This is a genomic window from Allosphingosinicella deserti (assembly GCF_003012735.1).
Lineage (GTDB): Bacteria > Pseudomonadota > Alphaproteobacteria > Sphingomonadales > Sphingomonadaceae > Allosphingosinicella > Allosphingosinicella deserti.
In genome coordinates this window covers 57,049-170,172 of record NZ_PXYI01000007.1, presented here as the reverse complement: position 1 = coordinate 170,172, position 113,124 = coordinate 57,049, and the positions used below count along the sequence as shown (strand labels likewise).

Sequence of the window (113,124 nt, the reverse complement as noted above, 5' to 3'; positions counted from 1 at the left end):
TCCTCCCCGCGCGCCGCCGCCACCTGCGCCAACGTCCGGCCGCGATGCTCGCCTTCCGTGATCAGCAAGGCGGCGGCGGTCCCGCGGCGGCGGAGGTTGTCCGTGATCCCGGCGCGCAGGCGCTCGCCAAGAGTCGAATCGTCAAAACGCTTCAACATCGCCGCGCGCCCGCCGTCCTGCGCCCACAATGGCACCAGGGAGGCGACCAGGCTCGTGCCCGAGGCGGACCAGGGATATTGATCCGCCGTGACCCGCTTTCCCGCGGCACGCGCGCGCTCGATCTTGGCGATGATCGCCGGCGCCTGGCCATGAACGTCGACGCCGAGCGCCTTGATGTGGGAGATGTTGACCGGCAGGCCTGCTTCACGCCCGATTGCGATCGCTTCGTCGACCGCCGCGGAGAGGCCGATCGTATAGCTGGATTCGTCGCGCAAATGAGTGTCATAGACCCCGCCGCGCGTCGCCGCTTCCCGCGCGAGGGAGACGATTTCGTCTTTCCCGGCAAAGCTTTGCGGAGCGTAGAAGAGACCCGTCGAGAAGCCGAGCGCGCCCTGGCACATCGCTCCGGCGACGAGTTGCTTCATCGCCGCGAGCTCGTCCGCCGTCGGCGCGCGATCGCCTTCGCCCACCACCTTCTTGCGCACCGGATCGAGGCCGACATAGGCCGCATAATTGATCCCGACCGGCTTGGTCGCCGCGCGGGCGAGCACAGTTCGCACGTCCGGATCCCCGCCGCCGTCATTTCCGATGAACGCGGTGGTGACCCCCTGCATCAGAAAGCCCGGGATGAGCCGGGTCGCGGCGTCGTCGGAAGCGAGCTGGGCACCGGCATGGGTGTGCGGATCGATGAACCCGGGTGCGACGACAAGACCGCGTGCATCGATCGTCTTCCGTGCCGGCAGCTTCAGCCCCCGCCCTAACGCGCGGATCCGGTCGCCCGAAATGGCGACGTCCCCGACGAACGGCGCCGCATCGCCAGTGTAGATCGTGCCGCCGCGGATGAGGATATCCACCGGGCCGGATGCCGGTGCCGCGCCGAGGCTGAAGCCGGCGATCCCGGCGAGCAGCGCGGCACGTCGAAACATCATGGACTCCCCCAGAAACCCGGCGCCGGCGGACACAGATAGCCGCCATCGTCGCGCACGCCGCCGGGACGATCCTCGGCGAGCCAGATGGGACCGTCAAGGTCGACGAAGTCCGACATGCCGGCGATCAGGAGCGCCGGCGCGATCGACAGCGACGAGCTCACCATGCAGCCGGTCATCAACCCGAGCCCAAGCTCCCGAGCGGCTTGAGCGAGCTGGAGGGCTTCGGTGAGACCGCCGCTCTTGTCGAGCTTGACGTTGGCGACCTGATAGCGCCGCGCGATGGTCGGCAGATCGGCCGCGACATGCACGCTTTCGTCCGCGCAGATCGGAACCGCCGGCTGGAAGCGCTCCAGCCACGCATCCTCACCGGCCGGCACCGGCTGCTCGAGCAGATCGACCTGGCATTCGAGAAGCAGCGGCTGCATCTGGCGAACAATCGCCTCGTCCCAGCTCTCGTTCGGGTCGACGATCAGCTGGGCGCGCGGCGCGGCGGTACGCACCGCCCGGATTTGTGCTTCCGGCGCTTCGGCATCGACCTTCACCTTGATCAGCGGCGCCTCGGCGATGTCGGCAGCCGCGCGCGCCATGGCCTCGGCCGTGTCGATCACCACCGTCAGCGCGCTGGGGAGCCGTGCGGGCGTCGGCAGCCCGGCCATTGCGGCGACGCTGCGCTCCTGCTGCCGGGCTTCGAGATCCCATAGAGCGCAATCGACCGCGTTGCGGGCAGCACCCGGCTTCATGGCCGTCAGCAAGGTCTGCCGGTCGGCGCCCGCCTCAATCAACGGCCGAACGGCCTCGATGACTTCGAGGGCAGTTTCGACGCTTTCACCATAGCGCGGATAGGGGATGCCTTCCCCGCGGCCAAGTGCGCTGCCATCGCGGATCGTCACCGTGATCGCGTCCGCGGCCGTTTTCACGCCGCGGGCGATCCGGAACGGCCGGCTCAGCGCGAAGCGGTCGTGCTGAGCGTCGAGGGTGCGGCGCATAAGAGACGATCGAGGATGGCATCGACCCCGAAGGCAACGGGATCGGTGCAGGGAAGGCCGAGTTTGTCCTCGGTCGCGGCGCAGAGGCGAAGCGCGGGCTCGCGCTCCATGCCGGAGGTGTTGAGGCAGATGCCGACGGCGCGCACCTCGGGGCTGGTCAGCCGCGCCGCCTCGAGATTGCGCTCCAGGCACTCGCCGAGACCGGGGAGCGCCCGGCCGGGGATGCCGCGCATGTGCGGGCGGCCAGGCTCATGGCAGAGCACCAACGCTTCGGGCTGGGCGCCGTGAAGCAAGCCGAGCGACACGCCGGCGAAGGACGGGTGGAACAGCGATCCCTGCCCTTCGATGAGATCCCAGCCATCGTCGTCGCGCGCTTCCGCCAGTTGCTCGATCGCTCCGGAGATGAAGTCCGCAACCACCGCGTCGACGGCGACGCCCGCGCCGGCGATCAGGATACCGGTCTGTCCGGTGGCGCGGAAATCAGCCGCAACGCCGCGCGCCTGAAGCGCCCGGGTCAGCGCGAGGGTGGCGTACATCTTGCCCACCGAGCAATCCGTGCCCACCGTCAGCAGGCGGTGCCCCGCACGCGGCGTGCCCTTGCCGACGGACAACCTGCGTGGCGGATCGCGGACGTCGAACAATTGCAGCCCGCGCTCGCGCGCCAGAGCGACCAGCGCCGGCTGGTCGCGCAGCCGCTCGTGGAGTCCCGCGGCGACGTTCAGGCCCGCATTGAGCGCCGCCTGCGCATCCGCGATGAGCTCGGCGGGAAGCTTGCCCCCGGCGCCCGCAATGCCGAGCACGAGCGTTCGCGCGCCTGCGGCCACCCCTTCTTCCATCGTCATGCGCGGCAGACCGAGGGTCTGCGGGCAATCGTCGTGCCGGAATTCTCCGACGCAATCTTCGCCGCGGAAGGCGGCGAGGCCGCGGGACGTCTTGATCCCCAGCGCGTCAGCGCTGTGACCAAGATACAGGAGGAATGGCGCCGCTATCATGTCGTCGCCGAGCCTATTCGAGAGAATGCTTGCGTCACGAATAGCGAGTCAGCGCGTGGCCATAACCTGCCGTTATGGAGCGTCGAGCACCCGCGCCAGGGTCTTGAGGAAATCGTTGGCGAGCGCGCCGGGCGGCCGGTTGATCAGGAACATGGCATGAATGTCGAAGGCGAGGCGCGGCCGCAAAGGCCGCATCGACAGACCCGGCGCCATGCAGGCCTGGGCGGTGAAGCTGTCGACGACGGTCATCCCGACGCCCTGCCGGACGAGCGCACTGGCGATGTAGAAGGTGCGTGCCGACACGACTTCGTCGAGCTCGATCTCGAGCCGCTGCAGCTCTTGGGTAAACAGCTGGCCGGTCGGGCCGCTGGCCGCGAGGCTGATGAACTTCCGTCCGCGCAGCCGTTCGAGCTCGAGGCTGGGCGGCGCGTCGGGCATGTCCTCCTCGCGGTAGAACGCCACCAATTCCCCTTCGCCAAGCCACCTGTTGGCGATCGGAGCGGCCGGCGGGACCTGATAGGCGATCGCGACATCGGTCTCGCGCTCGTAGAGCTTGCGCAGCAGGTCGTCGTGATGGACGGTCTGCAGATCGAAGCGGACATTTTCGTGGCTCTTGAGGAACAGCGAGACCGCGGTCGGGATCGTGTCGAGCGCGAGCGAGGGCAAAGCCGACACCCGCAGCATTCCGTCGACCCCGCGCCTCAGATTGCGCGCTGCCTCGCGTAGGGCGTGAACACGGTCCTGGATCTCGCTGACTTCGCTGAACAACGTATGAGCATCGTGGGTCGGGACAAGGCCACCCCCATTGGTTCGCTGGAACAGCTGGAAGCCGAGCAATGTCTCGGCATGCCGCAACATCTTCGAAACGGACGGCTGCGAGACGTTCAGCGCCCGGGCTGCGGCGGTGACCGAGCCATTGACGTAGACGGCGTGGAAAATCTCGATGTGACGCAGGTTCATGGCGCCAGACTAGCGCCTCCGTGGCCTCGTGTCTCGGTATCGGACCCACGGCGCCCGGCCGTTTAGAGCGTCTCCTTCTCCGCCGCCCGCCTGCGCGCGAGCAGGACGGCACCGTCCAGCGCATCGCCGAGCGGCTCGCTCAGCCGCTCGCGGATACTGGCGGCGAGCCAGTCGCGCATCCGCGCCGCGACCCCGCCCATCAGGCAACAGCTCGGGGCGCCGCGATCCAGGAGAACCCGGATCAGTCGGTCGAGCCGGCGCGCGGCCGCCTGGACGATCGGCTCCGCGACCGGGTCGCCGTCCGACGCTCGGTCCATCACCATCGGTGCGAAGCTCGCATAATCGGCCGGAGTCGCCCGGGCGGTCCAGTCGACGATCTCGCCGGCCGATCCGTGGAAATAGTCGAGCACGGCGTCCGTCATCGGGCTGTGCGGAATGCGCCCGTCGCGCGCCCACAGGGATTGCCGGATCGCACGCAAACCGAGATCGGCACCGCTCCCTTCGTCTGAGACCGGGAAGCCGTAGCCGCCGATCGTGGTGATCTCCTCGCCGACACGCGCGAAGCCGATGCTGCCCGTGCCGACGATCACGATCGCCCCGTCGCCGCCGTTATGGGCACCCAGATTGGCGATTGCGGCATCGCTCGCGAACGCGATCGAGCGAAACGGGAATTGATGCTCCTGCAGGCCGGGCAAGACGCCCCGCCGATTGAGCCCGGCGATGCCGAGACCCGCGCGCACCGAGGCGAGATGCGTTTCGTCCAAGCCGGCTTCGGCCATCGCCTCCTGCCAGGCGTGTTGCACCGCATCGAGCGCCTGCGGCAGCCCGATTCGGGTGTTGCCCGGACCGCCCTCGCCGGTGCCGAGGACGACACCGTCCGCCGTCACCAGCCGCGCCCGCGTGTGAGTGCCGCCTGCATCGATGCCGAGGTAATATTCCATTGCCCGACCCTGCCCCGCTTCGATCGCGAACTACCCCAGGACGGTAGCGCGATGCTACCAATAAGGTTCATAGCGGCGCGGAACAGGAGCTTTGCCACGATGTCCACGGAGTTGATGAGCCCCCGTTATGCCGCGCTCGACCTCTGGCCGACGGGGGATGCGGTTCAGGCGATGCTGGAAGGACAGCTTGCCGCGGCCGCTTCGGTCCAGTCGCAGGCCGGAGCGATCGCGGCGGCGGCCGAAGCTGCGGCCGAGCGCCTGCAAGGGGGACGCGGCCGCCTCATTTATGCCGGTGCGGGCACCTCCGGACGCTTGGCGGTGCTCGATGGCGTCGAGCTCGCCCCGACCTTTAATTGGGGCTCGGAACGAGTCGTGCCGCTCATGGCGGGCGGCATGACGGCACTTCTCACCAGCGTCGAGGGCGCGGAAGACGATGGGGATGCCGGCGAGCAGGAGTTGTTTGCGACGAAGCCGACGCCATGCGACGTCGTCATCGGCGTCGCGGCGAGCGGGCGCACCCCCTACACCGTCGCGGCCGTAAGGGCCGGCGCAACCGCGGGCGCGCTGACGATCGGCATTGCCTGCAATCCGGGAACGCCGCTGCTCGCCGTGTGCGCGCATCCGATCCTGCTCGATACGGGGGCGGAAGTGGTCGCCGGCTCCACGCGGATGAAGGCGGGCACCGCCCAGAAGATCGCGCTCAACCTGCTGTCGACGGCGATCATGCTGCGCCTGGGCCGGGTTCATGACGGATTGATGGTCGACATGCGGCTCTCCAACCGCAAGCTTAGGGATCGTGCCGCGATCATGGTCGGGACAATCAGCGGCGTTTCGCGATCGCAGGCGGAGGCAGCGCTCGAACAATCCGGAGGCCGGATCAAGCCGGCCGCGCTCGTCGCGCTCGGCGCTGCGCCGGACCAGGCTTCCGCGCTCCTGCAAGATGCCGGCGACAATCTCCGGCTGGCGATCGCCCGGTTGCGCGGGGACGCTGCGCCGGCCGCATGAGCGTCCTCCGATCCGCTTGCGCCGGCGATCACCGGTTGCAAGAAGAGCGCCCGATTGCGTCGTGTCGCTGGAGACCAAATGAGCACCACCCCACCCTTCCCGCGCGCGCACCTCGCCACCCCCGCCTTGATCGTCGATCTGCCTGCCTTCGAGCGCAATGTCGCCGCCATGGCCGCGTGGGCGCGAGGCAAGCGCATCGCGCTTCGTCCGCACGCCAAGACCCACAAGAGCGGCGAGATCGCCCGCCGGCAGATTGCGGCCGGCGCGGTCGGCATCTGCTGCGCGAAGCTGGGTGAGGCCGAGGCGCTTGCCGCCGAGGGGATCGAGGACATCCTGATCACGTCGCCGGTGGTGCCGCGCCAGCCGGTCGAGCGGCTCGCACGGCTGAACGAGAGGGTCGAACGACTCGCCGTCGTTGTCGACCATCCCGACAATGTCGATCGGCTGGCTGCGGCGGTTGGCGACGGCCGGATCGATGTGCTGGTGGACCTCGACACCGGCTCGCACCGCACCGGCGTCACCTCGCCGGAAGCTGCCGTCTCGCTTGCCGAGCGGATCGCGGCCAATGACGCGCTTGGCTACCTGGGCGTGCAATTCTATTGCGGCTCCCTGCAGCACGTGCCCCGCTTCGATGACCGGCAGTCGGCGCTCGCGGAACGCGCCGCCTATTTGCGCACGATCCTCCAGGCGTTGAGCGACGCGGGCCTTCCCGCGCGGACCGTGACCGGCGGCGGCACCGGCAGTTTTGCCATCGACGCCGAACTGGGTCTGCTCAACGAATTGCAGGCGGGCTCGTACATCTTCATGGATCGCCAATATCAGGAGTGCGAACCGGCCGCTTTGCGCTTCGAACAGGCGCTCTCGATCGACACGCGGGTGATCAGCGCCAATACGCCCGGACGGGTGACGATCGACGCCGGGCTCAAGGCGATGGCGACCGACGGCGGCGCAGCGCGCGTTCTTGCCGGTGCCGATCCCGGTTCTGCCTTCCTCTTCATGGGTGACGAGCATGGCATGCTGGTCACGCCCGAGGGCGGCGCGGACCCGCGGCTCGATGATCTCGTGACGCTGTTGCCGCCGCACTGCGACCCGACGGTCAACCTCTACGATCAATATGCGATCTGCCGGGACGATCTGGTGATCGACACCTGGCCCGTTTCCGCACGGGGACGATCGGCCTGACCTGACGAATTCAGGCGTCCCTCACCTCCAGGGCCCGGGCGAACACCCGTTCGAACATCTCGGCGGTGAGGCGCCCGGTATTCTGATTATAGCGCGAGCAATGGTAGCTATCGATCAGCACGCGGCCGTCGGGGAGGACATGCTCGGCAAGGTGGCCGAACTTGTAGTCGGCGAGACGGCCGCCGGCGGTGCGCACCGCCGATTGGTGGGCGATCTGGCCCAGGGCGACGAGGATCCTCGCGTGGCGCAGCCTGTCCAGCGCCAGGCTGTAATAGCTCCGGCAGGTCGAGATCTCCTCGGGCGTCGGCTTGTTCTGTGGCGGCAGGCAGCGGACAGCGTTGACGATGGCAACACCCTTGAGGCGCAGGCTGTCGTCAGCCCGCTCCTCGTACACGCCCTCCGCGAGCCCGAATTTGAGCAGCGTTCGGTAGAGCAGGATGCCGGCGAAGTCGCCGGTGAAGGGCCGGCCCGTGCGGTTGGCGCCGTTCATCCCCGGCGCCAGGCCGACTACGGCGATCCGGGCATCGGGATCGCCGAAGGCGCGGACGGGCGCGTTCCACCAGGCAGGATGCTCGGCGCGCAGACCTTCGCGAAAGGCGACGAGGCGCGGGCATAAGGGGCAATCATGCGGCGGCTCGACATCGGCGACGGGGCTCGGCGGAAGGTGTGCGAAGCGGCTTGCGGGACTATGCGGGACCATCGCGCTCGTCTACGCGGCGGCCCATGGCGAAGACAAGTTACCTGGTGGCGCTGGGTTCCAACCGGCGGCACGGGACATATGGCGCGCCCGCCGAAGTGGTGAAGGCGGCCGCGCGCGCGCTCGCCGCCCACGGCATCGCCGTCGAGCGTCTCTCGCCGATCCGGTCGACGCCGGCGCTCGGCCCCGCCGGCCGCGGCTTCGCCAACGCGGCGGCCTTGGTCGTGACGAAGCTCGAACCCTCCGCGCTTCTGCACAGGCTCAAGCAGGTGGAGCGCGCCTTCGGGCGCCGCGGCGGACGCCGCTGGGGACCGCGTGTCCTCGACCTCGACATCATTCTGTGGTCGGAAGGCTGGTGGGCCGATGGCGCCCTCACCATTCCGCACCCAGAGTTTCGCAAGCGCGGCTTCGTTCTTGCGCCGCTGGCGGCGATCGCACCCGATTGGCGCGACCCGCTTTCCGGCGCGACGGTGCGCCACCTCTTTCACCGGCTCCGCCGCGCCTCCCCCGTTGACCGCGGCCCCGGCCGCTCCTAGGGGAACGCCCGCGGGCCCGTAGCTCAATCGGTAGAGCAAGCGACTTTTAATCGAGAGGTTCCGGGTTCGAGTCCCGGCGGGCCCACCACCTTCGCACCATCGACTGCTCCAATCATCCGCCGGTATCGTCAGGGTCCGGCGGGTATCGGGATCGCATCGCGATGGCGCTTCCGCCGGAAGATGTGCAGCAGCGGCCGCTCGAGAAGCCAGTAGCTCGTCAGGCCCGCCGCGACGCCGCCGAGGATTCCAACGGTCGCAACCGACCAGGCGGGGGCAGCGATCCCACGGCCGCAGACCACGGCGACGATGATCGCGAAGACGTGCCAGAGGTAGATCGAATAGCTGGCATCGCCGAGAAAACGGAGCGGCCGGATCGGGCGTGCGAATGCTCCTGCGCGCTCCAGTTCCAACGTTCCGATCACCAGCAAGGTGCTTTGGATGCCCAGCCACAGCGTGTTGCGGAGAACTCCGTCGGTCGAATACAGGACGAAGAAGGCGAGGAAGCAGGCGATGATCGGTATGCCGAGGGAGGCCCGCAGCGACCAGAAGTGACCCAGCCAGGCGCCTGCCAGAAATTGCAGGATCAGCGGATTGCACCAGAATGCGAACGGCGCCCGATCCTGCGGGATGAAGAACGATGCGACGGCCAGTGCGACGAACACCAGGGTGAGGGCCGGAAGCAGTGCCTTGCGGGGAAGCAGCAGCAGCAACGCGAAGATCGCGTAGAACATCATCTCGTAATTGAGCGTCCACCCGACGTTGAGCAAAGGGAAAAAATGCCGCCCCTCGCCCGGAGCACCGAAGGGAAGGAACAGATAGGATGCCGCCGCGGTCGCCGGTGCGACGCTTGTTTTCGTCAACAAGAGCGCCAGGAAGACGGTCGTCGCGATCCAGTAGAGTGGAACGATCCGGATCAATCGATCCTTGAAGAATGGCGAGGGACGCGATCCGGCGTCGGTGATCGCCACCATCAGGAAGCCGCTGATCACGAAGAACAGCGGAACGCCGAAGCCGGGCATCGAAAGCTTGATGCCGGCAGCCTGCACCGCGTGGTGGACGACGACCTGCAGTGCGGCGATGGCGCGAAGATATTGAAGCCCGTTGAGGCGCGGCCGCTGCGTGTCCACGGAATTGATCGACGTGGCCTCCATCCGCTTCTCCCCTGCAACATGTTTGTTACAGTGGAAGATGGTGCGCGCAAGCCTCGTTCGGCTGCGTAGGACCGCTAAACCCGTCGGGGATCGAAGAAACTCGTCCGGCGCCGATCTTGAAGGTTTGTCGCGGCTACCGCGAAATCGGACCGTTACGAAATGCTCGGATCAGCCGTGCGCCATGGTCGCGGTGAGACCCGCCTGATATTGTTCGGCAAGCTTGGCGAACGACGCTGCGAGCGCCTGGCGCCGTGCCTGCGCTTCCGGCGTAATCGCCCGCGAGGCTGCGCGAAGCTCCTCGTTTGCACGACGTTGGTAGTAACGACAGTTCGATTCCATCGGACCCCACTCCCCAGTGATATCTGTTACTAACATAAGTTCTTCCATTCCCGAAACGTCCGGCGGAAATGACTCGTCGCTGCGGCGCCTCCATTCACCTCCTTTGTAGAGGCTCAGGGCCGACGCCGTCCCGATCTGCAAATGGTAAATCGTTCCTGAAGCGATCCGGCGCAACTCAGGGAAAATGCAGTGTCTTCGGCGAGTCGTGCCGTAGCGGCTGGACAGGACCGCAGCGTAGCGCGACAGCGCGGAGCATGAACCGACTGTCGCCACCCGCCGTCTGGATGCCGCTCGGCGCCCTTGTTCTTCTGTTCATCGCCATGTTGCTGGTCGGAGGTCCCGGATCCGAACTCGACCGCGGGATCCTGATCGCCGCGCAGCATGCCGAGCTGGTTCCGGCGGCACGAATGCTGACCACTGTCGGCGGCTGGGCGGTGGTGATCCCGATCACGTTGCTTGGAGCGGCGTGGCTGCTCTACCGCCGGCATCGACGGCAGGCACTCCTGCTTTGCGGTCTCTTGCTGAGCGAACGCGCGCTGGTCGAGGCGTTCAAGGAGCTTTTCGACCGTGCGCGGCCGGATCCGCACGGCCATCTGGTAGTCGTCAATTCGATGGCGTTTCCGAGCGGGCATGCAGCCAATGCGATGACGCTCGGCCTCGGTTTCGCGCTGCTCGTCGTGCCCGCGGCGCGGCGGACATCCGCAGTGCTTGCAGCCCTCGTTTTCGCCGCAGCGATCGGTCTCAGCCGCCCGATCCTCGGCGTTCACTGGCCCTCCGATGTGATCGGCGGCTGGGCGCTCGGCGCAGCCTGGACACTTCTCCTCGTGCGCCTTTTCGCTGCCGATCCGCGACAGGGAACGTCTGCTGTCCGGCCGCATTGATCGGACGAAGGAGAGCGAAACATGAGCGATCGCAACGACCGCGGCACCGATCGTGCCGAAACCGCCCGTCAGACCGACGACAGCGAAATCATCGACAAGATGGAGGACGCTCCTGCCTTCGGCGGCTCGCATGGCGGCAATCTGCAGCGCGGCATCGGCGCGCGCGACGGGGTGAAGGAACAGGTCGGCGACGGCGACGGCGTCACCCGGGTCCGCGACAGCGACAAGCCCGAACAGGCCAATCTGCCGCGCTACAATCCGTAACCTCTAGATCCGTCGGAAGACGATCGTCAGGTTGTTCGCCGGCATCTCGACCAGTCGCTCGAAGCGGAGTCCCCTCGCCTGGGCTTCGGCGCTTACGTCCTCGAACGCACGCAAACCCCATTGGCGATCGCGTGCCCGGAGCGAGGCGTCGAACGCCTCGTTCGAGGGCGCGGTCGCAACCCCGGACCGCCGATAGGGTCCGTACAGGACCAGCGGAGCGCCTGGCGCAAGCACACGCTCCGCACCGGCCATCAATCCCACCGTCGCGGCCCAGGGGCTGATGTGGACCATGTTGATGCACAGGATCGCGTCGGCAGATGCGATCGGCCATTCCGCTGCGGACGCATCCAGCAGCACCGGCTCCAGAAGGTTCGGGAGAGAAGCGTGATGCCGCCACGCCAGGATCGATGCGAGCGCGTCCGGATCCGGATCGCTCGGCTGCCATCGCAGATCCGGAAATTGATCCGCGAAGTAGACGCCATGCTCGCCCGTCCCACTCGCGACTTCCAGCACAGTTCCGCGGGCGGGCAGAACGTCACGAAGGACGTGCGCGATCGGTTCACGATTGCGCTCGGTTGCAGGCGCTCGGCGACGCGCATCGTCCATGGCCGGTCTCCCCTCTGGTACGTCTGACCCCGCCCCCCAGCAAAAACCCCCTGGGGGTTCGAGGCGACGCCGCCACCGCCAAAGCCTCGGCGGCCTCCCTTATTCCGCGGCTTCGGCCTGCACCGGCGGCTTCCACACCAGCACCGGCTTGCGCGCGGCCTGGGTCTCGTCGAGCCGGCGGCGGGGCGCATGGACGGGCGCAGCCTTCAGGGACTCGTCGCCCGCCTTGGCGCGCTCGGCGACCGAGCGCAGCGCGCCGATGAACTGATCGAGCGCGGCCTTGGATTCCGTCTCTGTCGGCTCGACCAGCATCGCCCCGTGAACGACGAGCGGGAAATACATCGTCATCGGGTGAAAGCCTTCATCGATCAGCCCCTTGGCGAGATCGAGCGTGCTCAGCCCCTCGGCGAAGCCCTTGTCGCTGAACAGCGCCTCATGCATGCACGGCCCGCTCTCGCCGAACGGCGCCTCGAGCACGTCCTCAAGGCTACGCAGGATGTAATTGGCATTGAGCACCGCATCGCCCGAGACTTGGCGCAGACCGTCCGCGCCGTGGCTGAGGATGTAGGACAAAGCGCGGGTGAACATGCCCATCTGGCCGTGGAAAGCGGTCATCCGGCCAAAGCTGGACGCGTGATGCTCGCCGGCGGTCTCCTCCTCCACCAGGACGAAATGGTCGCCCTGCTGTTCGACGAACGGCAGCGGCGCGAACGGCGTCAGCGCCTCGGAGAAGACGACCGGACCGGAACCCGGGCCGCCGCCGCCATGCGGCGTGGAGAAGGTCTTGTGGAGGTTGATGTGCATCGCATCGATGCCGAGATCCCCCGGACGCACGCGGCCGACGATGGCGTTGAAGTTCGCACCATCGCAATAGACGAGCCCGCCGGCGGCATGGACCGCCTCGGAAATCGCGATCATGTCCGGCTCGAACAGCCCGCAGGTATTCGGATTGGTGATCATCACGGCGGCCACATCCGGTCCGAGGCGGCCCTTCAGTGCGTCCAGATCGACCCGTCCGCGTTCATTCGCCGGGATGCTTTCCACCCGGTAGCCGACGAAGGCGGCGGTGGCGGGATTGGTGCCGTGAGCACTTTCCGGCACCAGGATGACTTCGCGGGCATCGCCCCGGGCCTCGAGAGCGGCACGGATCGCCAGCAAGCCGCAAAGCTCGCCATGGGCGCCGGCTTTGGGGCTCATCGCCACCGAATGCATTCCGGTGAGCTTGACCAGCCAGCCGCCGAGTTCGGCGATCAGTTCGAGCGCGCCCTGCACGGTGTCGACCGGCTGCAGCGGGTGAATGTCGGCAAAGCCGGGCAGCCGCGCCATCCGCTCGTTCAGACGCGGATTGTGCTTCATCGTGCACGAACCGAGGGGAAAAAGCCCGAGATCGATCGCGTAATTCTGGCGGCTGAGACGGGTATAATGGCGCACCGCCTGCGGTTCCGACAGGCCGGGAATTCCGATCGGCCGGTTCCGCTCGAGCCCGCCGAGGCGGCTCGCTACCTTGGGCGCTTCGTCGAAATCGACGCCGGTGCCTATATCCTCGTCCATTTCGAAGATCAGCGGCTCTTCGAGCATAAGGGCGCGGTTTCCGGTCCAGGTCTGGGCTTCGCCAGCCTCCCCGGCGCTGTCAGGCTTGGTCGGACGGCCTTCACGATTCATGCTCATGCCAGGATCTCCTCGAGCGCGCCGGCAAGCGCCTCGACATCTTCGTCAGTGCTGGTTTCGGTAACGGCGACAACGAGACCGTTCTCGAGCGCTTCGGCGCCGGGATAGAGGCGACCCAGCGACACGCCGCCCAGAATGCCGCGATCGGCGAGCGTGCGGACGACGGGCCGCGCTTCCGTCGACAGGCGGACGGTGAATTCGTTGAAGAAGGTCTCGCTGACCAGTTCCACCCCCGGCACTTTCGCCAGCCGCTCGGCGGCCTGGACTGCCTTGGCGTGGTTGAGCGTCGCCAATTGCCGCAGGCCCGCTTCCCCGAGCAAGGTCATGTGCACGGAGAAAGCGAGCGCGCACAGGCCGCTGTTGGTGCAGATGTTCGAGGTCGCCTTTTCGCGCCGGATATGCTGCTCGCGGGTCGAGAGCGTGAGCACGAAACCGCGCTTGCCTTCCGCATCGACGGTCTCCCCGGCGAGACGGCCCGGCATCTGGCGGACATATTTGTCGCGCGTGGCAAACAGCCCGACATAGGGACCACCGAAGTTCAAGCCGACGCCGATCGATTGGCCTTCGCCGACGACGATGTCGGCACCCATTTCCCCCGGTGCACGCAGCAGTCCAAGGGCGACCGGTTCGGTGACGACCGCGATCAGCAAGGCGCCGGCGGCATGGGCCCGCTCGGCGAGCTCGGAAAGATCGCCGATGCGCCCGAGGATGTCCGGATATTGGACGACGACGCAGCTCGTGTCGCTGTCGATTTCGTCGAGCAACCGCGCGGTGTCGGGCTCAGGGGACAGATCAGGGACCGAGGTTTCGAGCAGGTCGCCGGTGAAGCGCGCCATCGTCTTCGCCACGGAGACATAATGCGGATGCAGACCCCCCGAGAGGATCGCCTTGGTACGGCGGGTGATCCGGCGCGCCATTCCGATCGCTTCCCAGCAGGCGGTCGAGCCGTCGTACATCGACGCATTGGCGACGTCGCAACCGTAAAGGCGCGCGACCTGGGTCTGGAATTCGAACAGCGCCTGCAACGTACCCTGGGCGATTTCCGGCTGATAGGGCGTGTAGCTGGTCAGGAACTCGCCACGCTGGATCAGATGATCGACGCTGGCGGGAATGTGGTGCTTGTAGGCACCGCAGCCGAGGAAGAAAGGCACCTCTCCGGCCGCAAGATTGCGGCGCGCCATCGCGGACAGACGCCGCTCGACGGCAAGCTCGCTGGCGTGATCGGGGAGTCCATCGATCTTGGTCGCCAGCCGTGCCGCCTCGGGCACGTCGACGAACAGGTCCTCGACGGACGGCGCACCGATCGTGCGAAGCATGTCGCGTCGATCGGCTTCAGCTAAGGGCAAATAGCGCATCTCAGACGGCTTTCATCTACGGGCGACCCCGAACGGAGCCGCATGGCGAGGGGTGGAAATGACATGGACGCCGATCAGCCCCCCCGGGCCGCTCGCATCCGCTCCTCCCATCTCGGGAGGAAAAGCGTCAGTCCGGCTTTCGCATCGAGAAGCGAAGCCGGACGTAATCCGCGATCCAGCTGCCGTCGGCTTGCTGGAGACTTGGCTGCAGCCTCGCCTGGATCGCCTGCGCGACCGCGTCCCGCTCCGTCTCCGGCACCTCGGCAACGTCGAGCCAGCCGCGGCGGAAGGTCTTCACCCATCCCGCGACACCTGTCGGCAACGGCGTCGGCCGCGCGATCAGGTGGGCCTGGATCTCGTTGAACCCGGCACAGGCATAGAGCCGTACGAACTCCTCGACCGAGGGATACCATTGCGGGTCCGCCGCCGGCACCGGATAGCCGCGGGCGTTGAGCTCCTCGCGAATACCCGTCCGCAGCGCCGCGATATTGCCCTGCCCGCCCATCTCCCCGACGAAGCGCCCGCCCGGCTTCAGCATCGAAAAGACGCCTTCCGCGACGGCATCCGGATCGAGCATCCAGTGCAGCGCCGCGTTGGAGAAAGCGGCATCGAACTGCCCGAAGCGCATCGCCTGGCCTTCGAGATCGAGCGCCTGGGCATCGGCGACGAACGCGTCGACGCCCTTGGCGCGCGCCGCTTCGACCATTTCCGGAGAGGCATCGAGGCCGATCACGGCCGCACCCGCAGCATGGATCTTCTGCGTAAGCGTTCCGTCCCCGCAGCCGAGATCGAGGATCAGTTCGCCCGGCTGCGGCGCAAGCAGATCGAGCGCCGCGGACCCGAGCGCCGGCACGAAGGCCGCGTTGGTCGCGTAGTCGGTCGGAGACCAGCGGGAGGACGTGTTGACGGTCACTGTTGCTCGCAAAAAGCTCGGTAGGCTTCAGCGTCCATCAAGCCGTCGAGTTCCGACGGATCGGACAGGCGGAGCTTGAAGAACCAGCCTTCGCCTTCGGGCGCGGTGTTGACCAGCGACGGATCGTCGCCGAGCGCCTGATTGGCCTCGACCACTTCACCGCTGACCGGAGCGTAGACGTCGGACGCCGCCTTCACCGATTCGACAACCGCTGCGTCGCCGCCCTTGGTGACCTGCCGTCCCGCCTCGGGCAGTTCGACGAAGACGATGTCGCCGAGCTGGCCCTGCGCGAAATCGGTGATCCCGACGGTGGCACCGTCGCCTTCGACCGAGATCCATTCATGCTCGTCGGTGTAATAAACAGTCATTGGCCGCCTCCCTTGCGATGATAGCGATGAGGAACGAAGGGCATCGGAGCGACCTTCGCCTGAAAAATCTTGCCGCGCTGGGCGAGGCGGACGACGCTGCCGGGCTCGGACGAAGCGACCGGCACATAGGCCATCGCAATCGGCACTTCGAGGATCGGCGAGAAGCCGCCGCTCGTCACCTTGCCGACGTCATTGCCCTCGTCGTCGATCACGACAGCGCCTTCGCGAACCGGCTGCCGTCCCTCGACGAACAGGCCGACCCGCCGGCGGATCAGGCCGTTGTCGAGCTCGGCCGAAATGCGATGCCATCCGGCGAAGCCGCCCTCGCTGCGGCGGCGCTTGGAAATGGCGAATCCGAGATCGGCCTCGACCGGGGTCGTGCCGGTGTCGAGATCGTGTCCGTAGAGCGGCAGCCCGGCCTCGAGCCGGAGCGAATCGCGAGCGCCGAGGCCGATCGGCTTCACCTCCGGCTGCTCTGCAAGCAGGTCCGCGATGGCGACGGCTTGTGCGGCGGGAACCGAGATTTCGAACCCGTCTTCGCCGGTATAGCCCGATCGGCTGATCCAGGCGGTGACACCCCCGATCTGGAAGGCGCCGCCGGTCATGAAGCCGAGCGCCTCGACGCCGGGCACGAGCCGTGCAAGCGTTGCCGCCGCCTTCGGCCCTTGAAGCGCGAGCAGGGCCTGCTCCTTCATGTGGTCGACGACCACCGTGTGCGGCAGCTTCGACTCGAGATGGGCGATGTCACCGTCCTTGGTCGCACCGTTCACGACCATGTAGAAATGATCGCCGCGCCGGGTGACCATGAGATCGTCGATGATCCCGGCCTCCTCGGTGAGCAGCAGCGAATAGCGCAGCCGTCCTTCCTTCAGGATGGCGAGATCGGCCGGCAGCAGCGCTTCAAGCGCTTTCTCCGCCTCGGCGCCGCGAATGATCAGCTGGCCCATGTGACTGACGTCGAACAGCCCCGCCGATTCGCGCGTCCAGCGATGCTCGGCGATGATGCCCTCATATTGGATCGGCATTGCATAGCCGGCGAACGGCACCATTCGGGCGCCGCGAGCGCGGTGCCATGCGTCGAGTGGCAGGGTCTTTTCGGGGGCCGATGCGTCGGTCATTGTCCAGTCTCCAGGGCGCCGCAACGCCATCCGGATGGTCCGGACGATGGTTGCAAACAATCCCCCTCTGTCACTGGACCTGAGAGCTTTCCCCGCGCGGACTGCAACGGGTTACCCCTTCGGTGGTCTGCCTCGGCCTTCGCCGGAGCAGACGCTTTCCAGAGTGTCTATGCCCGTGCGGTCCCTTTTGCCTGAGAGATTCCGGGGTGGTTGCTCCTTCGGCGGCGGCAGGCCGAAACCCGCCGCTCTCTCCCGCACGCGCACCGGCTGAAAAGACGGCGACCGGGCCGCCTTGGAGGCTGACCCGGCCGCTGTCAACGTGGCTTATGGACCCGGGTCAGCGGGTTGCGTTATACGAAAGCTGGGCGTCGGTGAGTTGGAAGCCGACCAGCACTTCGAAGCTGGCCTTGCGCACCGCGTCGCGGACGGTCGGATCGGCGAGCGGATCCACTGCGGCATCGGCGTCGCCGGGTTTGCGCTCGCGGGTGATCTGACGGCGCACCTCGTCCGGAAGGGTGACAGCCGCGCGCGCAACCTGCCCGGTTGCGGTGCCCGTCGTGCTGGCCCTGGTCTGCCCGTCCTCGAAGCGAAGACCGACCCGGCTGATGCTCTTGGTGAGAACGGCGGTGCCGCCCTGCACGACCGCAGCGAAATACGGGAGCACCACTTCGCGCGCACCGGCAGCGTCGCGGCGCTGGCCACGAATCTCGAAATTCACCGTGGTGATGATGTTCTCGCCGGTTTCGTCGCAGGTCGAACGGACGTTGGTGATGTGGGCGACGACGTCGATCGCGCTCGCGTCCCGGCTGTTTTCCGGGTTGAACAAGGTGATGTCCCCGGTCGCTGCAGGAATCGCCACCGCCGGGCAGGCCGAACGCGTCACGGTGATGCCGGTGGCGGTCAGCTGACCGTCGGACGAGCAGCCGACGAGGGCCAGCGGGAGGAAGGCGGCGGCGAGCGCCGCTTTGGACTTGAACACAGGCTAATGATCCTCATTTTCCCGGGGGCGGGCGAGCGGATCATAGAAACCGGGTTTCGCCGAGGCAAGCAACGAACAAGCGCCGTCCTGCCCGTCGCACCGGCGGCGTTTGGTGGACGCGGCGCCCCTTTCAGCATAGAGGCTGCCCCGATATGGCTTCGAAACCCCCACTCCACATCCTCATCGCGGCGCCGCGCGGCTTCTGCGCCGGAGTCGACCGGGCGATCCGGATCGTCGAGCTCGCGCTCGAACGCTATGGCGCGCCGGTCTATGTGCGGCACGAGATCGTCCACAACAAGTATGTGGTCGACACGCTGAAGTCGCAGGGTGCGATCTTCGTCGCCGAGCTCGACGAAGTGCCGGACGGCGTGCCCGTGGTCTTTTCGGCGCACGGCGTACCCAAGGCGGTCCCCGCCAAGGCCGCCGAGCGCGGCCTCGATTTCCTCGATGCCACCTGCCCGCTGGTCTCGAAAGTTCATCGCCAGGCCGAACGCCTGGTCGAAAGCGGCCGCCACATCCTGTTCATTGGTCATGCCGGACATCCGGAGGTGATCGGCACCTTCGGCCAGGTCCCGGAAGGCCGCATGACTCTGATCGAAACGGCGGAAGATGCCGAGCGCGTATCCCCCGCCGATCCTTCGAACCTGTCCTTCCTCACTCAGACGACATTGTCGGTCGACGACACGGCCGAGATGATCCGCGTGCTTGAGCGCCGCTTTCCCGAAATCAAGGGCCCGCGCGGCGAGGACATCTGCTACGCCACGTCGAACCGGCAGGCGGCGGTGAAGGACATCGCCCAGACCTGCGATTTCGTTCTGGTGATCGGATCGACCAAGAGCTCCAACTCGCTGCGCCTGGTCGAAGTCGCCGAGCGCCAGGGCGTACCCTCGCGCCTGATCGCCCGCGCGCCCGACATCGATCTCGCCTGGCTGGAAGGCGTCCGCACGCTCGGCCTGACGGCCGGCGCCTCGGCGCCGGAAACGCTGGTGCGCGAAGTCGTCGATTTCCTCTCGGCCCATTTCGAGCTGACCGAAAGCGAAGGCCACGGCGTCGTCGAGCGGATGGTCTTCAAGCTGCCGCGCGGCCTCGAAGCCGCCGCCTGACCTTGGTTCGATGACCGAGACGATGACCGAAGTCGAGATTTTCACCGACGGCGCCTGCAAGGGCAATCCGGGGCCCGGCGGGTGGGGTGCGATCGTGCGCTCCGGGCCGCACGAAAAGGAAATGTCGGGCGGAGAGCCCGCCACCACCAACAACCGCATGGAGATGATGGCGGCGATCCGCGCGTTGCAGGCATTGAAGCGGCCCTGTTCGGTCACGCTGTACACCGACAGCGTCTATCTGCGGGACGGCATCACCAAGTGGATCCACGGCTGGCGCCGCAACGGCTGGAAGACCGCCGACAGGAAGCCGGTCAAGAACGCCGAGCTTTGGCAGGAGCTGCTCGAGGCCGTCGGCGAGCACAGAATCGATTGGCGCTGGGTCAAGGGCCATGCCGGCCATCCCGAAAACGAGCGCGCCGACCAGCTCGCCTGCGCCGCGGCCGTTCAGTTTGCAACGCGCCGAACGTAGGCGCGTGCGTCGGCGCCGCTACGCATGTTCGGCTCAGCCGCCCCAGACAGTGCGGGCATAGCGAAGGAAGTTGAGGCTCAGGATCTTCTCGATCCTGCCCTCGCGATAGCCGCGCTCTCGCAGCAGACCGGCCAGCGTGCGGAACTGATCGGGGCCCTGCAACTCCTCGACGAAGGGCAGAGTATCAGGGTTCTCGCCGGCCGCGCCGATGCCCGCCGCCTTGCGATCCGCGATCTGCTTCCTGATGTGGGTGCGATAGCGCACCATGTTGGCGATCGCCGTGGTCCCTCCGTCCGTGCCGATGCCGACATGGTCCTCGCCGCAGACGTTCACGGCATGATCGATGTGGCGCACGACATCCTCTGCCGTGGCGACGCTGCGCGGATTAAGGAACGGCATGAAATAGATGCCCACGAATCCGCCCCGCGACGCGACCAGCCGAAGCTCCTCGTCGGTCTTGTTGCGCGGCAGGTCGGTGAGCGCCCGGCAGCCTGTATGGTTGATCGAGATCGGGGCTTTGGAGAGCCGGGCTGCATCAAGGCATGTGCGTTCGCCGCTATGCGAAAGATCGACCATCACCCGGTTCGCGTTGAGACGCTCGACGAGCTGCCGGCCGAACGGCGTGAGACCCCGGTTCTGCGGCGCCATCGCACCGTCGCCGACCGGATTGGCCACATTGTACGTAAGCTGAAACACGCGGACGCCGAGATCGGAGAAGAGGTCGGCCCGCGCCACCCTGTCGCCCATCATCAGGGCGTTTTGGAAACCGTAGATGATGCCCAGTTTGCCTTCGGCCCGGGCCCGGAGGATGTCGCCCGCGGTCAACACCTTGAGAAGCCGGTCCGAATGATGTCGAATCCGCCAGTCCCAGGTCGCGATCTCCGACACCGTGAACTCGAACGGATCCATCGGCCCGGCCACGTAGCCGAGCGTGTTGTTGATCGCGATCGTGCCGGAGGCCAGCGCATCCTCGATGACACGGCGCTCGATCGGGGTGCGAGGGGTTCCGGCGACCTCTGCCCCGCTTTCGTCCTCGGCCGGCTGGTTCGGGTCGAAGAGACCGCCCAGCGCATTGATCACCGCCGGTCCGCGATCCTTCGGCAAAGCCGCTATCGCCGGTGGGACGAGTGCGGTTGCCGCCGCGGCGGCGAGGAAGTTCCGGCGTGGCAGCGCAATGGACATTCAAACTCCCGCCCAAGAGATCAACCGACCAGACGATCAGGCCGGTAGGGGTGCGGATCGATGTCTTCGATCATCGGATCGGGAGAGCGATTGAGCAGCAACGATGCGCCGAGCTTCGCCGCGGCCGGCGCAGTCTGGATACCGAACCCGCCCTGCCCGGCGAACCAGAAGAAATCGCCGCGGCCGGGCGCGAAGCCGTAGACGGGCACCCGGTCGGGCGCGAAGCTGCGGAGCCCGGCCCATTTGTGCTCGACCCGCTCGATCCGCCAATCGACCACGGTCTGCAATCGCGCGATCGCCGTCGCGACGTCGATCTCCTCCGCCGCGGCGTCGCACGGAGGACAGGGGATCTCGTCATGCGGGCTCAGCCAGATCCTGCCGCCCGCTTCCGGCTTGAAGTAGAAACGTCCGAGCGCATCGATGACCAACGGCAATTCGGCCGGTGCGGGCGGGTCCACGCGGAGCTGGACCATGGTCCGGCGGTAGGGCTGGATACCGAGCGGCGGCAGGCCGGCAAGGCGGGCGACATCGTCCGCCCAGGCACCCGCCGCATCGACCAGAATATCGGCGGCGAACGCCCCGGCACTGGTCTCCAAGGTCCAGCCGCCATCCTCTCGAACGGCCGCTTCCAGACGGGCGGCTGTGACGAATTGCACGCCCGCCGCGCCGGCGGACTTCAGATAATGAGCGTGAAGTGCCGCGACATCGATGTCTGCGCAGGTCGGCTCGAGGAGGGCTCGATCCCAGCCGGCCTTCAGGCGTGGGATGCGAGCGGCCATGTCGCGGCGCCCGAGCGGCTCCAGCGCGACCGCGCCATCGAAGCTCCGCGCCATCGATCCGAGCGTGTCGGCCCCCTCCGCCCCGGCGATATGAAGGCCGCCGCGATCGCCCAGAAAGCCTCCGGCGCGCAGAAAGGATCCGGAGGCGGTGGTGAGGGGCTGGACAAGAGGCCCGCCATAGGTTTCGGACCAGAATGCCGCCGAACGTCCGGTCGCGTGATAGCCCGGACTTTCCTCCGCCTCGATGACGATCACCGATGCGGCGCCGGCGATTTCGGCGGCAAGGCTGGCACCAGCCATGCCGGCGCCGACGATCAGGATATCGCAGCGGCGGCTCACCGTGCGGCATGCCTCGCGAAGAAGGCATCGATCGCGTTAAGCGCCCTGAGCCGCACCGGATCGGCCTCGCGCAGGATTTCATGGCCTGAATCGTTGAGCATCAACAGCTCGGCCGCCGGAATGACCTCCGCCGCGCGGCGGATCGCCGAAGCGCTGACGAGGCGGTCGCGCTCGGTTGCGAGGAAGAGGCACGGCGTGGTGATGCCGCCGAGCGCCTTGGGCGTCAGCACGGCGCAGGAGCGCATCGCCGCCAGCAGCCATCCCCAACTCGGCGGTCCGAGCTTGTAGCCGGGCTGGCGCTCCCACCACCACAATTCGTCTTCGAATCGCTCGGGCGAACTCGTGAGATAGGAACGGCGGCGCGCGCCCGCGCCCTCGGAAGCGGTCGGGGAGCGCCAGATCGGCACGCGGCCGAATCCGGCCAGGGTGAACAGGCTCGCCGTCCACCACGCCGCCCAGGGCGGTAGCGGTTCGCTGTTGACCAGCATCATCGGCGCGACGAGAACCGCGGCGTCGATCTGCGGTCGGCGCTCCGCAAGCGTTCGCGCGAGAACGTGGCCGCCCATCGAATGTGCGATGACCACATGCGGCGCCGGATGACGCGCCTTCCAGTCTTCGATCAAGGCGGCAAGGTCGTCGACCAGAGGATCCATGCTCTCCAGGTGTCCGCCGACAATGTCACCGCGTGAGCCGCCCTGGCTCCGCCAATCGAACGCGGTGACGGTCCACCCGGCATCGTGCCAATGGTGCTGTGCCTCGAGATACTTCTCGATGAAGTCGCCGCGGCCGCCGGCGAACAGCAGGCTGCCCCGCCCATCGCCAGGCCACTCGAGGCGACGGTACCGCCATCCGTCGGGCGCCAGCCATTCGCCAAGCTGCGCATCGTGGGGAAGCGCGCGGCGATCGATCACCTGATCCTCCATAGGTCCGCGGTTACGGTTTTGTAAGCAAGCCCGTCTAGTAGCTGTTCACCATGAAGGACGATATTTCCTGGTTTCTGATCGGATTGCTGACCGCGGGCTTGATCGCCGCGGCCGTCGGCGACTGGCGCAACCGGATCATCCCCAACGAATTGAACGGGGCGATCGCCCTGCTCGCACTTCCGTTCTGGTGGGCGAACGGCCTTCTGCTCTGGCCGGACGCGGCGCTGCAGGTCGCGGTCGCTTCGCTGACCCTGATGGTGTTCTGCGTCCCGTTCCGCTTCGGCTGGATGGGCGGCGGCGACGTCAAGCTGCTCGGCGCCCTCGCTTTGTGGCTGCCCTGGGGTGCGACCCTCTACCTTGTGGCGATCATGTCACTTGCCGGAGGGGTGCTCACCCTCGTCATGGCGTTGGCGCATCACCTCTCCAAATCCGTCGGCAAACCCGAGATCCCCTATGGGATTGCCATAGCGTTCGCAGGCCTTTGGCTGATCGGCGAACGCTTCCTTAACCAATTTGTCTGATGATCACGCTTGCTTTTCGAAAGCGGGCAGGAGGCGAGTGCCGTCATGGATTTTAAGAAGATCGTGCTGCTGGTCGGCGCACTCATCGTTGCCGCGGTGACCGCCGTCACGGCCAGGAACATGTTCAACGGCGCCGGCGCGCCCGAGGCCTCCGCGACACCCGTGGTTCCGGCCGGACCTGAAGTCCTGGTCGCGACGCGCTCGCTTCCCGTCGGAACGATCATCGACGCCGAATCGCTGCGCTATCAAGCGTGGCCGGAAGGCCTTGTTCAGCCCGCTTATTACATCAAGGGCGGCAATGCTGGAACAAGCCCGCAGGATCTGATCGGCACCGTCGTCCGCAGCGAGATCACTGCGGGGCAGCCGGTCACCACCGGCGCGCTGATCAAGCCTGGCGAGCGCGGCTATCTTGCCGCCGCTCTCGGGCCCGGGATGCGCGCGGTGACCGTCGCCGTGTCCGCCACTAGCAGCGTCGCCGGCTTCATCTTCCCCGGCGACCGGGTCGACATCGTGCTGACCCAGGAAGTCACCGGCGACGGCCCGCCGCTCAAGGCGTCCGAAACCGTGGTGCGCAATGTTCGCGTGCTCGCCACCGATCAGAGGATGAGTGCCCAGGGCGAAGACGGCAAGCCGGTCGTCCAGAATTTCTCGCTGGTGACCCTCGAAGCGACTCCCAAGATCGCCGAAAAGATCGCGGTCATGCAGACAATCGGCACCTTGTCGCTGTCGCTGCGCGCCATCGCCGACACGTCGGCGGAGCTGGAGCGCGCCATTGCCTCCGGCGAGGTCACGGTGCCGGAGAATGCCGATCCGAACGCCGAAAAGCGCATGCTGATCGAAATCGCCAACAAGCCGATCGATTCGAATCCCAGCGTCACCGTCGGCGCCGATGTCTCCCGCTTCCAGCGCAGCTCCGTTCCGGCGCGCACCGCCCCGAGCAGCGACGGCGCAGCGCCCGCTGCTCCGATCATCGCCGCCGCGGGTCCGCCCAAGCCCGTCGGGCCGGTGGTCCGGGTCGCGCGCGGCAACAACGTCACCATCGTTCCGCTCGGAGCCAAGTAAGATGACCAAGCGCATTCTCCTTCCGCGCGTCCGCTTCGGCACCGCGATCGCCGCCGTGCTCGCGTGCGCCACGCTTGCCGTGGGCGCTGCACCCGCCGCGGCCCAGCCGTCGGCCGTTCGCCCGACCAACGACGTCGCGATTTCCGTCGGCACCGGGCGCATGGTCCGGCTCAACGGAACCATGACCGATCTGTTCGTCGCCAACGATTCGATCGCGGACGTCCAGGTCCGCTCCGCAAACCAGATCTACGTGTTCGGCAAGTCTGCCGGCGAGACCACGGTGTTCGCGACGGACAAGGCCGGTCGCACGATCTGGTCGGCCAACGTTCGGGTCGGGACCAACATCGGTTCGCTCGACGAATTCCTCAGCACCGCGATGCCGGACGCGCAGATCAGTGCGCAGCCGGTCAACGGCATGGTGCTGCTCACCGGAACCGTCGCCACCCCGGCCGACGTCGAGGAAGCGAGCCGCCTCGTCCAAGCCTATGTCGGCGAAGCCACGAAAGTGATCAGCCGGCTCAAGACCGCAACGCCGCAGCAGGTGATGCTCAAGGTCAAGATCGCTGAAGTCAGCCGCACGATGCTGCGCAACATCGGCGTCAACTTCACCAGTCGTGACCTGAACAGTGGCAAAACGGCTGGCGCGTTTGGACGCGGAGATGGTGTCGGGGAATGGAACGATGACGGCGTCTTCGAATTCGACATGTCCCCGGGCACGACCACCTTTGGGTTGGTCGGCCGCCTTCTTGGCATGGACGTCGCCGGCGCTCTCGACCTTACCGAGAATAGCGGGCTGGTCACCACCCTTGCCGAACCCACCCTTTCCGCCCTTTCGGGCGAGACCGCAAGTTTCCTCGCCGGCGGTGAGTTTCCGATCGCCATCTCGAATGGTCTGAACGGCACCTCCATCGAGTTCAAGCAATTTGGTGTCAGTCTTGCCTTCACGCCGTTTGTCCTCGAGGGCGGCCGCATCTCGATGCGCGTCCGACCGGAGGTATCGGAGCTTTCGTCGGCCGGCGCGATCAAGCTTAGCGGCTACGAGATTCCCGCACTCACCGTGCGCCGCGCCGAGACCACTGTTGAGTTGGGCTCCGGACAGGCGTTCATGATCGGCGGGCTGCTCAGCGCCTCGGGCAACAACACGATCGAGAAGACGCCCTTCCTGGGCAACCTGCCGGTGATCGGCGCGCTGTTCCGCTCGAACGGCTTCAAGAAGAGCGAAACCGAGCTGGTCATCGTCGTAACGCCGTATCTTGTGAAGCCGGTCAGCGCCAATCAGATCGCGCTGCCGACCGATGGCTTCCGCAGCGCCACGACCGGCGAGCGCGTGATGCTGGGCAAGGATCAGGGTCGCGCCTCCGGGATGCCCACGCCCCGGCCGCGAATGGCCGAGCCGAAGATCGTCGGGCCAACCATCGGTGCCGCATCGTCCGCTCCGGTGCTGCCTGCACCCGCAAGAACCGCTCCCGCACAGACTGCGTCTGCAGCGCCCGGCTTCAGCTTCTGATCGCCCGAAAGGATCTCTCCATGGATCGCGTAACATCCATCTTCATGCTGGCCGGGCTCGGTGCGGTTGTTCTCGCGAGCACCGCCGCGAACGCCCTTCCTGCCCCCGGACGGGGCAATCGCGGACTCGAATCGGAAAATCAGCCTGTCGTGGAACGCACGGACTACGTTTTCGATCTGCAGGGTGCCTATGACGGGCTTCCTCCCGCCGAGCGCCAAAGGTTGAACGGATGGTTCCGCTCGCTCGATCTCGGCTACGGGGATCGCGTCTCGGTCGACGATCCGCGCGACGCAGGCCCGACGCGGCGCGACATCGCGCGCCTTGCCGCCGATTATGGCATCCTGCTCAGCAATGGTGCACCGATCACGCCGGGCGATGTCGCCCCAGACGGCGTTCGAGTGATCGTCAGCCGTAGCGTGGCTTACGTGCCCAATTGCCCGAATTGGGAGCCGATCGGGCCAAGCTCGCTGTCGTCCAATTATGGTTGCGCGATCAATTCGAACCTCGCGGCGATGATCGCCGACCCGAACGATCTCGTTCTCGGCGCGCAGGGTGCCCGCACCGGCGACCCGGCTGCGACGTCCAAGGCGATCAAGGTCTATCGCGATAAGATCCCGACCTCGGTGGGCGAGATCAAGTCCGAGTCCAGCAAGGGTGGCAATTGATGAACGCTCCATTCCACGGCAGCCGCGCCGCCGCGCTGCGCGACCCGTTTGCAGCCTTCGTTTGCGACGAATCCACCGCCGAAGCTCTTCGGCCGATCGCCGTTGAACATGGCTGGGCACCCGAGAAGGTGAACCGGGGCGGACTCCGCAACGCGATCCAGACTCTTTCGGTCTCCGCCAGCCCGACCATCCTGTTCGTCGATCTGTCGGAATCGGGGGATCCCCTGAACGACATCAACGCGCTGGCCGAAGTCTGCGAACCGGGAACGGTGGTGATCGCCGCCGGCCAGGTCAACGACGTGCGCCTCTACCGCGATCTCGTCGCGTCCGGCATCCAGGATTATCTGCTGAAGCCGTTCACGCCCGATCAGGTGCGTGACGCCTTCGTCAACGCCCAGATGATCGTGTCCGGGCCGCGGGCCAACGAGCCGAGCGCCGACAAGCCGCACGTCATGGCGGCGGTAATCGGCGTGCGGGGCGGCGTCGGAGCGTCGACGATCGCAACCTCCGTCGCATGGCTGATGGGCGACAAGGCCGGGCGCTCGACCGCCCTGCTCGATCTCGACGTCCACTTCGGAACCGGGGCGCTGGCGCTCGATCTCGAGCCCGGCCGCGGCCTCACCGACGCTATCGAGAATCCTAGCCGCATCGACGGCCTGTTCATCGAGCGCGCGATGGTTCGCGCCAACGAGAAATTGTGCGTGTTGTCGGCCGAAGCGCCGCTCAATCAGCCGCTGCTCAACGACGGCTCGGCCTATTACCAACTCCAGGAAGAGATCCGGAACGCGTTCGAGGGCACCGTCCTCGACATTCCACGGTCGATGCTGGTTCAGCATTCGCACCTCGTCCACGATGTCCATGCCGTGATCGTGGTCGTCGAATTCACCCTCGCGGCGACGCGCGACGCGATCCGCATTCTCAGCTGGCTGAAGGCGAACGCGCCGCAGGCCAAGGTGGTGGTCGTCGCCAATCGCGTGCCTCAAGGCCTGCAGGAGATCAGCCGCAAGGATTTCGAGCAGTCGATCGAGCGGAAGGTGGATATCGTTATCCCGTTCGATCCGAAGGCCGCAGCCCAGGCTGCCAAGCTCGGTCAGCCTTTCGCCAAGGTCGCCACCGGCGCGAAGATCGCCCAGCCGCTCAACACGCTCCTGAACCTCACCCTCGCAGCGGTCGAGACGAGCGAAGCGCCGCAGCCGGTCAAAGGTGCATCGAAGACGGGATCGGGCGGCTCGCTGCTGGAAAAGTTCAACATCAAGACGATGCTCGCCAAGAAGCCGAAGCTTACCAAAGCCAAGGCCTGAGACGTGACGCGTAGCGGGCGAGGATAGAAGATGGCGCCGAGCATCCAATTGTTCATCCTGATCGCCGGCCTCATCGGCACGCTCGCGCTCGCCTCGATGGCCTTCTCCGGGCCGTCCGGGTCGAAGGCATCGCAGCGCAGGCTGCAAGGCGTGCGCGAGCGTCACAGCCGGTCGACCGAGGTCGCCGCCGAGGCGCAGATGCGCCGTATCCTTCAGAACCGCAACGCCTCCAAGATGGAGGGGTGGGCCTCGCAGATCATCCCGAAGCCGGCGCTGCTGCGCAAGCGTCTCGATCAGACCGGGCGCGGCTGGTCCCTGCTCCATTATCTGGTCGCGTCGAGCGGGCTGTTCCTCACCACGGCGGTGCTGCTGTCGCTGTGGGGGCTGCCCTTCTATTTCGGCCTGTTCGTCGGGCTCTTCATCGGGATCGGCCTCCCGCATTTCGTCGTCGGCAAGCTGATCAAGCGCCGCATCGCGAAATTCACCTCGAAATTCCCCGACGCCATCGATCTGATGGTGCGCGGGCTTCGCTCGGGTCTTCCGATCACCGAAACGATGGGTGTGATCAGCGACGAGGTCCCAGGGCCGATCTCGGAGGAATTCCGAGCCGTGTCCGACAAGATGAAGATCGGCCGGACGATGGACGTGGCATTGCAGGAGACTGCGGACCGCCTCGGCACGCCGGAATTCCAGTTCTTCGTCATCACCCTTGCCATCCAGCGCGAGACCGGCGGCAATCTGGCCGAAACGCTCGGCAACCTTTCCGACGTGCTGCGCAAGCGGGCCGCGATGAAGCTCAAGATCAAGGCGATGTCGTCCGAATCCAAGGCCTCGGCCTGGATCGTCGGCTCCCTGCCCTTCATCGTGTTCGCGATGATCTGGTTCATCAACGGCAATTACATGCAGAAATTCTTCACCGACGAACGTCTGATCATCGCCGGCTGCGGCGGGCTGATCTGGATGAGCCTCGGTGTGTTCATCATGGCCAAGATGGTCGATTTCGAGATCTAGGACAGTCACCGACATGGCACCTGCAGCAAGCGGTCCGACATTGATGGGCATCGATGTGCTGACGGTGGCGACGTTCCTCGCCGCCATCGCCACATTCGCGGTGCTCGTCGCAATCTACGCCGCGACCACCGTCAAGGATCCGATGGCCAAGCGGGTCAAGGCGCTCAATGCCCGCCGCGAGCAGCTCAAGGCGGGCATCGTCGGCACGTCCAACAAGCGCCGCCGCTCAATCAGCAACCGCAACGAGATGGCTGACAAGGTCCGCGGTCTCCTCGGCTCGCTGAAGATGCTGCAGGACGAGCAGATCAAGCTCGCCCAGAAGAAGCTGATGCAGGCCGGTATCCGCTCCAAGGATCTCGCCTTCGTCGTCATCTTCGCGCGTTTCGTGCTGCCGGTGGTATTCGGCACCCTGATCATCGTCGGCGTCTATCTTCTCGACTGGTTCCCCCAGTGGGGTCCGCTCAAGCGCTACGGCATGGTCGCCGGCACCATCATCTTCGCCTACAAATTTCCCGACATCTGGCTGAAAAACAAGGTCACCAAGCGTTCGCATGCGGTCCGCAAGGGGCTTCCGGACGCTCTCGATCTGCTCGTCATCTGCGCAGAGGCCGGCCTCACCGTCGATGCCGCATTCAATCGCGTCGCCCGCGAGCTCGGCAAGGCCTATCCTGAGCTCGGCGACGAGTTCGCCTTGACCTCGATCGAACTCGGCTTCCTCACCGATCGTCGCTCCGCCTTCGAAAATCTCGCCAATCGAATCGATCTCGAGGCGGTGCGCGGGGTCGTGACGACCATGATCCAGACCGAGAAATACGGCACTCCGCTGGCCAGCGCCCTGCGCGTGCTTTCGGCCGAGTTCCGCAACGAGCGGATGATGCGCGCGGAAGAGAAAGCCGCCCGGCTTCCTGCAATCATGACCGTGCCGCTGATCCTGTTCATCCTGCCGGTGCTGTTCATCGTCATCCTCGGCCCCGCGGCCTGCTCGATCTCCGACTCGCTGCTGTAAGGCGGCGAGCCGTGGCTCGAGTTCCCGCCTCCAGGCCCCGCCGGGCCTGCACGAGGAGCAGAACGGCACGGATGCGGAACAACCGGCGCGCTCGCCCATTGAAGCTTCCGATGCTGTCTTGAGACGAGGAGCCTTCGGTGAACGCCGTCAGCTATAACGAATGGGTTCTCTATATCCTGATCTTCCTGCTCGGGCTCGTCGTCGGCATGGCGCTGATGGCAGGCGGCAAGTGGAAGCGCCGGTACCGCGAGGAGGCCCGCCTTCGCCAGGAGCTCGAGACCGAGAACAAGCGACTGCGGGTTCAAGAAACCGAGATGGACACGCTCCGCACCGCCGCGGCACGCGACGAGGCGCGGCGCCGCGTCGATGGCCCGGGGCCGCTTTGAGGACGGACGATCGACATCACTGCCAACGATCGCCCTTGGCCCACTAGCCTGCTGTCGGGCCTGATGTTAGGCCTGCCGCTCCGGTAGCGGCGAGAGACACTTGGAAACCCGATCTCACATCTTTCTGGTCTCGGTGGTCGTCGCCAGCGTGTTCGTAGCGCTGGTCGGCTTCATCATGTGGATCACGCCCGACGACCCGCGCAAGGGCCGGCAATATGACATCTTGTTCGATCAGTCCGTCTCCGGGCTGCTCGAAGGGTCTTCGGTCACCTTTGCGGGGATTCCGGTCGGTCGGGTTCAGTCGATCGATCTCGAACCCGGCAAGCCGGATCTCGTTCGAGTGCGGATCGCGATCACGGACAAGGAACTGCCGATCGTCGAAGGGACGACCGCCGCGCTGAATGGCGATCTGATCTTCGGCGCCGCTCTGATCAGCCTTGATGCGCCGCGCGGCATGGGCCGGCCGATTGCGCTCAACAACGATGGCATTGGCGTGATACCGGCGAAGAATGCCGGACTTGGCGAGATCGTCAGCGATCCTGGCCCGTTGGTGGAGCGAATCTCCCGGGGCACGGACATGTTGCTGGAGCTCACGTCAGCGCAGGGCCAACGCGAGATCTCGGCGCGGCTCGATGCGACCGCGAAGAGCACCGCCGCGCTGGCGCAGCAATCCGCAACGATCGACGGTCAGATTGCTGCCTCTCGCGCCACCTTGCGCGACACCACGACCATGGCCGCCGATTACGCCAAACGCGCCGATGCCATGGATCAGAAGCTGAGCGCACAAGGCTCCGCATCTCTCCGCCAGCTTCGGCAAGCCTCCGCGGAGGCGCGTGCGACGTTGCGCAGCCTCGATGAACGACTCGGTGCGACGCGTTCGTCCGCGCAGGGGCTCGCCAAGCGGAGTGCGGATCTCGGCACCCGGGCCCGCGCGCTGAGAACCACCGTCTCGGAAGTCCGTACCGGGATCGAGCAGGTGGAGGAAGGCGGCCTCGGCAGCCTCGCCGCGCCGCCTGCCCTCCCGGATTACAAACCGAAAAAATGATCGAGGCACCGCCGCTGGCGGAGCCCCAATCTCGCGGGTTCGGATCAGAGCCCGAGCGCGTCGGCCGCCTGCCTGTGGCGCAGTGCCGACTGCGCCGCCGCCAGCCGGGCAATCGGAACGCGGTATGGTGAGGCCGAGACGTAATCGAGGCCGGTCCGCTCGCAGAAGTCGATCGAGGTCGGATCTCCGCCATGCTCCCCGCAGATCCCGAGCTTGAGATCGGGCTTGACCGTCCGGCCGCGCTCCGCCGCGAGCGAGATCAGTTGGCCGACCCCATCCTCGTCGATGCTGACGAACGGGTCGCGCTCGAAAATGCCCTTTTCGACATAGGTGGTCAGGAAGCGGCCGGCATCGTCACGGCTGACCCCCAGCGTCGTCTGGGTGAGATCGTTGGTGCCGAAGCTGAAGAACTGCGCTTCCTCGGCGATCTGGTTGGCGAGCAGGGCCGCACGCGGCAGCTCGATCATCGTCCCGACACGGTAGTCGACGCTCTTGCCCTGCTCGTCGAACACCGCCTTGGCGGTGCGCTCGATCAGCTCGCGGATGATGCGCAGCTCCGCCCTCGTGCCGACCAGCGGCACCATGATCTCGGGGATCGGCGCTTCGCCGGATTCGGCGGCGACGGTCGCGGCCGCTTCGAAGATCGCCCGCGCCTGCATCTCGTAGATTTCGGGATAGGTGATGCCGAGCCGGCAGCCGCGATGGCCGAGCATCGGATTAAATTCGTGCAGCTCTCCGACCCGACGCCGCAGCACGTCGACCGTGATCCCGGCCGCCTGCGCGACGTCGGCGAACTCCGCCTCGCTGTGCGGCAGGAATTCGTGGAGCGGCGGATCGAGCAGCCGGATGGTGACCGGGAGGCCGGCCATGATCCGGAAGATTTCCTCGAAATCTCCGCGTTGCTCGGGAAGCAGCTTGGTCAGCGCGGCGCGGCGTCCGCCTTCGTCCTCGGCCAGGATCATCTGCCGCACCGCGGTGATGCGCCCGGCGTCGAAGAACATGTGCTCGGTACGACAGAGCCCGATACCTTCGGCGCCGAATTCGCGCGCGGTCCTGCAATCGGCCGGCGTTTCCGCATTGGTCCGGACACGAAGCCGCCGGACCTTGTCGGCCCAGACCATCAGGGTGCCGAAATCGCCGACCAGCTCGGGCTGGACCGTCGCGACCTCGCCGAGCATCACCTCGCCGCTCGTACCATCGATCGTGATCGTCTCGCCTTCGCGGACTTCGACGCCGCCCACCCGCAGCAGCCGTTGGCCGAGATCGATGAACACCGATCCGGCGCCGCTGACGCACGGCCGGCCCATGCCTCGGGCGACCACCGCCGCGTGGCTGGTCATCCCGCCGCGCGCGGTGAGGATGCCCTGCGCCGCGTGCATTCCGTGGATGTCCTCGGGCGATGTTTCGGTCCTGACCAGGATGACCTTCTCGCCCAACGTCGCGCGCTTCTCGGCAGTGTCCGCGTCGAACACGGCTGCGCCCGACGCTGCGCCCGGCGAGGCAGGCAGCCCCTTGGCGATGACATTGCGCTCGGCCGCGGGATCGAGCGTGGGATGGAGCAGCTGATCGAGCGCGGACGGATCGATCCGCAGCACCGCCTCTTCCTCCGAGATCAGCCCCTCGCTCGCCATCTCGACCGCGATCCGCAACGCGGCGCGGGCCGTGCGTTTGCCCGATCGGGTTTGGAGCATGAACAATTTGCCCCGTTCGACCGTGAACTCGATGTCCTGCATGTCGCGGTAATGGCCTTCGAGCAGATCGAAGACCCGGGCGAGCTCGGCATAGACCTCAGGCATCGATTCCTCCATCGATGCCGCCCGCGCTCCGGCGGTCTCGCGCGCGATCCTGGTCAGATATTGCGGCGTGCGGATGCCGGCGACGACATCCTCGCCCTGCGCGTTGATCAGATATTCGCCGTAATAAGCGCGCTCGCCGGTCGCAGGGTTGCGGGTGAAGGCCACGCCGGTTGCGGACGTCTCGCCCATGTTGCCAAACACCATCGCCTGGACGTTGACGGCGGTGCCCCAGTCGGCGGGAATCGCATTGAGCCGGCGGTAGACCTTGGCGCGCTCGGATTGCCACGAACCGAACACGGCGCCGACGGCGCCCCACAATTGTTCGTGGACGTCCTGCGGGAATGGGCGGCCGAGCTCCTCCTCGACCAGTTCCTTGTAGCGGACCGTCAGGCGGCGCCAGTCGTCGGCGCCCAGGTCGGTGTCGAGATGAACGCCGCGATCTTCCTTGGCGATCTCCAGCGCTTCCTCGAAACGCCCGTGATCGAGACCGAGGACGACATCGGAATACATCTGGATGAAGCGGCGATAGCTGTCCCAGGCGAAGCGCGGATCGCCGGCTATGGTGGCAAGACCCTCGACGGTTTCGTCGTTGAGGCCGAGATTGAGCACCGTGTCCATCATTCCAGGCATCGACACGCGTGCGCCCGAGCGGACGGAGACGAGCAACGGATCCGAAACGTCGCCGAATCGCTTGCCGGTGATGCCCTCGATATGGGCGAGGCCGTTCGCCACCTCCTCGCGAAGGCTGTCGGGAAAGCGCTCGCCCTCCGCATAATAACGCGAGCACATGGCCGTCGAGATGGTGAAGCCCGGCGGAACCGGCAATCCGATCGAAGCCATCTCGGCGAGGTTCGAGCCTTTGCCGCCAAGCAGGTTCTTGTCGCCCTTGCCGCCGTCGGAAACGCCTCCCCCGAAACGGTACACGTACTGCGTCATTCCCAGCCTTCCTTGTCTGTCCGCACCCTTCAACAAAGATGCGGGATCATGAACCGTTCTCGAAAGGCGCTGCTCGGCTCTCGTCAGCCCTCGATTTTCGAGAAATCGGCAACCTGGTGCACAGCGTCGCGCATCCGCGCGAGCAGATCCAGACGCGCCTCACGCTTCAGCGGATCCGGATCATTGACCGTGACCTTGTCGAAAAAGGCGTCGACCGGCGCGCGCAGAGTGGCGAGCGCGGCCATCGCGCCTTCGAAATCCTCGGCCTCCACCGCCGCCTGCGCCTGCGGCGCCGCCGCGTCGAGGGCATCGATCAGAGCGGCTTCCTCGGGCTCGGGCGTGTAGGCGATCGGGTGGCGCTGGTTGAAGGCGGCCACCGCATCGGCAAGCTGCGGATCGTCGACGAGGACCAGCGGATCCTCCTCGCCCGTTTGTGGGATCGATTCATTCTCGATCCCGGCCATCGCCCGCGACGCGGCGCCCCAGCCTTCCTTCTTGAGGATGTTGGCCGCGCGCTTGTAGCCGGCGAGAAGGTCGTTGCCCTCGCGGGTTTCGACGAACGATTGCAGCGCCTGAACGCGCGCCAGCAAGCGGACGAGATCGTCCTCCCCGCCCAGCGCGAACACCGCATCGATCAGATCGTGCCGCACGCCCGCCTCGCGCTGCTGCACCTTCAGCCGATCGGCGAAGAACGCCATCAGCTCGTCGAGATCGGCCTGCGCCTCGGCCATTCCGAGCGCCTGGCGCAGGCTCAGCCGAATGCCGTTGGTGAGGATCGTCTGGATGATCGACAGCGCCGCCCGCCGCAGCGCGAACGGATCCTTGGACCCGGTCGGGCGGATGCCGCGCGCGAAGAAGGCGGTGAGCGTATCGATCCTGTCGGCGAGCGCCACGCAGGTCGGAATGCAGCCTTCGACCGCTGGCACATATTGCTGCTTCAGCGCAGAAACGGTGCCGGGCTTCTCGCCATTCTTCTCGGCATAATAGCCGCCCATGACGCCCTGAAGCTCCGGAAACTCGCCGACCATGGCGGTCGCGAGATCCGCCTTGGCGAGCAGCCCGGCCCGCCGCGCGGTTTCCGGATCGCGCTCCGGGAACCAGGTGCGGCAAATCTCCGCGGCGAGCGCGCCGATCCGGTCCGCTTTCTCGCGCAGGCTGCCCATGCCTTCGTAGAAAAGCATGTCCTGAAGCTTGGGCAGGAAGCTTTCGAGCGGCGTCCTGAGGTCCTGCTCCCAGAAGAATTTCGCGTCCGACAAGCGGGCGGCGAGCACCTTCTGGTTTCCCTCGATGATCGACACACCGCCGTCCGACGCCTCGATATTGGCCGTGCAGACGAAGTTCGGGGCAAGCTGCCCGTTCGCGTCCACGCAGGCGAAATACTTCTGGTTGGTGCGCATGGTGAGCTGGATCACCTCGCGCGGCACCTGCAGGAAGGCCGGGTCGAAGCGCCCGAGCAACGGCATCGGCCATTCGGTGAGGCCGGCATTCTCCGCGAGCAGCCCGTCGTCCTCGACCAGGGTCAGTCCGTCCGCCGCGGCTGCGGCACGGGCACCCTCGGCGATGAGCCGCTGACGCTCGGCGGCATCGACGATGACATGGCAGGCGCGCAATTTCTCGACATAATCGTTGGCGCTGCCGATCGTGATGATGCCGGGATGGTGAAAGCGGTGACCGACCGTGGCCGCGCCCGAATTCACCCCGGCAATCTCGAACCCGACGATGTCGTCGCCGAACAAGGCGACGATGCCCTGCAGCGGACGCACCCAGCGCAGGCTCTCGGTCGAGGACGAGGCGGCGCCCCAGCGCATCGACTTGGGCCACGGGAAAGCACGGACGATCGCCGGTATCGCTTCGGCGAGCACCGTTGTGGTGGCGCGGCCCGGCCTGTCGATCACCGCGAACAACACCCCATCGCGATCGACGAGCTGCTCGCGCGAAAGCCCGGTTTTGCGAAGGAAGCCTTCCAGCGCCTGCGGTGGCGCGCTGGTCCGCGGCCCCTTTAGCTCCTCCTGCACCGCTTCGGTCTCGGCGGGGAGGTTGCGGGCGATCAGCGCCAGGCGGCGCGGCGTCGCATAGGTTTCGATCGCTTCGGCCTTGAGGCCTGCAGCGGCGATCTGCTCCGCGAACAGCCGTGCAAGGTCGGCCGAGGCCTTGGCCTGCATCCGGGCCGGTATCTCCTCGGAGAGGAGTTCGAGCAGGAAATCGGCCATCAGGCGGCCCATCCGTTCTTTTCCATCCAGGCCTGACACGCGCCCTTCGCAAGCTCGCGGACACGGCCGATATAGGCCTGGCGCTCGGCGACGGAGATCACGCCGCGGGCCTGGAGCGTGTTGAAGATGTGGCTTGCCTTGATCGCTTCGTCATAGGCCGGAAGCGGCAGCTTGGCCTCGATGCAGCGGGCGCTTTCCTCGGCCGCATCCTTGAACCAGCGGAACAGGGTCTCGGTGTTCGCGACTTCGAAATTATAGGCGCTGAACTGGCGTTCATTCTCCAGGAAGACGTCGCCATAGGTCACGCCCTCATCGTTGAAGGCGAGATCGTAGACGTTGTCGACGCCCTGGATGTACATCGCCAACCGCTCTAGCCCATAGGTCAGCTCGCCCGCGACCGGCTTGCAATCATAGCCGCCGACCTGCTGGAAATAGGTGAATTGGGTCACCTCCATGCCGTCGCACCACACTTCCCAACCGAGACCCCAGGCACCGAGCGTCGGGCTCTCCCAATCGTCCTCGACGAAGCGGATGTCATGCCTGGTGGTGTCGATGCCGATCGCGCTGAGCGAACCCAGATACAATGCCTGGAGATCGGGCGGGCTCGGCTTCAGGATCACCTGATATTGGTAATAATGCTGGAGCCGGTTCGGATTCTCGCCGTAGCGCCCGTCGGTCGGACGGCGGCACGGCTGGACATAGGCCGCCTTCCACGGATTAGGCCCCAGTGCCCGCAAGGCAGTCGCAGGGTGGAAGGTGCCGGCGCCCATCTGGAGATCATAGGGCTGAAGGATGAGGCATCCCTGGCGGCTCCAATAATCATGGAGCGTGAGGATGAGAGTCTGGAAGCTGGGCGGCTTGTCCACGTCGATCTGCTTCGCACCTGCAACAAAGAATGTTGATCCGCCTTGGCGCATGGCCTGCGACCGGTCAAGGGAAGCACTTGCGATTGACCCAGGAACGCCGAGGCTCCAGAGATCGCGTCGGCTTGGACCGAGTGCGTGAGATGAACACCATGTCGTTGAGATCAAAGTGGAAGCTGCCAATTATCTGGTGTGCATCCTTGCTTATGATCTCGCCGGCCCCGGTGCAGGCGATCGAACCGGCGGCGAAGCCGGCCATTTCCGCACAGAGCTCCCCGCAGGCCGAGGCGCAGCCTTCTCCGGTCGTTCAGGATTACGAACCCCGCCCTGCTCTGTGGCTGCTCGAAGACGCGGATACGAAGATCTACATACTGGGCACCATCCATGTCCTGCCGCCGGGATTTCGCTGGCGCTCGCCGGCGATCGACCGGGTGATCGAGAGGGCTGACGAGCTTGTCCTCGAAACGTACCAGGAGGGCGAAGACGACGTGCCACCGGAGGCGCCCGGCCTGTTCGCGCTCGAGACGCCGCGCCCGATCCTCGACCGGGTGCCGGCGGACAAACGGGATGCGCTGGCGAAGGTGATCGAAGCGGGGCCTCTGCCGATCGAGGCCTATGCCGGGCTCAGGACCTGGGCCGCGGCGTTGATGATCGGCATGGCCGGCATCCTCGAAGGCTATGGAGTCGATGATCCGGACGACGCGCCCGGCGTCGAGGAGCGGCTCGAAGCCGATTTCGAAGCGGCCGGGAAGCCGATCGGTCAGATCGAGGATCCGGTCGACGTGCTGAAGAGCCTCAACGCCCTTCCCGAGGAGACGCAGCTGGAATTGCTCCTGTCGTCGGTCGACGAGGCCGGCGCGGATCCGGCCCCACAGGCCAGCGAGGATCACGATATCTGGGCGCAGGGCCGGGCCGAGGCGCTCGCCGACAGCCTCGAAGACCTGCCGCCGGCTCTGTTCGACGCGCTCGTTCGTCGCCGCAACGCCGCCTGGACCGAGTGGCTCGCGCAGCGGCTGGAGAAGCCCGGCACGATGCTGCTCGCCGTCGGCGCCGGCCATCTCGCCGGTCCGTCGTCGGTTCAGAAAATGCTGGAAGCGCGCGGGCTTCCCGTCAAGAGAGTCGATTGAGGAGCCATCATGTCGAAGCCCAAGCCCATCCACGCCGCCATTGCCGCAGCCTTCCTGACGGTCGGCTGCGCCTCTCAAGGCAATGTCGACGCTCCCGTTGCCAAGACCGATCGGCCTGCGATGTGGCGCATCGCCGATGCGGACACCAATATCTATCTGTTCGGCACCTTTCATCTCCTGCCCAAGGATCATGTCTGGCGGACGGCGGCATTCGATCAGGCGCTCGCCGCGTCGAGCGAGCTGGTGATGGAGATCGCCGACGTCGGCGACCAGCAGGCTGCTGGCGCGGCGATGATGAAGCTCGGCGTCAGCCCCGGCCTGCCCCCGCTGATCGAGCGGGTACCGGCTGAAAAGCGCGCAGCGCTGCAAGCGATGATCAACGAGAGCGGCATGCCGTCGGCCGTGCTCGACCGGCTGGAAACCTGGGCCGCGGCGCTGGCGCTGACCGGCGTGACCTTCAAGCGTCTCGGCATTTCCGGAGAGGAAGGCGTCGAACGCGCGCTGTCCATGAACGTCAAGGCCAGCGGCAAGCCTGTACGCGGCCTCGAAACCGTCGAGCAGCAATTGGGCTATTTCGACACCCTTTCGGAGGAGGCGCAGCGCACCTTCCTGGAGGGCGTGCTCGAAGCGCCGGATGACGTCCGCAAGGAATTCCAGAAGATGCTCGACGCCTGGTCGCGCGGCGACGAAGCCGGGATCGCGGCCTCGTTCGACGAGGAAGCGAAGCTTTCGCCGGAGCTTCGCGAGGCTTTGCTCTCCGCGCGCAACCGGCGCTGGGCGGAATGGCTCGACGCCCGGCTCGATCAGCCGGGCACCGTGTTCGTGGCCGTCGGCGCCGGGCATCTCGCCGGCAAGGATTCCGTGCAGACGGTGTTGAAGGAACGCGGTATCCAGGCGGTCCGTATCCAATGAAGCTCCAGGCGCCGTTCCTTCGTGCGCGCCTTGCCTTTCGGGCCCTCCTCCGCTAAGGGCGCCCCTCCCCCGTTCATGGTCATCCCTGGAGGCGTGAGCGCGGGCGTTTGAACTTCCAATTGGAGACATGCACATGAGCGAACAGCTTACGCTGTCGGCCGAGACGCGCGAACGGGCAGGCAAGGGAGCCTCCCGGGCAGTTCGTCGCGAAGGCCGCGTCCCGGCCGTGATCTACGGCCAGAACAAGGAACCCGTCCAGATCCACGTCGAGGAAAAGGCCCTCGTGAAGGCGCTGTCGAACGGCCACTTCATGAATACGGTCGTGATGATCGACGTCGGTGGCGAGGCCACCCGCACCCTTCCCAAGGACGTCCAGTTCCATCCGGTCACCGACCGGCCGCTGCATGTCGATTTCTTCCGCATCGGTGAGCACAGCACGGTCACCGTCGAGGTTCCGATCCGCTTCACCGGCGAAGAGGAAAGCCGCGGCCTGAAGCGCGGCGGCGTTCTCAACGCCGTGCGCCACGAGATCGAACTGATCTGCGACGCTGCCGAGATTCCCGACGAGGTCGTCATCGATCTGTCCGGCTACGATATCGGCGATTCGATCCACATCAGCCAGGTCACGCTGCCCAAGGGCACCAAGGCTGCGATCACCGATCGCGACTTCACCGTTGCCACCATCTCCGGCTCCGCGGCCGGCGAATCCGCGGCTGCGTCCGGCGACACCGGCGAAGACGCGTAAGGGTTTGTCCCTCTTTAGACGGCTCGGCGCTCTCCTCGCCCCCAAGGCGGTGGAGGTGCCGGGCCAACCCTTGGACGCCCCCGAGGCGGAAACATGGGATTTCGAGCCCGTGCAGATCTGGGTCGGCCTCGGCAATCCGGGCGCGCAATATGCGATGCACCGGCACAATGTCGGCTTCATGGCGATCGACGCGATCGCCGAAACCTACAATTTCGATCCGCCGAAGAAGGCGTTCCAGGGCTGGGCGCAGCAAGGACGGATCGGGAGCAGCCGCATCCTGCTGCTCAAGCCATCGACTTTCATGAACGACAGCGGCCGCGCCGTGCGTGCCGCGATGGACTTCTTCAAGCGCGACGTCGGCGACGTCACGATCTTCCACGACGAGCTCGATCTCGCACCATTCAAGGTCAAAGTGAAGGTCGGCGGCGGTACTGCCGGGCATAACGGCCTGCGCTCCACCGACGCGCATGTCGGCAATGGCTTTCGCAGGGTGCGGATCGGCATCGGCCATCCAGGGCACAAGGATCGAGTCACCGGCTACGTGCTCGGCAATTATGCAAAGGCCGAGACTGATCGCCTGGCCGACATGCTCGGCGCGATCGCCGCCGAAGCCGAATGGCTCGCCAAAGGCGACGACGCCCGCTTCATGAACGAAGTCGCCCTGCGGCTCCAGGACAGCTGAGGCGCCAATCCTGTGAGAACAGGACCCTGATCTCGACCGCGTGGCACAGTCGCGACCAAGGCCCCGAAGCCGAGGCACAATTTGGGAGCGCCGCGCTCGCGCGGACGCTCCCTCCATGTTCGTCGGTGCAGTCGTGACCGGCGCTGCCGGCTAGATGCCGTTTGCGAGATTGGTATCGGGATCGTTGGTCGTCGCATCCTGCTGCATCAGGTTCTGCGTGTTGGCATCGACGCCGGTCGCATTGGCCTCCATGTTGCCCATCGAGTCCATCGAGCCGTTCGCGTCCATCATCATGTTCTGGTCCATCATCATGTTCTGATCGACCATCAGATTGTCGCTCGCCATGGCGTTGGCGTCGTTTGCCCCGGTATCGCTGCCGCCGCAAGCGGACGTGGCAAGCGCCAGGACTGACAGAGCTAGAATACGCATGAATTTTCCTCTCATTCTTGTGTCTTGACCACATTCAAGCGGCGACTGGCCGGACCAACGGTCCATCACGCGGTTGGGTCCCGCAATATTCAACGACCGTTCAAGCGCCCCGGAAACGTGACATATGCCGCGTGCTATCGCATCGGGCCTTGCGCATCGGCTATGCGCTCATTCCATCGTTCAGGGAGGAGCCGAGAACAAGCGCTTTCGCTGCTCGTACGTTCTCGTGCTTCCCGAAGCTTTGACTCTCCGACATTTGCGCCGCTTGAGTTCAAGATCCCTCCGCGGACAGGTTCAGTGCCCGCGTCATCAGCGCGCCGAGGCGCTCGGTCGAGACCGCGGCGGCCTCGTTGTTCCAGCTGGCGGTGGCGACGATCCAGCCATTGTCCCGGCGTTTGGCGAGGAATGTCATGTTGACCACGCCCGGTTCCGATCCCCCCTTGTAGCCGAAATACGGAAAGCGCCGCGCCGTGGCGGTGTCGGCGCCCGGCGCGATGGCGAGGATCCGCAGAGCCTCGTCGCCGCCCTGGCGACGGAGCCAGTCCATGGTGCGAACCAGATCCGCGGACGAGGCGAACCATTCGGCGCTGCCGATACCGGTCGGGCTCCCGCCCGTGCGCATCGGATCGAGCGTCGCCAGCGGAGTCGCTGCCAGGCGCGGAAGCAATGCCCGTCGGCCTGCCTCATCGGCCGCGACATAAGCCAGCAACAGCGATCGGTCGGCTCCATATTTCAGCGCGAAAGCCTCGTGGGTCGACAGGAAGGGCCTATTGCGACCCGGCGCTGCGAGCCCGAGCATCGGCAGCACGGCCTCGACCCGCTCGCGCCCGAGCCGGTGGAGCAGAACGTCGCTGGCACTGTTGTCGCTGCGCGAGATCATCAGCGCCGCAAGGCTGTGCAGCGTCATCGGCGATCCCTGTGGCCAATCCTGCAGGATGCCGGAGCCAAGGGAGCGACGGTCGAACGGGACGACGTCGCTCCAGCGCCGTTCCCCCGCTTTCGCGCCACGTGCAAGCTCGGCGAGTATGAACAATTTGAACGCCGATCCGATCGCCAGCGGCCGATCGGGTTCGTGGGCGGAAAGCAGCGCTGGCGCTCCCTCCCCCAGCCGCGCGACTGCGAACGAGACCGTGCCGGGCAATGCTCGGATGTCAGCGAGCACCGCCGCCATGCTGTCGCTGCGTGGCGCATTGGCTTCGACCAGCAGACCGGCAATCCTGTTCGGATGCGCGGCATCGATCCCGAGACGCAGTTGTAGAATGGAGCGTTCCAGTTCCACGGTGACGACGCCGCTATGATCCGCTGCCGCGGCAACCGCGGACACGCGAAGCGCTCGCCCGCCGGAGTGTCGGATCTGGGAGGCGAGCGCGCCGATCTGCGCCGCCGGGATTTCGCGCAGGAACGCCGCGTTGAAGACCTCTTCGGCGGGCGCCTCGCCGTTCAGGAACCGCACGACATCCTCGGCGCGGGCCCGCAACGGGTCCTCGGAGGCGGCGGTGGCCGGCTCAGCCACGACAATGATCGCAACCAGCGCTACGAGCAGCGCCCACCCTGTCCTCCATCCCACCCGTCGTCTCCATCCCACCTTTGCCCCAGCCTCACCTGCGGGCGGCTCTTTGACAAGACACCGGCGCCTTGCTGGTATCCGAACCGAAGAGCGGCTAGGGAGCCGGCAAAGATGACTTCAAGAGGTTAGTGATGGGTTTTCGTTGCGGGATCGTCGGCCTGCCCAATGTCGGCAAATCGACTCTGTTCAATGCGCTCACCGAGACGGCCGCGGCGCAGGCGGCGAATTACCCTTTCTGCACGATCGAGCCGAATGTCGGACGGGTCGCGGTTCCTGATCCGCGGCTGCAGGAAATCGCCCGGGTCGCCAAATCGGCGAGCATCATCGAGACCCAACTCGAATTCGTCGACATTGCCGGGCTCGTCCGCGGCGCCTCGAAGGGCGAAGGCCTCGGCAACCAGTTCCTCGGCAACATCCGCGAGGTGGACGCGATCGTGCATGTGCTTCGCTGCTTCGAGGGCGGCGACGTCACTCACGTCGAAGGCCGCGTCGATCCGATCGCCGACGCCGACACGGTGGAGACCGAGTTGATGCTGTCGGATCTGGAGAGCCTCGAAAAGAGAGTGCCGAACCTCGTCAAGAAGGCCCAGCAGGGCGACAAGGAGTCCAAGGTCCAGGCCTCGGTCCTCGGTCAGGCGCTGGAGTTGCTCCGCCAGTCCAAGCCGGCGCGTCTGACCGAGCCCAAGGATGCCGAGGAGAAACTGGCGCTCGAGCGTGCGCAATTGCTCACCGCCAAGCCGGTCCTCTACGTCTGCAATGTCGACGAAGGCGATGCGGTCAGCGGCAACGCCCACAGTACCCGCGTATTCGAGAAGGCCAAGGCGGAGGGCGCCGCCGCGGTGATCGTCTCCGCCGCGATCGAGGCCGAGATCGTTACCATGGCGCCGGAGGATCGCGGCGAGTTCCTGTCCGATCTCGGGCTCGAGGAAACCGGCCTGTCGCGCGTGATCCGCGCCGGATACGATCTGCTCCACCTCATCACCTTCTTCACCGCCGGTCCCAAGGAAGCGCGCGCATGGACCGTGGAAAAGGGCTCGAAGGCACCGCAGGCCGCCGGGGTCATCCACACGGATTTCGAGCGCGGCTTCATCCGCGCGGAAACCATCGCTTATTCCGATTTCGTCCAGTTCAACGGCGAAGCGGGCGCCCGCGAAGCCGGCAAGCTGCGCTCGGAGGGCAAGGAATATGCCGTCCAGGACGGCGACGTGATGCTGTTCCGCTTCAACGTCTGATCTGAGGGGGCACGATGATCTATCTCGACGATCTGGAGGTCGGCACCGAAACCTATTTCGGCAGCTGCGAAGTCGACCGCGACGAAGTCATCGAGTTCGCGCGGAGATACGATCCCCAGCCCTTCCACCTCTCCGACGAGGCTGCGGCCAAGACCCATTTCGGCCGACTGGCGGCGAGCGGCTGGCACAGCTGTGCGATGGTGATGGGCGTGATCGCCCGCAAGGTCGTCGAGACCGAGCAAGCCGGGCTCGGCTCGCCCGGCATCGACGAGCTGCGCTGGCTGAAGCCCGTCTATCCCGGCGACACGTTGCACGTCTCCTCGAAGATCGTCGAGGTGCGGCCGTCGCGCAGCAAGCCCGAGATCGGCTCGATCCGATCGGCGACGACCGTCACCAACCAGGACGGCGTGCCGGTTCTCACCTTCACGTCGATCGTGCTGATGCGCCGCCGTCCGGTCTGATCAGTCCCGCCGGTCTCGCCGGTTCTGCTGGCGGAACGAGCGGCCGTCCTGGCGCCGCTCCTGACGGAATTGCTGCCTGTCCTGTCGTCGCTCCTGGCGGAACTGCTGCCGAGTTACTTCGCCACGCTGCAATGCGCCGCGATCGGCTTGGCGGTCGGTGCGAAAGGCACGCCTGTCCTGGCGGCGATCCTGGCGATAATTGCGGGCATTTTCCCGCAATTCTCCGCGATCCTCACGCCATTCGCGCCGATCCTCGCGCCATTCGCGACGGTCCGAGCGTTGAGGGCGGCGATATCCGTCCCAACGCGACCAGCGATTGTCGTTCCAGTCACGTCCGCCCCAACGGCCGCGCCGGCCTTCCCAGTAGCGGCGGTGATTGTCGCTCCATTGGTGCCGTCCGCCCCGGCGATCGTAGATGTAATAGCCGGTGCCCGGATAATAATAATTGTCGTACCAGCCATACCAGGGGTCGCCGTAGCCCCCGCCATAGCCATAGCCGTAATCGTCATAAGCGGCGCCATAGCCGAGCGAGAGCCCGCCATAGCCATATTCGTCGGTACTGCAGGCGGACAGGCCCATGGCACCGGCAAGTGCGAGAAGGGGAATACGAAGACGGGACCAGGACATTGCGGCTCTCCCGAACGGATAAAGTGAATACCGCGAACGTCGGCCCTGGGGCTTGAACGGCGGCTTAACCGTAACCCGCTGAAAACGAGAAGACTTCCTGCAAGTTCCTCAGGCGGAACAACCGCTTCAGTCGCCTTCGAACGCCATCAGGCTGTGTACGCGCAGTTCCTCGGCGCGCAACCGATCAGCACCGCCGAGATCGGGAAGATCGACAAGGAAGGCAGCGCCGGTGACCCTTGCGCCGGTGCGCCGGAGCAGGCGAACCGTCGCCAGCGCCGTGCCGCCGGTGGCGATCAGATCGTCGGCGATCAGGATGTCGGCGCCCGGCGCGCAGGCATCGACATGGATAGCCAGCCGGTCGGTGCCATATTCGAGAGCATATTCCTCAGCGATCGTCTCGCCTGGGAGCTTGCCGTGCTTGCGCACCAGCAGCAGGCCGGTGCCGAGCCGCTGGGCGAGCGCGGCACCGACGACGAAGCCGCGCGCCTCGATCCCGGCGACGAGGTCCGGCTTTACCGGCAGACTTTCAGCCAGCCGGTCGATCGCCGCCGCGAAGCCCGTGGCATCGAGCAGCAGGGTGGTGACGTCGCGGAACTGGATGCCGGGCTTGGGAAAATCCGGGATCGTCCTGATCAGTGCTTTCAGATCGTCGTTGGCGCAAGACATCGTGGCTCGGTCCCTAACAGGGCGCTCAAAAGAAAAAGGCCCCCCTCCCGGTCCGGGAGGGGGGCCTTTCCTGAAGGCTTAGAGGTTGACGCCGGCTTCGCGGTTGGCCGCGTCGCGTTTCGCCATATTCTCCGGATCCAGCGGGCCGGTGTGACGGACCTTCCGCTTCGCCGTGTGCCAGACATTCTGGTAGGCAAGGTAGGAAAGCACCGTCGCGAACAGCAGGAACAGCACCACGGCAAGGCCCGCACGGTGGCGGTTCTCGAGCCGCGGCTCCGCCGTCCAGGCGAGGAAGGCCGAGATGTCCTTGGCAACCTGATCCTGGGTCGGCTTGGTGCCGTCGGCGTAGGTCACCTGCCCGTCGCCGGTCAGCGGCGGCGGCATCGCGATGTTCAGGTTCGCGAAATAGGGATTGTAGTGGAGCCCCTCACCCGGGCGGCTGTCGGCCGGAAGATCCGCCGGCGGGTTGCGGTAGCCGGTCAGCAACGAATAGACATAAGCCGGTCCGTCGTGACGCGCCTTGGTGATCAGCGAGAGATCGGGCGGAAGCGCATTGTTGTTGGCTGCACGGGCCGCGACCTCGTTCAGATACGGGCTCGGGAAGTGATCGGCCGGCGTGCCCTTGCGGGTGGAGGCTTCACCGGTCTTCGGATCCACCGAGGGGACCTCGATCTGCCACTGATTGGAGATCGCCTTCACCTCGGCTTCGTTATAGCCGATTTCCTCGAGGTTGCGGAACGCGACCAGCGACAGCGAGTGGCAGGACGCGCAGACCTCCTTGAACACCTGGAAGCCGCGCTGGAGCTGCTGCCGGTCATATTTGCCGAAGGGGCCGTTGAACGAGAAGTCGACGTGCTTCGGCGACAGGTGGAAGCGGTGCTCGACGCTCTCCTCCTGCGGCTGGGTGGCGTACGCCACCACGCCGTTGCCGAGCGACCAGCCCGCGACGACAACGAAGCCGAGGCCGACCAGAAAGGCAATGAGACGAACCATGACGCGTCTTTCCCCTTATTCCGCGGCCGCGGGACGGAGCCCGCTCAGATCGGCCGGAGCCGCTTCCTTGTCCTCGCCGTGCAGTACCGATTCCGAGATGGAATTGGGCAAAGGCAGGGTACGCTCGACCGCCGACAGGATCGGCAGGATAATCAGGAAGTGGGCAAAATAGTAAATCGTGGCCAGCTGGCTGATCATCACGAACGGTTCTTCCGCAGGTTGCCCGCCGACATAGCCGAGCACCAGAAGATCGAGAATCAGGATCCAGAAGAACTGGCGGAAGCGCGGGCGGTAATTGCCCGAGCGCACCGGCGAGCGATCGATCCACGGCAGGAAGAAGAGGAGCAGGATCGCCGCGAACATCGCGATGACGCCCCACAGCTTCGCAGGCAGGATGAAGTCCACCGTGAAAGCGCGCAGGATCGCGTAGAACGGCCAGAAATACCATTCCGGAACGATGTGCGCCGGGGTCGAGAGCGGGTTGGCCGGAATGTAATTGTCGGCATGGCCCAGATAGTTTGGCGCGTAGAAGGTGAGGAGCGCGAACAGCAGCATGAACACGCCGACGCCGAAGCCGTCCTTCGCGGTGTAGAAGGGATGGAACGGGATCGTGTCCTGCGCCGACTTCACTTCCACGCCGGTGGGGTTGCTCGATCCCGGGATGTGCAGCGCCCAGATGTGCAGGACGATAACGCCCGCAATCACGAACGGCAGCAGGTAATGGAGCGAGAAGAAGCGGTTCAGCGTCGGCTGGTCGGGCGCGAAGCCGCCGAGCAGCCATTGTTGCACCGGCTCGCCGACGAACGGGATCGCCCCGAACAGGCCGGTGATCACCTTGGCGCCCCAGAAGCTCATCTGCCCCCAGGGAAGCACATAGCCCATGAACGCCGTAGCCATCATCAGCAGCAGGATGACGAGACCGAGCATCCACACGAGTTCGCGCGGCGCCTTGTACGATCCGTAGTAAAGGCCGCGGAAGATGTGGATGTAGGTGACCATGAAGAAGAAGCTGGCGCCGTTGGCGTGCGCGTAGCGCAGCAGCCAGCCTTGCGGAACGTCGCGCATGATGCGCTCCACCGACAGGAAGGCGGCGTCGCCATAGGGCACATAATGCATCGCCAGGATGATCCCGGTGACGATCTGTACGGTCAGGGCCAATCCGGCGAGAACGCCGAAATTCCAGAAATAATTGAGGTTGCGCGGCACCGGATAACCGCCGCCGATGGCGCCGTAGACGAGGCGCGGGAGCGGCAGGCGCTCGTCGAACCAGCGCGTCAGGCCATTCTTGGGTTGATAGGGCTCAGCCCATGGGAAGCTCATCTTATGCCACCTCGCCGACGGTGATCACGGTATCGGATGCGAACTTGTAGGCCGGAACCTCGAGATTCTTTGGAGCCGGGCCTTTGCGGATTCGTCCGGCCGTGTCGTAATGCGAACCGTGGCACGGGCAGAAATAACCGCCGAACGCGCCCTTGTTCTCACCCTCGGCGGCGCCGAGCGGCACGCATCCGAGATGGGTGCAAACGCCCATCGTCACCAGCCACTCCGCTTTGCCCTCCTGCGTGCGTTCCGCCAGCGTTTGCGGATCGCGCAGCTCGCCGGTCGATACCGCATTGGCCGCCTGGATCTCGGCGGGCGTCAGATGCCGCACGAACAAAGGCTGCTTGCGGAAGATCGTCTTGATCGCCTGCCCGGGCTGAATTGCCGACACATCGACCTCGATCGATGCCAGAGCGAGCGTATCCGCCGCCGGGTTCATCTGGTTGATCAGGGGGTAGAGGGTGGCGGCGGCGCCGACGCCGGCGGCGCTCACCGCGGCGATATTGATGAAATCGCGGCGGCGTACGCCACCGTCGGGAGCAGTCGCCAGCATCCCATCGCTATGTTCAACCGTCGCCATATTATCCTTCAGCGGTTCGAACGTTGGACATGCAGGAATACCGTCCGTGCCCGTCGGGCGGAAGGCCTTCTCGCAGACGCGCCGCCGCAACGGGCACACGGGCCCACCGAGACGACTTGGCGGGCCTGATAGACGGGTGGAAGCCTCTTTGCCAACAGCGATTTTGAACGCCTTGTGAATGCGCGAAGTGCCATATTAAGGACCCACCATGCGCATCGCCCTCCATCAACCCGATCAGGCGGGCAATGTCGGCACCATCCTCCGTCTTGCCGCATGCCTCGCCACCCCCGTCGATATCATCGAGCCGTGCGGCTTTCCCTTCTCCGACCGCGCGCTCAAACGTGCTGGCATGGACTATGCCGAAATGGCGGCCGTGACCCGCCACGCGTCATGGGCGGCCTTCGCTGGCGGGCTTTCGGAGCGCCTGGTGCTGTTCACCACCGCGGGCGCCGACCCCCTTCCCCAGGCCCGCTTCGCCCCCGGCGACATTCTGCTGTTTGGGTCGGAAAGCGCCGGAGTGCCGCCGGAGGTCCACGCCGCCGCCGCGCTCAGGGTGCGGATCCCGCAGGCGGCAGGCACGCGCTCCTTGAATCTGGCCGTGGCTGCGGGCATCGGACTTGCCGAAGCCCTGAGACAGACGAACGGATATCCGCGATGATCGAGCTGGACGACGAACAGCAGGCGGCCCGGACATGGTTCGAATCGCTGCGCGACCGCATCTGCGCCGAATTCGAGGCGATCGAAGCCGAAGCGGGAAGCGACGCGCGATTCGACTATCGCCGGTGGGATCGTACCGACGACGCGGGCGCGCCCGGCGGCGGCGGGGTCCGCGGGCTGATGAAGGGCCGCGTGTTCGAAAAGGTCGGAGTCAACGTCTCCACTGTCGGCGGCACGTTCAATCCCGATTTCGCAAAGACGATCCACGGTGCCGCCGAGGATCCGAGCTTCTTCGCGACGGGGATCAGCCTGGTCGCCCACATGGCCAATCCGCACGTCCCCGCGGTCCACATGAACACCCGCTTCCTGTGCACCACAAGGCGCTGGTTCGGCGGCGGGGCCGATCTCAATCCTCCCATTCCCTATGAAGAGGATACGGCGGATTTTCACGCGAGGCTCCGCGCCGCCTGCGCGGCCCACGACCCCACTTTCTACGAAAAGTTCAGCAACTGGGCGGACGATTATTTCTACATTCCCCATCGCCAGGTTCATCGCGGCGTCGGCGGGATCTTCTACGATCATTTGGAAGGGCCGTTCGAGGGCACGTTCGCGTTCACCCGCGACGTCGGCGAAGCCTTTCTGGACATCTTCCCGCGCCTGGTCCGGCGCCGGATGGAGACTCCGTTCACCGATGCGGACAAGGCGCGGCAGCTCGAATGGCGCGGTCGCTACGCCGAGTTCAACCTGATCTACGACCGCGGCACGTTGTTCGGGCTCAAGACCGGCGGCAATGTCGATGCGATCCTGATGAGCCTGCCGCCGCTCGCGACATGGGCATGAGCGAAATGCGGGGGCGGCGGCCATGCTGACCCATTTGCCCGCCGAGCATGTCGGTGCCGTCGTCACCTATCTGGAAATGACGAAGCGCCCGCCGGTCCGCGCGCTCCCATCCTCACCGCTGCGCCTCGAGCGCTGGTGCGCGCCGGACCCTGAGAGATACCGCACCCTGTTCCGCCGCGTCGGCGGGCGCTGGCTGTGGTATTCGCGCCTGCTGATGGACGATTCCGCGCTCCGCGCCGCCATCGACGAGCTCTGGACGGTCACCGACCGCGGCATCGAGGTCGGCATGATCGAGCTCGACTTTTCCGAACCCGGCGATTGCCTGATCCGCTTTCTGGGCCTCGTCCCCGAACTCGCCGGCAAGGGTCACGGCAAGTGGCTCTTCGGGCAATTGCTTGCGCTCGCCTGGCGTCCCGGAATCACCCGGCTGAAGGTCAATACCTGCAGCCTCGATCATCCGGCCGCCCTGCCTTCTTACCTGAAGGCCGGCTTCGAACCCCGACGGCGCGCCTTTGAAAGCTTCCCGGATCCACGCCTGATCGGCGTGCTGCCGAAGGACGTGGCGCCGCAAATCCCCCTACTGGAAGACCTTGGCTGACGAGCCGCCCGCGACATTGCGGTAGATGGCGGCATAAAGCGTCGCGAGCAGCGCCACGAACGCCGCACCGGTGGCGGAGGCGAGAACCAGGGTCAGGAACAATCCCAGGTCCTTGCCCGCGACGATCAGGAAGAGCGCGCCGAACAGATTGTTGATCACGACGGTGACGATGATGCCTGCGATCGCCACCACCAGGACCAGACCGAAGATCGCCCAGCCACGCCCCTTCGTCACCTCGAAGCTGCGACGGAGTGCATCGATCGGGTTGCGCCGGTCCTCGGCGACGATCACCGCGCCCAAGGGCGTCAGTCGGCCGACAAGATACAGGCCGGGCACGATCAGCAGCGCGAACCCGATGCCGATCAGGATCGAGGACAGCAATGAGGCAAGGAAATAGAAAGGCAGCAGAGCGAAGGCGGCACCAATAACGCCCGCCACCGTCGACGATCCCTCGTGCAAGGCAAGGCGGAGGATCGCGATCGCTCCGATCATGTTGAGCAGATTCTCGAGCAGCAGCCACATCCAGTTCGCACGCAGATATTCCGACATCAGCGCGATCAACTGCCCGGGCTCGGTCGCGACCGGCTGCGGCAGCAGGTAGGCCAGCAGCAGCGAGGGCAGGAAGATGAACACGCCGGCCAGCGCGGCGATCAGTGATCCGTGAGCGCGGATCAGCGCAACCGTGTCGTCCCAAATTGCGCTGTACGAGAACTTCATCGATGACCCTTCCAAAGCTGCGCTGGACGAATAGCGACTGCCGGGACGCACGCAAAGGGTTGAAGCGGGGGCGCCACTCGTCGATGGGCGGCTCATGATCGCGCATGAAGACATCGAGTGGCGGGTTAGCCCTGGCCTCACCCCCTATTCCGAAGCGCTGGCCGAGATGGAAGAGCGCGCCTCCGCGATCCGCCGCGGCGAGGCGAAGGAGATGATCTGGCTGCTCGAACACCCGCCTCTGTTCACGGCGGGCACCAGCGCCGATCCGGCCGAACTGTTCAATCCGATGGGCTTCCCCGTCCACGAAGCCGGACGCGGCGGCCGCTACACCTATCATGGGCCCGGGCAACGGGTCGGCTACGTCATGCTCGATCTCGATCGCCGCGGGCGGGACGTGCGCTGCTATGTCCACGCGCTCGAGGGCTGGATCATCGACACGCTTGCGGATCTTGGGGTCGAGGCGCACCGCGCTGCGGGGCGGATCGGCATCTGGGCGGACCTCAATGGGACGGAAGCGAAAGTCGGCGCGATCGGCGTTCGCGTCCGGCGCTGGGTGACCTTGCACGGATTTTCGGTCAATCTGTCGCCGGAACTTTCCCACTTTTCAGGCATAGTGCCGTGCGGTATTGCCGAGTTCCCGGTGTCCAGCCTCGGCGAAATGGGAGTGTCTTGCCGACCCGAACGTTTCGATCTGGCACTGCGGCAGCGGCTTTCGCGTTTTCTGGCCTCTCTCGAGGGAGGGACTGAGAAGGGTTGAGAGCCACCTTCTTTCCGTTTAATGTGTGCAACTGATTTGGCAAAAAAGGGGCCATCCCGTCCAAATCGTCAACTAGGGAGTTTCTGGAATGCGTGACCTCTTCAAGAAAGTGATGACCGGTTCGGTACTCGGTGCGGCCCTCCTCGTCGCCGCCTGCGGCGGTGGTGAAACCGCTGCCGAGAACAACACCGCCGCCGGCAACATCACCGACGAAGGCCTGATGAACACCGGTGACATGACCGGCGTCGACGCCGTCAACGCCACGGATGCCAACCTCGGCACCCTGGACACGAACGTCAGCACCGATCTCAACGCCACCGGCACCGAGACCACCACCGGCAACACCGGCACCGGCGCTCTCGACGCGACCGGCAACACCGGCACCGGCACGGGCAACACCACCGGCATGTAATTGCCGGCTGGCAACAGCCTTTCGGAAAAGGGCCGTCCGGGCAACCGGGCGGCCCTTTTCTCATGACGGCCCAATGCTGCGCATCGCCGCGTTTCGGTTCCGTTCAGCCGGGGCGGCCTACGCCGCGAGCAGGGTCCGAATGGCCGACATTCACGAGCCGGATTGCGAGTGCAAAGCGCTTCCACCTCAGTCGATTAGCGCCTAGGTGGTGAACCGTGCCGCCTGCGGGACGGACCCTCGCTACGCTGGATGGAGTGGCGGCGGCGCGATGTTAGAATTGGTCGACCAGGGCCACGCGGGCGATTGAAGAATCGCACGCACCGCTCTAGGTCTTTGTTGTCGCATGCTTTTCGCGGAAATTACTGCCAGATTCCGCGGCGGCATGCTTTAAGTTGGGAGCTCGGGGTCGATGCGTATCAACACGAAAATCCGGGTCGTCGGTAGCGCGGCCAAATTCGGTCTCGCCCTCGCTGCCCTCGTGGCGGGCAGCCTGTCGACGGCAGCCTCGGCCCAGATGTTCTTCAGTCCGCCCGATTTCAAACCGGGTCCGATCGATCCGAGCGATCCCCTGGTCGGTCTGCCGATCCCGGGGGCGACCCCTGCCGAATATCGCGCACATCTCCTGTGGAACTTGCGGTCCGGGCTCAACGTCGCCGCGCTCCAATGCCAGTTCGCGCCCTATCTGCGCTCGGTCAGCAACTATAACGGCATCCTTGCCCATCACGCCCCGGAATTGGCGAGCGCCTACACGACGCTGAACGGCTATTTCAAACGTGTTCATGGTGCCAAGGGCCAGAAGCTGTTCGACGATTACTCGACGATGACGTACAACAATTTCTCGACGCTTCAGGGGCAGCTCGGTTTCTGCCAGGTGGCGAGCGACATCGCCAAGCAGGCGCTGGCCACCCCCAAGGGCCAGCTCTACGCGCTCGGACAATCCCGCATGCGCGAGCTGCGCAACAGCCTTGCCGCCGCGCAGGAACCCGCCCTCGTCTACAATCCTTACGCCATCCGCGTGCCGACATTGCCGCCGCTCGGTCCGGAATGCTGGGACAAGAAGAACCAGCTGCGCGAGAAATGCGCTGTCGGAACGACCCAGACCGCGGCCACGCGCTGAACAAGCCCGCCTGACGAGCGGTAACGCTCCCGGACCTCGCGCCTTCAGCGAAGGGCTTTCAATCCGGCTGCGATCCAGTCCGCGTCGCCGTTGAAGAAGGAGCGCGCCGACCACGTGGCGGCCTCCTTCCGGGTCAGCTGGCGCGATGGCGCGGCGCGCGCCGCGGGCGCTGCGCCGCGCCCCGACGATGCGTATTCGGCATAATCGGTCGTCGGAAGGCGTTTGGACGTGCCTGGATACCATTCGCGCCAGCCCTCGGGCATCACCTGTGCGTCCATCCTCGTGCGCAGGAAGATGACCCGGGCATGGTCCCGCCAGGGCCTGCCGAGCGAGATGTTGCGGGCAGCCGGATCGGCGGTGAGCCGGCAGCGATCGAACACATAGCCGCTGTCTTCGTCGGCCGACGCGCGGCTCTGCGCGGTGTACCAGACGTCCGAATGGGCCAGCCCGTGAAGCCGGCAGTCGTGGAAGTAACTCTTCGCATTGCCGAAGATGAAATCGACATGCCCTTCGATGTAGCAATTTGAGAAATAGTGGCGCGCCATCCGGCCGCCCTTCCCCTTGTTGGTGAAGAGCGTGTCCTGATGCCCGAGCAGGCGGACGCGGGTCAGGACGGCGCGGTCTCCGGTCAGCGATAGCGCCACCGCCTGTGACGGTGGATTGCCTGGCACCAGCCACCAATCGTTCTGGATGGTGAGATTGGCGATGCGAAGATCGTCGCCGCTGGCCGTCAGTGTCGCCGAGTTGAACGTGCCCCCGGCGCTCTTCGCAGAATCGCCGTAGACGAGGATGGTCGCCGCCGGCCCCTCCCCCGTGCCGATCAGAGTGACGCGCGGACGGTCGATCGTCAGCTTTTCGCGCCACGTCCCCGGCGCGATGCGGATGATTCCGCCACCCGACGGAAGCGCATCGATCGCCGCCTGGACGCTGCGGTAAGCGCCGGTCTGGTTTGAGGACACGATCAGGTCGCGGGCTGCGGCCGGTGCCGCCGCCGAGATCAGCAAACTACCGGCAATGCAGAGCGCTACGAGGAGAGGCTTCATGCGGTCGTCCAATCTTGCTCCGAAGGGAAGCATCAGCGCGCGGCGCCGGGCTTCCATTTCTGGAAACGGGCGATCGCTGCGGCCGGCGCGGTGTTGAACCAACTGTAGCCGCGGCGGCGTTCGGTGCTGATCTCGCCGACGTCGTCATAGACCTTGCGGTCGCGGTCCCCGAACACCGGCTTGAACGTTCGGACATCGTAGAGGCGTGCCCAGATCGGTCCGGCGCCCGGTTTCGAGACCAGCCGTGCGTCCGACCGGCTCCACTCGACGTCGCGCAGGCCATGCGATCGCAGCCAGGCGATGCCGCTCTCCACCGCAGCGATCATTTCCGGTGATGGCTTCGGCTGTTCCATCAGGAAGCGCAGGATCCCGGCGCTTTCGGCGGTGGACAGCGCGATCGGCTCGAACGCGCGCGCACCGACCGGCGCCAGCGTCAGCGCATCATGCTGCTGCGCCCAGACGGTACGCCGGCCGTTCACCACCACCTGGCTGCGGAGCAGCACGCTGACCGCCTTGTCCGCGGCGATGCGCGCCTCGGCGGCGAGGCCGACCGGCACGAAGGCGTGGGACGCGCCGACGGCGCCGACTTCCGCCAGCAATCGCGTGACCTCGACGAGGGCGTTGTCATTGTAGGTGATCGCATCATGATAGCCGCCCTGCAGGGGGTAGACCTGGGGCCAGCCGCCATTCGGATACTGGGCGGTGAGCAGATACCGTAGACCCTTGAGGAAGGCGGCGCGGTAGGCGTCGCCGCCCCGGCCGGGATGCTGAGCCTGGACCCGGCCGAGGAAGCGAAGCTCGGTCGTGGTCGCGCCATTGTCGATCGTGCCGACATAGGCCCAGCGGTCATCGGCGGCCTGGATGTCACCCGCCGCATAGGTCGGCAGGCGCTCGACGATCGCCCATCCCTCCCCGCGCGCCCGCGGCGGTCCGGCCCGGTTCTGGTTCTTGCCCCAGCCTCCGGCCGGAGTCTGGAAGCTGACGATGTTGTCCGCGATCGCACGCGCCTCCGCCGAGCGGTAGTAGGAATCGTCACGGTCGAGCGGCATGCCGTCGCCGCCGCCATGCGGCCGGTCCGGCCGTATCGCGCCCCCGGCCTGTCGCTGCTCCGCGGCCAAAGCGGCCTTGTCCGCCGCCATCAGGGCCTGCGAGCGGGCGAGATAGGCGCGCCACTGCGTCTGCTCCGTGGCCGGCAGTGCAGCGATCCGATCCGCCGTCACCGGCGCGGCGGACGTGGCGGTGCCGACCACCCGCGCCGGGCTCGGCCCGGCAGTCACGGCAAGAGCGATCAGGATCGCGGTCGATACGCGTTTCATGGAAAACCTTTCGAAGCAGAGAAGTGCGTCAGGCACCGGCGGCCAGCCAATGCACGGCATTTTCAACGAAGCGATGCTGCAGCGGCGCAACCATGTCCGGCAGGCGATGGACCAGCACGCGCATGCCGCCGCTGCGCGCGATCAGTGTCGCCGCACCGTTCCTGCGGTCGTGATCCCGGCTGTAGGCGGCCACGATCTCCACCCCTTCCCCCTCGACCAGCAGGCCGTTCGAAGGCTGACCCTCGATCTGGTGAAGAACGCTGGTCGCCTGATCGGCGGGAATGCCCGCGAACAGGGCGTGGGCGCGAAGATAGTTCCAATTGCCCATCCACGGAGCCCGCAAATTGCCGACCTGACCTTCGTAGCGGAACAGTCCGATGCCGGCGAGCTGGCGCGCGACGCCGTCGGCCAGCCCGTCTTCGGGCACCATCGCCAGCAACGGCGTTCCGGCTCTCACGGCGGCGAGAACGGCATCGGACAGAGCGCCGGGCACGAGTTTCGGCGTCTCGCCCTTTGCCGGTTGGGCCTCAAGGCCCGTCTGCTCGCCGATCTGACGGCGGGCGATCTCGTCTGCGGCGAGCCCCGAAGCGACGATCCCGTCATAGGCGGCGCCCGGCCGGAACTCCTCGAACTGGGCGACGCCGCTCGCCTCGAGCTGGCGCCGCAGCGACTGGGCGATTCCCGACACCGCGATGCGCGGCTTGCGGGCCGGCCGTGGCCCCGGCCCGACCGCCCAGAATGCGCGCTCGAACGCGGCTTCGGGGTGAGCGGAGTGGACGAACTTGACCCGATATGCGCCGGCTTCGGTGAAGGGTGGCAGCGCGATGGCCTCCGCGACGAGCGTGCGGAACACGTCCGGATCCTGTGTCGGAACGTCGAATCTCTGCACCGGCTCTTCGTCGCCGCCCGGTGTCCTCAGCGAGAGCATGAGCGTCCCGGGCGCCGGTCTGCCGCTGTCGTTGAACAAATAGAGATCGACCAGCGCACGCTCCCCCAGTTTGTAGACCAGCCGGCGTTGCTTCGCGCACGGCCGGATCGGGAGCAGGCTCCGGCGGACGATCTCCGGATCAGCCTTGAAGTGGCGGAGATTGTCGACAATTCCCGAATGGTTCTCGATCGCGGTGGTTTCCCAGCCGCTGATCGCGGCGATATCGACTTCGTCCCCGATCCGGATATTCTCGAGATAATTTTCCCAGGCTTCGTAGCATTTGCGTCCGATCGAGAGATACAGAGCGTCGGCGGTCGGAAACGCCTTGCGGAAGCCCCAGCGATCGAGAAACGCCTCGGTGCCGCGCAGGATCTCGCGATGATCGTCTAGGTCATAAGCCTTGCCCCCGCGCGCCTCGATCGCGCGGACGATTCCGGCATGATTGTCGGCGACGGCGCAGCCCTGCATTTCGCCGAACTCGACGATGAACGGCTTGCCCGTCTGGCGATGGATGTAGGAATCCTTGGACTGGTAGAAGCGGTCATACCATTGGTCGCCGGCACCCTGATGATTGACCCACCAGCCGCCCCATTTCTCCACGTCGGAGCGGAGATAATGCTCGTCATAGGGCAGGTACATGGCCTGCGCGGCGCCACGTTCGACGAAGCCGTCGTTGAGGATCACCGCCCGGCTCGGATCGGCGTCGTGAATCGCCTTCAGCACCGCCTGCACATCGGGATTGGCGAGATTGGCTCCGATTTCGTTCTGCAGCGTGTAATGGACGAGCGACGGATTGGAGCGGAACGCCCGCGCCATCGCAACGCATTTGGCGCGCATGAAATCGCGGCTGAAGCGATCCGCCGGCGACAGGGTTTCGCCGGGCTTCAGATCGCGAGCGATCGCATGGCGGCCGCCGCCCGGCTCCATCACCCGCAGCAGTCCCATCCGGTTCTGGGCGGCGAACACCTCCTCCTTGCCGACGTTGCGATGGAAGTGGAGGCAGTTGAGGCCCAGCGCCTTCGCCGACGTGACTTCGCGCGCGGCGAGCTCCGGTGTCGGCCATAGCCCATTATAGCCCCAATAGCCCCAGGAGATGGCCGAATAGAGCTTGATCCGGCGGCCGTTGAGGCGAAGCATTGCGTCGCTGCCGACGCCGTCGATGCCGATCCAGCGAAAGCCGAACTCGGCAAGACGAACGTCCTCGCCCCATCCGAAGCGCAGACGATAGAGATCGGGACGGTCGAGATCCCACAAAGTCGCCGTTGCGGCACGCAGCCGGAACACGATCGTCGCCACCTGCCCGTTTACACGCACGGTCTCCAGCGTTGCGGCGGCGGGCTGCACCTGACCGTGCGCATCGAGCAACGCCAGCGCGGCACGGCGGCGCAGCGTCCGTTCCGCCGGGAGTTTGCCGGCAAATGCCACCTCCATATGGGCGGTCACCTCGCGCGGGTCGGGCGTGTTGAGCACCCAGGCGTCGGCGATATGCGCGCCCCGCGGATGAACACTAAGCGTCATCCCGCGATCGAGGCCGCCGAAGCCATGCGAGGCGAACAGCTTCACCGCGCCCCATCCCATCGTCGTCGAATCGCGCCAATCGTAGCGGCCGCCGGGATTGGTGATGCGGATTGCCAGACGGTTGCTGCCGCCCGGCTTCATCGCCGCGGTCAGATCGCAGTGGATCGGCAGTTCCGACAGGATCGAATAGCCGACCAGTCTCTGGTTGAGGAAGATTTCCGCTCTTAGACGCGCGCCTCGAAGGTGGAGCAGCACGCGCTTGCCGGCCGCCGAAGCCGGAATGTCGATCCTCCGATACCACCAGGACACGCCCCGATAGGCGCCGTTCTGGGGAACCGGATCGTCCTCCGCATAGCGATATTCGTCCCCGGTATAGGGCCGCAGTCCGAAGGCGCCCCAGGAATGCTCCTCCACCGTCGCCGGCAGCGTGACATCGAGCGCCTGCGCCTCCCACAAGGCATCCCAGCCCCCGCTCGGCGGGTTGACCGGCAGCGCTGCAAGGTCGACCTCATCCGGCAGGTAGAGCCGATCGCCGGCATAATCGGCGGCGCGATCGATCCACAGCTTCCAGCCCTCGTCCGGCACGGGCGCCAGCACAGGCGCGGCGTGCACGGACGGAATGAAGGCTGCCGACAGCCCGATTCCGGCCGCGCCCAGGAAAGTCCGGCGGCTGATGTCCCTCACCTGCATCTCCTCCGATCGTGGCGGCTCTCCGGCCGCTTCGACGACGTTGCGCAGCGGCCGGAAACGGACGCGAAACCGGCCCCGGCTGCTGCTGAAGAAAAGTCTGAGTTAAGTTGACACCGGTGTCAAGGTAGCGCTACCAATTGATTCGCAACGACCGGCGCAAAGCCGGCAACTGAGAGGAGAGGAAGATGACCCAAGCTCGTAAAGCGCCATTTGCTTGCACCGTCTCGTCGGCAGCCCTGGTCGTGGCGGCATTCACTGCCGCGCCCGCCTTCGCGCAGGTGGGGGTCGAGACCGGGCAGGAAGACACCGCTGACACGCAAGCAAGTTCTACGACAATCGGTGACACCGTTGGCACGGCCGAGCAGGATACGGGAGCGACCGCGGCCGAAGAAGGGATCGTCGTTACCGGCTTCCGCGGATCGCTGCGCAACGCCTTGAACCTCAAGCGGATGTCCGACGTGCAGGTCGACGCGATAACCGCCGAGGACATTGCCGACTTCCCAGATACCAACCTCGCCGAATCGCTGCAGCGCCTCCCCGGCGTGTCGATCGATCGCGACAATGGCGAGGGGCGATCGATCACCGTGCGCGGGCTCGGCGGCGACTTCAACCGCACCCGTCTCAATGGCCTGGAGGCGCTCTCGACCGCGGGCGCGAACGATGCGGGCACCGCGCCCAACCGCAGCCGCTCGTTCGACTACAACACGTTCGCGTCGGAGCTGTTCAGTTCGCTCAAGGTTCAGAAGACGCCGTCGGCGGAAACGGACGAAGGGTCGCTGGGCGCAACCATCGATCTGACCACCGGCCGGCCCTTCGACTACAAGGCCACCCAGTTCGCGATCTCGACCGAGGCGAGCTATCAAAAGAATAGCGGCAAGACGAGCCCGCGCGTCGCTGGCCTCGCCTCCACCCGCTTTCTCGACGGCCGCATGGGCATCCTCGTGTCGGGCGCCTACAGCAAGGCGCAGAACGAGCTCGATCAATATGCCCGCACCGCCGGCTCCTCGGACTATCTCTATCGTGGCAGCCAGTGGCAGGGGAACGAATTCCCCCAGCGCGCCGGCTTTTCGGCGCCGGTGGGCACCAGCTTCGGAAGCGCGATCACCAATCCCGAGGCGATCGCAATCCTCACCGGCTCCAATCCGGAAGCGTATGCGAAACTGTATCCGACCGGCTATTCGACCACCGGCCGGCTCAACGACTCCCTCGTCCGAATTCCCGCGCTTGCCGCCCTGCAGCAGCAGGACGTCAAGAACGAGCGGATCGGAGTCACCGCAGCCTATCAGTGGCGGATCACAGACCGCACCTTGCTGAGCATCGACGGGCTCTATTCCCGGTTCGAGAATACCAGCCGCAACAACCAGATCTCGTCGGTCGGACTCAACCGCAACAACAGCAACAGCGTCTACAACACCGCCGGCAGCAGCCTCACCCCGAGCGCGGCGCGCGCGCTATATCCGGGCCTGTGCGTTCCCAATGCGGGTTCGGACATCGTCCCCGCGCAGGATTGCGGGCAGGAATTGTACGGCACCACGCCGGCCTTCGCGACTGCGTTCAACCAGTCCGGTGCGCTCGGCCCGTCGGTGTTAGGGTCCGCGGCCGTGGTGCCGGGGGGCGTGACCCCGACCAACGCCAACATCTTCAGCGTCAATCCGTTCAACCTCGATCCCTATGATTATTACAACAACCCGGCCTCTGTCGGCTACATTCCGTCGTCGAACCGGCTCGCCTTCCGCGGCTCGCTGATCGGCCGCCCGGGCGTGGACGTCCTCGACGCGAACGTGACCGATGGGGTCGCCGACTATCTTGCTTTGCGCAACGTCGACTTCCGTTCGGCGGTCGATCAGGCCAGCTACACGACCGAGTTCCGCCAGGTTTCCGGCAACCTGACCCACGAGTTCAGCGACGATTTCAAGGTCGACCTGACCTACGGGCAATCGCGCTCGACCAATGTGTCGACCGGCCTGCTCGTCGAATTCAATCGCATGGATTCCCCCGGCACGTTCATCTACGACGAACGCGGCGACGATCCGATGCCGGTGATCGATTTCGGCTTCGATGCCGCCGATCCGGCCAATTGGGACACGGTCAAGGGCTTCTCGGCGATCCGCCACTACCAGCGCACCGTCAAGAACACCTACGAGGCGTTCAAAGCTGATTTCGATCTTCGCCTGGACGACAATTTCTCGATCGCGTTCGGCGGCACCCAGCGCAAGTTCGGCTTCGAGACCAGCCAGTTCGAGCGCAACAACGATCTGCTCAATCCGACCCTGAAGGAAGCCGGAACGCGCGCGGCCGATGTCGGCAAGGTAATCGAGTTCGGCCAGGGCTTGACGGTTCCCGAGGGTACCGTGTCGAGCTTCTACGTCCCCGACATCGCCAAGTTCGACCAATTGTTCGATTTCACCTGCAATTGCGTGAACAAGTGGGGCGATTGGCGGATCACCGACAAGCGCAACAACTCGGCCGGATTCGGAGTCCAGGAGAAGGACACCGCTTTCTACCTGCAGGCGGATTTCAACACCGAGATTGCCGGCCGGCCGCTGCGCGGCAACCTCGGCACCCGGGTGGCGATCACCGACGTCCGCTCGGAAGGACGGACCACCGCCGGGCGGCCGATCGTCGGCACCAACAAATATACCGACTTCCTGCCGTCGATGAACCTCAACTACGAGCCGATCGACAATCTGTTCGTGCGCTTCGCGGCATCGCGGGTGATGTCGCGTCCTTTGCTCGGCAATCTTTCCCCGTCGATCACCGCAATCTCGATCCCGAACAACGGGTCGCTCGAAGGCGGTTCGCTGACCGTTGGCAACCCGAAGCTGAAGCCATTTTATTCCAACAATATCGACGTCAGCGTCGAATGGTATTTCGCGCCGGGCGGCCTGCTGTCGGTTGCCGGCTTCCAGAAGAATATCAGCTCGTTCCCGCAGACCGTGCTGTACGCCGCGCCGCTGTCGACCTTCCTCGATGCGGAGAATATCGAGGCGCTGCGGCAGCAATTCACCAATGCCAACCAGATCGCCTATATCGACGCCGACGCTCCGTTCACGGCCCGCCAGTTCCGCGACGCACCGGGCGGTTATCTGCGCGGTATCGAGGTCAGCTATCAGCAGGATTTCACCTTCCTGCCCGGGTTCCTCAAGAATTTCGGTGCGTTGATCAATTACACCTACATCAAGTCCGAACTGAACTACATCCTCGATCCGGGCACTGCAACCACGCCCCAGACGACCGGCAAGGCGCCGTTCCTCAACGTCTCGCCGCAAGCGCTGAACGGAACGCTTTACTACGAAACCGACAAGTTCCGGGCGCGAGTCTCGGTCGCGCATCGCAAGGGCTACAGCACCGCCTATCCGATCGCCGCCGGCAATTGCAGCCCGGGCCTCAACCCGCTGCCGAGCGATCCGGCAACCGAAGGCACGTCGTGCGACAGCCCGCTGATCAACGATTTCGTGTTCAGCCGCTCGACCACCAACATCGATGCGTCGCTCAGCTACCAGATCACCGAGGCGATCTCGATCACGGCGGAAGGCCTCAACCTCACCAACCAGCCGAGCGAACGCTACGGCTACCAGGAATCGCCGGTGGTCACCCAATATGCGAGCTCGGGGCCGATCTACCGCCTCGGTCTACGGGCGCGCTTCTGATCCAGCGTCAGTCTCTGGAGACGGAAGATGGCGGGGCACGGCGGAGGCCCGAACAAACATTGGACACAAGCGGAGCTCCGCCGGCTCCGCACGCTGGCGGAACAAGGGATCTCCGCGCCCGAAGCGGCGGCGCGGCTTCACCGCACCACCGGTGCCGTGCAACAAAAAGCGATCGAACTGGGAATCGCCCTGACCCGGGTCGACAGGACCAGGTGGCGGACTCGATCCGTCGCCGACCGAAGGGGTTGAGCCCCAACGAGGAGGATGAAGGTGGACTTCAGCAGGCGTGATGCTTTCGGAGCCGTGATGATCGGCGGAACCGCCCTCGGGGGCTTGGGCGGCCTGGGCGGCTTTGGCGATGCTTTGGCACAACCACGCGGTCCGTCCGCCGGTGCGGCGCCGGACTGGAAGCGCGGGTACGGCAATCAGCGCGTCGCCGATCTCGGCAACGGCACCTTCCTCAACCCGCTGATGGCAGGCGACCATCCCGATCCGACCATCCTCAAGGATGGTGCGGATTATTACATGACCTTCTCGACCTTCGATTCCTATCCGGGTCTGGTCATCTGGCACTCGCGGGATCTGGTGAACTGGGCACCGGTGACCGCCGCGCTGAACCGCAACATCGGCTCGGTCTGGGCGCCCGAACTCACCCGCCACAAGGGCCGCTACTATCTCTACATCCCGACCAAGAAGACGTCGGCGCCCGGAGCGAAGACCACGTCCTGGGTGATCTGGGCCGACGACATCAAGGGGCCATGGTCCGATCCGGTCGATCTCGATCTGCCGAACCATATCGATCCCGGCCACGCCGTCGGCGAAGACGGTTCGCGCTGGCTTTTCCTGTCCGGCGGCGACCGAGTCCGACTGAGCGACGACGGGCTCTCCAAGGCCGGTCCGATCGAGCATGTCTACGATCCGTGGCGCTATCCCGAAGACTGGGTCGTGGAGGGTTTCGCGCCCGAAGGCCCGAAGATCACCCGCCGTGGCGACTATTTCTACCTGATCACCGCCGTCGGCGGCACCGCCGGGCCGCCGACCGGGCACATGGTGATCGCGGCGCGCTCACGTTCGATCGATGGCCCCTGGGAGAACCACCCCGCCAATCCGCTGGTCCGCACGACGTCGCTCGATGAAAAATGGTGGTCTCGCGGCCATGCCACTCTGGTCGAAGGTCCCGACGGCAGCTGGTGGTCGGTCTATCACGGCTTCGAGAACGGCTTCTGGACCCTCGGCCGGCAGACCCTGCTCGATCCCGTCGAGTGGACGCCCGACGGGTGGTTCCGGATGAAGGGCGGCGATCTGTCGCGGCCGATCGCCAAGCCCAAGGGCGGCACAGCCCTACGCCACGGCCAGCCCCTCTCGGACGATTTCCGCCGGCTCCGCCTCGGCCAGACCTGGAATTTCTTCAAGCCGGCGCCGGACGAGGCGGAACGCGCAAAAGTCTCCGGCAACGCGCTCCACCTTGCGGCGCGCGGCAAGGCCCCCAGCGATTCCTCGCCCTTGCTGCTGATCGCCGGCGACCAGGCCTATCGCTTCGAGTGCGACATCGAGATCGACGAAGGCGGCACCGCCGGCCTGATCCTGTTCTACGACGACAAGCTCTATGCGGGTCTCGGCTTCGACGGCACTCGCTTCGTCACCCATCAATATGGCATTGAACGCGGGCGGCCGGCCAATCCGCATGGCCGCCGGATGCGGATGCGCGTGACCAACGATCGCCACATCGTCACCTACGACACCAGCGGCGATGGCGGCCGTACCTGGAAGCGCTTCGATCGCGGCATGGAAGTCTCCGGCTATCACCACAATGTCCGGGGCGGCTTCCTGATGCTGCGGCCCGGCCTCTATTCGGCCGGCCAGGGCACCGCCCGCTTCCGCAACTTCCGCTTCGAGGCGCTGGCATGATCGCAGGGCTCCTCGCGGCCGCGATGATGGCCGCAGCGTCGGCACAGGCGGCTCCGGCTCCGGCGGCGCCGCCGGTGCAGAAGATCCGCGCATCCAAGATCGTGCTGGTCGGCGATTCGACGGTCGCCGTGCTCGGCGGATGGGGACCGAGCTTCTGCGCCCGCCACGTCACGTCCTTCCTTGCCTGCGTGAATCTCGCCCGCGGGGGCCGCAGTTCTGGCAATTACCGGAGCGAGGGATCGTGGGACATCGCGCTATCCGAGATGCGGCGAGCACCTTACGAGCGGGTCTATGTCCTCATTCAGTTCGGCCACAACGATCAGCCCGGCAAGCCGGGGCGTTCGACCGATCTCGCCACCGAATTCCCGGCCAACCTCAAGCGCTACATTGCCGAGGCGCGCGCCGCCGGTGCCGTCCCGGTGCTCGTCACCCCCCTTACCCGCCGGCAATTCAAGGGCGGCATGCTGATCGACGATCTCGCGCCCTGGGCCGAGGCGACCCGGCGCGTCGCCGCCGAGACCGGCGCGCCGCTGGTCGATCTCCATGCCCGCAGCAGCCGGGCCGTCCAGGCGCTCGGCGCCGCCGCCGCCACCCGGTTCGCGCAGCGGCCGCCGTCGCCCGAGGTCTGGGCGGCGGCCGCGACCGGCACCACGATCGAGGCGTCGACCGGCCAGACGCCCGGCATGCCCGTTACCGCCCCCGCCGCGAATGCCGCGGCCGAGCCGATGGGCCAGGCGCGTCTTGCCTTCGATTACACCCATGTCGGCTCCGAGGGTGCGGACTTCTTCGCCGCTCTCGTCGTCGAGGAGCTCGCCGGCGCCGTGCCGGGACTGCGCCGGAACCTCATCCCGTGATCGATTTCAGCCGCCGACAAGCCCTGCTCACCGGCCTCGCCGGAACTGGCCTCGTCGCCGCCGGCGCCACGGCGCAGGCGCGGGTCGCAGCGCCCGAAGAGACATCGCGCTGGACCCTTTGGTACCGCCAGCCGGCAACCCGCTGGGTCGAGGCGCTGGCCGTCGGCAACGGACGGATCGGTGCGATGGTCTATGGCGGCACCACCCAGGAGCGTCTGCAGCTCAACGAGGACAGCCTATGGGCGGGCGGTCCCTATGATCCGTCGAATCCGTCGGCACGCGGCGCCCTTCCGCGGGTCCGCAAGTTGATCGAGGACGGAAGGTTCAAGGAAGCGCAGGATCTCGCCCAGGCCGAGATGATGGCCAGACCGATCCGCCAGATGCCTTACCAGACTCTCGGCGAGATCCTGATCGACATGCCGGGCGAGGCCGATGGGGCTTACCGACGCTGGCTCGATCTCGATGCCGCGACCAGCGTCACCGAATGGCGCCAGGGCGGCCGCCTGTTCCGCCGCACCGTCTTCGCCTCGACGCCCGATCAGGTCATCGACGTCAGGATCGAGGCCGAGGACGGAGGCGCGCTCGCCGCGTCCCTGCGCTTCGCGGCGGGCACGGCCGCGGGCCGGGGCGACACGCTGGTCCAGACCGGGCGCAACGGCGACGCGCACGGGATCGCCGGCGCCCTCACCTACGCGGTCGGCGTGCGTGCGCTCGGCGGCCGCGTCCGCATCGCCGACGGCGCCCTGGCAGCGGACGGCGAAGGAGCCCTCACCTTGCTGATCGCGGCGCGGACCAGCTATCGCAGCTGGCGCGACGTCTCCGGCAATCCCGAAGCAGCCGTGCTCGGCGATCTCGACAAGGCGGTACGCCGCACCCCCGACGTGTTGCTGTCGCGCCACCAGGCCGATCACCGACGGTTGTTCCGCGGCTTCGAAATCGATCTCGGCGCGGATCCCTTCCCCGGCATTCCGACCGACGAGCGCATCCGCTTCAGCCACGACACCGGCCGTGACGATCCGTTCCTGGCCGCGCTCTATGTCCAATATGGCCGCTATCTGCTGATCGCCTCGTCGCGGCCGGGCGGACAGCCGGCGAATTTGCAGGGCCTGTGGAACGAAAGCCGCAACCCGCCCTGGGGCTCCAAATACACGATCAACATCAACGCACAGATGAACTACTGGCCGGCCGAGCCGACCGGCCTTGGCGAATGCGTCGAGCCATTGATCGCCATGGTCGAGGATCTGGCGGAAAGCGGCACCCGCACCGCACGGACGAATTATGGCGCCCGCGGGTGGGTCGCCCACCACAATACCGATCTCTGGCGGGCAACCGCACCGATCGACGGCGCCTTCTGGGGCCTGTGGCCGACCGGCGGCGCGTGGTTGTGCAAGCATCTTTGGGACCGCTGGGATTATTCGCGCGATCCGAAGCTACTCGCGCGAATCTACCCGTTGCTCCGCGACTCCGGCCTGTTCTTCCTCGATACGCTGGTCGAACATCCGGCCGGGCTCGTCACCAGCCCCTCCACCTCCCCTGAGAATGCCCATCATTCCGGAGTCAGCATTTGCGCCGGACCCGCGATGGACCGGCAGATCCTGCGTGAGCTGTTCGCCAACATCATCTCGGCATCGCGCCGGCTCGATCGCGATGCGGCGCTCCGCGCGCAATTCGAGGCGGCGCTGGCGCGTATCCCTGCCGATCGGATCGGCAGGGCCGGGCAGCTTCAGGAATGGCTCGAGGACTGGGATCTGGACGCGCCGGAAATCCAGCACCGACACGTCTCCCACCTCTACGCTCTCTATCCCGGCCATGAGATCGCTCCCCAGCGGTCAGACCTGTTCAAGGCGGCGCGCCGCTCGCTCGAACTGCGCGGAGACGATGCGACCGGCTGGGGAATCGGCTGGCGGATCAACCTCTGGGCCAGGCTCGGCGATGCCGAACGCGCCTATCTGGTGCTGCGCAAGCTGCTCGGGCCGGATCGCACCTACCCGAACCTGTTCGACGCCCATCCGCCCTTTCAGATCGACGGCAATTTGGGTGGCGCGGCCGGCGTGGTCGAGATGCTCGTCCGCGACCAGCCGGAAGGCGTGGAATTGCTTCCGGCTTTGCCGAAAGCCTGGCCGGAAGGCGTCGTACGCGGCGTGCGGCTGCGCGGCGGCCTCAGCCTCGATCTTGCGTGGAGCAAAGGTGTCTTGGCGGAGGCGGTCGTCCGCGCGGCGCAGCCGATCGAGCGGACGTTCGGCTATGGCCGCGTGACTCGTTCCCTCAACGTCCGGCGCGGAGAGACGCGGCGGCTGGGTTCAGGGCTCGCGTGAACCCGAACTGAGCTGCGCCGCGTGCGCTGCCGAAGGGAGAGCAAGATGATCAGTCGCCGCGCGCTGCTTGGAGGGGCCGCAGCCTTGTCGTTGCTGCCGCGGGCGGTTCCCGCTGTCTCGGCAGGCACGCCGCGGGAGACGCTGCTCGAAACGATGCGGCGCGCGACCCGCTTCATGACCGAACGGGTCGCCTGCGAGGGCGGCTATGTCTGGTCATATCTCCCCGACATGTCGCGCCGCTGGGGCGAGATGGAAGCCAAACCATCGATGGTCTGGATCCAGGATCCGGGCACCGCTGCGATGGGCCACCTGTTTCTGGACGCCTATCACGCAACCGGCGAGGAGCTCTATCATCGCGCCGCGCAGGACGTCGCCGGCGCGCTGATCTGGGGTCAGCATCCATCCGGCGGGTGGAATTACTTCATCGATTTCGGCGGGGATTCCTCGGCCCGGGACTGGTACCAGACGATCGGCAGCCACGGGATGCGGCTGGAGGAATTCCGCCATTATTACGGCAACGCCACCTTCGATGACGGAGGCACCGTGGAGAGCGGCAAGTTCCTGCTCCGCCTTTATCTCGAGCGCAAGGATCCGGCGTACCGCGCTGCGCTCGACAAGGTCGTCGATTTCGTCATCGCCGCCCAATATCCGATCGGCGGCTGGCCGCAGCGCTTCCCGATCAACCAGGAATATTCCAACCGGGGCCTGCCCGATTATACCGCCAACATCACCTTCAACGACGAAGTCGCGATCAACAACACCGACTTCCTGGCGCTGATCTATCAGGGCCTCGGCACGGCGCGGGTGCTGGATCCGCTTCGGCGCGGCATGGGCATCTTCCTTCTCGCCCAGCAGGGGCCGCCGCAGCCCGGATGGGCCCTGCAATATACGACGGATCTGGTCCCTGCCGGCGCCCGCAGTTCGGAGCCGCCTTCCCTCGCCACCCACACCACCTATGCCTGTATCCGGCAGCTGATGAAATTCTATCGCTGGACCGGCGACACCAAATATCTCGCTCGCATCCCCGAGGCGATCGCCTGGCTGGAGACGCTCGAACTGCCCCGCGCGCGCCAGAAGAACGGGTTCACCCACCCGACCTTCATTGAGGTCGGAACCGACCGCGCTTTGTATCTCCGCGGCAGCGGCACCTGGGCCGGCGACATGCGCAACGAGATCGTTCACGATCCGACGGACGGCGTGTCCTGGGTGAACCGCAAGCTCGACCTTCCCCGCCTCCGCGCCGACTATCGTACGCTCCTCGCACTGCCAAAGGCCGAAGCGACGAAGGAATCACCTCTGCTCGCGCGTCGCCGGGTTCCGCTGCCGCGCTACTTCGTCGCCGAAGACGTTCGCGGATCGGACCTCAACATCGCTGGCACCAGTCGGGAGGGGCAGGATCGCACCGCGCGGGTGGTCGCAGATCTCAACACGGACGGCTATTGGCCGACGCCGCTCAGGGCAACCAGCAATCCCTACCGGCCGGACGCCGCCGCCGCACGCCTGCCGGCCTCACGCACGGTCGACGGGCGCAGGATCGATGCCCGCGACACATCGCCGTTCATCGTCGACTATCCGGTAATCGGGATCTCGACCGGCACGTACATCAACAACATGAGCCTGCTGATCCGCGCCTTGCCGCGTGGCGGTTGATCGGTTTCAGGGCAGCCCCAGCAATTTGTGGGTCTGCAGGCTCAGCCGCCAGCGCGGGTTCGCCATCACATAGTCGATCGCCGCCTGCACGTTGGCAGGAGCGGCGGTATCGTCGAGGGGCTGGATCAGGAAATGCTCGAAATCCCACGCGAGCATCGCTTGCGGGTCCAGTCCGCGCTGCGGCCAGACCAGCTTCAATTCGTTGCCCGATCGCTGCACCACCTCGGTCCCCGCCTTCGGGCTGACGCAGATCCAGTCGATTCCTGCGGCCGCGGCCAGGGTGCCGTTGCTCTCCATCGCGATCTCGAAGCCGGCGCGATGAAGCGCATCGATCAGCGCCGCGTCGAGCTGCAACATCGGCTCCCCGCCGGTGATTACCACCAGCCGCCGCACGCGGCCTTCCTCGCCCCACAGCGAAGAGACCATGGCGACGAGGCCGTCCGCATCGTAGCGGCCGCCATTCTCGCCGTCCGTGCCGACGAAGTCGGTGTCGCAGAAGGTGCATTGCGCTCGCGCGCGATCCTGCTCCCGGCCGGACCAGAGGTTGCAGCCGGCAAAGCGCAGGAACACCGCACGCCGCCCAGCCTGGACGCCTTCGCCCTGCAGGGTCAGGAAGATCTCCTTGACGGCGTAGCTCATGGCCGCGCGGCGTAGACCGTCGGATCGGGGAGGCCCGCTTCCTCGAAGCCCTTGGAGCGCAGGCGACAGCTGTCGCAAAAGCCGCAATGCTCGCCCTGCGGAGTCGGATCGTAGCACGACCAGCTGATGCCGGCGTCGAGGCCCAGCCGCGCCGCCTCTTTGGCGATATCGGCCTTGGTCATGTGCTGGAGCGGCGCGTGGATCTTGAATCCGTCCCCTTCGGACCCGGCCTTGGTGCCGAGTGCCGCGACTCGCTCGAACGCGGCGATGAAATCGGGCCGGCAATCGGGATAGCCGGAATAATCGAGCGCGTTGACGCCGATGAACAGGTCGCGCGCGCCTGCTGCCTCCGCCCAGCCGAGCGCGAGCGACAGGAAGATCGTGTTGCGTGCCGGCACATAGGTGACCGGCACCGCATCCTCGTCGACGCCGCTCTTGGGTACATCGATGTCGGCGGTCAGCGCCGAACCGCCGAAGGCGGTGAGATCGAGCGGCAGCACGATGTGGCGGACGGCGCCGAGCGCGGCTGCGACTCGGCCGGCCGCCTCCAGCTCGATGCGGTGGCGCTGGCCGTAATCGACTGTCAGCGCGTAAAGCTCGAACCCGCGTTCCCGGGCATGGGCGGCGGAGATCATCGAATCGAGGCCGCCCGAGACCAGGGCGACGGCTTTGCGGGATGCGGACGTCATGAAGCGGGCGGCTAGGCCCGATAGACGCATCACGCAAGCGCCGCGCGAACACGTCGCTTTGCGCCGCCAGGCGCGGTTCGTGTGAACGGAAAGCAATGGCACCGTGTCGGGAGCAACCCCACAAAAGAACGGGCCGCCCGGTGAGGGGCGGCCCAGTTTAGGCTGTGAAGCCTGCTAGGGAGGAAAGCGTGCCCGCAATCGGCACGAACATTCCTATAGCAACATCTAGGTAAACGGCCGCTTAACGGGCGCCTCCGCGAAATTGCCGATCAGCAGCTGCCCGCCCTTCTTGCCTCCAAGCGGTAGGAAAAGGGCTTGCCGTTGTTGAGACCCTGCGTGTCGATGCGGATCAGGCGCGGCGTCTCGACACGAATATGGGTGTGCCCGAAGCCGCGGCCGGCACAGCTATACTGTGCGGTGGTCTCGCCCTTGCCGTTCTGCAATATCTCGATGGGGCACGCCGGACCCGCATGTTCGAGCTGTACGAAGCGCGCCGGATCCCCCAGGCATATGGCGGGGCGGGCCCCGCCGCCGTCGAGATCACGCACTTCCCAGCGGCCGCGCTCGAGCGGCGCAAGCGCCGTCATCCCGCCTGCCGCGACGGCCAGAGCGGGCGCGCCGAGCACGCAGGATGCGAACAGCGCCCCGCGGCGCCAGTTGAGGCTTTTAGTCATCACGCAATCGATTATACTCGAAACGAGGCAAAAACGCGACGTGTTGCGCCGCAACATCGCCTCATTCGTGGAAGTCGCTGAGCGATATCGGAAAAACCCGCGAACAGAACTCGCAATCGACGGTGATGAAACCGTCTTCGTCGACCATGTCCGAGCGCTCCTCGGGCGCGAATCGCGAAATCACCGACTTGATGTAGTCGAAGTTGCAGCGGCAGCCCTTCGCGAGCGGCTGGGCGTGCAGAACCCGAACGTCCTCCTCGTGGAACAGGCGCCACAGCACGTCCTGTAGCGGCAGATGGGGATCGGCGAGTTCGCTGCCCTTGATGGTTTCGGACAGGATCCGGACATGCTCCCATTCCGGATCGTCGAGCCGGGTGTGCAAGCGGTCCCGACCCTCCTCGCCTTCGGGGAGATGCTGCACCAGCATGCCCCCAGCGACGTGGCCGGTATCGTTGACCGCGAGCCGGATCACGCTCGGCAGCTGCTCGGATTGCGAGAAATAGCTTTGCGCCGCTTCCGCAAGCGAATTGCCCTCCAGCGGGACGATGCCCTGATAGCGTTCGTCGGCGCCGGGCAGATCGAAGGTGATCGCAAGGTAGCCCTTGCCGAACAGCGCGAACAGATCGCGGTGGCTCGGCAGCTGCGACAGCCGTTCCTTGTCGAAGCGCACATAGCCGCGCAGCTCCCCGCCGCGATAATCGACCACGAGCAGATCGACGATGCCGGCTTCGGTCTGGGCCTGGATGGTGAGCTGCCCCTGATCCTCCTTCAGCAACGAGCCGAGCAGGGCCGCGAGCACCAACGCTTCCGAGAGGATACGCGCGATCGGTGCCGGATAATCGTGGGCCGAAAGGATGACGTCGAGCAACGGCCCCAGCCGCACGATGCGGCCGCGGGCATTGCGCGCAGGGATGGTGAAGCCGATCGCCTCGTCGAGATTCGCGGTCGTCGCCGCAGTCTGTGTCGTGGAAGATGTCATGGCCGCGATGTGGCTAACGCAGCCCCGGGGTTCAATATCCCCGTGAACCGGCGGGTTGCAGGCGCCGCTTTCGGGCCGGAGATCGAACACCCTTCCCGTGAGCATCGCCCACGGGAAGGATACGCGCCGATCAGGCGGCGGCCGGCACCTCATAGTGGCGTGCGGCTTCGGAAAGCTTTTCGACGAACTCGGTTACGTGCTGCTCCTCGATGGTGAGGGGCGGCAGCACCCGCATCACATTGTCGCCGCCGGCGACGGTGAGCAGGCCGTGATCGCGCAGATAGGTGACGAAGGCGCGGCTGTCGGTCTTCATCTTGACGCCGAGCATCAGTCCCAGGCCGCGCACGCTTTCGAACAGGTGATCGTGGTTGGGGATCATCTGCTCGAGCGCGCCGCGCAGGCGATCGCCCATGCGCTGCACATGATCGAGGAATTCGGGCTGAAGGACGACGTCGAGCACCGCTTGGCCGGCCGCCATCGCGAGCGGGTTGCCGCCATAGGTTGAGCCGTGGGTGCCGATCACCATCCCGGCCGCGGCCTTCTCGCTGGCGAGACAGGCTCCAAGCGGAAACCCGCCGCCGATGCCCTTGGCGATGGTCATGATGTCGGGCTCGATGCCAAATTGCTCATAGGCGAAGAAGGTGCCGGAGCGGGCGACGCCGCACTGGATCTCGTCGAAGATGAGCATCAGATCCTGCGCGTCGCAGATGCGGCGCAATCCCTGCAGGAATTCGCGACTTGCCGGGCGGATACCGCCTTCGCCCTGCACCGGCTCGACCAGGAAGCCTGCCGTGTTCTCGTCGACCGCCGCTTCGGCTGCCTCGAGATTGTCGAACTCGACGACGGTGAAGCCGGGCAGCAGCGGCGCAAAGCCTTCGATCATCTTGGGCTGATCGGTGGCGCTGATCGCCGCCATGCTGCGCCCGTGGAAGGCATTGCGGAAGCTGATCAGGACGTTCTTTTCAGGCCGGCCGTGATGGTGGTGATAGCGACGCGCCGTCTTGATCGCGCATTCGATCGCCTCGACGCCCGAATTGGTGAAGAACACGGTGTCGGCGAAGGTCGCATCGACCAGCCGCTGCGCCAGCGCCTCGCCCTGCGGCGAGCCGTAAAGATTGGAGACGTGCATCAGCGTTGCCGTCTGCTCCTGGATCGCCTTGGTCAGATGCGGATGATTGTGGCCGAGGATGTTGACCGCGATGCCGCTGGCGAAATCGAGATATTGCTCGCCGCCTTCGCCGTAGAGATACACCCCTTCCCCTCGCACCGGCCGCACCGGAGAGCGCGGATAAACGGGCATGAGAGGCGTGATGGCCATTTCTGGGCTCCTTGGATGTGCGTGCGGAACGGCGACGGGCCGCGCCTCAGGCCTCTAGAGACTGGCCCGCCACTCCGTCAACACGGCCGCCGTCCCGTGTCCGAGCCGCGTCGCGCGAGTCCGGGACCGATCCGCCGCCGCAGGCAAATGGGATTTCGAGCGTGAACGCGGCGCCCCGATCGGGATTGTTCACGGCCCACAGCCGGCCGCCATGCGCCTCAGCGATCGTGCGGCTGATCGGCAGGCCGATGCCGATGCCCTGCGGTTTGGTCGACAGGAACGGCGCGAACACCTTCTCGATCGGATCGAGCATGATGCCGCTGCCATTGTCGGATACGGTGATCAGCGTCTTGCCGCCGGCCCGGAACGCCTTGACCTCGACCCGCGGCGCGCTGGCACCGGCTGTCGCTTCGCAGGCATTGCGGATCAGGTTGATCAGCACCTGCTCGATCTGGACGCGGTCGCCGCATGCCTGAAGATCGGGCTCGCAGGCGACGACGATCGGGCAGGTGCAAGACAAGCGGGTAAGCTTCAGTGCCTCCTGAACCGCCTCCCCGACCTGGAAGGGCTGCTGCACCTGTGCCCCCTTGCGGCTCATCGTGCGAAGGCTGCGGATCAGCTGCCCGGCCCGCAGGGCATTGTCCGAGATCGCCTTGAGCGCAGTCCCCAGCATCGGCGAGGGTTCCGTCGGCATCGAGCGCTGGGCGACGCTGGCATAATTGACGATTGCGGTCAGCGGCTGGTTGAGTTCGTGGCCGAGCGTCGATGCCATCGTGCCCATCGCGCTCACCCGTGACAGGTGGATGAGCTCGCCGCGCAATTCCTCGACATGTTGCTGGGAGCGGACATGATCTGTGACGTCGTGGCCCGCGACCAGGATCGCCTCGACGCCACCGGCACCATCCTTGAACGGCGCGCAGACCACATCGATCACCCGCCGCGCATCGCCGTCTGGATTGCGCAGCACCAGCTCCATCGCCCGGCCGATGAACGGCTCGCCGCTCCGGCAGACCTCGTCGAGGATCCTGCCGATGCCCTGCTCGGCGAGATCGGGCAGAGCCTCGGCGAGGGTGCGGCCGACCACGTCCCGATCGCCGACGAGCATACGATAAGCGGAATTTGCCGCGATGAAGCGATAGTCGGGAACGCTCATCTTGCCGACGAAGCCGGGCGCGTCCTCGAGCAGTTGCACGAGCCGCTCATGCTCTTGCTCGAGCCGTTCCTTGGCGCGCACTTTCTCCGTCGTGTCGGTGCAGATGGCGAGCACGCCCATCACCTGGGTGTCGGTCTCGCGCAGCGGCGCCAGCGACAAGGTGATGTAGCGGGTCTCCTCGCCGCCGAGCGCGCTCGGCACCGGGATGTCCTCGACCAGCACGCCCCGGCCTTTCAGCGCATCGCGATAATGAGGGGCTATGTTGGCCCAGCCCTCGCCCCACAGCTCCGCCAGCGGGCGTCCGAGCCACGAGGCGGCATCGAGACCGCGCGCAAAGGCCTCGTTGAACACGGTGCTGTGATCGCCGCCCCAGGCGATGAAGCTCGGCTGCATCGTGTCGAGGATGATGTCCACGCTGCGGCGGAGAAGCACCGGCCACGCGGAGAGGCTGCCGAGCCCCGTCGCGCTCCAGCTGTGGCGGAAGATCAGCTGGCGATACGTGTCCAGCGAGCGCGCTTCACTCGGCATATAAACAGGTTAACCCCAGATGTTCGCACCTGCATAGAAGCCGGGGGTGCAGCCTGGCGCCGGGTTCGGGCACCTCATCCGAAAAAGGGGCCGGCACCTGTTGGTGCCGGCCCCTGACATGTCGGGAATGGTCGCAGCTCAGCGGCGGCCGCGCTGATCGTACCGGCCTTCGCGGCGTTCCGCCTGGACACGCTGACGCAGGGTCTGGATACGCTGCTCGAGGTCCGAATATTCGCGACGCGAAAGGCCGTCGCGGCGATAGCGATCGTGCAAGCGGTCGATCTGCTCGGCCTGACGCGCGAGACGCTGCGACTCGCTGGACGAGATCAGGCGGCGATCACGTAGGCGATCGATCTGCTGCTCGATCTGGTCGATCTGCCGCTCGATGCCGGCACCGCCGCGCCGCGAATCGTAACCGCCCCGGTCCTGGGCTGCCGCAGGCGCCGCGACCGAGGCGACGATGAGGGCTGGGATGAGGAATTTACGCATGAACCGACTCCTTATGTTCGATGGGTCGAGCAGTAGGAGGAAGTGAATGTTACGGGCCTGAACAGATCTGAAAGCCGCCGTTCAGACGCGCCTCCTGCGGCTCAGCTCTTCAGCTTCCAGCCGGTGCGGAGCAATGCATAGCAAAGCGCCCACAGCACGAGATTGATCGCCAGCAGCACGCCGCCGCCCAGCAGAACCGGCGAATCGGCGACCCCGAGGAAGCCGTAGCGGAAGCCGGAAATCACGTAGAAGAACGGGTTGGCGTGGCTCACCGCGCGGAAGGCCGGGGCGAGACTCTCGATCGTGTAGAAGGTGCCGGACAGCAGCGAGAGCGGTGTCACGACGAAATTGGTCACTGCGGCCGCGTGATCGAACTTCTCGGCCCAGATTGAGGTCAGCACTCCGAAGAAGGCGAGCATCGCACTGCCGAGCAGGCCGAACCACAAGACGGCGCCGAGATGCACGGGCATGACATGGACGCCGGGCCACAGCTGCATCGCCGCGAACACCGCCGCGCCGACGAGCACCGCCCGGGTCATCGCGGCCCCGACCAGGGCTGCAAGCAGCTCGCCGGTCGAAAGCGGCGGCATCAGGTAGTCGACGATGTTGCCCTGGATCTTGCCGACCAGCAACGAGAAGCTGGAATTGGCGAAGGCATTGTTGAGCATGCCCATCATGATGAGGCCGGGAGCCAGGAAATCCGCGAAGTGGAAGGCGCTGCCCTCAAGGGTCACCATGCGGCCGCTGCGGCCCAACGCGACCGTGAAAATGACCAGGTACAACAAGGTCGTGATCGCCGGCGCCCAGATCGTCTGCAGCTGGACCTTGAAGAAACGGCGAACCTCCTTGATATAGAGCGTCCTGAGGCCGCCCCAATTGACGTTCCGGAATACCGGGACGCCAGGTTCGGCCCTGACCCAATTTGAAGGCTGGTCGTTCATGGCGCTGTCGCTAGAGGCAGACGCTGTGAGCCGCAAGCCGTGAAGGAAGATGTTGATGTCCTGGACCGACGAACGGATCGAGCGGCTGAAGGAGCTCTGGACGCAGGGCAATACCGCGAGCCAGATCGCGGATGAGCTCGGCGGCGTTTCGCGCAACGCCGTGATCGGCAAGGCCCACCGCCTGGGCCTCCAGTCCCGCCCCTCGCCCGTCAAGGCGAACGAGTCAGCGCCGGCGGCGCAGCCCGCGCGCGAGGTCGAGCCGGCGCCCGCCCCGCAGGCCCCTGCTCCGCAAGCGGCGGCGCCCGCGCCGAGCCCGGCTGCGGCCCCGATCGCGCCCGCCCCGTGGGACGAGGATGAAGACGATACGCCTCGCGCCGCGCCGGCTCCCAGCCGCGCCCAGCCCGCCGCACCTGCCGCCGCGTCGGGAAGCACCGATGCCGCGCCCCAGCCGATCATCCGATCGATCGGCCCCGGTGGCTTCCTCCGCCAGACTCCGGGCGAGCAGCAGTCGCCGATCCCGCCGGCCCCGCCGCGCCGCCTCGTGCCGGCGAAGCCGAGCCCGGAGATCGCCGACAAGACCAGCCTGCTCGATCTCAACGAAAAGGTCTGCAAGTGGCCGGTCGGACACCCCGGGGAGCCTGATTTCCACTTTTGCGGGGCGCCGTCCAACCCCGGCTTCCCTTATTGCGTGCAGCATTGCGGGGTCGCCTACCAGGCGCAGCTTCCGCGCCGCGACCGCCGCCCGCCGCCGCCCTTGCCGTTCGGCGGCCCCCGCATCCGCTGATCGCACAGCGCGAGTCGACACGATGGCGCGATCCGGAAACGGGTTGCGCCATATGTGTTTTCCCGCTTCGTTCACCCGCCGTTTCGTCGTTCCCGACAGTGGCTCGAGCGCTGTCCCGAAATGGCGCATCCGTCGCAGTTTTCCAGGCGCTGTTCCGGTGGCGACATAATCCAGATCAGGATGATTTCCGGGGAACAGAGACGGATCAAAGCTCGTTTCACATCCAGACCTACAACCTGGATTGCCACCACCCGAAATGTCGCAGAACGAGTTGGAATATTTTGAGCGCCGGGCCGAAGCCGAGATCGAGCTCGCCCAGAAAGCGGATCACAGCGCCGCTGTCCGCGCGCATTACGAACTGGCATCCGCTTATCTGGATCGCATCCACGGCGACGAGCCCAAGTCGACCGGAGGCCTCTTCGCCGCCTGATCCTTCGGCACCGCTGCCGGACGGCGGCGGTGCGATTCCTCGCCGAAAAGCGCTCAACAGCGCGAAGTGCGGGCGTGACGCCGCGGCTGTCAGGCCTCCGCAGCCTCGCGCATCCTGGCATGGCTACCGCCGAGCCTGAAGGGCGCCTGCGCCTCCAGTTTCTGGCCAAGTCCGAGCATCCGCCGCGGCCGTCCATCCGCATCCCGGACGATCTTGCCGAGGCCGAGCAGCCGGTCTCCGTCGAGATTGCGATATTCGATCATCCACGGCGCACCGGTGGTGGTTGCGCGCTGCACTTCGGCGCGGGTCGCCTCGCGGTCTTCGGGGTGGACCATGTCGAGCCAGTCGCCTTCACTCATCCACTCCGCCGTGTCGCCCGGAAGCTTGTGGAGCTCGCGGCTGCGGGCGGAGAGGCGCAGGCGCCGGCTCTCGATGTCCAGCTCCCAGATCCCGGCCGCAGCGCCCCATTGGGCGAGTTCGAGCAATTCGGAGGCCTCCCGCGCGCGTTGCTCTTCCTCCTTGCGACGGCTGATGTCGGACAGGCTTCCCGCCATCCGCACCGGAGCGCCATGCTCGTTACGCTCGACGATGCTGCCATAGTCGAACAGCCACGCCCAGCTTCCGTCCTTGCGACGAACCCGAAATTCCGCGGCGAATCCCTGTGTGCGCCCGTTGAGATGGGCGTCGAGCTCCTCCACGAACAAGTCCCGATCGTCGGGATGGATCAAGGACTGGAGCGCGTCGAAATGATCGACCGCCTCCGCCTCGCTGTAGCCGAGCCGTGCGATGATGGTCGGCGAAAGCCGCACCTCCCCCGACGCGAGACGCCACTCCCACGCACCGTCGGACGAGGATTCCACCACCAGGCGCAGCGCCTCACCCTTCAGCGCAGAGGCACCGGCCACGGGGCGCATGGGCGGATTGGTCAACCGGGCCGGCGGAGCGGCGGCCGTATCCTCGGTACCGGTGAGCGGCGGCAGGCCGGCGTCGATGCCGAGGCGCAGGGCCTCGGCGAGATTGGTGATTCCGAGATCGTCCATCATGTTCGCCCGGTGCATTTCCACCGTACGCGGACTGAGCACCAGGCAGCGCGCAATCTCCTTGTTGGAAAGTCCGCCGAGCAGCCCCTGGAGGATCTGGCGTTCGCGCGGCGACAGGCTCTCAAGGCGCGCCGCCGCATTGGCCGCTGCCGCGCGGCGCCCCTCCGCCTTCCGATGGCCGCTGAGCGCCCGCTCGATCGCGCCGAACAGATCCTCCTCGCGCGCCGGCTTGCTTAGATAGTCGACGGCGCCGAGCTTCATCGCCTGCACGGCGGCATCGACATCGCCATGACCGCTCATGATCACGACCGGCAGATCGACTCCGCGCCGGCGCAATTCCTCCTGAACCTCGTGACCGTCGAGCCCAGGCATCCTGAGATCGAGCAGGATGCAGCCGCGCGTCAGCCGCGCATCGCGAAGGAATTCCGTGCCGCTGGAATAGACTTCCGTCGTATATCCATGACTTGCCAGCAGAAAGCTGGTGGCCGCGCGCACTTGCGCGTCGTCGTCGACGATGTGAACGAGGGAAGCCAAGGCACCGGTCCGGAAAAAGAGTACGAAACAAAGACTGATCCTATCTAGGGAACTTGCCTTCGCTTCGCCAGCCCGCACTACCGTATTCGGCCGGTATTTTCCGACTTTCCCGCCCGGTGCACCATCCCGGACGCCAAACGGCGCCGGCAGTCTCTGGTCCCGCCGGCGGCGGCGCTCCATTCCCCACGACGGGCCGCCGCCAACCTCGCCGCTCCGCGCCGCCGGCGCCGCTCCGTTCTGGGCGTCGCTTTCGGGCACGGGCCCGAAGCGGCCAAGGTCTTGAAAATCAACGCGTGAGGCTGGCGGCCGCAGCCGCTAAATTCGTCAAGGCCTTGGCAGCGGGACTCCCGACTGCTTATACATTGTCCATGTCAGATCTGTTCGCGTCCGCCACTGCCACATCCGCCGATTACGATGCCCATTCGATCGAGGTGCTTGAGGGTCTCGAGCCGGTCCGGCGCCGGCCGGGGATGTATATCGGCGGCACCGACGAGCGGGCGCTCCATCACCTCGCCGCCGAGGTGCTCGACAACTCGATGGACGAAGCGGTCGCCGGTCACGCCAACCGCATCGAGATGACGCTCGAGCCCGGCAACCGGCTGACCATCACCGACAATGGCCGCGGCATGCCGGTCGATCCCCACCCCAAATATCCGGGCAAGTCGGCGCTCGAGGTGATCCTCACCATGCTGCACTCGGGCGGCAAATTCTCGAACAAGGCCTATGCCACGTCGGGCGGCCTCCACGGCGTCGGGGTCAGCGTCGTCAACGCCCTCTCCACCGAAACGGTGATCACCGTCGCCCGCAACAAGGAGCTCTATCGGCAGACCTTCTCCAAGGGCGAGCCAGTCACCAAGCTCGAGAAGCTGGGGCCGACGCAAAATCGGCGCGGCACTCAGGTCACCTTCACGCCTGACAGCGAGATCTTCGGCGAGGAGGCGAAGTTCAAGCCGGCGCGGCTCTATCGCCTTGCTCGCTCCAAGGCCTACCTGTTCGCAGGCGTCGAGATCCGCTGGAAGTGCGATCCCTCTCTCGTCGAGGGCAGCGAAATCCCCGCCGAAGCCGTGTTCCAGTTTCCCGGCGGCCTCGCCGACCACCTCAAGGAACAGATCGGCGAGCGCGGCTGCGCGACCACCGACTTCTTCAAGGGCCGCCAGGAATTTCCGGGAAGCCAGGGCCTGGTCGAATGGGCGGTCGCCTGGCCGCTGTGGACCGACGGCGGCTCCTCCTTTTACTGCAACACCATTCCGACGCCGGATGGCGGCACCCATGAACAGGGTATCCGCGCCGCGCTGACCCGCGGCGTTCGCGCCTTCGCCGAGCTCACCGGCCAGCAGAAGCGCGCCAAGGAGATCCAGGCCGAGGATGTCGTCGGCGGCGCCGAGATCCTGCTGTCGGTGTTCATCCGCGATCCGCAATTCCAGAGCCAGACCAAGGACCGGCTGACCAGCCCCGATGCGGCACGCTTGGTCGAGGCGGCGGTGCGCGATCATTTCGATCATTACCTGACCGACAATATGGAGCGCGGCCGGGCTCTGCTCGGTTTCATCCTCGACCGGATGGACGACCGTCTTCGCCGCAAGGCGGAGCGCGAGGTGAAGCGCAAGACCGCGACCTCGTCGCGCAAGCTGCGCCTGCCGGGCAAGCTCACCGATTGCGCCAACGACGATCCGGCAGGGACCGAGATCTTCATTGTCGAAGGCGACAGCGCCGGCGGCTCGGCCAAGCAGGCGCGCGATCGCAAGACTCAGGCGATCCTGCCGATCCGCGGCAAGATCCTCAACGTCGCATCGGCCAGCGCCGACAAGATCCGCGGCAATCAGGAGATTGCGGACCTCATCCTCGCGCTCGGCTGCGGCACGCGCGATCGCTGCGATCCCGCGCAATTGCGCTACGACCGGGTCGTCATCATGACCGACGCCGACGTCGACGGCGCCCATATCGCCACCCTGCTGATGACCTTCTTCTTCACCGAGATGCCCAAGATCGTCGAGCAGGGCGCGCTCTATCTCGCCCAGCCGCCGCTCTACCGCCTCTCCTCAGGCGGCACCGTCGCCTATGCCCGCGACGACGTCCACCGGGGCGAGCTCGAGAAGAGCCTGTTCAAGGGTAAGAAGGTCGACGTCAGCCGCTTCAAGGGCCTCGGCGAAATGAACCCGAACCAGCTGCGTGAGACGACCATGGATCCGAAGACCCGGTCGATGCTGCGAGTCACCCTGCCGGAGGAATATCAGCAGCAGCGCGGCGTCAAGGATCTCGTCGACCGACTGATGGGCCGCAATCCCGAACACCGCTTCAACTTCATCCAGAGCCACGCCGCCGAAATCAGCGAAGAAGAAATCGACGCATAGGGATCGAAGCGCTCGCGCGTCGATCCCGTGTCCCGGCGAAGGCCGGGATCTCGAAGGGTGAAGAGTACCGCGGTCTTTAGCCGAGTCCGACGCCCCACGCTGTCTGCACGTCCCCCTTACGCCTCCTCCACGTCATCCCGGCGAAGGCCGGGATCCCGTCGGGTGAAATGCGCCGACGCCTCCCCTGCGCCTACCTCTCTACCGGCTTCTTGCCGATCGTCCGCAATTCCTCGGCCTCACGCTTCGCTTTGTCGGCTTCGGTGCCGCCCTCGGCAAGCGCCTTGCACTGCTCCTTCTGCGCCGCATCGAGGCCTTTTCCGGCCTTGCAGCGCGCCGCGACCTCGCGCTTCGGCATGAGCTCGAACGGATCGGACGACGCATCCTGGCGCGCGATCAGCGCCCGTTGAGCATCGAAAAAGTCCAGCCAGCCACGCTTGCTCCGGGAATCCTCGGTCGCCGGCGTGGCCTCGGCGCCGGCCCTGATCGATGCGAGCGGGATCGAGTCGAGCCGGGCGAGCGCCTCGTCGAAGCGGCCGAGCTCGCGCAGCGCATTCACCGCCCTGCCCTCCATGCCGATCCAGTTGAGGCTTGCCGGATCGGGACGCGCTTTGGCCGATTCCTCGGCGAGTTCGGCGAGATAGCGGTTGCGCAGCAACGGCTTGCCCTCGGCCTCCCAGCTCGCCTGGAGCAGTGCCCAGAGGTGGCGCTCGGGCGGCAGGCCCATCGATTTCATCAGCCAATAAGCACGATAATATTGCGTATCGAGCAGCCGCAGGCCCTGGAAATCCTCGGAGGCGATCAGCGGCTCCAGCTTCGCCACCTCGTCCGCCGTGTACTCCTTGTAGAGGACCAGCCCATTGTCCGGGCATTCCGGAAGGGCGAGCGGATACGTGCCGTTGCCATAGGGACGGCCGTCACCCCGCGTTCCCCAGACACTCGACGAAGCGGTTGGGCGGAAGGTGAATTCCCCGCCGCCGATCGGACATTTCATCGGCAGCGGCGCGGGCGCCGCCGCGCGGGCACTTTTCGCCGGTGCCGCCGCACGGCCCGATTTGGCCGCGGGCGCCGCCGACAGCGGGGATGCCGCCACCAGCAGCCCCGCCAGCATGATCCTCAACATCATCTCATCTCTCTTACGCAAGGTCCCGAAAGACAACAATTTCTCAGGACGAGACCGCCGGCGCGATCAGGGCGAAGCGCGGAATCGCGACCGCAAAAGCCGATCCGTCCGCTCCGATCATCTGATAGCGTCCTTCCATCCAGCCGGTCGGCGTCGACAGCGGGCAGCCGGAGACATAGTCGAAGGCCTCGCCGGGCTCGATCACCGGCTGCTCGCCGACCACGCCTTCGCCCTCGACCTCGTTGCGCCCGCCGCGGCCATCGGCGATCGTCCATTCCCGGCTCATCAGCTGAACCGCCATCGGGCCGTCATTCTCGATCCGGATATGATAGGCCCAGAACCAGCGCCCGCGCGCCGGCTCCGATTGCTCGGGCAGGAAGCTCACGGCGACCCGGACGGTGATCTCGCGAGTGGTCTCGCTTTGGGGAAACAGGCTCTTCACACGGGCACCCTGTGCGCAAGCCGGACGTGCGTCAACGGCACAAGCGCCGTCTGAAGCATCAAGATTTCGCCCGGGCCGATCCGCCGCTGCACGGTATGCGATCGGGAGCGCCTCACCCCACTTTCTCGACCTGCAGCATCCCCGCCGGGCACGGCCCGAGAAGCTCCGTCGCTCGCGTACTGCCGTCCAGCCATTCCCGCCAGCGCGCGCGCGGCAGCACCGCGACCTGGCGGTTGTGATAGGGGGCGATATCCGGGCCCGGCTCGGTCGTCAGCATGGTGAACGCCTCCCCGACCTCGGGGCTGCTCCGCCACAGGCCGGCGATGCAGAACCAGTCTTCGCCGGTGACGGTGAACAGCCATTTGTCCTTGCGCTTGTCCTTGCGCGGCTCGGCCGGGGTGGTGAATTCGTAGAAACCGTCCGCGACGATCAGACAGCGCCCACTGGCGAACTCACGCCCGTCCGAGCGGAAATTGTAGACCGGCTTGCCGCCCTGCCCCGGCCAGCTCCACCGGCGCTGGACGAGTTCCGCACCGGCTTCGGCCCCATCGCTCGCCGCCCGCCAGCGCAGGATCGGGCCGCGGTCGGTGATCCTGATGTCGTCGCGCGGCTCGAGGTTCGGCGCCCCTTCCGGAAACAGCAGCGGAATGCGTAAGTCCGAGAAATCCTGGCCGATCGTGCCGAGCTCGACCCGGCTCTTATAGTCGTTGCACATCCCATCAGCGTAACCGCTGACGCGGCGCATCGCCAGCTTGACAGGAGCGCAGTCCCATCCCTAAAGGCGCCCGGCACGCATCGCGCGGCCCCTTCGTCTAGCGGTCTAGGACGTCGCCCTCTCACGGCGAAAACACGGGTTCGAGTCCCGTAGGGGTCACCATCTTCAAGCGCTCGATGCTTCATCCGCCCATTGCCGAAAAGCGCCGCAGCGGCCACACATCGCCGAATGAACGTGGGCGGTGGACAGTTTCTGCATTTGGCGGCGGCCCCTATGGCCATTTGCCTGGTCGTGCAGGGATGCGGATCGGCGAAGAACCCTGCGCTCCCACACACCTCCCCGGCGGGCAGCATTGACTGGGGTTCAAATCCGCTCTGGGGAAAACCAATTTTCGACATGCTACCGCAGCCGGATGGGCGACCGCTCGATCCGACACAGGGGCTCGGTGTTCAAGAGTCTGCAGATCGCCTGATCGGCCGACATGTCGCCGACTTCGTCGTTCATGGAAGGGACATGCTGCTAAGCGGTGTCGAGATCAACAACTTCTATCCTGCCGCGACAGCGGGGCCCGGGCCGGGCATGTGCGAGGCGCGCCGCTTCCAGATCACGGCATGGTTCTCCGGCTCGCGCGTGATGGAAACCTCGGAAGGAAAGTGGCTGGAGCCTGTCTATGCCGTGTCAGGCAGTCTCGCGCCTTTTCCCGAGGAACGGGCACGAGACTACCGCAGGCGCTTGGAGCAGGCCTGCAGACAACGTAGCGACACGGATAGGTGGTTCGGCGCTGAGTCGGATTGGTTCGCCACGGCGCCGGAACGAGCCTATCTCGGCGCGCGCCTTGTCGATGCGGTCGTGGCGGCGGCCAGGCAGCAAGGCAAGCTCCCGTTCAGCCTGCAGTGTAGGCCCTACACGTTCGACAGTCCTTATCGACCGCAACGCGCTGCTGACGTTCGGAAGACGGCGGCCTCCCTTAATCCCCGTGCCATTCTGGAGGTCCGCGCGTGTAACGACGAGCCGAGACGCAATTGTGTCGGAGTTGAGCTCGCCAAGTTCCCGGAGCACTCACCGCCAATCGAATACCGATGGGATCTCGAGATCAGGTTCGATGCGACAGACGGTCTCATGATCAAGGATGTCGCATTAGCTGACACGCACCTGCTGATCGACTGAGACGCCCGCTCTGATCCGGTCCTTCGGCCTGCAGCATCGCCCGACCTAGGATGGGGCTAGGACAGGTGGCGCCTGGCTCGGCGCCATGTCGCGACGGGCATCCACGACCAAGGGGCTGACTACTTCGTGACCGCCCCCCCGCTGCCGGGCGCAGCCATACCGCCATGATACCAATGCCCGTTACGTTTCTGGTATAAAGTAACAAATATGAAAGAATCACGTTGACACGTCCCCGGCCGTGTGAAAACTTCCTGCATCACCGGCCGATTGGTCATGGGATTGGTTCTAACAACGACGGCGCCGGCAAAGACCGAGTGCCGCAGCGAGCCGCACGGTCCCGCCATGCAGAAGGCCGGCTTGAACAAGGGGGAACGGGCGATGACGGTAAGACCATTCTACACATTCCTGCTGTCCACCGCGGCAGCCATGACGATGTCCGCAGCAGCGCAGGCGCAGGAGGCTTCGCCGGGACCCGAGGCCGAGGCGACGGAGACCACCGCCACTCCGGCTGAGGCGACGGCACCGGAGGCGCTACCCGCGTCCGGCGACTCGGCGGAGCCGGAACTGGTGATCACCGGCTCGCGCCTGTCCTCGCGCGGGTTCAACCAGCCGACTCCGACGACCACGATCACGCTCGACGACATCCAGAAGGCCGCCCAGCCCAATCTGTTCGCCACCATCCGCCAATTGCCGTCGCTGCTCGGCAGCAGCGGCCGCACGACCCGGGTCAACAGCACCAGCAGCGGCCAGCAGGGCCTCAGCTCGTTCAGCCTGCGGGGCCTGGGCGAAGTCCGAACGCTCACCCTCCTCGACGGGCAGCGCGTGACCCCGGCCAATTTCATCGGCGTCCCCGACATCAGCCAGTTCCCGCAATTGCTGGTCGAGCGCGTCGATGTCGTGACCGGCGGCGCATCGGCCTCTTACGGCTCGGATGCGGTCGGCGGCGTCGTCAACTTCATCACCAACAAGCGGTTCGAGGGCGTCCGCGCCAATCTCCTCACCGGCATCACCACCTATGGCGACGACAAGAACGTCACCGCGCAGCTCGCCTGGGGCGGCAAGCTCGCCGACGACAGGCTGCACATCCAGGTCAGCGGCGAATATGGCTATGAACAGGGCCTGCCCCATGGCGATTTCGGAGTCAGCGGCGGGGTGAATGGCCGCGACTGGTACAATGCCGCCGCCTTCCTGACCCGGCCCAATTCGGCGACCGTCGATGGCCGACCCAAATATTTCTACATCGAGGGCGCGCAGCAATATCAATATGCCAAGTTCGGCCTGATCAACAGCGGCCCGCTGCAGGGCACCGCCTTCGGCGCGAACGGTGTTCCGTTCCAGTTCCAATATGGCTCGAACGGCGTTCCGCTCGGCAACGGTCAGGTCAGCGGATGCTTCAGCCCGTTCTGCGTCGGCGGCGATCTCAGCGGCCAGATCGGGGAGTCGCCGAGCATCGCCAGCCGGATCGAACGCATGGTCGGCTATTCGCGCGCCGGCTACGACATCGACGCCCGCACCGAAGTGTTCGCCACCGTCACGCTTGCCCGGGTGCTGTCGCGCAACTTCCCGAACATGGGCGCGGAGCGGCCGAGCCTGACCATCCAGTGCGACAATGCCTTCCTGCCGGCCTCCATTCGCACCGCCTGCGCCGCCAACAACATCACCAGCTTCGGCTTCGGCACCAGCACCGGCCAGTTCCCCGATCCGATCAAGGTCAACACGAAGCGCGATCAGCAGCGCTACGTGCTCGGCATCAACGGCCGGTTCGACACCGGCGCGACCGAGTGGCGCTACGACGCATACGGCGCCTACGGGATCAGCGACATCGCGGTCGACGTGTCCGACATCTCGCTCCAGCCGCATTTCAACGCCGCGATCGATGCCGTCGCAGGCCCCAACGGGACGATCGTCTGCCGCAGCGCGGTTGCACGGGCGGCCGGCTGCGTGCCGTTCAACGTCTTCGGCGATGTCCAGAATTCCGCCGAAGCCTTCGCCTATGTCATCCCTGAAAACGGCCCGCGGCAACGCTCCAAGCAGGAGCAGACCGTGGTCGCGTTCAACGTGACGGGCGAGCCCTTCTCGTCCTGGGCGGGCCCGGTGGCGCTCGCCTTCGGGATCGAGGGCCGGGAGGAGAAATACCGCACGACCGCCGATCCCTACGGCAATGGCATCGGCCCCGCCTCGCCGACCTCCGCTCTGTATCCGGCCGATCCCCTGCTCAACACGACCATCGGCAACAATTGGTATGCGGGCAATTACAAGAGCGGCAAGGGTCGCTACGGGGTCCGCGAGGCCTATGCGGAAGTGAACTTCCCGTTCCTCAAGTCGGAGATGCTCGGCGAGGCCAACCTCAACGCCGCGATCCGCGTCACCGATTATTCGACGTCGGGGACCGTCGAGGCCTGGAAGATCGGCGGCGTCTGGGAAACGCCGATCGACGGCCTCCGTTTCCGGGCGGTGACGTCGCGCGACGTTCGCGCTCCCAACCTCTCCGAATTGTTCGCGGCCCAGATCGTCACCAATGCCACCGTGATCTATCGCGGCAACTCGATCAACGTCCAGAACCGCGCCACCGGAAACACCGATCTCGATCCCGAAATCGCCCGCAACACCGAAGTCGGCGTCGTGCTGTCGAACCCCGGCTGGCTCCCGGGCTTCAGCGCCTCGTTCGATTATTACGACATCAAGATCGGCAACGCGATCATCGCGCTCTCCAATCAGCAGATCGTGGATCTCTGCGAAGCGGGCTCCCAGGATCAGTGCGCCAAGGTCCTGCTCGACAGCCCGATCCCCGGCACCAATTATGTCGAGGTCTCGGCGTTCAATGCCGCCAACATCAAGACTCGCGGCTTCGACATCGAGCTGTCCTATCGGATGCCCTTGTCCGGCGTCGGCCTGCCGGGCACGTTCACGCTCCGCGCGCTCGGCACCCACGTCATCGAATATGTGACGGATCCCGACGTCATCGGCGCGATCCCGACCGATACGGCCGGGGTCAACGGTCTCGTCGGCGGCGGCACCATCCCGGACTGGAAAGCCTTGTTCACCCAGAGCTGGGATACCGACAAGTTCAGCCTGAACATCTCCGAGCGGTTCGTCAGCGACGGCGTTTATTCGAACGAATGGATCGAGTGCCAGACCAACTGCCCGGTCGCGACCAACCAGCATCCGACCGTCGACGACAATTCAATGGATGGCGCGCTCTACGTGGACATCGGCGGCAGCTACAATCTTACCGAGCAGGTCAGCGCCTATTTCCGCGTCGACAACGTCTTCAACAAGGATCCCGAGCCCAACCCGCTGACCGGCGTCGGCCCGGGCATCAATCCGTTCCTCTACGACGTGCTCGGCCGGGTCTTCCGCCTCGGCGTCCGGGCAACCTTCTAGGCAGATCTCCAACCGGCCCCGTATCGCGCTCTCTCCCGTGAGCGAGATTTCAGGGGTCTCCCACTGGGGCCGGACCTATGTCCGGCCCCATTTTGTTGAGGCACTGCGGCGCGAGCGAACATCTGTCTCAGGAGGGACACTCCTGGTCCCGCCACAAGTCCCCCACCGTTTCGGCGATCTCGACGATCGCAGACACGGTCGGTGCCCGATTGTCCCGCCGCCAGGCGAGCCCGGTTTCGAGCAGCGGCGGCGTTCCGGCGAGATCAAGGTAGCGCACGCCGGTGCGGGCGAGGTGCCGCATCGAGGCGGGGACCAGAGCCATGCCGAGCCCCGCCGAGACAAGGCTGATGATCGTCTGCATCTGGATCGCCTCCTGGCGGACGACCGGGCTGCGGCCACGCGCGCGATACAGTTCCAGAACCAGCGCGTGGAAATCGGGCGACACCCGCGCCGGGAAGATGATCAGCGGCTGCGCCATCCACCCCTCGCCGGCCAGCAGGCCATCCCGGACGAGCAAGCGGCCCTCCTCCAGCCAAGCCTCCGGCACCGCGGCGACGAGCGGCTCGCGGAGCAGCGGCCGGTAGGCCAAAGCCGCGGGCAAGGCCGGCTGGATCGGGATCAGGACCGCCGCGTCGACACGCCCCTCGATCAAGGCTTCCACCTGAACGTCGCTGGTCGCCTCGGTCAGCGTGATCTCGACGTCCGGGTAGGAGGTCGAATAATGTTGCACGAGGCGCGGAAGCACATTGTAGTCGGCAGTGCTGACGAACGACAGCGAGAGCCGCCCCGCGCTTCCCTCGCGCAGTCGGCGTGCGATGTCGGGCAAGTCTCCGATCCTGTCGACCGCTGGGCGGACATGCTCGAGCCATTGCCGGCCGAGCGGAGTCAGCGCGACGCTGCGCTTCGAGCGGGTGAACAAGGGTGCGCCCACCTCCCGCTCCAGTGCCATGATCGACTGGCTGAGCGGCGGCTGGGTCATGCCGAGGCGCTCGGCCGCACGGCCGAAATGCAGCGTCTCGGCGACGGCGACAAAATGACGAAGCTGACGCAGATCCATCTGAGACACCCGACGACCTTTTAAGCCGCCTATAATATATTTCCCGACACGTCGACATCTTGCTATCCGAAGCGGACGACGAGCTTCCCGTGAAGGACAGGCGCATGCCCCATTATCGTTCCCGCACCAGCACCCACGGCCGCAACATGGCCGGCGCACGCGGGCTGTGGCGCGCCACCGGCATGAAGGACGAGGATTTCGGCAAGCCGATCATCGCCGTCTGCAACAGCTTCACCCAGTTCGTCCCCGGACACGTCCACCTCAAGGATCTCGGCCAGCTGGTCGCACGCGAAATCGAGGCGGCCGGCGGCGTCGCCAAGGAATTCAACACGATCGCGGTCGACGACGGCATCGCGATGGGGCATGGCGGCATGCTCTATTCGCTGCCGAGCCGCGATCTCATCGCCGACAGCGTCGAATATATGGCCAATGCCCATTGCGCCGACGCCCTGATCTGCATCTCCAATTGCGACAAGATCACGCCGGGAATGCTGATGGCGTCGATGCGCCTCAACATCCCGTCCATCTTCGTCTCGGGCGGCCCGATGGAAGCCGGCAAGGCCGATATCCGCGGCAAGACGGTCGCGCTCGACCTGGTCGACGCGATGGTCGTCGCTGCCGACGAGAGCTACACCGACGAGGAAGTGAAGGTGATCGAGCGGTCGGCCTGCCCGACCTGCGGCTCCTGCTCGGGCATGTTCACCGCCAATTCGATGAACTGCCTGACCGAGGCGCTCGGCCTTTCGCTGCCCGGCAACGGCTCGGTGCTCGCCACCCATGCCGACCGCGAGCGCCTGTTTCGCGAGGCCGGCCATACCATCGTCGATCTCGCCAAGCGCTGGTACGAGCAGGAGGATGCGTCGGCGCTTCCGCGCACGATCGCGAGCTTCGCGGCGTTCGAGAATGCGATGAGCCTCGACATCGCGATGGGCGGCTCCACGAACACCGTGCTCCATCTGCTCGCCGCCGCGCATGAGGGCGAAGTCGATTTCACCATGGCCGACATCGATCGCCTGTCGCGACGGGTGCCGTGCCTGTGCAAGGTCGCGCCGGCCAAGCAGGACGTCCACATGGAGGATGTCCACCGCGCCGGCGGGATCATGGCGATTCTCGGGCAGCTCGAGCGAGCGGGTCTGATCGACACGAACCTGCCCACCGTCCACGCGCCGACCATGCGCGACGCGATCGACCGCTGGGACATCAGCCGCACCGAGAGCGAGAGCGTCCGCAATTTCTACAAGGCCGCGCCCGGCGGCGTGCGCACCACGGTCGCGTTCAGCCAGAGCAACCGCTGGCACGATCTTGATCTCGACCGCACGAGCGGCGTGATCCGCTCGGCCGATCACCCCTTTTCGAAGGATGGCGGACTTGCCGTCCTGTTCGGGAACCTCGCTCCGGAAGGGTGCATCGTCAAGACCGCGGGCGTCGACGATTCGATCCTCACCTTCCACGGCGTTGCCCGCGTCTATGAGAGCCAGGATGCCGCCGTCGCAGGGATCCTCGGCAACGAGGTCAAGGCCGGGGACGTGGTCGTCATTCGCTACGAGGGCCCGAAAGGCGGCCCCGGCATGCAGGAAATGCTCTATCCGACCAGCTATCTGAAGTCGAAGGGCCTTGGAAAGGCTTGCGCGCTGATCACCGACGGCCGCTTTTCGGGCGGCACGTCGGGCCTGTCGATCGGCCATGTCTCGCCGGAGGCCGCCGAAGGCGGCCTCATCGCGCTGGTCGAGACCGGCGATGCGATCGTCATCGACATCCCGAACCGGGTGATCAGGCTGGACGTGGATGACGCGCAGCTGGCGGCGCGGCACGCGGATATGGTGGCGCGGGGCAATGCCGCCTGGAAGCCGTTCGGCCGCAAACGCCCCGTCTCGCCGGCGCTTCGCGCCTATGCCGCACTGACCACCAACGCAGCCCGCGGCGCCGTCCGCGACGTGAGCCAGGTCGAGAAGCCTTAAGGCTGTCCGACTCCGGGCGCGGGAGCGCCGGGCGGCCGAGCATCATCAAAGGGGGGCGGAAGGCACCGCGTCCGCCTGCCCGGGGCTGAGCGCTCTTCGCACGCTCGGATAGCGCCTGAGGATCAGGCCGGCTCCCGAGGCGCCTCAACCTGCACCGCGTCCATTCGCGTCGGGATCGCGGTGATCGGTGCGGGGACGGGCCCGGCCGATGACCCGCCCAGCATCGCGAGCGCCGGACCGCGGGCGGCGACCATCTCGACCTCTTGCCAGAGGACGTCGAGCAGGCCCGCCAGTTCCTGGATGTGGGGAACGTCGTGGCGTCGGACGTTGCGGTATTTCTGGGTCAGCAGCGTCACTTCCGCCAGAATGAGTCGCGTCAATTCGCCGTGCGTGTCGAGCGAGGGTATCGCCTCATAGGCCTCCAGAGCCTGCGCGCGCAGCAGGCCGTCACACTCCGCCATTCTCAGCCCCCCGAAATCTCCAGAAATCGCGTGATCAGGTCCGTGTCCGATGCCGCCACCATCCACGATGCGGCGACGACGAGCAAAAGGATCGCAGCCGCGGCAATCCAGGTCCACGTTGGAAGCGCAGCACGGCCGCTCGGTGTCTGATCCTGCCCCGCCTCGTCTCGCTCGGGGCCGAGCAGCAGCGTGACCGCGCTCGCGCTGTGTACCGGATTGGGCGTGCCGCCGTGGATTGCCGGATCACCGTGGTTCTCCAGCCGGCATCCGACCGGCACGATCCGCGGCAGCGGCTCGCTGCCGCGTCGTATCACCCCCGAGACCAAAGCGAGCTTTTCGCGGGCGAGAATGTCGCTTTGCTCCTCCAGCGCGCGTTCGATCGGATCGAGCCCCGGCGCAGAAACCGGCAGTTCGTGCACCAACGCACGGAGCTTGCGATCGAGCGCGGCGAGATCGTCGATCCGCTCCAGCACGCAGGCGCGATCGCGCCGCTCGACGGCCAATTGCAGGCGGACCACCGAAAGATTGCTGGCGCGCATCAGCATCAGCCCCCGCGCGAGCGCGTCGTTGGCCGCCGCTCCGCTCGAGCGTGCGTCCGGCGGACTGTGCGCGGCGGCTTCGGCTCCCATCTCATCTCACTCCTGCACGGGGCAGACGATCGATGCCGCTCTGCCTCGGAGAGGATTAACCGGAACGTCGGGTGAGGGAATCCCGACTGGCCGCGAAGCAGGCAGACCGTTCCGGCAACGGGACGAACCCGGCACAGCGACGGGGATTGGGCGGGCGGCGAGGCACGTGGCGTTTGCCGAGACGGCATCCTGAGGCCGTGGGAGGGAGCATCGGCGCATCGCAGATCCGACCGCGGCCGGCGCTCCCCCTCACCTTCCAGCGTGAAGACCGCGCGTGCGACGCGTCCGATTGAGGCGGCCGAGTGCGCGGATCGGCAGCGGCCGGCGATCACGCCTGCACCTCTGCCCTCCGGCCATCAGGACTCTGGAAGCAGCGGAGCGATGCGACGGTCAGGCGGCGCGATCCCGTCGCTGGTCGAGCGGCTCCGAGGCGACCCACGCCGTGCCGGGGCGCCGCTCCATCGGACGCGCGCACGATTCGCAGATCGCGACCAGGCCGCCGTCCCGCCGGAGGATGGACGCCGGGGAAACGCGGTGAAGACCGAAAAGACAGCGCAAACTCATGATCGGAACATACCGTAAACAAAACTCCTGCGCCAGCCTTTCCGACCGGCGATACCGCTTTGCGCTGCAATTGCGGCGCCGCTGTGACCGCGCCGCCACGGCGGTGCCGGCTTGCGTCGCCGCAAATTGTGGGGCATGTTCGGCGCGAACCTCGAAAAGGCGCTTTGGCGAAGATGATCCTGTTTCCAGACATCTCGATCTTTGATGACGCCGCGCCATCGGCCCGCAGCGACGCGGCGCTCCTTAGCATTATCGTAGTAGGCACCTGTTTCCATCGGGGAGACGGCACCGGCTCTGTATAATCATCGCAAACGGATGACAGACAGGACCCCCGCTCCCCACCGGAGCGGGGGTTTTCTTTTGGGTGAAGGCAAGGATCGAAAACAATGCTGACCGAACGGCCGACGGAAGACAAAGCGCAGGAGAAAAGCGGCGCCGACTGGTTGATCGAGACCCTCGACGAGCTCGGCGTCGAGTTCGTCTTCGGCTATCCCGGCGGCGCGGTTCTGCCGATCTACGACGCCTTGTTCCGCCAGGAGCGCATCCGTCACATCCTCGTTCGGCAGGAGGGCGGCGCCGTTCACGCCGCCGAAGGCTATGCGCGATCGACCGGCAGGCCCGGCGTCGTGCTCGTCACTTCGGGTCCGGGCGCGACCAACGCCGTCACCGGCATCACCGACGCGTGGCTCGATTCGATCCCGCTCGTCATCCTCACCGGCCAGGTGCCGACCAGCCTGATCGGCACCGATGCGTTCCAGGAATGCGACACGGTCGGGATCACCCGCCATTGCTCCAAGCACAATTATCTCGTCCGCCACCCCGCCGAGGTCGCGGCGACGATCCGAGAAGCCTTTCACCTCGCCACCTCCGGCCGTCCCGGCCCGGTGGTCGTCGACTTGCCCAAGAACGTCCAGGTCGCCTCCGCGCCGGCGGACACGGTGCCGGATCGGATCGCGCATCGCGGCTATCGCCCGGCGGGCGCGCCCGCGTCGGCCGACATCGACTCGGCGATCGAGATGCTCGCCGCTGCGACCCGGCCGGTTTTCTATACGGGCGGCGGCATCATCAATGCGGGCCCGGAGGCGAGCCGGCTGCTGCGCGAGCTGGCGGCGCTGACCGGCGCCCCCGTGACCTCGACGCTGATGGGCCTCGGCGCCTTCCCGGCCTCGTCGCCGCAGTGGCTCGGCATGCTCGGCATGCACGGCACCTACGAAGCCAACATGGCGATGAACCGCGCCGACCTGATCGTCTGCATCGGCGCCCGTTTCGACGATCGTGTGACCGGGCGGCTCGACGCTTTCTCGCCCGGGTCGATGAAGATCCACATCGATGTCGACCGCTCCTCGATCAACAAGAATGTCCGTGTCGACCTGCCGATCGTGGCCGATGCCGGGCAGGCGCTCGCAGCGCTGATCGAGACCTGGCGCGCCAGGGGCAAGACCGCGGGCAATCTCTCTCACTGGTGGACGATGATCGAGGGCTGGCGCGCCAAGAAGTCGCTCTCCTACCCCGCCTCGCGTGCCGAGATCATGCCGCAGGCGGCGATACGGCGACTTTGGGAGATGACGCGGGAGCGGCACCCGATCATCTCGACCGAGGTCGGCCAGCACCAGATGTGGGCGGCACAGCATTTCGATTTCGAGGATCCCAACAAGTGGCTGACCTCGGGCGGCCTCGGCACGATGGGCTACGGCCTGCCGGCCGCGATCGGCGCCCAGCTCGGCGATCCCGAGGCGCTGGTTATCGACATCGCCGGCGAGGCCTCGATCCAGATGAACATCCAGGAGATGGCGACCGCGGTTCAGTATCGGCTGCCGGTCAAGGTCTTCATCCTCAACAACGAATATATGGGCATGGTCCGCCAGTGGCAGGAGCTGACCTATGCGAGCCGCTATTCGGAAAGCTATTCGGCCGCCCTCCCCGACTTCGTGCGGCTCGCCGAGGCTTATGGCTGGAAAGGTATCCGCATCGAGCGGCCGGAGGATCTCGACGCGGGGATCGGCGAGATGCTCGATTACGCCGGCCCGGTCATGGTCGATTGCCGGGTGGCGAAGCTCGCCAATTGCTTCCCGATGATCCCATCGGGCGCCGCCCATACCGAGATGATCCTGCAGGCGAACGAGGTTTCCGGCGAAATGGACGACGAAGCGAAGGCCCTGGTTTGATGCACCTCCCTCCCGAAGCCGCCGAGCGGCATACCCTCTCCGTCATCGTCGACAACGAAGCGGGCATCCTCGCGCGCGTCGCCGGATTGTTCTCGTCGCGCGGCTACAATATCGAAAGCCTGACCGTTGCCGACGTCAGCGGTGATTCCGCGCTCAGCCGGATCACCATCGTCACCTCGGGCTCGCCGCACGTGATCGAGCAGATCATCGCCCAGCTCGAACGGCTCGTGCCGGTCCATAAGGTCACCGATCTCACCGCCTACGGCCCGCACGTCGAGCGGGAGCTTGCGCTGGTCAAGGTCGCCGGCACCGGCGAGCACCGGATCGAAGCGATGCGCCTCGCCGACATCTACCGCGCACGCGTGCTCGATGCGACCACCGGCAGCTTCGTGTTCGAGATCACCGGCAGCAGCGACAAGCTCGACACGTTCATCGCCCTGATGCGCGAGGTCGGCCTGGTCGAAGTGGCGCGGACCGGCGTCGTCGCGATCGCCCGCGGCAAGGACGCGGTATGAATAGTGCCTCGGCGAAGCTCAGGCTTCGCCGAGGAAGAACCGCACCATTTCCCGGCTCGCATCCGGGCCGCGCGGATCTGTGTAGGATCCCTTGGCGCTGCCGCCGGACCAGGCGTGGCCGGCGCCGTGGATCACCCACTGCTCGACCATCGGCGTGCCGGCGCCGTCGCTGTGGACGATGCGCGTGAACGCTCGCCCCTGCGCCTCGCCTTGTGCGGTCGTCTGGCGCAGCGACGCGGTGCCGAATTGCGCCACCACCTGATCGCCGTTCACCGGGTTGACCGTCTTGTCGCCGTCGCCGTGGAACACGATCGTCCGCACCGGCCGCGCCGCGCCCGAGACCTTGCTCGGGCGACCGCCGCCGCGCTGCATCGCCGTGAAGGCCGACGGCATGTCGCGCGCGGCCCCGCAGGCGAGCCCAGAATGCACGCCGACCGCGGCAAAGAGATCGGGATAGCGCGCCCCGAGGATCGCTGCCGCGGCGCCGCCCGCGGACAGGCCGGCGGCGAAAACGCGTGCCGGGTCGATACCATGGCTGGCGATCACCGCGCGGGTGATTCCGGCCAGCAGAGCGGCCTCGCCGCCATCGCGCGCCTGGTCCGCGGCGTTGAACCAATTCCAGCATTTCGAGGAATTGGCCGACGACGGCTGCTCGGGATAGGCGACCAGGAAGCCCTGCTCCTCGGCGAGCGCGTTCATCCCGGTCCCGAGTGCGAAATCGTCCGCCGATTGGGTGCAGCCGTGCAGCATCACGATCAGCGCCGGCGAGGATTGCACCCGGCTCGGCACATAAAGTTTGTAGGTGCGCTGCCCACCGGGCTCGGCATAGAGATGCTGCTCGAAGCGCGCCCCCGCCGGGATCTCGGGGGTCGCGGCAGGCATTCCTGGCTTGAGCCCGTGTGCCCCGGGGAAGCGCCCGAGACCGCCCAGGCCGTCGCTGGTGCCGAGCGCCGAAAACGCCTCCCGTGCCTTGGCCGTGAACGCGTTCATCGGCGCCATCGCCGGAGCGTCGCTTTGCGCGTCGGGCGGAAGGGCCCAGAACGCCGTGTCTCCGCCGCGCGGAAGCAGATCGATGATCTCCTCCTGATGGCCGTCCGAGCCGACGGGGGCGACATGGGACGTCGTTCCCCCCTGAAGCAGCGAAGTCGCTTCGGCGAGACGACCGGCCCTGGTGAGCCGGGTCGCCTCCATCATGTCCTTCATCGATACGCGCTTCATGTCGGGTCCTTTGCACTGGCGGCCGAGCGGCCGCGGAAAATCATTGTTTCTCGTGTTCGCGCCTCAGCGCATTCGGTCGGCAAGCGCGGCCTTCACCGCTGCGCTGGCGTGAAGCGCCCCGAGCACTCGAAGCGACATGATCGTCTCGCGGGCGAGCTCGGGGCTCACATCGTCGGCGATGCTCAGCAATCCCAGAACCTGAAGCTCCAGCGTGTCTCCGGCCGCCTTCACGGCTTCGAGCTCGGCACGATCGATCCGGCTCAGCCCGAGATCGAGCTGCTTGCGCCGCACCGACTTGCGGACCTCTTCCCCGTGCCGCTCCAACTGGTTGCGGATAGCCGTGCGGATGAAATCCGTGCGGTTGGAATAGAATCCATCCTGCACGAGAAGATCGATCTGGCCGAGGTCGACGAAACCGAGATTGATCGTGATCTTCTCGCTGTCGGGCACCCTCGCACGCGGCGGCACCACCTTTACCTCAGCCATTCCGCCATCCTCTTACCATCCACATGGATGGTATATGGTACAGCCGGGTTTTCAATCAAGGTTTGGTGAGGACATCGCCACGCCCCGTCCCGCCCTTGCGGGGGCACCGGGCACAGGCTCGCCGGCCGATCGTTATGCTCTCATCATAGGAGAAAGACCGTGAGCGACCGCGTACCGACCGAGGATCCAGCCCCCGATCGCAATCCCAAAAAGGGCGACATGGGCAAGGGCAGCCTCGAGCAATCGATGAAGGGCGGCGAGCCCTCGCGTTCCAACCAGGGACCGCGCAAGGTGCCGATCCCCGGAAAGGACAAGGTCTGACATCGCGTTGCCGCCACGGGCCGTGCAAAAACGCAAGGGGCGCTGCCGTCCGGCAACGCCCCTCGTCTGCTGACCGGATCGCGATCGTCAGATCGTGTCGCGGTGATCGATCTTCGGCTTGGCCGGTGCTGCCGCGGCGGGCGCCGCCGGTGCCGGCGGCGCGGCGGGCGGCGCGACCGATGGCGCCGCACCGCAATCGCCCTCGACCTTCTCGGTGACCAGCGGCGCCTTGCCCTCGCCCTGCGATACCATCTGCACCGAGCGGCTGCACGTGCTGCCGCCGACGCTGGTCGAGCTGAACGAATAGCTTACCAGACCGGCCGGCGCCGTCTGGCCGCCCGAGGTCAAGGTGAGCCCCGGGGCGGCGCCGGTGCGCGCACCGCCGGCAGCGGCAGCACCGCGGGCGGCAGCGGCCTGGCGCAGCATCACGTCCATATGCCGATCCATCTCGGCAGCGATCTGGTCGAACATTGCGAACGGCGCGAACATGTCGTCGCCAATCAGCGAGATCGGCGGTGCCACCCGGCGCACGGGCACGACCACCAGGGTCGGCGGCACCGCGCCGCGGTAGCGGACCTGCTGCACCGATCCATCGGGCAGCATCACCCGCACTATCTTGGCATCGGACGACACGGTCTGCACCGGATGTCCGGCGGCCGTCGCAGCGCCCGCAAGCACGAGCGAGCCGGCCGCGGCGAAAAGGGCCTTGGTCAACATTCGCATGCGTTTCTTCCTCCGCGTGAAGGGAATGTGAGGTGCCGAATTTGTGAATTCGATCCTGAACGCAGGATTACCGCCAGCGTGGCTCCCACCGCACACGCGGCACAGGTCGCCGAGGCCAGACGGCGAGTTCCGCTTCAGAGCGCATCCGGATCGGCGCGTCGAAACGCCCATATCCGCGGTGTCTCGGTAACCGGGGCGAGTCCGCCGTGGATCAGAGTGGCGAGCCGCCGCTTCACATGGGGCACTTCGGCGGTCGGCCGCTCGGAGAGTCGCACGCGGCGCATCGTCCGGACCCGCGGCGCCGCATCCGTTCCGCTCAGCGCGGCCAGGATCGCACCCGCATCGTCGCGGATGCTCGCCAGCAGGGCCATGACCCCGCAGAGAAAAGCGAGCAGGAAGAAGATCGCAAAACCGTCCTGAACCATAAGAAACCTCCGCGGGCTCAACCCTCGGACCATGCCCGTGTTCCCTGCCCGCTAGGCGCCCCCTCGTCGCAAGCCCCTGACAGGCCTCGCAAAAGTGCGCAGGCCGGTGACCATCCACGTGCCGCCGAGCCGCTCATCCTCCCATCCGGCCGTGCCCTGCGGCCGGCCGGCCGCCCCGCGCGCGTAGAAAATTCTCCAGGATATTTGCTGTAGGGAAGACCACGCGTGGCGTTTACATTTTGTTAACCATGAGAGCGCTCGTCGACCCTGATATTCCCGAGCATTTCCAGGCACTTGCAAAAATCGGGGCCGTGAACCATTGATCGATCCGTTTCCGCAACCCGCCAGACGTGCTTCACCCTGCCGATCGTCGTTTGCACATTATTAACTATCTCCGGTGGATTAGAGGCTCCAGCAGAGACGCTTGGGGGAGCAGACATGATCGTTTCCAGCCGGAGCAGCGCAGCAGGGGATCGCACTTCGTGACGGCGTCATGGCACAAGGCCGCCTTCGCCGGACCCGATGCGGAAAGCCTGATCGTCGGCGTCAGCCCGATCATGGCCGAGATCCGCTATCTCGTCCGCCAGGTTGCGCCGAGCAACGCCTCGGTGCTGGTCACCGGCCCGTCCGGATCGGGCAAGGAGATGGTCGCCCGCGCCGTGCATGCGGAAAGTGCGCGCGTCACCGGCAACTATGTCGCGGTCAACACCGGTGCGATCCCGCGCGAGCTGCTCGAATCCGAATTGTTCGGCCACGAAAAAGGCTCGTTCACCGGCGCGGTCAGTCAGAAGAGCGGCCGCTTCGAGGAGGCTCATGGCGGCACCCTGTTCCTGGACGAGATCGGCGACATGCCGTTCGAGATGCAGGTGAAGCTGCTGCGGGTGCTCGAAGAGCGCTCGGTCCAGCGGGTCGGCGGGCGCGGCGAGATCACCGTCGATACGCGGATCGTCTCCGCCACCCACCGCGACATCGAGCAATCGATCGCCGACGGCCGCTTCCGCGAAGACCTCTTCTACCGGCTTGCCGTCTTCCCGATCGATCTGCCGAGCCTTGCCGAACGCCGCGAAGACGTGCCCCTGCTCGTGCGTCACTTCCTGGCCCAGAGCGGCAATGCCGTGCGGTTCGATGGCGCCGCGATCGACCGCCTCGTCGCCCACCCGTGGCCCGGCAATGTCCGGGAGCTGCGCAACGTCGTCGAGCGCGGCGCCATTCTCTTCGCCGGCCAGACCATCGGCGCCGAGCAGACCGAAACCATCCTCAGCCGCAGGGTCAAGGGCTTCGTCCGCAACGCAGCGCCCTGTGCGCCGGGCGTGGCGGAAGGCCCTGCCTCATGTGCCGTCACGCCGATCCGACCGATCTCCGTGCCGCGCGCGAGCGAGCTACCCTTCCCTTTTCCGGGGGCCGAAGCGGACGAGGCGGCGGTAGGCCATGCGCCCACGCCGAACCCGTCACCGCTGACCGAACCCGTCGCGATCGCGCAGCCGGACCTGATCCGAGTGCTAGACGCGGCGTTCGGAGACACGCCGGTCGATTTGCGGCAACTCGTCTGCGACCTCGAGGCCCGCTACATCTCCGAAGCTCTGCGCCAATCCGAAGGCGTCGTCGCCGACGCCGCCCGGTTGCTGTCGCTCCAGCGCACCACCTTGATCGAGAAGATGCGCAAGCACGGCCTCGCCAAAGCGGCATGAGGCTTGGACGCCCGCCTCTGAGCGGAATGCCGGCGTCGCCGGCTTAGGAAGTTGGCAATCCATATCGGCTAGGCCGGAAGGGGGTCAGCGAACGGGGGTTGGTTTGCTCAAGCGGAATCTCTTGCAGCTGGCGCGTCACACCGGTTTGCCGGTGCTCTCCAGAGCGCTTACCTCGGGCCACCTGCGCATCCTCGGCTATCACGGCCTTTGGGTCACCCCGGGCTACCAGTTCGGCAATTGCAGCTTCATGGCCCCGGAGACGTTCGAACGGCGGATGGCGCTGCTGCGACGCTCCGGCCTGGACGTGCTGTCCCTGGACGACGCCGTGACCCGGCTTTCCGCGGGAACGCTCTCGCGGCCGTCGGTGGTGATCACGATCGACGATGGCTGGGTCTCGACGCTCACCCACATGCTGCCGATCCTCGAGAAATACGAACTGCCGGCGACGCTCTATGCGACCACATGGTATTCCGGAAGCGGGTTGCCGGTCTCGAACATGGCGATCCGCTATTTCCAGGAAGCCTCCGGGCGCAGCGACCTGCCAGCGGCACAGCTCGTCACCGAGGTCGACGCACTTCCGCCCGCGGAACGGACGGCCTGGCTCCGAGCGCTTGGGCGCAGCCTTGGCGTCGACGAACATTGGCTGGAAACGCGTCAGTTCGAGATCATGCGCCCGGATGAGCTGCGTGCGGCACATGGGCGGGGGCTGGACGTGCAATTGCACACCCACCGCCACATCGAGGTCGACGACCATGTCGATCGGCTCGCGGCCGAAATCGCCGAGAACCGCGCCTTTCTCGCCGACGCGATCGGTCCGAAACACCTCGCCCATTTCTGCTACCCCTGCGGCGCATTCCACCCTGCCGCTCCGCAGATCCTGGATGCCTGCGGCATCCGATCCGCAACCCTCGTCGAGCACGGCCTGAACCCGCCCGGATCCGACCTGCTCATGCTCCGGCGCCTGCTCGACAGCCGCAGCATCGCCGATGCGGAGTTCGAAGCTTATCTCTCTGGAATGCTTCACTTGCTCCACGCGGCACGATCCGCGGCGGCGCGCGCGACGGGACGCAGGCAAGGCCCCGTCTCCGACGCTCGCTCTTCCGGGGAACGGAGCCACGACGGCCAAATGCACGCGTCCCCGCGGAGCCTTTCATGATCGCCGATATTCAGCAGAACATGCCGGAGATCCCGGCCGATACGCTGTTCAGGAAATGGCGCGGTCGGCTCCCCTATCGGAATCGGCTCGCAGAGGTTTCCCAGTCCCTGGCCCGCGCCTTTCCCGAGCTCGGCCGCGCGGCGGGTCAGTTGGATTTTGCCCGTTTCGAGTCCGCCTCGGCATCCCTTGCGCCGGTGTTCCGCTATACCGACCCCGGCGAGGAGGCGATGGCGCTCTGGCTCTCCCTGCCCGAGCCGGCGCGTGCGCCCTGGCTGTGCGCCCTGATGCTCTCGCACATCGAGAATTTCGAGGCCGCCTTTCCGCGGACGGGGCTCGCCCCGGAATTCGCCCTTCACTATGTCGACGCCTTCCACCGTATCCTCGATCAGATCCAGGCGGATCCGGGCTTCGCCGATCTGCGCGCGGACCGCTTCCTCAAGGATCTGTGGCTCGTTCGCCTTGTGATGATCCCTGGCTTTGCGCAGCTCTGGTGGCCGCATTCCGGCCTCTCCGCGAAAACCGTGTTGCGCGCAGGTCCGGCCGCTGCGGCCCATGTCTTCCTGCGCTGCCGGGGGCGCGCGCCGATGCTGGAGGGGCATACCCACGATCCGGTCGCCAAGGCCTATTGGAACGAGCCGGGCTGGCGCGAGGCGCTGCGCCTTGCGGCGCTCGCGCTTCCCGCCTTGCCCCACGTGCGGGGCGTGTTCGGCAGCGCCTGGTTCTACGATCCGGCGATCACGCGGATCAGCCCCCGGATCCAGTTCGCACAGGCGCTCCAGGTCGATCATGGCGCGTTCCGGATGAGGATCGGCAGCAACGAAAGCGCGATCGCCAACGCGACTGCGACCTCGGCCGATCGGCGCGCGCGCTATGAGGAGGGCAGCTACCTGCCCACCGATTACGCGATCATCTGGTCGCGGGACGACCTCGTCCGTGCTTATTGAGCAGGGACGCAGCAGCCCCTGCACAGTGACCGGCGGGCGGCCTGAACGTCGATCCGCCGGCAGCGTCACCGACGTCGCCGTCTCCGCGGCTCTGCCCGGCACGCTTGCGCCGGGACGCTACGATCTGCTGCTGAGCCTGCCCGATCCCGCTGGCGCTTCGGAAACGCGCCGAATTTGCGATCCGCCTCGCCAATCGCGACATCTGGAAAGAGGGGACGGGCTATAACCGCCTGCTGCTCTCCGTCGACATTCGCCGCTGAGCCGAGCTGCGAACCGCTCAGCTTTCCTTTTCGGCGATGGACACGCGCTCGGGATAGAAAGCGAGGTGGCCGGCGATATCTGCCACGGCATCGAACGGCTGCTCATAGGTCCAGACCGCATTGCGGCCGGGTTCGCCCAGAGAGACGATGTCGAAATAGGCTGCTTCGCCCTTGTACGGACAATAGCTGGAATGCGCGGAGCGCTTCAGCGCCCCCATGTCGACATCCTCGCGGGGGATATAGTGAACCGCCGGGTAGGAGGCTTCGCGCAAGCTCAGCGCATTGCCCGTGTCGCCGATCACGGTCTCGCCGGCCCGAACGATGATCCGTCTCGGATTGGGCTCGACGATGATCGGGTGCCCCGCATGGGGGACCAGCTGCGGCCGTTGGGACATCGAGAATCTCCTGTTCGCAATGCCTGAGATGGTGCTGCCGCAGGCTTTATGCCAGCGGCAGATAGATGTCGGCGCGGAGTTCGGCCTCCGCGACCTCCTCGGGATCGTCGAGATAGTGGACGAAGGCGGGGGCGGAGCCGATCTCGCAATCGGCCTGCAACAGGGTCGCGGCATAAAGACGGTCGATGCTGGCGGGCATGTCGTCATAGCAACCGAGATGGCGCAGCCGCGCATGGCTGCCGCCGCCAAGGTGCAGTTCGGCAAGCTCGCCGGTCGGGCGCCCCGCACTTCCCACAGCGAGGGCGCAGTCGCACCGACAGGCCTCGGCAGGGGTGAATCGCGGATCGTCGTGCGGTACGCCGTAGATGCCGCGCAGATCCTTCATCGGAATCTGCGCCAGGACGAGATCGAACAGGCGGGTATAGCTCCCGTTCAATTCCGCATAGTCCCCGACATTGCGGATCGCGAGCAGGCGGAACGGATCGACGGACACGATCTCGACCGAGAGCGCGGGCGCCGTCGCGCCCGGCGGCGGCGAGCGGAGTTGCGCCGCAAGCGACTCCAGCGTCTCCGCTCCGCCCCGTGCTGCGCTGGCGGAGGTGCCGGCCTGGCGCCGCAAGGCGCGTGCGAAACCCTGCGGCGTGGCATAGCCGCTCGCCCCTGCGGCCTGGGTGATCGTGCCCGCTGCGGCCAGCGACGGCAGCGTCCGCGCAAGCCGGATCCGGCGCACGGCCTCCCCGACAGTCTCGCCGGTCATCAGGCGAAAGATCCGATGGAAGTGGAATTCGGACATCGCCGCGACGCCGGCCAGCTCCGCGAGCGTCGGGGCGCGCCCCTCGAACGTGAGATCCTCGACATGCTGGACTACACGCTCGATCCGCTCGGCGTAGAGCTGGCGTTGGCTCGGTTTCATCTCGTCCCTCCTGGTTGCTCGTCCGCCGGTCTAGAGATGAGCACCAGCACGGTCGGTCCCGCTCTTGCGCAATTCACGCGCGCGAGCTTCACGCTCAAAGCCAGCCATTCTCGCGGGCGATGCGGCTCGCCTCGATCCGGTTCGCGGCACCAAGCTTGGCAGCCGCCTCGGAAAGGTAATTGCGCACGGTACCGGGCGAAAGCGCCATCGCGCGGCCGATTTCCTTGTTCGAACGGCCGTCCTGCGCAAGCCGTAGCACGGCGCGTTCCCGGTCGCTGAGCGGATCGGCCGGCGCGAAGGCGGCCACCGAGGCGAGTTCCGGGTCGATCACCCGACCGCCCGCGGCAACCCGGCGGATCGCATCCGCCAGCCGGTCCGCCGGGCTGTCCTTGAGCAGATAGCCGCAGACTCCCGCGTCGATCGCGCGCCGCAAATAGCCGGCCCGGCCGAAGGTCGTGACGATCAGCACCCGTGTCGGTACGCCGCAGTCCTTGAGCCGGGCGGCGACTTCGATGCCGGTGAGCCCCGGCATCTCGATGTCCGACAGCAATATGTCGGGCTGCAGGCCGCGCACCAGCTCCAGCGCCTGCGGCCCGTCCGCCGCCCGTCCGACAATCTCCAGATCCGGCTCGAGCGCGAGCAGCGACGCGATCGCGCCGAGCACCAGCGCCTGGTCCTCGGCGATGACGATCCGGATCACGAAGCCGCCGCCGGCACCGCCGCCGAAATCTCGGTTCCGCCTGCACCCGCCCCGATCCGCAGGCGACCGCCCGCCGCCGCCAGGCGCGCGCGCATCCCCTGCAGCCCGGCGCCTTCCTGAAAGCTCCCGCCCTGCCCGTCGTCGGTCACGTTCAGACGGATTTCACCCGCGTCGTTCACGAGCTGGATCCGGCAGCGGCTTGCCTCGGCGTGGCGAATCACGTTCGTGATCGCTTCCCTCAGCGCCATCGCAAGCACGGCGCCGTTCGCAGCGGGGACCGGCAGCCCCTCTCCTTCGACCTCGCAGGCGATGTCGGCCGTGGCGAGCGCCGCGCGGGATGCCTCGATTTCCCGTGCCAGGCCGGCGTGGGCCATGCCCGAAACCGTGGCGCGAACCTCCGCCAGTGCGCCCCGTGCGGTCTCCGCGACCTCGCTTATCTCGCGCGCGGCCGCATCCGCATCGGCGTGAAGCAACCGCCCGGCAAGATCGGATTTGAGCGCGATCAAAGTCAGCGTGCGGCCGAGCAGATCGTGCAGATCGCGGGCGATCCGTTCCCGTTCCGCTTCCTGGGCCAGCAACCGCACTTCCTCCTGCGCCTTCAAGAGCGCACCATGTTTCTCGCCGAGGGCCATGCCGGCCATCTTGGCGTAGACCACCATCGTTTCGAACACGGCGAGCATGGCGACGAAATACCATGGTGTTCGAAGCGCGATCGCCGCGGCGACCGAGGCAAGCACCAGCATCGCGACGATCGGCACGGCCTTGCGCGCCGGACGAACTTCCGCGGCCGTCGAACAGGCGTAAACGGCGAGCACCGTCCAATTGCCTCCGAACGGGATCATCGCGAACGACAGCAACAGCATCAGCACGGCGGGAAGGATGATCCGGACGCCGCGCTGCCGGGACGCGCAGACGTAGAGCGCCAGGAACAGGATCAACCCGGCGCCGGAGGCGATCAGATCGCGCAGGCTCGGGCGCTCGACGAGCCAGGTCACGCCGAAAAGCGGCAGGTAGATCAGCCAGATCCAGGGACGCTGGACGTCGGCTATGCGTTGATACCAGCGTTGCTCGGAAGCGGAAGAGGGCGCGGCCTGTCGCATGGCGGCCATGCTCGCCTGCGGCCCGGCGGCGGTCAAGCCGGGCTCCGCCGCCAGCCCCGCAGTGCCAGCCACGCCGCCGCCGCCGTGATGAACACGAGCGCCGCGACATGCCACGGCGCCGATCCCTGCGGCGGCACACCGATCGTCGACAGCGCGATCTGGCCGAGATGGAAGGACGGCGTCAGCCAGGCCGCCTGCTGCATCCAGCCCGGCAGGATCGTGATCGGCATCCACAGGCCGCCCAGGATCGAGAAGCCGAGGTACAGCGCGTTGGCTGCGGCGATCGCGCCCTTCGCCCCCACACGCATGCCGATCGCGAAGCCGAGCAGCGCGAACGGGATCACCGACAGCAGGTGGACGATCACCAGCAAGGCCCATTGTTCCGGCGGCAGGCGGACTCCGCCGATCAGGGACAAGGCGTAGATCATCGCCAGCGCAAGCGCCGCCATCGCTCCGGCGGAGACCAGTTTCGCGCAGATGTAGGCGCCGGCCGGAAGCGGTGACACCCGCTTGAGCTCGATCAGCCCGTTCTCCCGTTCGACGGCGACGCCGGCGCCGAAGCCGAACAAGGCCGGCCCGGTGGCTGCGAACACGCCGAACGTCGCCAGCGAATAGGCCGCCGCGCCTGGCCCGGCCTTGTTGAGCATGACGGCGAACAGGCCATAGAACAATGCCGGCGTGAGGATCGTCGGCAGCGCGAACTGCGGCAGGCGCAGATTCTTGCGCAGTTCCGCGACGCTCTCGCGGGCGAACACGCCGGCCGGACGGGCAAGTGCATTTTCCATCATGCTGCCTTTCGAATGGTGGCGGAAAGATCGCCGAGCGCGTCTTCCAGCGAGGCCGCGCTGATCGTCAGATCCGAAACCGACGGATCCGCCCCGAGCAGCGCCCGCGCCGCAACGGCGCCGTCGGCGACGAGCAAGGTCGCTGCGCCGCCGCTCCGACGGACCGACCGGACGCCCGGCAGCGCCGCGAGCGCCGGATCGGGAAGCATCGTGCGGCAGCGTATGGTCGATCCGGCGACATCCGCCTTGATCCCGGACGGCGTGGCGTCGGCGACGATCCGGCCGTCGTCGATGACGATGATGCGATCGGCGAGCGCATCCGCCTCCTCCAGATAATGGGTCGTCAGCAGCACCGCGGTCCCCGCATCGGCTTCGGCACGGACGCTGGACCAGAGCCGCCGGCGCGCCTCGTGATCGAGGCCGGTCGTGGGTTCGTCGAGGACCAGCAAATCCGGCTGTCCGCAGATGGCGAGCGCGTAATGGAGCCGTCGGAGCTGTCCGCCGGAAAGCGCGCCGGCACGCCGCTTTTCCAGTCCCTCGAGCCCTGCCAATGCCATCGTCTCGTGGATCTCGCGTGGTCGGCGATAATAGCCGGAATGCAGGGACACCAGCTCCCGCACCGTCAGCACGTCCGGAAGCCCGGCGCTCTGCAGCACCACCCCAATGCGCGCACGCGCCGCGGGGCGCCCCGGATCGAGCCCGAACAACTCCGCCTCGCCCGCGTCGGGCGCGAACCTGCCGGTCAGCACGCCCACGGTCGTGGTCTTCCCGGCGCCGTTCGGCCCGAGCAGGGCGGTCACTTCGCCGGCCCGCACCTCGAGGCTGATTGCGTTCAGTACCGGACGGCCGCCGAGCGTCTTGGTGACGCCCCGCAGCCGTGCGACCACTGCCATTCCATTCCTGTCCATTCTACCCTCCTGGCTGTGTCCAGGTATCGGCGGGAGGGGCACGGGAGGCCAGTGTGGGCCGTCATGGCCTTGGGGTGACATTTGTCACCTGCGCTTGCCTTCTTCGTACCCCAGATGGCCGGCAGCCTCATCGATTCGTTGATTGTCACCGGCGTCGGCCTCCCTCACTCTCTCCCGAAAATCGAGGAGAGACCGATGTTGGCCATCGAAGACCGCGGCGTGAGCTTCAGCCCGGCTGCGCCGAAACCGTCGCCGGTTGCGCCGCTCCCGACCGATGCCCGGGGGCGGATCGATGTCGACGCGTCGGGCGTGGAAATCGCGGCGCTGGCGCAAACGGACGCGCGGGCCGCCGCAGCCCGTCATGATCAGGCGGCCGCCAGCCTCACGCCGGTCGAACAGGGCGAGCTGCTCCGCTCGATGCCGGTGGCGGCCGGGTTCGGCGGCTGGGACTTTCCGGGCGTTCCGGATCTTCCCGGCATTCCGGGCATTCCCACCCTCCCGCTTGCCGGGCTCCCGAGCCTGCCCGATTTGCCGAGCCTGCCCGATTTGCCGAGCCTGCCGAACCCGCTCGATCTCGCACGCCGCAGCCTGGACGCTTTGCGCGACGCCGCCGACGCCATCGGCGACAAGCTCCGGACCCTCCCGCACGAGGCGGCCGACGCGCTCGCGGATTCGATGCGGGGCGACAAGGCGCGTCCCCTGACGAGTGCCGAGCGCACCGCGATAAGCGCGGCGTTCGGCTCCGAAATCGATCTCGACGAGGTCAGGATCGTCGACGGTCCCGGCAAGTCGCCCGCCGCGCACGCGGCATTCAAGGTCGGCGGCAATCCTGCGATCACCATCGGCAACACGATCTACCTCGATTCCGATCATTATTCGGGCGATCTCGGTCAGCCTGGCGCCGAGCGCGAATTGCTGCTCCACGAATTCACCCATGTCGTTCAATATGAACGGCTCGGCTATGGCTCGTTCGCCGGCAAATATGCCGATGATCTGAAGGAGCATGACTTCGATCGGAACGCGGTCTACCGCTACGACACGCGCGACACGCGCTACGCCGAGGAAACGATCGAAGGACAGGCTGAAATGGTCGGCGATTACGCGCGGCTCCGCGGATCGACCCTGCCCCAGGATCAGGCCGCGCTGCGGGATCTGGAAAAGCGCCTCGACGGAACGGGCATCTATGGCCTCTAGGGGCGCCGGAGGGGATCGCGGGCTGGCAATCGCCTCCGCTTTGCTCCTGTGCGGATGCCGCGACGGTGCCGATCTGCAGGTCGCCCAGGATCAACAAGGGGCGACCTTCGCCGTCCAGCCGAGGTCCGAGGGCGTGCAAAACTGCATCGAGAGCGTGAGCGTCTATCCGGCCGCACCCGACGACGCTCCCCCCCTGTGGGAAATCAGCGGGGGCCGATCCTCCGATATGTGCGTCACCCGTTTGCGCTACGGAGAGCTGCCGACGGGATTTGGAGCGACAAAGGCCGCGCCCGCGTTGCAGCCCGGCCGATCCTACCGGGTGCTGGTGACCGGCGCCGGCTTCTCTGCGGCGACGCGGTTCGAGCGGGCTCCACCGCGACAATGATGTGCACGGCGCTGCTGGAGGGCGTGCGAGAGGCGCGGTCATAGGGACCTCGTTTGAGACGTTCGAGCCGGACCGCGGTTGACCCCTGGCAGCATCTTCGCGAAAGCTGCGACCACCCGGGCCGGGCAAACGGCCACGGCAGGAGGCCCGGCTTTGCCGGCGTGACGCTTTGACCGATCTTTCCGCTTACCTCCTCGCCGCCGGCGCGGGCGCGCTCGGCGGCGCGATGAATGCGCTCGCCGGCGGCGGCACGTTCGCCACCCTGCCGGCCCTGATCGCGCTCGGTCTGCCGGCCAACATCGCCAATGCCACCTCGAACGTCGCCTTGCTCCCGGGCGCCGGCGCGAGCGCCTGGACCTATCGGGGCGAGCTCGGGCCGGTCGCGGGCATGTCCGTGCGGCTGCTGGCGGCGCTGACCTTCGTCTTCGGGCTGGTCGGCAGCCTCTTGCTCGTGCTCACGCCGACCGAGACGTTCGACCTCCTCATCCCGTGGCTGCTGCTCTTCGCCTTCGTCGTGATGGTGTTCGGCAAGCCTGCCGCCGACTGGCTGCATGCACGGGTCACGATCGGCCGGCCCACCCTGCTCGCAGCCCAGGCGCTGCTCGGCATATACGGCGGCTATTTCGGCGGCGGCGTCGGGCTGATCACCACCGCCGTCTACGGCCTGCTCGCCAACATCCGCCCTCGCGAGCTGTTCGCGATCCGCACCACCATGCTGGCGGTGGCGAACCTCGCGGCCGCCTTTGTGTTCATCGGCTTCGCCATGGTGTGGTGGTGGGCATGCCTGCCGATGCTGCTCGGCGCCATCCTCGGCGGCTGGCTCGGCGCGCTGCTCGGTCGGCGCCTCAGCCACCGGCTGGTGCGGATCTGGACATTGCTCGTCACCGGGACAACCACCGTGGTCTTCTTCATCCGGGCTTACGGCGGCTAGGCTGCGGCCCGCAACCGCCGCTTCGCGCCGCCGCGCCCTCTTCCGGCTTCGACGAGGATCTAGAACTTGCGCCCGCGTCCGCGTGCGGTATCAGCCTTTCCGAACTCAAATCGGGAAAGCCAGCCATGAAGACCCGCGCCGCGATCGCCGTCGCTCCCAACGCCCCGCTCGAGATCCACGAAGTCGATCTCGACGGGCCCAAGGCCGGCGAGGTGCTGGTCGAAGTGATGGCGACGGGCGTCTGCCACACCGACGCCTACACGCTCGAAGGCAAGGACAGCGAGGGCATCTTCCCATCGATCCTCGGCCATGAAGGGGCCGGCATCGTCCGAGACGTCGGCCCAGGCGTCACCTCGGTGAAGGTCGGCGATCACGTCATCCCGCTCTACACGCCCGAATGCCGGCAGTGTAAATCCTGCCTTTCGCAGAAGACCAATCTCTGCACCGCGATCCGCGGCACCCAGGGCAAGGGCCTGATGCCGGACGGCACCAGCCGCTTCCGCCTCGGCAACGACACGATCTACCATTATATGGGCTGCTCGACCTTCTCGAACTTCACCGTGATGCCGGAGATCGCGGTCGCGAAGGTGCGCGAGGACGCGCCGTTCGACAAGATCTGCTATATCGGCTGCGGAGTCACCACCGGGGTCGGCGCGGTGATCTGGACGGCGGGGGTCGAGCCGGGCTCGAACGTCGTCGTTTTCGGTCTCGGCGGTATCGGCCTCAACGTCATCCAGGGCGCCAAGCTGGTCGGCGCGGACAAGATCATCGGCGTCGACATCAATCCCGCCAAGCGGGCGATGGCCGAAGCGTTCGGCATGACCCATTTCATCAACCCGCGGGAGGTCGGCAACGACAAGGTGGTGCAGGCGATCCTCGACGCCACCGACGGCGGCGCCGACTACAGTTTCGATTGCACCGGCAATACCGACGTCATGCGCCAGGCGCTCGAATGCTGCCACCGCGGCTGGGGCGAAAGCGTGATCATCGGCGTCGCCGAAGCCGGCCGCGAAATCTCCACCCGTCCCTTCCAGCTGGTCACCGGCCGCGTCTGGAAGGGCTCCGCATTCGGCGGCGCGCGCGGCCGCACCGACGTGCCGAAGATCGTCGACTGGTATATGGACGGCAAGATCTCGATCGATCCGCTGATCACCCACATGCTGAAGCTCGACGACATCAACAGCGCCTTCGATCTGATGCACAAGGGCGAGAGCATCCGCAGCGTCGTGGTCTACTGAGCGTGACGTCGCCGCCGCCCGGCCCGAGCTACATCCTCACCTTCACGGCGGAGGATCGGGTCGGGATCGTGGCGGCAACAACCGGCTTCCTCGCCGACCGCGACGGCTTCATCCTCGACAGCCAGCAATATGCCGACGTCGAGAGCGGCCGCTTCTTCATGCGGGTCGCATTCACGCCGGCCGGCCGGCGCTTCCCGGCGGATCTCGCCACGCTGCGCAGCGACTTCGCGGCGGTGGCGGAACAGCTCGGGCTCGAGTGGACGATCGCCGACGGCAGCGCACCGATGAAGGTGATGATCGCGGTGTCGAAGGGCAGCCATTGCCTCAACGATCTGCTCCACCGCTGGTCGACGGGAGCGCTGCCGATCGACGTCACGGCAGTCGTGTCGAACCACGAGACCTGCCGTGCGCTCACCGAATGGCACGGCCTTCCCTTCCATCACCTGCCGGTTGCCGCCGACAGCCGCGCCGAACAGGAGGCACGGGTCGCCGGGCTGTTCCACGAGGCAGGTTCGGAGCTGCTCGTCCTCGCCCGCTACATGCAGGTGCTGACGCCGGATCTGATCGCCCGGCTCGCAGGACGCTGCATCAACATCCACCACAGCTTCCTGCCGAGCTTCAAGGGCGCCAACCCCTATCACCGGGCACATGCGCTCGGGGTGAAGCTGATCGGCGCGACCTCGCATTACGTCACGCCCGATCTCGACGAAGGCCCGATCATCGAACAGGCGGTCGAGCGGATCGATCATCGCGCAAGCGTCGACGACATGATCCGTATCGGCCGCGACACCGAGGCGCAGGTGCTCGCCCGCGCGGTCGCCTGGGCGGCGGAGCGCCGCATCCTTCTCAACGGCCGCAAGACGGTCGTCTTTCGCTAGGAATACCGCATGAGTCTCGACACGCTCTCCGTTACCCGATCGTTCGGCGGCACCGTCCACGTCGTCCGACATGACAGCCTCGCCACCGGCACGCCGATGACCTTCTCGGTCTTCGTGCCGCCGCAGGCGGAAAGCGGCGCGACCTGCCCGGTGGTCTGGTATCTGTCGGGCCTCACCTGCACCCACGCCAACGTCACCGAAAAGGGCGAGTATCGCCGCGCCTGCGCCGAGCTCGGCCTGATCTTCGTCGCTCCGGATACGAGCCCGCGCGGTGACGAGGTGCCGGACGATCCCGCCTACGATTTC

108 protein-coding genes, 2 tRNA genes and 2 riboswitches (2 of these 112 cut by a window edge) are annotated in these 113,124 nt (G+C 66.3%); of the genes, 53 read left to right on the top strand and 57 right to left on the bottom strand.

Going from position 1 to position 113,124, the window contains the following annotated elements; translation table 11 throughout:
- From C7I55_RS20195 to C7I55_RS20175, 5 genes are all read right to left on the bottom strand, one after another.
- Positions 1–1,085: the 5' portion of an N-acyl-D-amino-acid deacylase family protein gene (locus tag C7I55_RS20195; RefSeq protein WP_199192957.1), read on the bottom strand. Its footprint begins 478 nt before the window's first position; the window shows 1,085 of its 1,563 coding nt (coding positions 1–1,085); it begins with the start codon at positions 1,083–1,085; the stop codon falls past the left edge of the window.
- On the bottom strand, positions 1,085–2,074 hold the full coding sequence (gene dgcA, locus C7I55_RS20190) for an N-acetyl-D-Glu racemase DgcA (RefSeq protein WP_106514826.1): 990 nt from the start codon (positions 2,072–2,074) through the stop codon (positions 1,085–1,087). Before dgcA ends, C7I55_RS20195 begins: the two co-directional genes overlap by 1 nt.
- Positions 2,032–3,066: an N-acetyltransferase DgcN gene (gene dgcN / locus C7I55_RS20185; RefSeq protein ID WP_106514825.1), complete on the bottom strand. Its 1,035-nt coding sequence runs from the start codon at positions 3,064–3,066 to the stop codon at positions 2,032–2,034. Before dgcN ends, dgcA begins: the two co-directional genes overlap by 43 nt.
- Positions 3,067–3,138: 72 nt before the next feature.
- The gene (locus C7I55_RS20180) at positions 3,139–4,026 is read right to left on the bottom strand and encodes a LysR family transcriptional regulator (protein WP_106514824.1); all 888 of its coding nucleotides are present in this window, start codon (positions 4,024–4,026) and stop codon (positions 3,139–3,141) included.
- Positions 4,027–4,088: 62 nt separating this feature from the next.
- Positions 4,089–4,967 carry a BadF/BadG/BcrA/BcrD ATPase family protein gene (locus tag C7I55_RS20175; protein ID WP_106514823.1) on the bottom strand — a complete coding sequence of 293 codons (879 nt, stop codon included), beginning with the start codon at positions 4,965–4,967 and terminating at the stop codon, positions 4,089–4,091.
- A gap of 99 nt (positions 4,968–5,066) precedes the next feature.
- On the opposite strand from C7I55_RS20175, the gene C7I55_RS20170 reads away from it, so the two are divergent.
- Complete coding sequence (locus C7I55_RS20170; RefSeq protein WP_106514822.1) at positions 5,067–5,972, top strand: N-acetylmuramic acid 6-phosphate etherase; 906 nt, start codon at positions 5,067–5,069, stop codon at positions 5,970–5,972.
- Positions 5,973–6,050: 78 nt separating this feature from the next.
- Positions 6,051–7,154: a DSD1 family PLP-dependent enzyme gene (locus C7I55_RS20165; protein ID WP_106514821.1), complete on the top strand. Its 1,104-nt coding sequence runs from the start codon at positions 6,051–6,053 to the stop codon at positions 7,152–7,154.
- A gap of 10 nt (positions 7,155–7,164) precedes the next feature.
- Here C7I55_RS20165 and C7I55_RS20160 read toward each other — a convergent pair whose 3' ends face one another.
- Positions 7,165–7,854, bottom strand: coding sequence for a uracil-DNA glycosylase (locus C7I55_RS20160; protein WP_106514820.1), 690 nt, complete (start codon positions 7,852–7,854; stop codon positions 7,165–7,167).
- A 23-nt stretch (positions 7,855–7,877) separates the two neighbouring features.
- On the opposite strand from C7I55_RS20160, the gene folK reads away from it, so the two are divergent.
- Both folK and C7I55_RS20150 read left to right on the top strand, forming a co-directional pair.
- Positions 7,878–8,387 (top strand): 2-amino-4-hydroxy-6-hydroxymethyldihydropteridine diphosphokinase, encoded by a 510-nt coding sequence (folK, locus tag C7I55_RS20155; RefSeq protein ID WP_106514819.1) that lies wholly within the window; start codon positions 7,878–7,880, stop codon positions 8,385–8,387.
- 12 nt (positions 8,388–8,399) lie between these two features.
- Positions 8,400–8,475 (top strand) — tRNA-Lys (locus C7I55_RS20150).
- A gap of 40 nt (positions 8,476–8,515) precedes the next feature.
- Here C7I55_RS20150 and C7I55_RS20145 read toward each other — a convergent pair.
- On the bottom strand, positions 8,516–9,538 hold the full coding sequence (locus C7I55_RS20145; RefSeq protein ID WP_106514818.1) for an acyltransferase family protein: 1,023 nt from the start codon (positions 9,536–9,538) through the stop codon (positions 8,516–8,518).
- Between the two features lie 168 nt (positions 9,539–9,706).
- Complete coding sequence (locus C7I55_RS28270) at positions 9,707–9,877, bottom strand: hypothetical protein (protein ID WP_158266516.1); 171 nt, start codon at positions 9,875–9,877, stop codon at positions 9,707–9,709.
- A 254-nt stretch (positions 9,878–10,131) separates the two neighbouring features.
- Here C7I55_RS28270 and C7I55_RS20140 point away from each other — a divergent pair, with 254 nt between their 5' ends.
- Both C7I55_RS20140 and C7I55_RS20135 read left to right on the top strand, forming a co-directional pair.
- Entirely contained in the window at positions 10,132–10,758 is a 627-nt protein-coding gene (locus C7I55_RS20140) for a phosphatase PAP2 family protein (protein WP_158266515.1), read from the top strand.
- A 21-nt stretch (positions 10,759–10,779) separates the two neighbouring features.
- A complete protein-coding gene (locus C7I55_RS20135; RefSeq protein WP_106514816.1) occupies positions 10,780–11,022 on the top strand; it encodes a hypothetical protein in 243 nt (80 codons plus the stop codon).
- A 3-nt stretch (positions 11,023–11,025) separates the two neighbouring features.
- Here the strand turns inward: C7I55_RS20135 and C7I55_RS20130 are convergent, their stop codons facing one another.
- The 7 genes from C7I55_RS20130 to C7I55_RS20100 form a co-directional block, all read right to left on the bottom strand.
- A complete protein-coding gene (locus C7I55_RS20130) occupies positions 11,026–11,628 on the bottom strand; it encodes a DUF938 domain-containing protein (protein ID WP_106514815.1) in 603 nt (200 codons plus the stop codon).
- 99 nt (positions 11,629–11,727) lie between these two features.
- Entirely contained in the window at positions 11,728–13,296 is a 1,569-nt protein-coding gene (gene gcvPB, locus C7I55_RS20125; RefSeq protein WP_106514814.1) for an aminomethyl-transferring glycine dehydrogenase subunit GcvPB, read from the bottom strand.
- Positions 13,293–14,651 (bottom strand): aminomethyl-transferring glycine dehydrogenase subunit GcvPA, encoded by a 1,359-nt coding sequence (gene gcvPA / locus C7I55_RS20120; RefSeq protein WP_106514813.1) that lies wholly within the window; start codon positions 14,649–14,651, stop codon positions 13,293–13,295. Before gcvPA ends, gcvPB begins: the two co-directional genes overlap by 4 nt.
- Before the next feature lie 127 nt (positions 14,652–14,778).
- The gene (locus C7I55_RS20115) at positions 14,779–15,564 is read right to left on the bottom strand and encodes a class I SAM-dependent methyltransferase (protein ID WP_106514812.1); all 786 of its coding nucleotides are present in this window, start codon (positions 15,562–15,564) and stop codon (positions 14,779–14,781) included.
- Positions 15,561–15,932 (bottom strand): glycine cleavage system protein GcvH, encoded by a 372-nt coding sequence (gcvH, locus tag C7I55_RS20110; RefSeq protein WP_106514811.1) that lies wholly within the window; start codon positions 15,930–15,932, stop codon positions 15,561–15,563. The genes C7I55_RS20115 and gcvH overlap by 4 nt, the downstream gene beginning before the upstream one ends.
- Positions 15,929–17,050, bottom strand: a complete 1,122-nt coding sequence (gene gcvT, locus C7I55_RS20105) for a glycine cleavage system aminomethyltransferase GcvT (protein ID WP_106514810.1) — start codon at positions 17,048–17,050, stop codon at positions 15,929–15,931. The genes gcvH and gcvT overlap by 4 nt, the downstream gene beginning before the upstream one ends.
- A gap of 57 nt (positions 17,051–17,107) precedes the next feature.
- Positions 17,108–17,218: riboswitch (glycine riboswitch) on the bottom strand.
- Positions 17,219–17,315: riboswitch (glycine riboswitch) on the bottom strand.
- 72 nt (positions 17,316–17,387) lie between these two features.
- On the bottom strand, positions 17,388–18,029 hold the full coding sequence (locus tag C7I55_RS20100; RefSeq protein WP_199192956.1) for a hypothetical protein: 642 nt from the start codon (positions 18,027–18,029) through the stop codon (positions 17,388–17,390).
- Between the two features lie 152 nt (positions 18,030–18,181).
- Here C7I55_RS20100 and ispH point away from each other — a divergent pair, with 152 nt between their 5' ends.
- Positions 18,182–19,132 carry a 4-hydroxy-3-methylbut-2-enyl diphosphate reductase gene (gene ispH / locus C7I55_RS20095; RefSeq protein WP_106514809.1) on the top strand — a complete coding sequence of 317 codons (951 nt, stop codon included), beginning with the start codon at positions 18,182–18,184 and terminating at the stop codon, positions 19,130–19,132.
- A gap of 10 nt (positions 19,133–19,142) precedes the next feature.
- Positions 19,143–19,601, top strand: a complete 459-nt coding sequence (gene rnhA, locus C7I55_RS20090) for a ribonuclease HI (protein WP_106514808.1) — start codon at positions 19,143–19,145, stop codon at positions 19,599–19,601.
- A 33-nt stretch (positions 19,602–19,634) separates the two neighbouring features.
- Here rnhA and C7I55_RS20085 read toward each other — a convergent pair whose 3' ends face one another.
- The 3 genes from C7I55_RS20085 to C7I55_RS20075 are packed head-to-tail and all read right to left on the bottom strand — an operon-like array spanning position 19,635 to position 22,812.
- Positions 19,635–20,783, bottom strand: coding sequence for a dipeptidase (locus C7I55_RS20085; protein WP_332888434.1), 1,149 nt, complete (start codon positions 20,781–20,783; stop codon positions 19,635–19,637).
- 20 nt (positions 20,784–20,803) lie between these two features.
- Positions 20,804–21,901 carry an NAD(P)/FAD-dependent oxidoreductase gene (locus C7I55_RS20080; protein WP_269845227.1) on the bottom strand — a complete coding sequence of 366 codons (1,098 nt, stop codon included), beginning with the start codon at positions 21,899–21,901 and terminating at the stop codon, positions 20,804–20,806.
- On the bottom strand, positions 21,898–22,812 hold the full coding sequence (locus C7I55_RS20075; protein WP_233222319.1) for an alpha/beta fold hydrolase: 915 nt from the start codon (positions 22,810–22,812) through the stop codon (positions 21,898–21,900). The genes C7I55_RS20080 and C7I55_RS20075 overlap by 4 nt, the downstream gene beginning before the upstream one ends.
- Before the next feature lie 62 nt (positions 22,813–22,874).
- On the opposite strand from C7I55_RS20075, the gene C7I55_RS20070 reads away from it, so the two are divergent.
- The 9 genes from C7I55_RS20070 to C7I55_RS20030 all read left to right on the top strand — a co-directional run bounded on the left by C7I55_RS20070 (position 22,875) and on the right by C7I55_RS20030 (position 31,328).
- Positions 22,875–23,345, top strand: a complete 471-nt coding sequence (locus C7I55_RS20070; protein ID WP_106514806.1) for an A24 family peptidase — start codon at positions 22,875–22,877, stop codon at positions 23,343–23,345.
- A 45-nt stretch (positions 23,346–23,390) separates the two neighbouring features.
- Complete coding sequence (cpaB, locus tag C7I55_RS20065) at positions 23,391–24,407, top strand: Flp pilus assembly protein CpaB (protein ID WP_106514953.1); 1,017 nt, start codon at positions 23,391–23,393, stop codon at positions 24,405–24,407.
- A 1-nt stretch (position 24,408) separates the two neighbouring features.
- Entirely contained in the window at positions 24,409–25,914 is a 1,506-nt protein-coding gene (locus C7I55_RS20060; protein ID WP_106514805.1) for a type II and III secretion system protein family protein, read from the top strand.
- A gap of 20 nt (positions 25,915–25,934) precedes the next feature.
- Complete coding sequence (locus C7I55_RS20055; protein ID WP_199192954.1) at positions 25,935–26,579, top strand: CpaD family pilus assembly protein; 645 nt, start codon at positions 25,935–25,937, stop codon at positions 26,577–26,579.
- Positions 26,579–27,880, top strand: a complete 1,302-nt coding sequence (locus C7I55_RS20050; protein ID WP_106514804.1) for an AAA family ATPase — start codon at positions 26,579–26,581, stop codon at positions 27,878–27,880. The genes C7I55_RS20055 and C7I55_RS20050 overlap by 1 nt, the downstream gene beginning before the upstream one ends.
- Positions 27,881–27,910: 30 nt before the next feature.
- The gene (locus C7I55_RS20045; RefSeq protein ID WP_199192952.1) at positions 27,911–28,891 is read left to right on the top strand and encodes a type II secretion system F family protein; all 981 of its coding nucleotides are present in this window, start codon (positions 27,911–27,913) and stop codon (positions 28,889–28,891) included.
- 13 nt (positions 28,892–28,904) lie between these two features.
- Positions 28,905–29,897, top strand: coding sequence for a type II secretion system F family protein (locus C7I55_RS20040; protein WP_199192951.1), 993 nt, complete (start codon positions 28,905–28,907; stop codon positions 29,895–29,897).
- A 137-nt stretch (positions 29,898–30,034) separates the two neighbouring features.
- Positions 30,035–30,283, top strand: a complete 249-nt coding sequence (locus C7I55_RS20035; protein WP_106514802.1) for a LapA family protein — start codon at positions 30,035–30,037, stop codon at positions 30,281–30,283.
- Between the two features lie 100 nt (positions 30,284–30,383).
- On the top strand, positions 30,384–31,328 hold the full coding sequence (locus C7I55_RS20030) for an MlaD family protein (protein ID WP_106514801.1): 945 nt from the start codon (positions 30,384–30,386) through the stop codon (positions 31,326–31,328).
- A 44-nt stretch (positions 31,329–31,372) separates the two neighbouring features.
- On the opposite strand, the gene ppdK is transcribed toward C7I55_RS20030, so the two are convergent.
- The 3 genes from ppdK to C7I55_RS20015 form a co-directional block, all read right to left on the bottom strand.
- The gene (gene ppdK / locus C7I55_RS20025; protein WP_106514800.1) at positions 31,373–34,060 is read right to left on the bottom strand and encodes a pyruvate, phosphate dikinase; all 2,688 of its coding nucleotides are present in this window, start codon (positions 34,058–34,060) and stop codon (positions 31,373–31,375) included.
- Between the two features lie 83 nt (positions 34,061–34,143).
- Positions 34,144–36,270: a glycine--tRNA ligase subunit beta gene (gene glyS, locus C7I55_RS20020; protein WP_106514950.1), complete on the bottom strand. Its 2,127-nt coding sequence runs from the start codon at positions 36,268–36,270 to the stop codon at positions 34,144–34,146.
- Positions 36,270–37,187: a glycine--tRNA ligase subunit alpha gene (locus C7I55_RS20015; protein WP_106514799.1), complete on the bottom strand. Its 918-nt coding sequence runs from the start codon at positions 37,185–37,187 to the stop codon at positions 36,270–36,272. The genes glyS and C7I55_RS20015 overlap by 1 nt, the downstream gene beginning before the upstream one ends.
- Before the next feature lie 152 nt (positions 37,188–37,339).
- On the opposite strand from C7I55_RS20015, the gene C7I55_RS20010 reads away from it, so the two are divergent.
- The 4 genes from C7I55_RS20010 to pth all read left to right on the top strand — a co-directional run bounded on the left by C7I55_RS20010 (position 37,340) and on the right by pth (position 40,599).
- The gene (locus C7I55_RS20010; protein WP_158266514.1) at positions 37,340–38,260 is read left to right on the top strand and encodes a TraB/GumN family protein; all 921 of its coding nucleotides are present in this window, start codon (positions 37,340–37,342) and stop codon (positions 38,258–38,260) included.
- 9 nt (positions 38,261–38,269) lie between these two features.
- The gene (locus C7I55_RS20005; protein ID WP_106514797.1) at positions 38,270–39,172 is read left to right on the top strand and encodes a TraB/GumN family protein; all 903 of its coding nucleotides are present in this window, start codon (positions 38,270–38,272) and stop codon (positions 39,170–39,172) included.
- A 133-nt stretch (positions 39,173–39,305) separates the two neighbouring features.
- Positions 39,306–39,917, top strand: coding sequence for a 50S ribosomal protein L25/general stress protein Ctc (locus C7I55_RS20000; protein WP_106514796.1), 612 nt, complete (start codon positions 39,306–39,308; stop codon positions 39,915–39,917).
- Positions 39,918–40,026: 109 nt separating this feature from the next.
- Complete coding sequence (gene pth / locus C7I55_RS19995) at positions 40,027–40,599, top strand: aminoacyl-tRNA hydrolase (protein ID WP_106514949.1); 573 nt, start codon at positions 40,027–40,029, stop codon at positions 40,597–40,599.
- A 150-nt stretch (positions 40,600–40,749) separates the two neighbouring features.
- On the opposite strand, the gene C7I55_RS19990 is transcribed toward pth, so the two are convergent.
- Positions 40,750–41,028: a hypothetical protein gene (locus tag C7I55_RS19990; protein ID WP_106514795.1), complete on the bottom strand. Its 279-nt coding sequence runs from the start codon at positions 41,026–41,028 to the stop codon at positions 40,750–40,752.
- Between the two features lie 271 nt (positions 41,029–41,299).
- Positions 41,300–42,595 carry a serine hydrolase gene (locus C7I55_RS19985; protein ID WP_106514794.1) on the bottom strand — a complete coding sequence of 432 codons (1,296 nt, stop codon included), beginning with the start codon at positions 42,593–42,595 and terminating at the stop codon, positions 41,300–41,302.
- 131 nt (positions 42,596–42,726) lie between these two features.
- Between C7I55_RS19985 and ychF the strand changes: the two genes are divergently transcribed.
- Together ychF and C7I55_RS19975 are read left to right on the top strand one after the other, a co-directional pair.
- The gene (gene ychF, locus C7I55_RS19980) at positions 42,727–43,827 is read left to right on the top strand and encodes a redox-regulated ATPase YchF (RefSeq protein ID WP_106514793.1); all 1,101 of its coding nucleotides are present in this window, start codon (positions 42,727–42,729) and stop codon (positions 43,825–43,827) included.
- A gap of 14 nt (positions 43,828–43,841) precedes the next feature.
- Entirely contained in the window at positions 43,842–44,288 is a 447-nt protein-coding gene (locus C7I55_RS19975; protein ID WP_106514792.1) for a MaoC family dehydratase, read from the top strand.
- Here the strand turns inward: C7I55_RS19975 and C7I55_RS19970 are convergent, their stop codons facing one another.
- The 5 genes from C7I55_RS19970 to petA form a co-directional block, all read right to left on the bottom strand.
- Complete coding sequence (locus tag C7I55_RS19970; protein ID WP_106514791.1) at positions 44,289–44,915, bottom strand: hypothetical protein; 627 nt, start codon at positions 44,913–44,915, stop codon at positions 44,289–44,291.
- Positions 44,916–45,041: 126 nt separating this feature from the next.
- A complete protein-coding gene (locus C7I55_RS19965; protein ID WP_106514790.1) occupies positions 45,042–45,581 on the bottom strand; it encodes an adenine phosphoribosyltransferase in 540 nt (179 codons plus the stop codon).
- 78 nt (positions 45,582–45,659) lie between these two features.
- Complete coding sequence (locus C7I55_RS19960; RefSeq protein ID WP_106514789.1) at positions 45,660–46,574, bottom strand: cytochrome c1; 915 nt, start codon at positions 46,572–46,574, stop codon at positions 45,660–45,662.
- A 15-nt stretch (positions 46,575–46,589) separates the two neighbouring features.
- Positions 46,590–47,894 carry a cytochrome b gene (locus C7I55_RS19955; RefSeq protein ID WP_106514788.1) on the bottom strand — a complete coding sequence of 435 codons (1,305 nt, stop codon included), beginning with the start codon at positions 47,892–47,894 and terminating at the stop codon, positions 46,590–46,592.
- 1 nt (position 47,895) lies between these two features.
- A complete protein-coding gene (gene petA / locus C7I55_RS19950; RefSeq protein ID WP_106514787.1) occupies positions 47,896–48,474 on the bottom strand; it encodes a ubiquinol-cytochrome c reductase iron-sulfur subunit in 579 nt (192 codons plus the stop codon).
- Positions 48,475–48,682: 208 nt separating this feature from the next.
- Here petA and C7I55_RS19945 point away from each other — a divergent pair, with 208 nt between their 5' ends.
- From C7I55_RS19945 to C7I55_RS19935, 3 genes are read left to right on the top strand one after another with little or no spacing between them, the layout of a single operon-like run.
- On the top strand, positions 48,683–49,132 hold the full coding sequence (locus tag C7I55_RS19945; RefSeq protein ID WP_106514786.1) for a tRNA (cytidine(34)-2'-O)-methyltransferase: 450 nt from the start codon (positions 48,683–48,685) through the stop codon (positions 49,130–49,132).
- Positions 49,129–49,971: an oxygen-dependent coproporphyrinogen oxidase gene (gene hemF, locus C7I55_RS19940; RefSeq protein ID WP_106514785.1), complete on the top strand. Its 843-nt coding sequence runs from the start codon at positions 49,129–49,131 to the stop codon at positions 49,969–49,971. The genes C7I55_RS19945 and hemF overlap by 4 nt, the downstream gene beginning before the upstream one ends.
- Positions 49,972–49,993: 22 nt before the next feature.
- A complete protein-coding gene (locus tag C7I55_RS19935) occupies positions 49,994–50,569 on the top strand; it encodes a GNAT family N-acetyltransferase (RefSeq protein WP_106514784.1) in 576 nt (191 codons plus the stop codon).
- Here C7I55_RS19935 and C7I55_RS19930 read toward each other — a convergent pair.
- On the bottom strand, positions 50,549–51,286 hold the full coding sequence (locus C7I55_RS19930) for a hypothetical protein (RefSeq protein WP_106514783.1): 738 nt from the start codon (positions 51,284–51,286) through the stop codon (positions 50,549–50,551). The two genes, C7I55_RS19935 and C7I55_RS19930, sit on opposite strands and share 21 nt — an antisense overlap.
- Before the next feature lie 94 nt (positions 51,287–51,380).
- Between C7I55_RS19930 and lipB the strand changes: the two genes are divergently transcribed.
- The 3 genes from lipB to C7I55_RS19910 all read left to right on the top strand — a co-directional run bounded on the left by lipB (position 51,381) and on the right by C7I55_RS19910 (position 53,572).
- A complete protein-coding gene (gene lipB / locus C7I55_RS19925; protein ID WP_106514782.1) occupies positions 51,381–52,043 on the top strand; it encodes a lipoyl(octanoyl) transferase LipB in 663 nt (220 codons plus the stop codon).
- Between the two features lie 88 nt (positions 52,044–52,131).
- A complete protein-coding gene (locus tag C7I55_RS19920; protein ID WP_199192949.1) occupies positions 52,132–52,455 on the top strand; it encodes a hypothetical protein in 324 nt (107 codons plus the stop codon).
- A 409-nt stretch (positions 52,456–52,864) separates the two neighbouring features.
- Positions 52,865–53,572 carry a hypothetical protein gene (locus C7I55_RS19910; RefSeq protein WP_106514781.1) on the top strand — a complete coding sequence of 236 codons (708 nt, stop codon included), beginning with the start codon at positions 52,865–52,867 and terminating at the stop codon, positions 53,570–53,572.
- Positions 53,573–53,616: 44 nt separating this feature from the next.
- Here the strand turns inward: C7I55_RS19910 and C7I55_RS19905 are convergent, their stop codons facing one another.
- From C7I55_RS19905 to C7I55_RS19895, 3 genes are read right to left on the bottom strand one after another with little or no spacing between them, the layout of a single operon-like run.
- Positions 53,617–54,615 carry a pectinesterase family protein gene (locus tag C7I55_RS19905; protein WP_106514948.1) on the bottom strand — a complete coding sequence of 333 codons (999 nt, stop codon included), beginning with the start codon at positions 54,613–54,615 and terminating at the stop codon, positions 53,617–53,619.
- Between the two features lie 32 nt (positions 54,616–54,647).
- Complete coding sequence (gene pelA, locus C7I55_RS19900) at positions 54,648–55,931, bottom strand: pectate lyase (RefSeq protein ID WP_233222318.1); 1,284 nt, start codon at positions 55,929–55,931, stop codon at positions 54,648–54,650.
- A 28-nt stretch (positions 55,932–55,959) separates the two neighbouring features.
- The gene (locus C7I55_RS19895) at positions 55,960–59,061 is read right to left on the bottom strand and encodes a sugar-binding domain-containing protein (protein ID WP_199192947.1); all 3,102 of its coding nucleotides are present in this window, start codon (positions 59,059–59,061) and stop codon (positions 55,960–55,962) included.
- Between the two features lie 191 nt (positions 59,062–59,252).
- On the opposite strand from C7I55_RS19895, the gene C7I55_RS19890 reads away from it, so the two are divergent.
- The 5 genes from C7I55_RS19890 (at position 59,253) to C7I55_RS19870 (ending at position 69,444) form a co-directional block, all read left to right on the top strand.
- Positions 59,253–62,717, top strand: coding sequence for a TonB-dependent receptor (locus C7I55_RS19890; RefSeq protein WP_106514779.1), 3,465 nt, complete (start codon positions 59,253–59,255; stop codon positions 62,715–62,717).
- A 270-nt stretch (positions 62,718–62,987) separates the two neighbouring features.
- On the top strand, positions 62,988–64,625 hold the full coding sequence (locus C7I55_RS19885) for a family 43 glycosylhydrolase (protein WP_408640619.1): 1,638 nt from the start codon (positions 62,988–62,990) through the stop codon (positions 64,623–64,625).
- Positions 64,622–65,479, top strand: a complete 858-nt coding sequence (locus tag C7I55_RS19880) for a rhamnogalacturonan acetylesterase (protein ID WP_106514778.1) — start codon at positions 64,622–64,624, stop codon at positions 65,477–65,479. Before C7I55_RS19885 ends, C7I55_RS19880 begins: the two co-directional genes overlap by 4 nt.
- On the top strand, positions 65,476–67,794 hold the full coding sequence (locus C7I55_RS19875; protein ID WP_106514777.1) for a glycoside hydrolase family 95 protein: 2,319 nt from the start codon (positions 65,476–65,478) through the stop codon (positions 67,792–67,794). Before C7I55_RS19880 ends, C7I55_RS19875 begins: the two co-directional genes overlap by 4 nt.
- 45 nt (positions 67,795–67,839) lie before the next feature.
- A complete protein-coding gene (locus tag C7I55_RS19870; RefSeq protein WP_199192945.1) occupies positions 67,840–69,444 on the top strand; it encodes a pectate lyase in 1,605 nt (534 codons plus the stop codon).
- Between the two features lie 6 nt (positions 69,445–69,450).
- Here the strand turns inward: C7I55_RS19870 and queE are convergent, their stop codons facing one another.
- The 8 genes from queE to C7I55_RS19830 form a co-directional block, all read right to left on the bottom strand.
- Positions 69,451–70,083 (bottom strand): 7-carboxy-7-deazaguanine synthase, encoded by a 633-nt coding sequence (gene queE / locus C7I55_RS19865; RefSeq protein ID WP_106514776.1) that lies wholly within the window; start codon positions 70,081–70,083, stop codon positions 69,451–69,453.
- Complete coding sequence (gene queC / locus C7I55_RS19860; protein WP_106514775.1) at positions 70,080–70,772, bottom strand: 7-cyano-7-deazaguanine synthase QueC; 693 nt, start codon at positions 70,770–70,772, stop codon at positions 70,080–70,082. Before queC ends, queE begins: the two co-directional genes overlap by 4 nt.
- Positions 70,773–71,041: 269 nt before the next feature.
- Positions 71,042–71,446, bottom strand: a complete 405-nt coding sequence (locus C7I55_RS19855; protein WP_106514774.1) for a DUF3617 domain-containing protein — start codon at positions 71,444–71,446, stop codon at positions 71,042–71,044.
- A 61-nt stretch (positions 71,447–71,507) separates the two neighbouring features.
- On the bottom strand, positions 71,508–72,425 hold the full coding sequence (gene hslO / locus C7I55_RS19850) for an Hsp33 family molecular chaperone HslO (RefSeq protein ID WP_106514773.1): 918 nt from the start codon (positions 72,423–72,425) through the stop codon (positions 71,508–71,510).
- A gap of 130 nt (positions 72,426–72,555) precedes the next feature.
- Positions 72,556–73,743, bottom strand: a complete 1,188-nt coding sequence (locus C7I55_RS19845) for an aspartate aminotransferase family protein (RefSeq protein ID WP_106514772.1) — start codon at positions 73,741–73,743, stop codon at positions 72,556–72,558.
- A 46-nt stretch (positions 73,744–73,789) separates the two neighbouring features.
- On the bottom strand, positions 73,790–75,424 hold the full coding sequence (locus C7I55_RS19840) for a PAS domain-containing sensor histidine kinase (RefSeq protein ID WP_106514771.1): 1,635 nt from the start codon (positions 75,422–75,424) through the stop codon (positions 73,790–73,792).
- 138 nt (positions 75,425–75,562) lie between these two features.
- The gene (locus C7I55_RS19835; RefSeq protein ID WP_106514770.1) at positions 75,563–75,913 is read right to left on the bottom strand and encodes a hypothetical protein; all 351 of its coding nucleotides are present in this window, start codon (positions 75,911–75,913) and stop codon (positions 75,563–75,565) included.
- Between the two features lie 101 nt (positions 75,914–76,014).
- A complete protein-coding gene (locus tag C7I55_RS19830) occupies positions 76,015–76,854 on the bottom strand; it encodes an ABC transporter permease (RefSeq protein ID WP_106514769.1) in 840 nt (279 codons plus the stop codon).
- Between the two features lie 55 nt (positions 76,855–76,909).
- Between C7I55_RS19830 and C7I55_RS19825 the strand changes: the two genes are divergently transcribed.
- Positions 76,910–77,638, top strand: coding sequence for a GcrA family cell cycle regulator (locus C7I55_RS19825; RefSeq protein WP_106514768.1), 729 nt, complete (start codon positions 76,910–76,912; stop codon positions 77,636–77,638).
- 256 nt (positions 77,639–77,894) lie between these two features.
- A complete protein-coding gene (locus C7I55_RS28565; RefSeq protein ID WP_199192944.1) occupies positions 77,895–78,068 on the top strand; it encodes a hypothetical protein in 174 nt (57 codons plus the stop codon).
- Between the two features lie 89 nt (positions 78,069–78,157).
- On the opposite strand, the gene C7I55_RS29360 is transcribed toward C7I55_RS28565, so the two are convergent.
- Positions 78,158–79,642 (bottom strand): response regulator transcription factor, encoded by a 1,485-nt coding sequence (locus C7I55_RS29360; protein WP_332888433.1) that lies wholly within the window; start codon positions 79,640–79,642, stop codon positions 78,158–78,160.
- Positions 79,643–80,010: 368 nt separating this feature from the next.
- Between C7I55_RS29360 and parE the strand changes: the two genes are divergently transcribed.
- Complete coding sequence (parE, locus tag C7I55_RS19815) at positions 80,011–81,993, top strand: DNA topoisomerase IV subunit B (RefSeq protein ID WP_106514766.1); 1,983 nt, start codon at positions 80,011–80,013, stop codon at positions 81,991–81,993.
- A gap of 190 nt (positions 81,994–82,183) precedes the next feature.
- On the opposite strand, the gene C7I55_RS19810 is transcribed toward parE, so the two are convergent.
- The 3 genes from C7I55_RS19810 to C7I55_RS19800 all read right to left on the bottom strand — a co-directional run bounded on the left by C7I55_RS19810 (position 82,184) and on the right by C7I55_RS19800 (position 84,270).
- The gene (locus C7I55_RS19810; RefSeq protein ID WP_106514765.1) at positions 82,184–83,116 is read right to left on the bottom strand and encodes a hypothetical protein; all 933 of its coding nucleotides are present in this window, start codon (positions 83,114–83,116) and stop codon (positions 82,184–82,186) included.
- Between the two features lie 40 nt (positions 83,117–83,156).
- On the bottom strand, positions 83,157–83,555 hold the full coding sequence (apaG, locus tag C7I55_RS19805) for a Co2+/Mg2+ efflux protein ApaG (RefSeq protein ID WP_106514764.1): 399 nt from the start codon (positions 83,553–83,555) through the stop codon (positions 83,157–83,159).
- A gap of 112 nt (positions 83,556–83,667) precedes the next feature.
- On the bottom strand, positions 83,668–84,270 hold the full coding sequence (locus tag C7I55_RS19800) for an SOS response-associated peptidase family protein (protein WP_106514944.1): 603 nt from the start codon (positions 84,268–84,270) through the stop codon (positions 83,668–83,670).
- 86 nt (positions 84,271–84,356) lie between these two features.
- Between C7I55_RS19800 and C7I55_RS19795 the strand changes: the two genes are divergently transcribed.
- The 3 genes from C7I55_RS19795 to C7I55_RS19785 all read left to right on the top strand — a co-directional run bounded on the left by C7I55_RS19795 (position 84,357) and on the right by C7I55_RS19785 (position 88,821).
- Positions 84,357–84,432 (top strand) — tRNA-Glu (locus C7I55_RS19795).
- Positions 84,433–84,543: 111 nt separating this feature from the next.
- Positions 84,544–85,437, top strand: coding sequence for a hypothetical protein (locus C7I55_RS19790; RefSeq protein WP_158266513.1), 894 nt, complete (start codon positions 84,544–84,546; stop codon positions 85,435–85,437).
- Between the two features lie 378 nt (positions 85,438–85,815).
- Positions 85,816–88,821: a TonB-dependent receptor plug domain-containing protein gene (locus C7I55_RS19785; RefSeq protein ID WP_233222317.1), complete on the top strand. Its 3,006-nt coding sequence runs from the start codon at positions 85,816–85,818 to the stop codon at positions 88,819–88,821.
- Positions 88,822–88,948: 127 nt separating this feature from the next.
- Here C7I55_RS19785 and C7I55_RS19780 read toward each other — a convergent pair whose 3' ends face one another.
- Complete coding sequence (locus C7I55_RS19780) at positions 88,949–89,878, bottom strand: LysR family transcriptional regulator (RefSeq protein WP_106514762.1); 930 nt, start codon at positions 89,876–89,878, stop codon at positions 88,949–88,951.
- 104 nt (positions 89,879–89,982) lie between these two features.
- On the opposite strand from C7I55_RS19780, the gene ilvD reads away from it, so the two are divergent.
- Positions 89,983–91,836, top strand: a complete 1,854-nt coding sequence (gene ilvD / locus C7I55_RS19775; protein WP_106514942.1) for a dihydroxy-acid dehydratase — start codon at positions 89,983–89,985, stop codon at positions 91,834–91,836.
- A gap of 122 nt (positions 91,837–91,958) precedes the next feature.
- On the opposite strand, the gene C7I55_RS19770 is transcribed toward ilvD, so the two are convergent.
- Entirely contained in the window at positions 91,959–92,297 is a 339-nt protein-coding gene (locus C7I55_RS19770; protein WP_106514761.1) for a hypothetical protein, read from the bottom strand.
- Between the two features lie 2 nt (positions 92,298–92,299).
- The gene (locus C7I55_RS19765) at positions 92,300–92,926 is read right to left on the bottom strand and encodes a hypothetical protein (RefSeq protein ID WP_106514760.1); all 627 of its coding nucleotides are present in this window, start codon (positions 92,924–92,926) and stop codon (positions 92,300–92,302) included.
- Between the two features lie 950 nt (positions 92,927–93,876).
- On the opposite strand from C7I55_RS19765, the gene ilvB reads away from it, so the two are divergent.
- Positions 93,877–95,655 (top strand): biosynthetic-type acetolactate synthase large subunit, encoded by a 1,779-nt coding sequence (gene ilvB / locus C7I55_RS19760; RefSeq protein ID WP_106514759.1) that lies wholly within the window; start codon positions 93,877–93,879, stop codon positions 95,653–95,655.
- Entirely contained in the window at positions 95,655–96,170 is a 516-nt protein-coding gene (gene ilvN / locus C7I55_RS19755; protein ID WP_106514758.1) for an acetolactate synthase small subunit, read from the top strand. Before ilvB ends, ilvN begins: the two co-directional genes overlap by 1 nt.
- A gap of 18 nt (positions 96,171–96,188) precedes the next feature.
- Here ilvN and C7I55_RS19750 read toward each other — a convergent pair whose 3' ends face one another.
- Positions 96,189–97,388 (bottom strand): extracellular catalytic domain type 1 short-chain-length polyhydroxyalkanoate depolymerase, encoded by a 1,200-nt coding sequence (locus tag C7I55_RS19750; RefSeq protein WP_106514757.1) that lies wholly within the window; start codon positions 97,386–97,388, stop codon positions 96,189–96,191.
- A 63-nt stretch (positions 97,389–97,451) separates the two neighbouring features.
- The gene (locus C7I55_RS19745) at positions 97,452–97,874 is read right to left on the bottom strand and encodes a CopG family transcriptional regulator (protein ID WP_106514756.1); all 423 of its coding nucleotides are present in this window, start codon (positions 97,872–97,874) and stop codon (positions 97,452–97,454) included.
- Positions 97,875–98,033: 159 nt separating this feature from the next.
- Between C7I55_RS19745 and C7I55_RS28265 the strand changes: the two genes are divergently transcribed.
- Positions 98,034–98,195 (top strand): hypothetical protein, encoded by a 162-nt coding sequence (locus C7I55_RS28265; protein WP_158266512.1) that lies wholly within the window; start codon positions 98,034–98,036, stop codon positions 98,193–98,195.
- A gap of 87 nt (positions 98,196–98,282) precedes the next feature.
- On the opposite strand, the gene C7I55_RS19740 is transcribed toward C7I55_RS28265, so the two are convergent.
- Entirely contained in the window at positions 98,283–98,918 is a 636-nt protein-coding gene (locus C7I55_RS19740; protein ID WP_106514755.1) for a hypothetical protein, read from the bottom strand.
- Positions 98,919–99,052: 134 nt separating this feature from the next.
- Complete coding sequence (locus tag C7I55_RS19735; protein ID WP_106514754.1) at positions 99,053–99,343, bottom strand: hypothetical protein; 291 nt, start codon at positions 99,341–99,343, stop codon at positions 99,053–99,055.
- Positions 99,344–99,825: 482 nt separating this feature from the next.
- On the opposite strand from C7I55_RS19735, the gene C7I55_RS19730 reads away from it, so the two are divergent.
- The 3 genes from C7I55_RS19730 (at position 99,826) to C7I55_RS19720 (ending at position 103,131) form a co-directional block, all read left to right on the top strand.
- Entirely contained in the window at positions 99,826–101,031 is a 1,206-nt protein-coding gene (locus C7I55_RS19730) for a sigma-54 interaction domain-containing protein (RefSeq protein ID WP_233222316.1), read from the top strand.
- A gap of 121 nt (positions 101,032–101,152) precedes the next feature.
- Positions 101,153–102,187, top strand: a complete 1,035-nt coding sequence (locus tag C7I55_RS19725; protein WP_158266511.1) for a polysaccharide deacetylase family protein — start codon at positions 101,153–101,155, stop codon at positions 102,185–102,187.
- Positions 102,184–103,131, top strand: coding sequence for a hypothetical protein (locus tag C7I55_RS19720; protein ID WP_106514752.1), 948 nt, complete (start codon positions 102,184–102,186; stop codon positions 103,129–103,131). Before C7I55_RS19725 ends, C7I55_RS19720 begins: the two co-directional genes overlap by 4 nt.
- Positions 103,132–103,408: 277 nt before the next feature.
- Here C7I55_RS19720 and C7I55_RS19715 read toward each other — a convergent pair whose 3' ends face one another.
- The 6 genes from C7I55_RS19715 to C7I55_RS19690 all read right to left on the bottom strand — a co-directional run bounded on the left by C7I55_RS19715 (position 103,409) and on the right by C7I55_RS19690 (position 108,192).
- Positions 103,409–103,786 (bottom strand): DUF427 domain-containing protein, encoded by a 378-nt coding sequence (locus C7I55_RS19715; RefSeq protein WP_106514751.1) that lies wholly within the window; start codon positions 103,784–103,786, stop codon positions 103,409–103,411.
- A 46-nt stretch (positions 103,787–103,832) separates the two neighbouring features.
- A complete protein-coding gene (locus C7I55_RS19710; protein ID WP_106514750.1) occupies positions 103,833–104,699 on the bottom strand; it encodes an AraC family transcriptional regulator in 867 nt (288 codons plus the stop codon).
- Between the two features lie 94 nt (positions 104,700–104,793).
- Positions 104,794–105,399: a response regulator transcription factor gene (locus tag C7I55_RS19705; protein ID WP_106514749.1), complete on the bottom strand. Its 606-nt coding sequence runs from the start codon at positions 105,397–105,399 to the stop codon at positions 104,794–104,796.
- Positions 105,396–106,571, bottom strand: coding sequence for a sensor histidine kinase (locus C7I55_RS19700; protein ID WP_106514748.1), 1,176 nt, complete (start codon positions 106,569–106,571; stop codon positions 105,396–105,398). Before C7I55_RS19700 ends, C7I55_RS19705 begins: the two co-directional genes overlap by 4 nt.
- Positions 106,532–107,284 carry an ABC transporter permease gene (locus C7I55_RS19695; protein WP_106514747.1) on the bottom strand — a complete coding sequence of 251 codons (753 nt, stop codon included), beginning with the start codon at positions 107,282–107,284 and terminating at the stop codon, positions 106,532–106,534. Before C7I55_RS19695 ends, C7I55_RS19700 begins: the two co-directional genes overlap by 40 nt.
- On the bottom strand, positions 107,284–108,192 hold the full coding sequence (locus C7I55_RS19690; RefSeq protein WP_106514746.1) for an ABC transporter ATP-binding protein: 909 nt from the start codon (positions 108,190–108,192) through the stop codon (positions 107,284–107,286). Before C7I55_RS19690 ends, C7I55_RS19695 begins: the two co-directional genes overlap by 1 nt.
- Before the next feature lie 195 nt (positions 108,193–108,387).
- Here C7I55_RS19690 and C7I55_RS19685 point away from each other — a divergent pair, with 195 nt between their 5' ends.
- The 6 genes from C7I55_RS19685 to fghA form a co-directional block, all read left to right on the top strand.
- Positions 108,388–109,386 (top strand): eCIS core domain-containing protein, encoded by a 999-nt coding sequence (locus C7I55_RS19685; RefSeq protein ID WP_146151091.1) that lies wholly within the window; start codon positions 108,388–108,390, stop codon positions 109,384–109,386.
- On the top strand, positions 109,376–109,771 hold the full coding sequence (locus C7I55_RS19680; protein ID WP_106514744.1) for a hypothetical protein: 396 nt from the start codon (positions 109,376–109,378) through the stop codon (positions 109,769–109,771). The genes C7I55_RS19685 and C7I55_RS19680 overlap by 11 nt, the downstream gene beginning before the upstream one ends.
- 169 nt (positions 109,772–109,940) lie before the next feature.
- The gene (locus C7I55_RS19675) at positions 109,941–110,702 is read left to right on the top strand and encodes a sulfite exporter TauE/SafE family protein (protein WP_233222315.1); all 762 of its coding nucleotides are present in this window, start codon (positions 109,941–109,943) and stop codon (positions 110,700–110,702) included.
- A gap of 125 nt (positions 110,703–110,827) precedes the next feature.
- Positions 110,828–111,940 carry an S-(hydroxymethyl)glutathione dehydrogenase/class III alcohol dehydrogenase gene (locus C7I55_RS19670; protein WP_106514743.1) on the top strand — a complete coding sequence of 371 codons (1,113 nt, stop codon included), beginning with the start codon at positions 110,828–110,830 and terminating at the stop codon, positions 111,938–111,940.
- 2 nt (positions 111,941–111,942) lie between these two features.
- The gene (purU, locus tag C7I55_RS19665; RefSeq protein WP_106514742.1) at positions 111,943–112,818 is read left to right on the top strand and encodes a formyltetrahydrofolate deformylase; all 876 of its coding nucleotides are present in this window, start codon (positions 111,943–111,945) and stop codon (positions 112,816–112,818) included.
- A gap of 9 nt (positions 112,819–112,827) precedes the next feature.
- On the top strand, positions 112,828–113,124 hold the beginning of the coding sequence (gene fghA / locus C7I55_RS19660) for an S-formylglutathione hydrolase (protein WP_106514741.1). Its footprint extends 546 nt past the window's final position; 297 of the gene's 843 nt are visible here — the first part of the coding sequence; it begins with the start codon at positions 112,828–112,830; its stop codon lies off the right edge, out of view.

Excerpts from the sequence above, each read along its gene's own strand:
- ilvB (WP_106514759.1), top strand. The coding sequence starts at position 93,877 with ATGCTGACCGAACGGCCGACGGAAGACAAAGCGCAGGAGAAAAGCGGC.
- gcvT (WP_106514810.1), bottom strand. The coding sequence starts at position 17,050 with ATGACCGACGCATCGGCCCCCGAAAAGACCCTGCCACTCGACGCATGG.
- C7I55_RS19740 (WP_106514755.1), bottom strand. The coding sequence starts at position 98,918 with ATGCGAATGTTGACCAAGGCCCTTTTCGCCGCGGCCGGCTCGCTCGTG.
- C7I55_RS20010 (WP_158266514.1), top strand. The coding sequence starts at position 37,340 with ATGATCTCGCCGGCCCCGGTGCAGGCGATCGAACCGGCGGCGAAGCCG.
- glyS (WP_106514950.1), bottom strand. The coding sequence starts at position 36,270 with ATGGCCGATTTCCTGCTCGAACTCCTCTCCGAGGAGATACCGGCCCGG.
- C7I55_RS20170 (WP_106514822.1), top strand. The coding sequence starts at position 5,067 with ATGTCCACGGAGTTGATGAGCCCCCGTTATGCCGCGCTCGACCTCTGG.
- queC (WP_106514775.1), bottom strand. The coding sequence starts at position 70,772 with ATGACGTCCGCATCCCGCAAAGCCGTCGCCCTGGTCTCGGGCGGCCTC.
- C7I55_RS19735 (WP_106514754.1), bottom strand. The coding sequence starts at position 99,343 with ATGGTTCAGGACGGTTTTGCGATCTTCTTCCTGCTCGCTTTTCTCTGC.
- C7I55_RS19905 (WP_106514948.1), bottom strand. The coding sequence starts at position 54,615 with ATGAAGCCTCTCCTCGTAGCGCTCTGCATTGCCGGTAGTTTGCTGATC.
- C7I55_RS20060 (WP_106514805.1), top strand. The coding sequence starts at position 24,409 with ATGACCAAGCGCATTCTCCTTCCGCGCGTCCGCTTCGGCACCGCGATC.
- C7I55_RS19955 (WP_106514788.1), bottom strand. The coding sequence starts at position 47,894 with ATGAGCTTCCCATGGGCTGAGCCCTATCAACCCAAGAATGGCCTGACG.
- C7I55_RS20005 (WP_106514797.1), top strand. The coding sequence starts at position 38,270 with ATGTCGAAGCCCAAGCCCATCCACGCCGCCATTGCCGCAGCCTTCCTG.
- C7I55_RS28270 (WP_158266516.1), bottom strand. The coding sequence starts at position 9,877 with ATGGAATCGAACTGTCGTTACTACCAACGTCGTGCAAACGAGGAGCTT.
- C7I55_RS19970 (WP_106514791.1), bottom strand. The coding sequence starts at position 44,915 with ATGTCCTGGTCCCGTCTTCGTATTCCCCTTCTCGCACTTGCCGGTGCC.
- C7I55_RS19800 (WP_106514944.1), bottom strand. The coding sequence starts at position 84,270 with ATGTGCAACGACTATAAGAGCCGGGTCGAGCTCGGCACGATCGGCCAG.
- ilvN (WP_106514758.1), top strand. The coding sequence starts at position 95,655 with ATGCACCTCCCTCCCGAAGCCGCCGAGCGGCATACCCTCTCCGTCATC.
- C7I55_RS19935 (WP_106514784.1), top strand. The coding sequence starts at position 49,994 with ATGCTGACCCATTTGCCCGCCGAGCATGTCGGTGCCGTCGTCACCTAT.
- C7I55_RS28565 (WP_199192944.1), top strand. The coding sequence starts at position 77,895 with ATGTCGCAGAACGAGTTGGAATATTTTGAGCGCCGGGCCGAAGCCGAG.
- folK (WP_106514819.1), top strand. The coding sequence starts at position 7,878 with ATGGCGAAGACAAGTTACCTGGTGGCGCTGGGTTCCAACCGGCGGCAC.
- C7I55_RS20045 (WP_199192952.1), top strand. The coding sequence starts at position 27,911 with ATGGCGCCGAGCATCCAATTGTTCATCCTGATCGCCGGCCTCATCGGC.
- C7I55_RS20070 (WP_106514806.1), top strand. The coding sequence starts at position 22,875 with ATGAAGGACGATATTTCCTGGTTTCTGATCGGATTGCTGACCGCGGGC.
- gcvPA (WP_106514813.1), bottom strand. The coding sequence starts at position 14,651 with ATGCGCTATTTGCCCTTAGCTGAAGCCGATCGACGCGACATGCTTCGC.
- C7I55_RS19770 (WP_106514761.1), bottom strand. The coding sequence starts at position 92,297 with ATGGCGGAGTGTGACGGCCTGCTGCGCGCGCAGGCTCTGGAGGCCTAT.
- dgcA (WP_106514826.1), bottom strand. The coding sequence starts at position 2,074 with ATGCGCCGCACCCTCGACGCTCAGCACGACCGCTTCGCGCTGAGCCGG.
- C7I55_RS20055 (WP_199192954.1), top strand. The coding sequence starts at position 25,935 with ATGGATCGCGTAACATCCATCTTCATGCTGGCCGGGCTCGGTGCGGTT.
- C7I55_RS20000 (WP_106514796.1), top strand. The coding sequence starts at position 39,306 with ATGAGCGAACAGCTTACGCTGTCGGCCGAGACGCGCGAACGGGCAGGC.
- C7I55_RS19790 (WP_158266513.1), top strand. The coding sequence starts at position 84,544 with ATGGCCATTTGCCTGGTCGTGCAGGGATGCGGATCGGCGAAGAACCCT.
- gcvH (WP_106514811.1), bottom strand. The coding sequence starts at position 15,932 with ATGACTGTTTATTACACCGACGAGCATGAATGGATCTCGGTCGAAGGC.
- C7I55_RS20050 (WP_106514804.1), top strand. The coding sequence starts at position 26,579 with ATGAACGCTCCATTCCACGGCAGCCGCGCCGCCGCGCTGCGCGACCCG.
- C7I55_RS19720 (WP_106514752.1), top strand. The coding sequence starts at position 102,184 with ATGATCGCCGATATTCAGCAGAACATGCCGGAGATCCCGGCCGATACG.
- hemF (WP_106514785.1), top strand. The coding sequence starts at position 49,129 with ATGATCGAGCTGGACGACGAACAGCAGGCGGCCCGGACATGGTTCGAA.
- cpaB (WP_106514953.1), top strand. The coding sequence starts at position 23,391 with ATGGATTTTAAGAAGATCGTGCTGCTGGTCGGCGCACTCATCGTTGCC.
- C7I55_RS19745 (WP_106514756.1), bottom strand. The coding sequence starts at position 97,874 with ATGGCTGAGGTAAAGGTGGTGCCGCCGCGTGCGAGGGTGCCCGACAGC.
- C7I55_RS19960 (WP_106514789.1), bottom strand. The coding sequence starts at position 46,574 with ATGGTTCGTCTCATTGCCTTTCTGGTCGGCCTCGGCTTCGTTGTCGTC.
- C7I55_RS19975 (WP_106514792.1), top strand. The coding sequence starts at position 43,842 with ATGATCTATCTCGACGATCTGGAGGTCGGCACCGAAACCTATTTCGGC.
- C7I55_RS20040 (WP_199192951.1), top strand. The coding sequence starts at position 28,905 with ATGGCACCTGCAGCAAGCGGTCCGACATTGATGGGCATCGATGTGCTG.
- rnhA (WP_106514808.1), top strand. The coding sequence starts at position 19,143 with ATGACCGAGACGATGACCGAAGTCGAGATTTTCACCGACGGCGCCTGC.
- C7I55_RS19830 (WP_106514769.1), bottom strand. The coding sequence starts at position 76,854 with ATGAACGACCAGCCTTCAAATTGGGTCAGGGCCGAACCTGGCGTCCCG.
- petA (WP_106514787.1), bottom strand. The coding sequence starts at position 48,474 with ATGGCGACGGTTGAACATAGCGATGGGATGCTGGCGACTGCTCCCGAC.
- C7I55_RS19910 (WP_106514781.1), top strand. The coding sequence starts at position 52,865 with ATGCGTATCAACACGAAAATCCGGGTCGTCGGTAGCGCGGCCAAATTC.
- C7I55_RS19835 (WP_106514770.1), bottom strand. The coding sequence starts at position 75,913 with ATGCGTAAATTCCTCATCCCAGCCCTCATCGTCGCCTCGGTCGCGGCG.
- C7I55_RS20165 (WP_106514821.1), top strand. The coding sequence starts at position 6,051 with ATGAGCACCACCCCACCCTTCCCGCGCGCGCACCTCGCCACCCCCGCC.
- C7I55_RS19870 (WP_199192945.1), top strand. The coding sequence starts at position 67,840 with ATGATCAGTCGCCGCGCGCTGCTTGGAGGGGCCGCAGCCTTGTCGTTG.
- C7I55_RS19965 (WP_106514790.1), bottom strand. The coding sequence starts at position 45,581 with ATGTCTTGCGCCAACGACGATCTGAAAGCACTGATCAGGACGATCCCG.
- C7I55_RS20145 (WP_106514818.1), bottom strand. The coding sequence starts at position 9,538 with ATGGAGGCCACGTCGATCAATTCCGTGGACACGCAGCGGCCGCGCCTC.
- queE (WP_106514776.1), bottom strand. The coding sequence starts at position 70,083 with ATGAGCTACGCCGTCAAGGAGATCTTCCTGACCCTGCAGGGCGAAGGC.
- C7I55_RS19670 (WP_106514743.1), top strand. The coding sequence starts at position 110,828 with ATGAAGACCCGCGCCGCGATCGCCGTCGCTCCCAACGCCCCGCTCGAG.
- ppdK (WP_106514800.1), bottom strand. The coding sequence starts at position 34,060 with ATGACGCAGTACGTGTACCGTTTCGGGGGAGGCGTTTCCGACGGCGGC.
- C7I55_RS19680 (WP_106514744.1), top strand. The coding sequence starts at position 109,376 with ATGGCCTCTAGGGGCGCCGGAGGGGATCGCGGGCTGGCAATCGCCTCC.
- pelA (WP_233222318.1), bottom strand. The coding sequence starts at position 55,931 with ATGAAACGCGTATCGACCGCGATCCTGATCGCTCTTGCCGTGACTGCC.
- C7I55_RS19825 (WP_106514768.1), top strand. The coding sequence starts at position 76,910 with ATGTCCTGGACCGACGAACGGATCGAGCGGCTGAAGGAGCTCTGGACG.
- C7I55_RS19880 (WP_106514778.1), top strand. The coding sequence starts at position 64,622 with ATGATCGCAGGGCTCCTCGCGGCCGCGATGATGGCCGCAGCGTCGGCA.
- ilvD (WP_106514942.1), top strand. The coding sequence starts at position 89,983 with ATGCCCCATTATCGTTCCCGCACCAGCACCCACGGCCGCAACATGGCC.
- C7I55_RS20085 (WP_332888434.1), bottom strand. The coding sequence starts at position 20,783 with ATGTCCATTGCGCTGCCACGCCGGAACTTCCTCGCCGCCGCGGCGGCA.
- dgcN (WP_106514825.1), bottom strand. The coding sequence starts at position 3,066 with ATGATAGCGGCGCCATTCCTCCTGTATCTTGGTCACAGCGCTGACGCG.
- ychF (WP_106514793.1), top strand. The coding sequence starts at position 42,727 with ATGGGTTTTCGTTGCGGGATCGTCGGCCTGCCCAATGTCGGCAAATCG.
- ispH (WP_106514809.1), top strand. The coding sequence starts at position 18,182 with ATGGCTTCGAAACCCCCACTCCACATCCTCATCGCGGCGCCGCGCGGC.
- C7I55_RS19945 (WP_106514786.1), top strand. The coding sequence starts at position 48,683 with ATGCGCATCGCCCTCCATCAACCCGATCAGGCGGGCAATGTCGGCACC.
- C7I55_RS19890 (WP_106514779.1), top strand. The coding sequence starts at position 59,253 with ATGACCCAAGCTCGTAAAGCGCCATTTGCTTGCACCGTCTCGTCGGCA.
- C7I55_RS19855 (WP_106514774.1), bottom strand. The coding sequence starts at position 71,446 with ATGACTAAAAGCCTCAACTGGCGCCGCGGGGCGCTGTTCGCATCCTGC.
- C7I55_RS19920 (WP_199192949.1), top strand. The coding sequence starts at position 52,132 with ATGCGTGACCTCTTCAAGAAAGTGATGACCGGTTCGGTACTCGGTGCG.
- parE (WP_106514766.1), top strand. The coding sequence starts at position 80,011 with ATGTCAGATCTGTTCGCGTCCGCCACTGCCACATCCGCCGATTACGAT.
- C7I55_RS20015 (WP_106514799.1), bottom strand. The coding sequence starts at position 37,187 with ATGCGCCAAGGCGGATCAACATTCTTTGTTGCAGGTGCGAAGCAGATC.
- C7I55_RS20135 (WP_106514816.1), top strand. The coding sequence starts at position 10,780 with ATGAGCGATCGCAACGACCGCGGCACCGATCGTGCCGAAACCGCCCGT.
- C7I55_RS19785 (WP_233222317.1), top strand. The coding sequence starts at position 85,816 with ATGACGGTAAGACCATTCTACACATTCCTGCTGTCCACCGCGGCAGCC.
- C7I55_RS19780 (WP_106514762.1), bottom strand. The coding sequence starts at position 89,878 with ATGGATCTGCGTCAGCTTCGTCATTTTGTCGCCGTCGCCGAGACGCTG.
- C7I55_RS20180 (WP_106514824.1), bottom strand. The coding sequence starts at position 4,026 with ATGAACCTGCGTCACATCGAGATTTTCCACGCCGTCTACGTCAATGGC.
- C7I55_RS20130 (WP_106514815.1), bottom strand. The coding sequence starts at position 11,628 with ATGGACGATGCGCGTCGCCGAGCGCCTGCAACCGAGCGCAATCGTGAA.
- gcvPB (WP_106514814.1), bottom strand. The coding sequence starts at position 13,296 with ATGAGCATGAATCGTGAAGGCCGTCCGACCAAGCCTGACAGCGCCGGG.
- C7I55_RS19840 (WP_106514771.1), bottom strand. The coding sequence starts at position 75,424 with ATGCCGAGTGAAGCGCGCTCGCTGGACACGTATCGCCAGCTGATCTTC.
- C7I55_RS19690 (WP_106514746.1), bottom strand. The coding sequence starts at position 108,192 with ATGGACAGGAATGGAATGGCAGTGGTCGCACGGCTGCGGGGCGTCACC.
- C7I55_RS19715 (WP_106514751.1), bottom strand. The coding sequence starts at position 103,786 with ATGTCCCAACGGCCGCAGCTGGTCCCCCATGCGGGGCACCCGATCATC.
- C7I55_RS19810 (WP_106514765.1), bottom strand. The coding sequence starts at position 83,116 with ATGATGTTGAGGATCATGCTGGCGGGGCTGCTGGTGGCGGCATCCCCG.
- C7I55_RS19685 (WP_146151091.1), top strand. The coding sequence starts at position 108,388 with ATGTTGGCCATCGAAGACCGCGGCGTGAGCTTCAGCCCGGCTGCGCCG.
- C7I55_RS19695 (WP_106514747.1), bottom strand. The coding sequence starts at position 107,284 with ATGGAAAATGCACTTGCCCGTCCGGCCGGCGTGTTCGCCCGCGAGAGC.
- C7I55_RS19930 (WP_106514783.1), bottom strand. The coding sequence starts at position 51,286 with ATGAAGTTCTCGTACAGCGCAATTTGGGACGACACGGTTGCGCTGATC.
- C7I55_RS20175 (WP_106514823.1), bottom strand. The coding sequence starts at position 4,967 with ATGGAATATTACCTCGGCATCGATGCAGGCGGCACTCACACGCGGGCG.
- hslO (WP_106514773.1), bottom strand. The coding sequence starts at position 72,425 with ATGACATCTTCCACGACACAGACTGCGGCGACGACCGCGAATCTCGAC.
- C7I55_RS19750 (WP_106514757.1), bottom strand. The coding sequence starts at position 97,388 with ATGAAGCGCGTATCGATGAAGGACATGATGGAGGCGACCCGGCTCACC.
- C7I55_RS19710 (WP_106514750.1), bottom strand. The coding sequence starts at position 104,699 with ATGAAACCGAGCCAACGCCAGCTCTACGCCGAGCGGATCGAGCGTGTA.
- C7I55_RS20160 (WP_106514820.1), bottom strand. The coding sequence starts at position 7,854 with ATGGTCCCGCATAGTCCCGCAAGCCGCTTCGCACACCTTCCGCCGAGC.
- C7I55_RS19765 (WP_106514760.1), bottom strand. The coding sequence starts at position 92,926 with ATGGGAGCCGAAGCCGCCGCGCACAGTCCGCCGGACGCACGCTCGAGC.
- C7I55_RS19990 (WP_106514795.1), bottom strand. The coding sequence starts at position 41,028 with ATGCGTATTCTAGCTCTGTCAGTCCTGGCGCTTGCCACGTCCGCTTGC.
- C7I55_RS20140 (WP_158266515.1), top strand. The coding sequence starts at position 10,132 with ATGAACCGACTGTCGCCACCCGCCGTCTGGATGCCGCTCGGCGCCCTT.
- lipB (WP_106514782.1), top strand. The coding sequence starts at position 51,381 with ATGATCGCGCATGAAGACATCGAGTGGCGGGTTAGCCCTGGCCTCACC.
- C7I55_RS19845 (WP_106514772.1), bottom strand. The coding sequence starts at position 73,743 with ATGGCCATCACGCCTCTCATGCCCGTTTATCCGCGCTCTCCGGTGCGG.